Annotated in this window: 91 protein-coding genes, 1 other RNA gene and 1 pseudogene; 45 read left to right on the forward strand and 48 right to left on the reverse strand. The window is 44.6% G+C overall.

The window, feature by feature from the left end:
- Nucleotides 1–462: 462 nt before the first annotated feature.
- A complete protein-coding gene (locus AB4135_RS12350; protein WP_371993242.1) occupies nucleotides 463–1,737 on the forward strand; it encodes a CinA family nicotinamide mononucleotide deamidase-related protein in 1,275 nt (424 codons plus the stop codon).
- 69 nt (nucleotides 1,738–1,806) lie between these two features.
- Here the strand turns inward: AB4135_RS12350 and AB4135_RS12355 are convergent, their stop codons facing one another.
- The 3 genes from AB4135_RS12355 to argE all read right to left on the reverse strand — a co-directional run bounded on the left by AB4135_RS12355 (nucleotide 1,807) and on the right by argE (nucleotide 6,305).
- Nucleotides 1,807–2,349, reverse strand: coding sequence for a DUF1439 domain-containing protein (locus AB4135_RS12355; protein ID WP_220738653.1), 543 nt, complete (start codon nucleotides 2,347–2,349; stop codon nucleotides 1,807–1,809).
- Complete coding sequence (gene ppc / locus AB4135_RS12360; protein ID WP_371993244.1) at nucleotides 2,349–4,985, reverse strand: phosphoenolpyruvate carboxylase; 2,637 nt, start codon at nucleotides 4,983–4,985, stop codon at nucleotides 2,349–2,351. Before ppc ends, AB4135_RS12355 begins: the two co-directional genes overlap by 1 nt.
- A 168-nt stretch (nucleotides 4,986–5,153) precedes the next feature.
- Nucleotides 5,154–6,305, reverse strand: coding sequence for an acetylornithine deacetylase (gene argE / locus AB4135_RS12365; RefSeq protein ID WP_371993246.1), 1,152 nt, complete (start codon nucleotides 6,303–6,305; stop codon nucleotides 5,154–5,156).
- 275 nt (nucleotides 6,306–6,580) lie between these two features.
- Between argE and argC the strand changes: the two genes are divergently transcribed.
- The 5 genes from argC to argH all read left to right on the forward strand — a co-directional run bounded on the left by argC (nucleotide 6,581) and on the right by argH (nucleotide 12,061).
- Entirely contained in the window at nucleotides 6,581–7,570 is a 990-nt protein-coding gene (argC, locus tag AB4135_RS12370) for an N-acetyl-gamma-glutamyl-phosphate reductase (protein WP_371993248.1), read from the forward strand.
- A 17-nt stretch (nucleotides 7,571–7,587) separates the two neighbouring features.
- Nucleotides 7,588–8,400, forward strand: coding sequence for an acetylglutamate kinase (argB, locus tag AB4135_RS12375; protein WP_371993249.1), 813 nt, complete (start codon nucleotides 7,588–7,590; stop codon nucleotides 8,398–8,400).
- A gap of 11 nt (nucleotides 8,401–8,411) precedes the next feature.
- Nucleotides 8,412–9,320, forward strand: coding sequence for an ornithine carbamoyltransferase (locus tag AB4135_RS12380; RefSeq protein ID WP_371993251.1), 909 nt, complete (start codon nucleotides 8,412–8,414; stop codon nucleotides 9,318–9,320).
- Nucleotides 9,321–9,376: 56 nt separating this feature from the next.
- Complete coding sequence (locus tag AB4135_RS12385; RefSeq protein WP_371993253.1) at nucleotides 9,377–10,606, forward strand: argininosuccinate synthase; 1,230 nt, start codon at nucleotides 9,377–9,379, stop codon at nucleotides 10,604–10,606.
- 78 nt (nucleotides 10,607–10,684) lie between these two features.
- Nucleotides 10,685–12,061 carry an argininosuccinate lyase gene (gene argH, locus AB4135_RS12390; RefSeq protein WP_371993255.1) on the forward strand — a complete coding sequence of 459 codons (1,377 nt, stop codon included), beginning with the start codon at nucleotides 10,685–10,687 and terminating at the stop codon, nucleotides 12,059–12,061.
- Between the two features lie 97 nt (nucleotides 12,062–12,158).
- On the opposite strand, the gene AB4135_RS12395 is transcribed toward argH, so the two are convergent.
- Nucleotides 12,159–14,711: a penicillin-binding protein 1A gene (locus AB4135_RS12395; RefSeq protein ID WP_371993257.1), complete on the reverse strand. Its 2,553-nt coding sequence runs from the start codon at nucleotides 14,709–14,711 to the stop codon at nucleotides 12,159–12,161.
- Between the two features lie 843 nt (nucleotides 14,712–15,554).
- Here AB4135_RS12395 and AB4135_RS12400 point away from each other — a divergent pair.
- The 9 genes from AB4135_RS12400 (at nucleotide 15,555) to AB4135_RS12440 (ending at nucleotide 24,674) form a co-directional block, all read left to right on the forward strand.
- A complete protein-coding gene (locus AB4135_RS12400; protein ID WP_371993258.1) occupies nucleotides 15,555–16,634 on the forward strand; it encodes a pilus assembly protein PilM in 1,080 nt (359 codons plus the stop codon).
- Nucleotides 16,622–17,203, forward strand: a complete 582-nt coding sequence (locus tag AB4135_RS12405; protein ID WP_371993260.1) for a PilN domain-containing protein — start codon at nucleotides 16,622–16,624, stop codon at nucleotides 17,201–17,203. The genes AB4135_RS12400 and AB4135_RS12405 overlap by 13 nt, the downstream gene beginning before the upstream one ends.
- Nucleotides 17,200–17,814: a type 4a pilus biogenesis protein PilO gene (locus tag AB4135_RS12410; RefSeq protein ID WP_371993262.1), complete on the forward strand. Its 615-nt coding sequence runs from the start codon at nucleotides 17,200–17,202 to the stop codon at nucleotides 17,812–17,814. The genes AB4135_RS12405 and AB4135_RS12410 overlap by 4 nt, the downstream gene beginning before the upstream one ends.
- On the forward strand, nucleotides 17,814–18,329 hold the full coding sequence (locus AB4135_RS12415) for a pilus assembly protein PilP (RefSeq protein WP_371993502.1): 516 nt from the start codon (nucleotides 17,814–17,816) through the stop codon (nucleotides 18,327–18,329). The genes AB4135_RS12410 and AB4135_RS12415 overlap by 1 nt, the downstream gene beginning before the upstream one ends.
- Nucleotides 18,330–18,349: 20 nt before the next feature.
- Complete coding sequence (locus AB4135_RS12420) at nucleotides 18,350–20,401, forward strand: type IV pilus secretin PilQ (protein ID WP_371993264.1); 2,052 nt, start codon at nucleotides 18,350–18,352, stop codon at nucleotides 20,399–20,401.
- A 215-nt stretch (nucleotides 20,402–20,616) separates the two neighbouring features.
- On the forward strand, nucleotides 20,617–21,132 hold the full coding sequence (gene aroK / locus AB4135_RS12425; RefSeq protein ID WP_044555803.1) for a shikimate kinase AroK: 516 nt from the start codon (nucleotides 20,617–20,619) through the stop codon (nucleotides 21,130–21,132).
- Nucleotides 21,133–21,135: 3 nt separating this feature from the next.
- A complete protein-coding gene (gene aroB / locus AB4135_RS12430; RefSeq protein ID WP_371993266.1) occupies nucleotides 21,136–22,215 on the forward strand; it encodes a 3-dehydroquinate synthase in 1,080 nt (359 codons plus the stop codon).
- A 148-nt stretch (nucleotides 22,216–22,363) separates the two neighbouring features.
- A complete protein-coding gene (locus AB4135_RS12435) occupies nucleotides 22,364–23,782 on the forward strand; it encodes an AAA family ATPase (RefSeq protein WP_371993268.1) in 1,419 nt (472 codons plus the stop codon).
- Nucleotides 23,783–23,834: 52 nt separating this feature from the next.
- Nucleotides 23,835–24,674 (forward strand): Dam family site-specific DNA-(adenine-N6)-methyltransferase, encoded by an 840-nt coding sequence (locus AB4135_RS12440; RefSeq protein ID WP_371993269.1) that lies wholly within the window; start codon nucleotides 23,835–23,837, stop codon nucleotides 24,672–24,674.
- A 30-nt stretch (nucleotides 24,675–24,704) separates the two neighbouring features.
- Here the strand turns inward: AB4135_RS12440 and AB4135_RS12445 are convergent, their stop codons facing one another.
- Both AB4135_RS12445 and AB4135_RS12450 read right to left on the reverse strand, forming a co-directional pair.
- Nucleotides 24,705–24,890, reverse strand: coding sequence for a DUF2970 domain-containing protein (locus tag AB4135_RS12445; protein WP_371993271.1), 186 nt, complete (start codon nucleotides 24,888–24,890; stop codon nucleotides 24,705–24,707).
- A gap of 8 nt (nucleotides 24,891–24,898) precedes the next feature.
- Nucleotides 24,899–25,240: a hypothetical protein gene (locus AB4135_RS12450; protein WP_371993272.1), complete on the reverse strand. Its 342-nt coding sequence runs from the start codon at nucleotides 25,238–25,240 to the stop codon at nucleotides 24,899–24,901.
- Between the two features lie 202 nt (nucleotides 25,241–25,442).
- Between AB4135_RS12450 and rpe the strand changes: the two genes are divergently transcribed.
- The 3 genes from rpe to trpS are packed head-to-tail and all read left to right on the forward strand — an operon-like array spanning nucleotide 25,443 to nucleotide 27,835.
- The gene (gene rpe / locus AB4135_RS12455; RefSeq protein WP_371993274.1) at nucleotides 25,443–26,117 is read left to right on the forward strand and encodes a ribulose-phosphate 3-epimerase; all 675 of its coding nucleotides are present in this window, start codon (nucleotides 25,443–25,445) and stop codon (nucleotides 26,115–26,117) included.
- 3 nt (nucleotides 26,118–26,120) lie between these two features.
- Nucleotides 26,121–26,795, forward strand: a complete 675-nt coding sequence (locus AB4135_RS12460; protein WP_371993276.1) for a phosphoglycolate phosphatase — start codon at nucleotides 26,121–26,123, stop codon at nucleotides 26,793–26,795.
- Between the two features lie 29 nt (nucleotides 26,796–26,824).
- Nucleotides 26,825–27,835, forward strand: coding sequence for a tryptophan--tRNA ligase (gene trpS, locus AB4135_RS12465; protein ID WP_371993278.1), 1,011 nt, complete (start codon nucleotides 26,825–26,827; stop codon nucleotides 27,833–27,835).
- A 55-nt stretch (nucleotides 27,836–27,890) separates the two neighbouring features.
- On the opposite strand, the gene AB4135_RS12470 is transcribed toward trpS, so the two are convergent.
- Nucleotides 27,891–28,760 carry a LysR substrate-binding domain-containing protein gene (locus tag AB4135_RS12470; RefSeq protein WP_371993280.1) on the reverse strand — a complete coding sequence of 290 codons (870 nt, stop codon included), beginning with the start codon at nucleotides 28,758–28,760 and terminating at the stop codon, nucleotides 27,891–27,893.
- A gap of 165 nt (nucleotides 28,761–28,925) precedes the next feature.
- Between AB4135_RS12470 and AB4135_RS12475 the strand changes: the two genes are divergently transcribed.
- Nucleotides 28,926–29,807, forward strand: a complete 882-nt coding sequence (locus AB4135_RS12475; RefSeq protein WP_371993282.1) for a DMT family transporter — start codon at nucleotides 28,926–28,928, stop codon at nucleotides 29,805–29,807.
- A gap of 35 nt (nucleotides 29,808–29,842) precedes the next feature.
- Here the strand turns inward: AB4135_RS12475 and dolP are convergent, their stop codons facing one another.
- From dolP to AB4135_RS12495, 4 genes are all read right to left on the reverse strand, one after another.
- On the reverse strand, nucleotides 29,843–30,412 hold the full coding sequence (dolP, locus tag AB4135_RS12480; protein WP_371993284.1) for a division/outer membrane stress-associated lipid-binding lipoprotein: 570 nt from the start codon (nucleotides 30,410–30,412) through the stop codon (nucleotides 29,843–29,845).
- Nucleotides 30,409–31,002 carry a phosphoheptose isomerase gene (locus AB4135_RS12485; RefSeq protein WP_020912196.1) on the reverse strand — a complete coding sequence of 198 codons (594 nt, stop codon included), beginning with the start codon at nucleotides 31,000–31,002 and terminating at the stop codon, nucleotides 30,409–30,411. The genes dolP and AB4135_RS12485 overlap by 4 nt, the downstream gene beginning before the upstream one ends.
- 61 nt (nucleotides 31,003–31,063) lie before the next feature.
- Nucleotides 31,064–31,405: a YraN family protein gene (locus AB4135_RS12490; RefSeq protein WP_371993285.1), complete on the reverse strand. Its 342-nt coding sequence runs from the start codon at nucleotides 31,403–31,405 to the stop codon at nucleotides 31,064–31,066.
- A 95-nt stretch (nucleotides 31,406–31,500) separates the two neighbouring features.
- A complete protein-coding gene (locus AB4135_RS12495) occupies nucleotides 31,501–33,420 on the reverse strand; it encodes a penicillin-binding protein activator (protein WP_371993287.1) in 1,920 nt (639 codons plus the stop codon).
- A 102-nt stretch (nucleotides 33,421–33,522) separates the two neighbouring features.
- Here AB4135_RS12495 and rsmI point away from each other — a divergent pair, with 102 nt between their 5' ends.
- Entirely contained in the window at nucleotides 33,523–34,365 is an 843-nt protein-coding gene (gene rsmI / locus AB4135_RS12500; protein WP_371993289.1) for a 16S rRNA (cytidine(1402)-2'-O)-methyltransferase, read from the forward strand.
- Nucleotides 34,366–34,437: 72 nt separating this feature from the next.
- Nucleotides 34,438–34,781, forward strand: an RNA gene (gene rnpB, locus AB4135_RS12505) — RNase P RNA component class A.
- Nucleotides 34,782–34,868: 87 nt separating this feature from the next.
- Here rnpB and AB4135_RS12510 read toward each other — a convergent pair.
- Nucleotides 34,869–36,149 (reverse strand): carbohydrate porin, encoded by a 1,281-nt coding sequence (locus tag AB4135_RS12510; protein WP_371993291.1) that lies wholly within the window; start codon nucleotides 36,147–36,149, stop codon nucleotides 34,869–34,871.
- Between the two features lie 313 nt (nucleotides 36,150–36,462).
- Here AB4135_RS12510 and AB4135_RS12515 point away from each other — a divergent pair, with 313 nt between their 5' ends.
- Nucleotides 36,463–38,745: a patatin-like phospholipase family protein gene (locus AB4135_RS12515; RefSeq protein ID WP_371993293.1), complete on the forward strand. Its 2,283-nt coding sequence runs from the start codon at nucleotides 36,463–36,465 to the stop codon at nucleotides 38,743–38,745.
- A 42-nt stretch (nucleotides 38,746–38,787) separates the two neighbouring features.
- Here AB4135_RS12515 and AB4135_RS12520 read toward each other — a convergent pair whose 3' ends face one another.
- Entirely contained in the window at nucleotides 38,788–39,657 is an 870-nt protein-coding gene (locus AB4135_RS12520; RefSeq protein WP_371993295.1) for a LysR substrate-binding domain-containing protein, read from the reverse strand.
- 271 nt (nucleotides 39,658–39,928) lie between these two features.
- Here AB4135_RS12520 and AB4135_RS12525 point away from each other — a divergent pair, with 271 nt between their 5' ends.
- The 10 genes from AB4135_RS12525 (at nucleotide 39,929) to AB4135_RS12570 (ending at nucleotide 51,065) form a co-directional block, all read left to right on the forward strand.
- The gene (locus AB4135_RS12525; RefSeq protein ID WP_371993296.1) at nucleotides 39,929–40,195 is read left to right on the forward strand and encodes a DksA/TraR family C4-type zinc finger protein; all 267 of its coding nucleotides are present in this window, start codon (nucleotides 39,929–39,931) and stop codon (nucleotides 40,193–40,195) included.
- A gap of 215 nt (nucleotides 40,196–40,410) precedes the next feature.
- Complete coding sequence (locus tag AB4135_RS12530; RefSeq protein WP_371993298.1) at nucleotides 40,411–41,541, forward strand: S-(hydroxymethyl)glutathione dehydrogenase/class III alcohol dehydrogenase; 1,131 nt, start codon at nucleotides 40,411–40,413, stop codon at nucleotides 41,539–41,541.
- Nucleotides 41,542–41,630: 89 nt separating this feature from the next.
- Nucleotides 41,631–42,470, forward strand: a complete 840-nt coding sequence (gene fghA, locus AB4135_RS12535) for an S-formylglutathione hydrolase (RefSeq protein ID WP_371993504.1) — start codon at nucleotides 41,631–41,633, stop codon at nucleotides 42,468–42,470.
- Nucleotides 42,471–42,727: 257 nt separating this feature from the next.
- Complete coding sequence (locus tag AB4135_RS12540; RefSeq protein ID WP_371993300.1) at nucleotides 42,728–43,648, forward strand: helix-turn-helix domain-containing protein; 921 nt, start codon at nucleotides 42,728–42,730, stop codon at nucleotides 43,646–43,648.
- 187 nt (nucleotides 43,649–43,835) lie between these two features.
- Nucleotides 43,836–46,010, forward strand: a complete 2,175-nt coding sequence (locus AB4135_RS12545) for a TonB-dependent siderophore receptor (RefSeq protein WP_371993301.1) — start codon at nucleotides 43,836–43,838, stop codon at nucleotides 46,008–46,010.
- A 69-nt stretch (nucleotides 46,011–46,079) separates the two neighbouring features.
- The gene (locus AB4135_RS12550) at nucleotides 46,080–46,823 is read left to right on the forward strand and encodes a siderophore ferric iron reductase (RefSeq protein ID WP_371993303.1); all 744 of its coding nucleotides are present in this window, start codon (nucleotides 46,080–46,082) and stop codon (nucleotides 46,821–46,823) included.
- On the forward strand, nucleotides 46,811–47,578 hold the full coding sequence (locus AB4135_RS12555) for an ABC transporter ATP-binding protein (protein WP_371993305.1): 768 nt from the start codon (nucleotides 46,811–46,813) through the stop codon (nucleotides 47,576–47,578). The genes AB4135_RS12550 and AB4135_RS12555 overlap by 13 nt, the downstream gene beginning before the upstream one ends.
- The gene (locus tag AB4135_RS12560) at nucleotides 47,572–48,537 is read left to right on the forward strand and encodes an iron-siderophore ABC transporter substrate-binding protein (RefSeq protein WP_371993307.1); all 966 of its coding nucleotides are present in this window, start codon (nucleotides 47,572–47,574) and stop codon (nucleotides 48,535–48,537) included. Before AB4135_RS12555 ends, AB4135_RS12560 begins: the two co-directional genes overlap by 7 nt.
- Nucleotides 48,537–50,543, forward strand: coding sequence for a Fe(3+)-hydroxamate ABC transporter permease FhuB (fhuB, locus tag AB4135_RS12565; protein ID WP_371993308.1), 2,007 nt, complete (start codon nucleotides 48,537–48,539; stop codon nucleotides 50,541–50,543). Before AB4135_RS12560 ends, fhuB begins: the two co-directional genes overlap by 1 nt.
- A 72-nt stretch (nucleotides 50,544–50,615) precedes the next feature.
- Complete coding sequence (locus tag AB4135_RS12570) at nucleotides 50,616–51,065, forward strand: DUF6491 family protein (protein ID WP_371993310.1); 450 nt, start codon at nucleotides 50,616–50,618, stop codon at nucleotides 51,063–51,065.
- A gap of 76 nt (nucleotides 51,066–51,141) precedes the next feature.
- Here AB4135_RS12570 and AB4135_RS12575 read toward each other — a convergent pair whose 3' ends face one another.
- From AB4135_RS12575 to AB4135_RS12585, 3 genes are all read right to left on the reverse strand, one after another.
- On the reverse strand, nucleotides 51,142–51,789 hold the full coding sequence (locus AB4135_RS12575) for a hypothetical protein (RefSeq protein WP_371993312.1): 648 nt from the start codon (nucleotides 51,787–51,789) through the stop codon (nucleotides 51,142–51,144).
- A 57-nt stretch (nucleotides 51,790–51,846) separates the two neighbouring features.
- Nucleotides 51,847–52,554, reverse strand: coding sequence for a HupE/UreJ family protein (locus AB4135_RS12580; protein ID WP_371993314.1), 708 nt, complete (start codon nucleotides 52,552–52,554; stop codon nucleotides 51,847–51,849).
- Nucleotides 52,555–52,662: 108 nt separating this feature from the next.
- On the reverse strand, nucleotides 52,663–53,013 hold the full coding sequence (locus AB4135_RS12585; protein WP_371993316.1) for a hypothetical protein: 351 nt from the start codon (nucleotides 53,011–53,013) through the stop codon (nucleotides 52,663–52,665).
- 452 nt (nucleotides 53,014–53,465) lie between these two features.
- On the opposite strand from AB4135_RS12585, the gene AB4135_RS12590 reads away from it, so the two are divergent.
- A complete protein-coding gene (locus AB4135_RS12590; RefSeq protein ID WP_371993318.1) occupies nucleotides 53,466–54,005 on the forward strand; it encodes an outer membrane beta-barrel protein in 540 nt (179 codons plus the stop codon).
- A gap of 192 nt (nucleotides 54,006–54,197) precedes the next feature.
- Here AB4135_RS12590 and AB4135_RS12595 read toward each other — a convergent pair whose 3' ends face one another.
- Nucleotides 54,198–55,133, reverse strand: coding sequence for a hypothetical protein (locus tag AB4135_RS12595; RefSeq protein WP_371993320.1), 936 nt, complete (start codon nucleotides 55,131–55,133; stop codon nucleotides 54,198–54,200).
- Between AB4135_RS12595 and AB4135_RS12600 the strand changes: the two genes are divergently transcribed.
- The gene (locus tag AB4135_RS12600; protein ID WP_371993322.1) at nucleotides 55,093–55,476 is read left to right on the forward strand and encodes a hypothetical protein; all 384 of its coding nucleotides are present in this window, start codon (nucleotides 55,093–55,095) and stop codon (nucleotides 55,474–55,476) included. The genes AB4135_RS12595 and AB4135_RS12600 overlap by 41 nt on opposite strands.
- Before the next feature lie 10 nt (nucleotides 55,477–55,486).
- Here the strand turns inward: AB4135_RS12600 and AB4135_RS12605 are convergent, their stop codons facing one another.
- Both AB4135_RS12605 and AB4135_RS12610 read right to left on the reverse strand, forming a co-directional pair.
- A complete protein-coding gene (locus AB4135_RS12605; RefSeq protein WP_371993324.1) occupies nucleotides 55,487–57,136 on the reverse strand; it encodes a ShlB/FhaC/HecB family hemolysin secretion/activation protein in 1,650 nt (549 codons plus the stop codon).
- 208 nt (nucleotides 57,137–57,344) lie between these two features.
- Nucleotides 57,345–58,565: a threonine/serine exporter ThrE family protein gene (locus AB4135_RS12610; protein WP_371993506.1), complete on the reverse strand. Its 1,221-nt coding sequence runs from the start codon at nucleotides 58,563–58,565 to the stop codon at nucleotides 57,345–57,347.
- A gap of 214 nt (nucleotides 58,566–58,779) precedes the next feature.
- Here AB4135_RS12610 and AB4135_RS12615 point away from each other — a divergent pair, with 214 nt between their 5' ends.
- From AB4135_RS12615 to AB4135_RS12625, 3 genes are all read left to right on the forward strand, one after another.
- A complete protein-coding gene (locus AB4135_RS12615) occupies nucleotides 58,780–59,178 on the forward strand; it encodes an MAPEG family protein (protein ID WP_371993326.1) in 399 nt (132 codons plus the stop codon).
- A 241-nt stretch (nucleotides 59,179–59,419) separates the two neighbouring features.
- Nucleotides 59,420–61,720 (forward strand): YgiQ family radical SAM protein, encoded by a 2,301-nt coding sequence (locus tag AB4135_RS12620; protein ID WP_371993328.1) that lies wholly within the window; start codon nucleotides 59,420–59,422, stop codon nucleotides 61,718–61,720.
- Between the two features lie 85 nt (nucleotides 61,721–61,805).
- Nucleotides 61,806–62,153, forward strand: a complete 348-nt coding sequence (locus AB4135_RS12625) for a YkvA family protein (RefSeq protein WP_371993330.1) — start codon at nucleotides 61,806–61,808, stop codon at nucleotides 62,151–62,153.
- A 59-nt stretch (nucleotides 62,154–62,212) separates the two neighbouring features.
- Here AB4135_RS12625 and AB4135_RS12630 read toward each other — a convergent pair whose 3' ends face one another.
- From AB4135_RS12630 to AB4135_RS12640, 3 genes are all read right to left on the reverse strand, one after another.
- Nucleotides 62,213–65,767, reverse strand: a complete 3,555-nt coding sequence (locus AB4135_RS12630) for a hypothetical protein (protein ID WP_371993332.1) — start codon at nucleotides 65,765–65,767, stop codon at nucleotides 62,213–62,215.
- Between the two features lie 237 nt (nucleotides 65,768–66,004).
- A complete protein-coding gene (locus AB4135_RS12635; protein WP_371993334.1) occupies nucleotides 66,005–66,319 on the reverse strand; it encodes a putative quinol monooxygenase in 315 nt (104 codons plus the stop codon).
- A 241-nt stretch (nucleotides 66,320–66,560) separates the two neighbouring features.
- Nucleotides 66,561–66,884: a hypothetical protein gene (locus tag AB4135_RS12640; RefSeq protein WP_371993336.1), complete on the reverse strand. Its 324-nt coding sequence runs from the start codon at nucleotides 66,882–66,884 to the stop codon at nucleotides 66,561–66,563.
- 283 nt (nucleotides 66,885–67,167) lie between these two features.
- Between AB4135_RS12640 and AB4135_RS12645 the strand changes: the two genes are divergently transcribed.
- On the forward strand, nucleotides 67,168–67,290 hold the full coding sequence (locus tag AB4135_RS12645; RefSeq protein ID WP_371993338.1) for a hypothetical protein: 123 nt from the start codon (nucleotides 67,168–67,170) through the stop codon (nucleotides 67,288–67,290).
- A 463-nt stretch (nucleotides 67,291–67,753) separates the two neighbouring features.
- Here AB4135_RS12645 and AB4135_RS12650 read toward each other — a convergent pair whose 3' ends face one another.
- The 7 genes from AB4135_RS12650 to AB4135_RS12680 form a co-directional block, all read right to left on the reverse strand.
- Nucleotides 67,754–69,622: a methyl-accepting chemotaxis protein gene (locus tag AB4135_RS12650; protein ID WP_371993508.1), complete on the reverse strand. Its 1,869-nt coding sequence runs from the start codon at nucleotides 69,620–69,622 to the stop codon at nucleotides 67,754–67,756.
- Between the two features lie 128 nt (nucleotides 69,623–69,750).
- A complete protein-coding gene (locus AB4135_RS12655; protein WP_371993340.1) occupies nucleotides 69,751–70,809 on the reverse strand; it encodes a porin in 1,059 nt (352 codons plus the stop codon).
- Nucleotides 70,810–70,947: 138 nt separating this feature from the next.
- Nucleotides 70,948–71,913, reverse strand: a complete 966-nt coding sequence (locus tag AB4135_RS12660) for a formate dehydrogenase subunit gamma (RefSeq protein ID WP_371993342.1) — start codon at nucleotides 71,911–71,913, stop codon at nucleotides 70,948–70,950.
- A 142-nt stretch (nucleotides 71,914–72,055) separates the two neighbouring features.
- Nucleotides 72,056–72,643 carry a molecular chaperone gene (locus tag AB4135_RS12665; protein ID WP_371993344.1) on the reverse strand — a complete coding sequence of 196 codons (588 nt, stop codon included), beginning with the start codon at nucleotides 72,641–72,643 and terminating at the stop codon, nucleotides 72,056–72,058.
- Nucleotides 72,643–73,188, reverse strand: a complete 546-nt coding sequence (locus AB4135_RS12670; protein WP_076412353.1) for a 4Fe-4S dicluster domain-containing protein — start codon at nucleotides 73,186–73,188, stop codon at nucleotides 72,643–72,645. Before AB4135_RS12670 ends, AB4135_RS12665 begins: the two co-directional genes overlap by 1 nt.
- A 10-nt stretch (nucleotides 73,189–73,198) precedes the next feature.
- Nucleotides 73,199–75,412 carry a molybdopterin-dependent oxidoreductase gene (locus AB4135_RS12675; protein ID WP_371993346.1) on the reverse strand — a complete coding sequence of 738 codons (2,214 nt, stop codon included), beginning with the start codon at nucleotides 75,410–75,412 and terminating at the stop codon, nucleotides 73,199–73,201.
- 203 nt (nucleotides 75,413–75,615) lie between these two features.
- A complete protein-coding gene (locus AB4135_RS12680) occupies nucleotides 75,616–76,581 on the reverse strand; it encodes a LysR family transcriptional regulator (protein WP_371993348.1) in 966 nt (321 codons plus the stop codon).
- A 586-nt stretch (nucleotides 76,582–77,167) separates the two neighbouring features.
- On the opposite strand from AB4135_RS12680, the gene AB4135_RS12685 reads away from it, so the two are divergent.
- The 3 genes from AB4135_RS12685 (at nucleotide 77,168) to AB4135_RS12695 (ending at nucleotide 82,024) form a co-directional block, all read left to right on the forward strand.
- Nucleotides 77,168–77,863, forward strand: coding sequence for a 4Fe-4S dicluster domain-containing protein (locus tag AB4135_RS12685; protein WP_371993350.1), 696 nt, complete (start codon nucleotides 77,168–77,170; stop codon nucleotides 77,861–77,863).
- Nucleotides 77,864–77,872: 9 nt separating this feature from the next.
- Nucleotides 77,873–80,908 (forward strand): molybdopterin-dependent oxidoreductase, encoded by a 3,036-nt coding sequence (locus AB4135_RS12690; RefSeq protein ID WP_371993351.1) that lies wholly within the window; start codon nucleotides 77,873–77,875, stop codon nucleotides 80,906–80,908.
- A gap of 531 nt (nucleotides 80,909–81,439) precedes the next feature.
- Complete coding sequence (locus AB4135_RS12695) at nucleotides 81,440–82,024, forward strand: hypothetical protein (RefSeq protein ID WP_371993353.1); 585 nt, start codon at nucleotides 81,440–81,442, stop codon at nucleotides 82,022–82,024.
- 91 nt (nucleotides 82,025–82,115) lie between these two features.
- On the opposite strand, the gene AB4135_RS12700 is transcribed toward AB4135_RS12695, so the two are convergent.
- On the reverse strand, nucleotides 82,116–83,666 hold the full coding sequence (locus tag AB4135_RS12700) for an Ig-like domain-containing protein (RefSeq protein ID WP_371993355.1): 1,551 nt from the start codon (nucleotides 83,664–83,666) through the stop codon (nucleotides 82,116–82,118).
- A 698-nt stretch (nucleotides 83,667–84,364) separates the two neighbouring features.
- Here AB4135_RS12700 and AB4135_RS12705 point away from each other — a divergent pair.
- Entirely contained in the window at nucleotides 84,365–84,892 is a 528-nt protein-coding gene (locus AB4135_RS12705) for a MarR family winged helix-turn-helix transcriptional regulator (RefSeq protein ID WP_371993357.1), read from the forward strand.
- An 84-nt stretch (nucleotides 84,893–84,976) separates the two neighbouring features.
- On the opposite strand, the gene AB4135_RS12710 is transcribed toward AB4135_RS12705, so the two are convergent.
- The 4 genes from AB4135_RS12710 to AB4135_RS12725 form a co-directional block, all read right to left on the reverse strand.
- Nucleotides 84,977–85,543 (reverse strand): YSC84-related protein, encoded by a 567-nt coding sequence (locus AB4135_RS12710; RefSeq protein WP_371993359.1) that lies wholly within the window; start codon nucleotides 85,541–85,543, stop codon nucleotides 84,977–84,979.
- Between the two features lie 156 nt (nucleotides 85,544–85,699).
- A complete protein-coding gene (locus AB4135_RS12715) occupies nucleotides 85,700–87,766 on the reverse strand; it encodes a prolyl oligopeptidase family serine peptidase (RefSeq protein ID WP_371993361.1) in 2,067 nt (688 codons plus the stop codon).
- A gap of 108 nt (nucleotides 87,767–87,874) precedes the next feature.
- Complete coding sequence (locus AB4135_RS12720) at nucleotides 87,875–88,756, reverse strand: hypothetical protein (protein WP_371993363.1); 882 nt, start codon at nucleotides 88,754–88,756, stop codon at nucleotides 87,875–87,877.
- A 144-nt stretch (nucleotides 88,757–88,900) separates the two neighbouring features.
- Nucleotides 88,901–91,555 carry an ATP-binding protein gene (locus AB4135_RS12725; protein ID WP_371993365.1) on the reverse strand — a complete coding sequence of 885 codons (2,655 nt, stop codon included), beginning with the start codon at nucleotides 91,553–91,555 and terminating at the stop codon, nucleotides 88,901–88,903.
- Nucleotides 91,556–91,660: 105 nt separating this feature from the next.
- Between AB4135_RS12725 and AB4135_RS12730 the strand changes: the two genes are divergently transcribed.
- Both AB4135_RS12730 and AB4135_RS12735 read left to right on the forward strand, forming a co-directional pair.
- The gene (locus AB4135_RS12730) at nucleotides 91,661–92,158 is read left to right on the forward strand and encodes a hypothetical protein (RefSeq protein WP_371993367.1); all 498 of its coding nucleotides are present in this window, start codon (nucleotides 91,661–91,663) and stop codon (nucleotides 92,156–92,158) included.
- Nucleotides 92,159–92,160: 2 nt separating this feature from the next.
- Nucleotides 92,161–93,201 carry a hypothetical protein gene (locus AB4135_RS12735; RefSeq protein WP_371993369.1) on the forward strand — a complete coding sequence of 347 codons (1,041 nt, stop codon included), beginning with the start codon at nucleotides 92,161–92,163 and terminating at the stop codon, nucleotides 93,199–93,201.
- A gap of 271 nt (nucleotides 93,202–93,472) precedes the next feature.
- Here AB4135_RS12735 and AB4135_RS12740 read toward each other — a convergent pair whose 3' ends face one another.
- The 14 genes from AB4135_RS12740 to AB4135_RS12805 form a co-directional block, all read right to left on the reverse strand.
- Nucleotides 93,473–94,474 (reverse strand): hypothetical protein, encoded by a 1,002-nt coding sequence (locus tag AB4135_RS12740; RefSeq protein WP_371993370.1) that lies wholly within the window; start codon nucleotides 94,472–94,474, stop codon nucleotides 93,473–93,475.
- 46 nt (nucleotides 94,475–94,520) lie between these two features.
- Nucleotides 94,521–95,972 carry a DUF3131 domain-containing protein gene (locus AB4135_RS12745; protein ID WP_371993372.1) on the reverse strand — a complete coding sequence of 484 codons (1,452 nt, stop codon included), beginning with the start codon at nucleotides 95,970–95,972 and terminating at the stop codon, nucleotides 94,521–94,523.
- Between the two features lie 8 nt (nucleotides 95,973–95,980).
- Complete coding sequence (locus AB4135_RS12750) at nucleotides 95,981–96,307, reverse strand: Hpt domain-containing protein (protein WP_371993374.1); 327 nt, start codon at nucleotides 96,305–96,307, stop codon at nucleotides 95,981–95,983.
- 111 nt (nucleotides 96,308–96,418) lie between these two features.
- Nucleotides 96,419–97,696 (reverse strand): glycosyltransferase, encoded by a 1,278-nt coding sequence (locus AB4135_RS12755; protein WP_371993376.1) that lies wholly within the window; start codon nucleotides 97,694–97,696, stop codon nucleotides 96,419–96,421.
- Between the two features lie 192 nt (nucleotides 97,697–97,888).
- Nucleotides 97,889–98,866: a hypothetical protein gene (locus tag AB4135_RS12760; protein ID WP_371993378.1), complete on the reverse strand. Its 978-nt coding sequence runs from the start codon at nucleotides 98,864–98,866 to the stop codon at nucleotides 97,889–97,891.
- Nucleotides 98,856–100,244 carry a DUF3131 domain-containing protein gene (locus tag AB4135_RS12765; RefSeq protein WP_371993380.1) on the reverse strand — a complete coding sequence of 463 codons (1,389 nt, stop codon included), beginning with the start codon at nucleotides 100,242–100,244 and terminating at the stop codon, nucleotides 98,856–98,858. The genes AB4135_RS12760 and AB4135_RS12765 overlap by 11 nt, the downstream gene beginning before the upstream one ends.
- A 23-nt stretch (nucleotides 100,245–100,267) precedes the next feature.
- The gene (locus AB4135_RS12770) at nucleotides 100,268–101,662 is read right to left on the reverse strand and encodes a DUF3131 domain-containing protein (RefSeq protein ID WP_371993382.1); all 1,395 of its coding nucleotides are present in this window, start codon (nucleotides 101,660–101,662) and stop codon (nucleotides 100,268–100,270) included.
- Between the two features lie 10 nt (nucleotides 101,663–101,672).
- Nucleotides 101,673–103,007, reverse strand: coding sequence for a DUF3131 domain-containing protein (locus AB4135_RS12775; protein ID WP_371993384.1), 1,335 nt, complete (start codon nucleotides 103,005–103,007; stop codon nucleotides 101,673–101,675).
- Nucleotides 102,994–104,853, reverse strand: coding sequence for a glycosyltransferase (locus AB4135_RS12780; RefSeq protein WP_371993386.1), 1,860 nt, complete (start codon nucleotides 104,851–104,853; stop codon nucleotides 102,994–102,996). The genes AB4135_RS12775 and AB4135_RS12780 overlap by 14 nt, the downstream gene beginning before the upstream one ends.
- 100 nt (nucleotides 104,854–104,953) lie before the next feature.
- The gene (locus AB4135_RS12785) at nucleotides 104,954–105,403 is read right to left on the reverse strand and encodes an ATP-binding protein (RefSeq protein ID WP_371993388.1); all 450 of its coding nucleotides are present in this window, start codon (nucleotides 105,401–105,403) and stop codon (nucleotides 104,954–104,956) included.
- 9 nt (nucleotides 105,404–105,412) lie between these two features.
- Nucleotides 105,413–106,606 carry a sugar phosphate nucleotidyltransferase gene (locus tag AB4135_RS12790; RefSeq protein WP_371993390.1) on the reverse strand — a complete coding sequence of 398 codons (1,194 nt, stop codon included), beginning with the start codon at nucleotides 106,604–106,606 and terminating at the stop codon, nucleotides 105,413–105,415.
- 13 nt (nucleotides 106,607–106,619) lie between these two features.
- Nucleotides 106,620–106,952: an anti-sigma factor antagonist gene (locus tag AB4135_RS12795; protein ID WP_371993392.1), complete on the reverse strand. Its 333-nt coding sequence runs from the start codon at nucleotides 106,950–106,952 to the stop codon at nucleotides 106,620–106,622.
- 12 nt (nucleotides 106,953–106,964) lie between these two features.
- The gene (locus AB4135_RS12800) at nucleotides 106,965–108,182 is read right to left on the reverse strand and encodes a SpoIIE family protein phosphatase (protein WP_371993394.1); all 1,218 of its coding nucleotides are present in this window, start codon (nucleotides 108,180–108,182) and stop codon (nucleotides 106,965–106,967) included.
- A 216-nt stretch (nucleotides 108,183–108,398) separates the two neighbouring features.
- A complete protein-coding gene (locus AB4135_RS12805) occupies nucleotides 108,399–108,794 on the reverse strand; it encodes a nitrous oxide-stimulated promoter family protein (protein WP_371993396.1) in 396 nt (131 codons plus the stop codon).
- Between the two features lie 347 nt (nucleotides 108,795–109,141).
- On the opposite strand from AB4135_RS12805, the pseudogene AB4135_RS12810 reads away from it, so the two are divergent.
- Nucleotides 109,142–109,403: pseudogene (locus AB4135_RS12810) on the forward strand (hypothetical protein); the annotation flags it as partial.

The following is a 109,403-nucleotide window of genomic DNA, read 5'->3' on the forward strand; positions in this document are numbered from 1 at the left end:
GTAACAAGTTACTCGCGCTACTAAGTCCATGAATGCGTTGCATTCAAAACTGGCCTTCTTCGCCCCCATTTATCCCCTGCGGGGATAATCGAGAGTAGGTCATTTCCAGGCGCCTAATACGAGAAAGCCCGTTGCTAATGCAACGGGCTTTTTCACGTCTGCAATTTGAGTCAGTTCATCATTTTACTATAGCGCTTAGCGTGACTCGGGTGACAATATGCCCATGTATGAGTAGTTCATTTCCTGGCGCCTGTTCTTATTAATATAGGTCTCGTTAAGAGAGTATTAAGCCCGTTGCTAACGCAACGGGCTTTTTTACGTCTGTAAATCCAGCAGCGTCGATGCTGGAATTACAGACGTAAACTTAGTAACCCATGAAAAAAACAAATAATATAAATTGGTTATTGCTATTAGCGCTTAGCTCTCCTAATTTAACTGCAATTAATCGCTAGGGATTGTCCAATGAAGCTAGAAATGATTTGTACCGGTGAAGAGGTATTGGCAGGTCAGATAGTCGACACCAATGCTGCATGGTTTGCTAATACGTTGATGGAGCACGGGGTAGAGTGTCAGCGTAGAATTACAGTGGGTGATAGGCTTGAAGATCTTGTCGCTGTGTTTAAAGAGCGCAGCACCGAGGCTGATGTCATTGTCGTTAATGGCGGATTAGGCCCTACAAGTGACGATCTCTCCTCTGAAGCGATGGCATTAGCTAAAGGTGAGGCTTTGGTGGAAAATAAAATTTGGCGTGATCGCTTAGATGATTGGTTTACTCGCAACGGCCGAGTGATGGCTGAGAGTAACCTTAAACAGGCTCTAATACCTGAGTCTGCCATCATGATAGATAATCCTGTGGGCACAGCCTGTGGTTTTGCGGTAAAGCTTAACCGAGCTTGGTTGTTCTTTACTCCAGGGGTGCCTTTTGAGTTTAAGCAAATGGTTAAAGAGCAATTTATTCCTTTTATCAATGAAAGGTTTGAAATTGCCGGGGATGTTGCGCTGCGCAAATACCTGACGTTAGGGCAAGGCGAGTCATCTCTCGCTGATGCACTAGAAACCATTGTTTTGCCTGAAGGGATCACCATTGGTTACCGAAGCTCTATGCCACATATCGAAATTAAGTTATTTGCACGTGGTAAAGCAGCAATCAGTGAGATGGATAAGATTGAAGCGCAGATCCGTTTCCTATTAGGTACAGCGATAGTAGCAAATAATAAAAAGAGCCTAGCTGCAGAGATCCATGCTTTGTTGATTGATTCAGGGAAAACCCTAAGTGCGGCAGAGTCATGTACTGGCGGCATGATTGCCAGTCAGTTGATTTCACATGCTGGAAGCTCAGCTTATTTAGATCAAGGACTGGTTACTTATAGTAATGAATCAAAAGTCAAAATACTGGGTGTATTGCCAGAAACCTTAGATGATCATGGTGCTGTATCTATAGCAACGGTCGAGGAGATGGCAAAAGGTGTTAGGGCTATTTTAGATAGCGATTATGCATTAGCTACGAGCGGTATTGCCGGCCCAACGGGAGGCACTGAAGATAAACCTGTCGGAACTGTTGCGATAGCATTAGCAACTAAGAGCGGAGTTTATAGCCAGATGATTAAATTGCCACGACGCTCTCGGGATTTAGTGCGTAGCTTAAGTACTGCGGTAGCATTTGATATGCTGCGTCGCGAACTACTCGATGAAGCCGTTATAGTTGATTATGGATCGATTAAACGCTTCTCAAAATAACGAAGTTTACTAAAAAAGGCAGTAATGAATTTTTCATTACTGCCTTATATTTAGCGGTTTAGCTCAGCTTTACTCGTCAAATACTAAAACCAATTTTCCTGGCTTCACTTCAATGCGCTTGGTCATTTCTGCTATTAACGCTTGATTGGATTCCTTGGTATCGAGCACATACACAGGTTGAGTTTCAAGGAACTGTGTTAGAAATCCCATAAGCTGCGGTGCAATAGAGCCAATGGCTTTCTCGATATCCTTTGGTTTTGACTCTACTTTTACCAGATTAAGGTTACGCAGGTAGACACTTTGATTACTGGCATCATACCAAGGCTCAGCTTCGAACTCTGCAGTCAAATCGGCACTGATAGGCAGCATCGGGTTACGCACTTTTACCAGGGTTGACGCCATTACTGACATGGTATTTGGCTTAGCACCTAAAGTAACATCAATGTCATTCACTTTGAGTTCAATACCAAAGATCTGATTACCTTGGTTGATCTCAAAGTGCATCTCATCACTTAAGTAACCTTCCAACTCACTTTCAGTAATGCTGTACTGACTGACACAGCCCGTTAGTAGCAGCGATAGTGCACACAGTGTAATTTTAAGTATCTTCATTAGCCTGTGTTTCTCATTCCAGCAGCAACACCTGCAATGGTTAACATCAAAGCAAGCTCTACATTGTTTGAGGTCTCTTCTTCTCTGCGGGTACGCGCTAATAGCTCAGCTTGCAGGAAGTTAAGCGGATCAATATAGGGGTTTCTCAACTCGACAGATTCTCTATTCCAAGGAGTGTGAGACATTAAGCTTTCCGCTTGAGTGAGCTCAAGCACTGCATCGACACCAATCGCTAGACGCTCACGCAGTTGCACACCTAAGTGATGCAGCTCTTTGGGCACTAAGCTTGTTTCGTAGTACTTAGCTAAATTGGGTTCAGCTTTTGCGTAAACCATCTCTAACATAGATATACGGGTTTTAAAGAACGGCCAATCCTGCTCCATCTCTTGCAGTAAGGGCAGATCGCCTCTTAAAGATGCAGCTTGTAGCGCTTCACCAGCTCCGAGCCATGCAGGTAACATTAAGCGGTTTTGTGACCAAGCAAAGATCCATGGAATCGCACGCAGACTTTCAATACCGCCATCGATACGGCGTTTTGCTGGGCGACTACCTAATGGCAGTTTACCGAGCTCTACCTCTGGGGTTGCGGCTCGAAAGTAGGAAACGAAATCAGCTTCTTCTCTTACGATAGCGCGGTAAGCGAGTACTGACTCATCGGCAAGTTGTTCCATGCATCTGCGCCACTCAGGTTTTGGTTCTGGCGGTGGTAGCAGTGTTGCTTCCATCACCGCTGAGGTATATAACGCGAGACTCTGAACCGCGAGCTTAGGCAAACCAAACTTAAAGCGGATCATCTCACCTTGCTCTGTAACACGAATGCGTCCATCTACAGATCCCGGTGGTTGCGATAGAATCGCTTCATGTGCTGGCCCGCCTCCTCGGCCGATTGTGCCACCACGTCCATGGAAGAGGGTGAGCTTGATGTCGGCATCTTGACTGACAGCGACCAGTTTTTCTTGTGCACTGTACTGCGCCCAAGCCGCTGCCATCACGCCTGCATCTTTAGCTGAATCGGAATAACCGATCATCACCTCCTGTATGCCTTTGGTATAGCCACGATACCAATCGATACTAAAGAGCGACGACATACACTGAGCCGCATTATTAAGATCGTCCAATGTTTCAAACAGTGGTACGACTCGCATTGGATGAGGGCAGCCCGTTTCTTTCAATAGCAGTAATACTGTTAAAACATCGGAGGGTTGGCTGGCCATCGAAATAACGTAAGATCCCATGGCTCGTGCTGGTTGCGTCGCGACTAGTCGACAGGTACGCAGTACTTCTGCAACCTCATCACTGCTTTGCCAATTTGCTGGGATGAGTGGTCGTTTACTGGTGAGTTCTCTAAGCAGGAAGGATTGCTTTTCTGCTTCACCCCAATGTGCATAATCGCCCATGCCTAAGTATCGCGTCAGCTCTGCAATCACATCGGCATGGCGCTGTGCATCTTGGCGAATATCGAGCCTTAGCATATGGATACCAAAACAGGCTATTCGGCGCAGCATATCAAGTAGTAGCCCATTGGCAATAAGGCTCATACCACAATCACTTAAGCTTCTATAAAGCATCAATAGTGGCTCTTTGAGATCTTTCTCATCCCAAATGATGTCTGCTAAATCGACCTCAGGCTTATGACCCTCAAGTCTGGCATTGAGATAATCGATGGTATTTCTTAGTTTGCCACGTAGATCTTTTAATACATCACGATAGGGTTCATTGCTGCTATGGGTGTAGGCAAGTAACTCATCGTTTGCGCTTTCCATAGAAAGATCATTAACCAGAAGAACAACATCTTTCAGATAGAGCCTAGCTGCGGTGTGACGATTGCGGTCGAGCACTTCTTGAGTGACGACTGAAGTCACAAAAGGGTTACCGTCGCGATCACCGCCCATCCAGCTAGAGAATCTTACTGGAGCGATATCGATGGGCAGTTGAGTATTAGTACGCTCTTCAACTTGCTGATTTAACTGGCGCAAGAAATCTGGAATCGCTTGCCACAATGACACTTCAATGGTGCTTAATCCCCAACGAGCTTCGTCTACTGGAGTCGGGCGCTCATGACGGATCTCATTGGTATGCCATATCTGTGCGATAAGTTGACGTAAACGCAGGTGATGCTGTTTTTTCTCTTGCTCAGTTAACTGAGGATTTTCCAATGCGGTTAATGAGTCGACGACCGCAGAATATTTCTGAATCAAGGTCCGTCTTGAGATCTCCGTTGGATGGGCAGTCAGCACCAAATCGATATCAAGACTCTTTAAACACTCAAGCATCTTTTCTTGATCAATATTACCACCGAGCATTCTGCCTAGAAGCTGCTCTACTGGATCGGGGACACAGACAAGTTCATCGCAATTACGACTGATGGTGTGGAACTGCTCAGCAATATTTGCCAAGTTTAGGAATTGGTTAAAAGCTTTGGCAAATGGCACGAGTTCGTCATCGCTTAATGCTGATAGCAGGGTCAGCATCTCTTCGCGGGCAGCATCGTTGCCTTGACGTGAACTTTTTGAGAGGTGGCGGATTTGCTCGATTTTATCTAAAAAAGTGTCATCGAGATCGGTTCGAATTGTATCACCTAAAATCTGTCCTAAGGTGCCAACGTTTGACCTTAACGACGCATACATATCAACCATACGTGCTCCATATCAGTAAGCTAATCGATCACAATACCTAGCGATAGCATACTAGGCAATGATCTAGTTCGGGTTACCGTGCCTGAATGTGCTCTATCTCACTTTTAAGCACACTAATTATGGCGCTTATAATGACTTTGCACTGAATATCTAATCTGACAAGACAAATTATTTTATACAAGCATGATAAATCAGCTCTTTTAATAGCTTCTTTGTTTTGTCTAGGTAGTGCAAGTCAAGAAACTCATCGGGTTGATGAGCCTGCTCAATGCTTCCAGGTCCTAGCACCAGTGTTTGGCAACCGAGCTGCCTGATATAGGGGGCTTCTGTGGCATAGTTAACCACTTCTGGCTCACTTTCTGAAAGCTGTGCAACCAATTGGCTCCAGCTACTATTTTTGTCATCAGCAAAGGGTTCTGAGCCTGGGTACAAAGGCGCGACACTAATACAGCCTGGGAACTGGCTAGAAACGGGTTCGAGGTAATTAGCCACCATCAGTTCTAAATCTTCAAGGCCGAGGCCAGGAATGGGTCTAAGGTCGATATGTAGATCGCAGCAACCACAAATCCTATTGGCAGCATCGCCACCGTGAATATGGCCAAAGTTCATCGTTGGGTATGGCACACTAAAAGCGTCTTCACGGTAGTTTTCGGCTAAGTGCTGCTTAAGCCTAAGCAACTGACCGGTAACTAAGTGCATCACCTCAATGGCATTAAGCCCTTTGGCTGGATCTGACGAATGACCACTGCGACCGGTTACTCGTATACCTTGAGTAAAATGGCCTTTATGCATATATACGGGTTTTAGGCTGGTGGGCTCACCAATAATGGCGTAATCAGGGCTGATCGATTTTGCGGCGGCAAATGCTTTTGCACCATTCATGGTCGTTTCTTCATCAGCGCTGGCAAGGATATGCAAAGGTCGCTTGAACTTATCCATTGGCAACTCTTTTAAGGCTTCTAGCACTAAAGCAAAAAAACCTTTCATGTCACAGGTACCTAAACCATACCAACGGTCATTTTTCTCAACCAGTTGAAAAGGGTCTTGGCTCCAACGCCCTTCATCAAATGGTACCGTGTCTGTATGACCAGCCAATAACAGTCCACCTTGGCCGCTACCATAAGAGGCGACAAAGTTATGTTTATCACGAGTATTTGCAACGGAGTGTGTTTGGCAGCTCATGCCTAAATCTGTAAACCAATTATGCAGTAGCGCAATAACGGCCTTATTGCTCATGTCATGCTGCGCCTCTAAAGCGCTGATCGATGGTGAACCGATTAGCTGAGTGAAGCTGCTTTTTAATGTAGGGAGTGTAGTCATTAAAAAATACCTAAATATATATTCAAATATATTGCATAATTAAATTTGTGTGTTAGTCTATCAAACAGCTAAGATAAGTACCATATTTTGATGGCCTTTAAATGAGAGTATATATGTTTAACCTAGTTCAATTATTAAATATTAAGGTCAATCCTACCCAATTCCTGCGACGATAAACTTGTCTTTAATGGTGTTCAGCCAGGGCTTAAGTTGTGCCCATTCTTTTTTTCGTTTTGTCATCTAAATTCAAGATAAAGGTTTTAAAGTCATAGACTATGAAAAATATAGCCATTATTGGCGCTAGCGGTTATACCGGCGCGCAGATCACTTCTCTCATAAACGCTGAATCGGAATTGTCCATTCAAGGTCTTTATGTTTCTGAAAATAGCTTAGATAAAGGTAAAGCACTTGCTGAACTGTACCCTACATACAGCCATATTAATCTTTGTTTAAGCCCGCTTAGCGATGATGCCAAAGCGGCGATTGTTGAGCAGGCTGATGCGGTCGTATTAGCGACAGACCATGTGGTGAGCTTGCATCTAGCGGCTTGGTTTTATCAACAAGGTCTAGCGGTGTTTGACCTAAGTGGTGCTTATCGTTTTGAAGCGTTAGACAAATATCCTAAGTGGTATGGTTTTACTCATGAATATCCACAAGTGCTTGCTGATGCTGTTTATGGTCTAGCGGAGTGGAATGCCGACAAAATTGCAACCAGCAAGATGATCGCTGTACCGGGTTGTTATCCGACTGCATCACTAACGGCGCTTAAGCCACTCGCTAATATGTTGACTGATGTAATGCCGGTAATCAACGCTGTCAGTGGTGTGACAGGGGCAGGCAGAAAAGCGCAACTGCATACTAGTTTTTGTGAAGTGAGCTTAACGCCATACGGCGTACTTGGGCATAGACATCAACCTGAAATTGCTACCCAGTTAGGCCAAGAAGTTATCTTTACTCCTCATTTGGGCAATTTTAAACGCGGCATACTTGCCACCATTACGGTACAACTCGCTAAAGGCACCACAGCTAAAGATATTGAAGCGGCTTATCAGTGTTATGACAACGCACCACTGGTAACTGTAAAACAGAATCAATTTCCTAAAATTGATGATGTAGTGCAAACACCTAACTGTCTTATCGGTTGGAAGTTTGACCCAGAAACAAATTATCTCGTGGTCACAAGCGCAATTGACAACTTAATGAAGGGTGCAGCGAGTCAGGCCTTGCAATGCATAAAGATTCATTTTAACGAATTGTTAAAATAACGACTTTGGATCCTAAAATGGCAACATTAAATACAGAACTGAATGCTAAGTCTAACGCCAAACCAGTGATGGTACTGAAGGTCGGTGGAGCACTTTTACAGTGTGAAATGGGCATGGCGCGTTTGATGGAAACCGCGGTCAAAATGATCGCCAATGGTCAGCCATTGATTATGGTGCATGGTGGAGGCTGCTTGGTGGATGAGCAGCTAAACGCAAATAACATGGTCACGCAGAAGCTAGATGGGCTAAGGGTGACACCTGCAGAACAGGTACCTGTCATTGTCGGCGCACTCGCTGGTACATCGAATAAAATCTTACAAGCTGCTGCAATCAAAGCTGGTATTACCAGTCTCGGTATGAGTCTTGCTGATGCCGATATGATGACGGCAAACATCAAAGACCCTCAGTTTGGATTTGTGGGAGAGGTTGAGCCAAATGATGCCAGTTACCTAGAGTTTGTATTAGCTAAAGGTTGGATGCCAATTGTCAGCTCAATCGCTATCAGTAGCCAAGGCGAAATGTTAAATGTTAATGCGGATCAAGCCGCTACTGCACTTGCAAAGCTTGTTGGCGGTAATCTTGTGTTGTTGTCTGATGTTTCAGGTGTACTTGATGGTAAAGGACAACTGATCAGCAGTTTGAATCGTGCCGAAATTAACGAACTAACTAAGATTGGTGTGATTGAAAAAGGCATGAAAGTTAAAGTCGAAGCGGCTCTTGAAGTTGCGGAGTCGATGGGGCAAGCCGTTCAAATCGCATCTTGGCGTCATGCAGAACAACTTATTGCATTAAGCAACGGTGAAGCCGTTGGTACTCAGATTCAACCTTAGGGAGCGGTTTCATGAACCATCTATTATCAATTAAAGATCTATCGCAACAGCAGCTTTTAGACTTGCTAGCGCTAGCAAAAAACATCAAAGCAAATCCGGCGGATTACAGAAAAGCGCTCGATGGTAAAAGTGTAGTGATGCTATTTGAAAAGCCTTCATTAAGAACGCGTGTCAGCTTTGATATTGGTATCAATAAGTTAGGTGGCCACTGTTTGTATCTTGATCAGCAAAATGGTGCACTGGGTAAGCGTGAGCCTGTATCTGATTTTGCCGCCAATATCTCTTGTTGGGCAGATGCCATTGTGGCACGGACATTCTTGCACTCCACCATTGAACAGTTAGCAGAGCATGGCTCAGTGCCAGTGATCAATGCATTGTCTGATCTTTACCATCCTTGTCAGGGCTTAGCAGACTTCTTAACCCTGTCTGAGCAGTATGACGATGTGAGTAAGGTAAAGCTTGCTTACGTGGGTGACGGCAATAACGTGACGCACTCATTGATGTTCGGTGCGGCAATTTTAGGTGCACACCTCACCGTATTGTGCCCTCCTGGTCATTTCCCTGACGGCAAGGTTGTGTGTGAAGCTCAAGCATTAGCAGCAAAACATGGTGGCACATTGGTGCTTAGTTCTGATATCGCAGCAATAGCCGATCACGATGCAATCTATACCGATACCTGGATTTCAATGGGTGACAATGCCTCAATGGAAGAGATTGAAGCCAAATTTAAACCTTATCAAGTCAATAGCGAACTGATGGCAGCAGCAGGGGCTAAACACTTTATGCATTGCTTGCCAGCCTATAGAGAAGTTGAAGCAACTACCGAGATTGTAGATGGCGAAGGTTCGCTGATTCTGCATCAAGCTGAGAATCGTATGCATGCGCAAAACGCTGTGCTTGTCACTCTATTTAGTCAATAAATTGCGTTGGTTCGTGCAGACGGACTGAACCAGAAATAATGTAGTAGGAATTAAAAATGTCAGCAGAAATAAACAAAACAGATGTGAAAAAGGTAGTACTTGCTTACTCCGGCGGCCTAGATACGTCAGCGATTATCCCTTGGCTTAAAGAAACCTACGATAATTGTGAAATCGTCGCTTTTTGTGCCGATGTCGGTCAGGGAGCTGAAGAGTTAGAAGGGCTTCATGAAAAGGCTATCGCATCTGGCGCATCAGAGTGTTACATCGTCGATTTAAAAGAAGAGCTGGTGGCTGATTATATCTACCCAACGATTGCAACTGGTGCAATTTATGAGGGCACATATCTGCTAGGTACCTCAATGGCGAGACCGATTATCGCTAAAGCTCAGGTAGAAGTTGCCCGTAAAGTTGGTGCTGACGCAGTGTGCCATGGTTGCACTGGTAAAGGTAATGACCAAGTGCGTTTCGAGGGTTGCTTTGCCGCATTGGCACCCGATCTTAAGGTTATTGCTCCTTGGCGTGAGTGGGAAATGGTCAGTCGTGAAGATCTGCTTGATTACCTTGCAGAACGTAACATCGAGACAACCGCTTCAGCGACGAAGATCTATAGCCGTGATGCTAACGCTTGGCATATCTCCCATGAAGGTGGTGAGCTGGAAGATCCATGGAACGAGCCAACTCAAGGCGTGTGGACCATGACCGTTGCCCCTGAGGATGCCCCGAATGCACCTGAGTACGTGGCACTAGAGCTAGAGCAAGGCAAAATCACTAAAGTAAATGGTGAAGCACTATCCCCTTACAAGGCGTTGATGCTACTAAATGAGTTAGCTGGTGCGCATGGTGTCGGCCGAATTGATATCACTGAAAACAGACTGGTAGGTATGAAATCTCGCGGTTGCTACGAAACGCCAGGTGGTACTGTGATGTTTGCTGCGCTGCGGGCAATTGAAGAGTTAGTGCTTGATAAAACTAGCCGTGAGTGGCGCGAGCAAGTTGGCGCTCAAATGGCGCACCTTGTTTATGATGGACGTTGGTTTACACCGCTTTGTGAATCACTATTGGGCGCTTCAAAGCCACTAGCGGATCTGGTTAATGGCGAAGTCGTCATTAAGCTTTATAAAGGCCAAGCGAGCGCTGTGAAAAAACGTTCACCAAACAGCTTATATTCTGAAGAGTTTGCCACTTTTGGTGAAGATGATGTTTATAACCAGAAAGATGCTGAAGGCTTTATCCGTTTGTATTCGCTTTCTAGTCGTATCAGAGCATTACACGGTCACAACAAGTAACGTTAATAAAGTAGCTCATTAATTTTAGTATTTATACGGCGGACGACTAGTCCGCCCAGCATTTAAGAGGAAGCCAGCATGGCATTATGGGGCGGCAGATTTAGCCAAGAGAGCAGCGCACTGTTCAAACTTTTTAACGACTCATTGCCTGTAGATTACCGACTCATTGAGCAAGATATTGTCGGTTCAATTGCGTGGGCAAGCGCTATTACTCAAGTTGGCGTTTTGACTACTGATGAGTGCACCCAGTTACATGCTGCGTTAAACGAGCTGCTAGCTGAAACATCCGAAAATCCAGAGATGATTATCGCCTCTGGTGCGGAGGACATTCATAGTTTTGTTGAGCAATCTCTTATCGCTAAAGTGGGTGATTTAGGTAAAAAATTACACACTGGTCGTTCGCGTAATGATCAGGTAGCGACCGATCTTAAGCTTTGGTGCAAAAAAGAAGGTCAGGAACTACTCGGGTTATTGACTAAGTTAAGAGCTGCACTTATTGAGCTTGCTGAGCGTGAAATAGATGCTGTTATGCCTGGTTACACACATTTGCAAAGAGCGCAGCCGGTTCTATTTGGCCACTGGTGTCTTGCTTATGTAGAGATGTTTGAACGTGATATCAGCCGTTTAGAGGATGCCTTGAAACGTGCAGATACTTGTCCTTTAGGGACCGGTGCGCTAGCGGGTACCGCTTATCCAATGGACAGGGTTAAACTTGCACAGTCGCTCGGTTTCGCCAGCCCAACGCTGAACAGCCTCGATACCGTATCAGATAGAGATCATGTGGTTGAGATCTGTAGTGACGCTTCTATAAGTATGATGCATTTGAGCCGTATGGCTGAAGATCTTATCTTCTTTAATAGTGGTGAAGCAGGCTTTATTGAATTAGATGATGAAGTGACCTCTGGTTCATCATTGATGCCGCAAAAGAAAAATCCTGATGCACTTGAGTTAATTAGGGGCAAGACCGGTCGGGTTTATGGCAGCCTAATTGGTATTCTTACCACGATGAAAGCTCTACCACTGGCTTATAATAAAGATATGCAAGAGGATAAAGAGGGGCTGTTTGATGTGATGGACAGCTGGGCGATTTGTCTAGAGATGGCAGCGTTAGTGCTAAGTGGTTTGCAGGTCAATCGTGAAAGAACATTAAGCGCTGCGCAGCAAGGCTATGCTAACTCAACTGAATTGGCTGACTACTTAGTGGCTAAAGGCATGCCGTTTAGGGAAGCTCATCATGTAGTGGGTGAAGCTGTTGTTGTCGCTATTGCGAAACAAACGCCACTGGAAGAGTTGCCGTTAACAGAGCTGCAGAGCTTTAGCGCAATTATTGAAGCAGATGTGTATGAGTGCCTTACGATTGAGTCTTGCTTGGCTAAACGTGAAGCATTAGGTGGCACATCATTAGTGCAGGTCAAATCAGCATTAGTAACTAAACAAGCTAATAATAGCAATTAGATTAGCGACGTATTTGAACACAAAAAGGCAGCTATTTGTTAAACAAATGGCTGCCTTTTTTTATTTGCATTTATTGGTACTAATGGAGTCGCTATAGTTACTGAAAAAGATCTTCTTCCTCAGACTTATCGATAAAGATATCGCTGTTGTCTTCCTCTTGCTCTGTCGCATATTCAGTCGGCTCAGTACCTGCAATAAAGTACTCAAATCGGGTGGTATAATCTGTTTTACGGCTCAACTTACCTGTGGTTAAATCGATACGTGCAGAAACTATCCCTTCAGGTGCTTTGGTCGGCTCTACAGGTGTGCCTTCCAATGCATCTTTCATAAACTCGTTCCAAGCAGGTCCAGCAGTTTTTGCCCCCGCTTCAGCAAGTGATATTTGATCTTTAGCGCCGTTAGCATTCCAGCTGGTGCGACCTAGCTCTTGGCTATGATCATCGAAACCAACCCAAACGGTAGTGGCTAGTTTAGGGTTAAAACCACTAAACCAAGTATCGCGAGATTCGTTTGTGGTACCTGTTTTGCCAGCAATATCTCGACGTTTAACCACTCTAGCTGCACGCCAAGCTGTACCATTCCAGCCGGTACCTTTACTCCAATCTCCACCACCCCAAATTACACTTTTAAGTGATTCGGTAATTAGGAATGCGGTTTGCTCTGAAATAATTTGTGGCGCAAAACGTGAGTCCTCATTACCACATTGCTCTGTGGTTGATGGCATATCCTCAGTTGCTGCTGTTGCATCACCAGGTAGTTCGTTGGCCATAGCGGCGAAAGGGTCATCGACTAATGGCTGCTCAGGGGCAATAGGTGTACAAGCCAGTGTTGGGTTGGCAGTTTCAATCAAATCGCCATTGGCTGACTCTACTTTTTCGATAAAGTAAGGTTCAACCAAATAGCCACCATTAGCGAAGGTTGAAAAGGCTGTAACCACTTGCAATGGGGTAACCGATGGTGAGCCCAGCGCAATAGATTCGTTACGAGGGAGGTCTGCCGGATCGAAGCCAAACTTAACAAGTTGGGCTATGGTTGCATCTAATCCGCTATAGCGCATGGCACGAACTGACATAACGTTAATTGATTGCGCTAAACCAACACGCAGCCTTGTTGGGCCGCCATAAACATCTGGCGAGTTTTTAGGGCGCCAAGCCGTTCCTTGTCGTGTATCAGGTTTATTAATCGGTGCGTTGTTGATCAGTGTTGAAAGGGTATAACCTTTCTCTAATGCCGCTGTATAGATAAATGGCTTGATATTCGAACCTAGCTGGCGCTTAGCCTGAGTGACGCGGTTATATTGGCTAGTGTAAAAGCTAAAGCCACCGACAAGGTTTCTAATAGCACCGTCTTGAGGATCTACCGAAACAATCGCACTGGCAACTAAAGGGACCTGGCTAAGTTGCCAGATATCGCCATTATTACGGATCCAAACTTGCTGACCGGCAGTTAATACCTCTGTAGCAAGTTTAGGTGCTTTACCTTGACGCTTATTAGTAATGAATTTACGCGCCCATTTGATACCGTCCCAAGGGAGTTCATAGACATCACCTTTAGCTGTCATCACCTTGGCTGTTTGCTCATCAACGCTAAGCACTGCCGCTGGATGCATTCCTTGGAATGACCCCGTTTGCTTTAATTTCGCTTTGATTTCTTCATTGTCTGGCTGTACATCGGTCCAAAGTACCTTAGTGCGTCCACGGTAGCCATGGCGTTCGTCATAGGCATAAACGTTATGGCGAAGGGCTTTTTGTGCATCTAACTGTAGTTTTGAATCTACTGTCGTGTAGATATCATAACCGCCAGTATACGCTTCCTCTTCACCGTACTTTTCAACTAAGTAGTCGCGTGCCATCTCAGAGATATAAGGGGCATATAGATCGATGACTGCGCCATGGTATTTGGCTGTAATAGGTGCTTGAATGGCCTCTTCATACTGCGCTTGAGTAATGTTACGTTTCTCAAGCATGCGACTTAGTACCCAGTTGCGACGATTTAGGGCGCGCGTCGAATTTCTGATAGGGTTTGCTGCTGAAGGTGATTGCGGCAAACCAGCAATCATCGCCATTTCAGGAAGAGTCAGTTCGTTTAACTCTTTACCGTAATAAACTTGAGCCGCAGCACCAACACCGTAAGCGCGGTTGCCAAGGAAAGAGCGGTTAAGGTAAAGGGTTAAGATCTCCTCTTTATTAAGAGCTTTCTCAATCTTTAAGGCTAGAAAGATCTCTTTTGTCTTTCGGATATAGGTTTTGTCTCGGGTTAAGAAGAAACCTCGGGCTACTTGCTGAGTAATTGTACTTGCACCCTGACTCTTCTTACCTGTAGTGACCAGAATAAATGCAGCACGAATAATACCGATAGGATCGATACCTTTGTGCTCGAAAAAACGAGCGTCTTCGGTATCGAGTACTGCGTTGATGAGTTGTTCGGGAACATCGTCATATTGAACAGGAATTCGACGTTTTTCACCAAACTGGGAAATAAGTTTACCGTCGCTACTGTAAATTCTCAGTGGCGTTTGTAGTTTTACCGTCTTAAGCGTCGTGACATCCGGGAGCTCCGGAAGCACATAAAAGTATGCTGCCACAATAGCACCAATGCCAAGCAGCCCAAGGCTAAAGAAAGCAATAACAAGACGTTTAAACCACTTCAAAGGAAGATTCCATGAATGTAAATAAGACCCGTAGTATATAAGCCGTTGAAGAAATGGTGAAGTAAAAGCCTAAGGATTAATGTTTAGATTAACTAAATTGGCTTAATTGATAGTAAAACTGGTAAAAAGTGAAAGCTGAAACGGGCTTGGCTCAGAATGTTAAAACTAGGGGCTGTTGAACTTTCGAGCTTAGTTTTTGTTCGATTCTTTACCGTAAGGAATAATGCTTCTAGTACAAGGCTTGAGCGATAAAGCTTAGCTGGCTAAGTGAAAAGCGCATAACACATTCTTGTCATAAAAGAATAGAAGCATTGAGTCGAACCCAAAGGACAGCGTTTCTTGGCTATTTTTACTGTGTTGTAGACTATTTGTGGAGAATAACTAAACGGCATAGTCTCCGCCTTGTCAAAATAGCCAATAGACTGCGGCAAAAAAACCGTGAAAGTTCAACAGCCCCTAATCATATAAAATCGAGAATGCTTAATGGATAACCGATATAAGCGTTAACTGAAATACTCATTGGCGTAATTAATTGTGCTGTAATCGATCTTATTGAAAATAAATACGCATTAAAATTCACCGCCGTCAGAACTGTGGCGTTAGATTTTTATGCTGCATTTGAATTATGTTGCAGTATTTAAAACTGTATATTGTGATAAACCAGTGTACATGGTAAAAATGATATAGGTTTGTAGTCTGACACAGTATCGAGCGATATAAGTAGTTATTTAAAGTCAATAAAATGGCAATTGTAAAATCCAGAAACATTTTGTACAAATAGCTATAACGCGTAGATTGTGTGCTAATCTATTTTTGAAAATAATAATAAAGTGACGTTGGACTATGCTTTCGAATATATGGAAGCGTCAGGCTCCGCAGATGGTTGGGATTGATATTGGTTCCCATGAAGTTAAAGCGATTCTGCTGAGTAAGACTGCTGATGGATATAAAATACTAAGTCATGCTGCAATCCCGCTTAAGAAAGGGGCTGTAAACGATCATGAAATTCGTGATACGGAAGCCGTTTCTGAGGCTCTGAAGCAGGTTAAACGTTCACTTCCTAAAACCACAAAATTTGCCGCTGTAGCTGTATCAGGTTCTGCTGTTATGACCAAAGTTATCTATATGGATTCCTCTTTGAGTGAAGAAGAGATGGAAGCTCAGATAGAGATCGAAGCTGATAACCTTATTCCCTATTCCCTTGACGAAGTTAATATCGATTTTGAAACGCTTAGTGCTAATAAAACGGATCCGAGCAAAGTGGACGTATTACTTAGTGCTTGTCGCTCTGAAAATATTGATAGTCGAACAGATGCCCTTGAAGAGATAAACCTTGAGGTCAAAGTCGTTGATGTTGAAGGTTATGCCTTAGGTCGAGCTTTTGAAATGATATCGGCGCAGTTGCCACAAGACGCGAAAAATAAAGTGGTCGCTCTTGTCGATATCGGTGCCAATATCACCACTTTTTCAGTGGTAGAAAACGGCGAGACGACTTTTGTAAGAGAGCAGGCATTTGGCGGAGAGCAATTTACACAGTCGATACTCTCTTTTTATGGCATGACTTATGAGCAGGCTGAAAAGGCGAAGTTAGCCGGAGAGTTACCCCGCAATTATATGTTTGAAGTACTGTCTCCTTTTCAAACCCAACTTCTACAGCAGATAAAGCGCACTTTGCAAATTTACTGTACCTCTAGCGGTAAAGACAGAGTTGATCATATCGTATTGTGCGGCGGTACAGCCAAGCTTGAGGGTATGACAAATCTGATGATAAATGAATTGGGCGTGAATACCGTGATAGGCGATCCGTTTAAGGGTTGTTTACATGCTGATGATGCTGTTAAGCAGAAACTCCAACCAGACATTGGCAAATATATGTTGGCATGTGGATTAGCGCTAAGGAGTTATGCTGAATGGCGAACATAAACCTCTTACCTTGGCGTGAAGAAGCGCGTGAAAAACAGAAAAGAGATTATACCGGTGTACTCGCACTGGTTTTCTTGGTTTCTGGTCTCGTTGTTTACCTTTCATTAATGGCGATAGACGTAGTCGCAGATGACCAAAAGAGTCGCAATGCTTACTTACAGTCAGAAATTCAATTGCTTGAAACACAGATAGCAGAAATTACCAAAATCCGAACCCGTAAAAAAGATATTGAACGTCGAACTGAGATCATTCTGGGGCTACAGCAATCTAGAAATCTGCCGACACATGTTCTAGATGAACTCGTGCGTATCGTGCCAGCGGGGATCTACCTTTCTAGTATTGAAAAGAAAGGCAGTATGTTGTGGATAGAAGGTCGCAGTGAATCAAATAATAATGTCGCTAATATGATGCGTAAAGTTAAGACTTCTGATTGGCTACAAGATCCTAATATGCAATCTATTGTTGCGCAAAACGAAGAGCTTAGACAGCTGCAACGGTTCACGCTCAGAGTCACTATCACCGACGGCGACAGTGCGGACTTGCTCGCGGATAAAGGAGCGAGTAAATGAACCTCGACCTGAGTCAATTTAACGATATTGATTTTGAAAACATAGGCGCTTGGCCCAAATTGGTTAAAGTGGTGTTTGCCGCATTACTTGCCATTTGTGTGTTTGTCGGTAGTTATTTTTTGTTTGTTTCAGATGCAATTGATGCGCTCAATGCGGAGCAGCAAAAAGAGCAACAACTAAAGAGTGACTTCAAGTCTAAATATCAACTCGCCGCTAATCTTAAATTGTATCGCGAACAGCTGGCAGTAATGGAAGTGCAGTTTGCTGAACTATTGAAAATGCTTCCCTCTCAAAATGAGATGCCGGGCTTACTCGATGACATCACATTTGTGGCTACTGATGCAGGTCTTAAAATCAATAGCCTAGATTGGGATTCTGAAATCGTTCGAGAGTTTTACATCGAATTTCCGATAAAAATTGCCGTAAGTGGCGATTATCATCAGCTTGGGCACCTTGTCAGTGGGGTCGCAAAGTTACCTCGAATTGTTAGTTTGCATGATTTTGTGATTAGCCGAGACGACAGTGGCGGACTCGCTATGGATATTCTCGCAAAGACTTACCGTTTTAAAGAGGGGGCTGAGTTGCCAGCAGAAAAGGGTGCATCAAAATGATGAGATCTTATGCTGCCATTATTCTCGCTATTATGCTCACTGGTTGTGTCGGAGATCGTAGTGATTTAGAGCTATTTGTCACCACCACTAAAGCGCAGCACGTGGCCCATATCAAGCCACTTAAGGCGACACCTAAATTTGAACATTTTGATTATCAAGCAGACCTTATGCGTAGCCCCTATATGCCACCGTCAAGAGAGTTGACTGAAGAGGTTATCGATACCACTAAGGATTGTTTGCAGCCGGATTTAAAACGTCGAAAAGGCCGCTTAGAAACCTATGCACTCGATAATTTAAAGATGCGTGGAACATTAAGTGAAGCTGATGCTATTTGGGCCCTACTTGAGACGAGTGATGGCAGTGTTTACCGCCTCGGAACGGGTCAATATTTGGGGCTTTATCATGGCAAAATAGCCAAAGTAACGCCGCAAACGATCGAAATTATAGAGTTGATCCCAGATGGTTCTGGTTGCTGGACAGAACGCTCTAGCAGCATGGAACTTACAGGAGAATGATAAAGATGACAGAGGGAATCATGAGATTGTCTATCACACACCGCGCCCGCGACATGGCCGCGTCTTTTATCAAGGTTACTTTTAGCCTTGCGCTCCTATTAGGGATGGCTCCGTTTGCTAATGCCACCAATAAGCTTATCGACGTTAAATATCATGCAGTAGTTGATCATCAGCTAGAGCTGCAGTTGGTATTTGAACAGCCAATTGAGGAACCTGAAATAGACTTGAATGCCGACCCAGCACAGATAATTTTGGGATTTGCCGATAGTATTTCAGGGCTAGAAAAACAAACATTGCCGATTGATACGGTCGATGTTGAAACTATTAGTACCGTGCAAAACGGTGCCAATCTTCAAGTGTTTGTTGGTTTAGAAGACGTTAAGGCCTATCAAGGCCGGATTGTTGGTAATACATATCGACTGACGATCAATGACGAAGTTATTAATAGTAATGCTGGTGGCAATAATCCATTTGTAAATGGCATTGAAAGCATTGATTTTAAGCGCACTGCTAATGGCGGTGGTCAGTTGTTAGTTAAGTTAGACAATAGCACCGTGGCTGCAAATGTAGAGCAGGTTGGCTCTAAGCTCGAGCTTAAATTGTATAACACGGATATTCGCTCTGATCTGCTTTACGTCATGGATGTACATGACTTTGCTACCCCAGTTAACAGCTTTGAAACGTTCAAAGAGGATCTTACCAGCCGTTTTCTTATTGATATTGAAGGTAGTTATGAATATGACTATCAACAAGATGGTCGTGTTTTTATCTTGAGCATGGAAAAGGCTGAACGTCTTGATATTGCCAAAGAAGAGAAAACCTATGATGGGCGTTCACTGTCACTGAATTTTCAAAATATGGCGGTTAGAACTGTGCTGCAGATCATTGCCGACTACAATAATTTCAATTTGGTGGTGAGTGATACCGTTGAAGGTGACATTACCTTAAGACTTGACGATGTACCTTGGGACCAAGCGCTTGACCTAATATTACAAACTAAAGGTTTAGATAAGCGTATCGAGGGCAATATCTTAATGATTGCTCCAAGTGAAGAGATTGCTATAAGAGAAAGCCAAGAGCTTAAAAATCGCCAGGAAGTGAAAGAGCTTGCACCGCTTTACTCTGAATATTTGCAGATTAATTATGCCAAAGCGGCCGATATTGCCATTCTCTTAAAGGGCGAGGACTCTAGCTTACTGTCAAGTCGCGGCAGTGTCGCAGTCGATGAGCGCACCAATACGCTATTAGTCAAAGATACTGAAGAGACTTTAGAGAGCATTTATCGCTTAATTGAAGTACTAGACATTCCGATTAAGCAGGTATTAATTGAAGCGCGTATGGTTACGGTTAAAGATGACGTAGCTGAAGATTTAGGTGTACGTTGGGGAGTGACAGACCAGCAAGGAACTAAAGGTACTTCAGGTAGCTTAGAGGGCGCTAATAGCATAGCTGCGGGTATACTTCCGAGCCTAAGCGATAGATTGAACGTCAACCTGCCAGCTGCGCCTGTTAATGCAACGAGTATCGCTTTTTCTGTTGCCAAGCTTGCTGATGGCACGGTGCTGGATCTTGAATTAAGTGCGCTTGAGCAAGAAAACAAAGGTGAGATTATTGCCAGCCCGCGTATTATGACTTCGAATCAGAAAGCGGCTTATATTGAGCAGGGTGTTGAGATCCCTTATGTCGAAGCCAGCTCAAGCGGTGCTACGACAGTAACATTTAAGAAAGCGGTATTATCACTGCGAGTGACGCCACAAATCACCCCAGATAACCGGGTCATTCTAGATTTAGAGATCACTCAAGATTCACAAGGTAAAGTGGTAGCTACGCCTACGGGAGAAGCCGTTTCTATTGATACTCAACGTATTGGCACTCAAGTGCTAGTGGATCATGGTGAAACCATCGTATTGGGTGGTATCTACCAACAGCAATTGATTAGTCGCGTCAGTAAAGTTCCGCTTTTAGGTGATATTCCCTACCTTGGATTTATGTTTAGAAGTACATCAGATAAGAATGAGCGACAAGAGCTGCTTATCTTTGTCACTCCTAAAATAGTTTCCGAAGCACTTTAATCGTAATAAATACCTAAAAGCCAGCGTTTAGCGTTGGCTTTTGGCAATGTGAAATAGATTTTTGATAGAAATGTGTTACTTCGCTTGCCATCAATAGTGGTTAGCTGAGATAATCAGCGGTCAAGTCTCAATAGAGCAAGGTAACATTTAAGGTCAACTCATCGTTTTCGAGTTGGCGTAGGCAAACTTCAAATAAGATTCAGACGTATATAGCAATGGCCGAAAAACGTAATATTTTCCTAGTAGGCCCTATGGGGGCTGGTAAAAGCACTATAGGCCGTCATCTGGCACAGATGCTGCACTTAGAGTTCCACGATTCAGATCAAGAAATTGAAAGCCGTACAGGCGCTGACATTGCGTGGGTTTTTGATGTCGAAGGCGAAGAAGGCTTCCGCGTTCGCGAAACACAAGTTGTTGCTGATTTAACCGAAAAGCAAGGTATCGTGTTAGCAACTGGTGGTGGTTCAATTCAGAGCAAAGAGATCCGTAATAATCTTTCTGCTCGTGGGATTGTTGTCTACCTAGAGACCACAATCGACAAGCAAGTAGCACGTACGCAAAGAGATAAGCGTCGTCCACTACTTCAAGTAGATGATCCAAGAGAAGTGCTAGAAAACCTAGCAGAGGTTCGCAACCCTCTTTACGAAGAAATCGCTGATGTTATCGTTAAAACCGATGAGCAAAGCGCTAAAGTAGTTGCCAACCAAATCATTGAGCAATTAGGTTTTTAAGATATGACTAAACAAGTTCTGGTTGAACTCGGTGAACGTAGTTACCCAATCGTAATTGGCCAGAAGTTGTTAAGTAATGGCGAGCCTTTGGCTCGCTATCTTAAAAATAAGAATATCCTCATTGTCACTAATGAAACGATAGCGCCACTGTATCTTGAAAAAGTACAAGCCATGCTGTCAGCTTTCAGCTGCGTGACGCCCGTGATTTTACCAGATGGTGAGCAATACAAAACGCTGAGCCAGATGGACTCTATTTTCACCTCTTTGCTACAACAAAATTTGGGCCGCGACACGGTACTGATTGCGTTGGGCGGTGGTGTTATTGGTGACATGACCGGCTTTGCCGCGGCAAGTTACCAACGCGGTATCGACTTTGTTCAATTCCCAACCACTTTACTTTCACAAGTTGACTCTTCCGTCGGTGGTAAAACTGCAGTCAATCACCCTTTGGGGAAAAATATGATCGGCGCTTTTTATCAGCCGAAATATGTACTGATTGATACTGATTGTTTAAACACTTTGCCTAAAAGAGAGTTCGCTGCTGGTATGGCAGAGGTGATCAAATACGGCATTATGTGGGATGCGGATTTTTTCAGCTGGTTAGAAGACAATGTTGAAGCATTGAAAGCGCTTGATACTCAAGCACTTGAATATGCTATTGGTCGTTGTTGTGAAATTAAAGCCGATGTCGTCGAAAAGGATGAAACAGAACAAGCAGTGAGAGCCTTGCTTAATCTGGGGCATACTTTTGGACATGCCATAGAGGCGGAAATGGGTTATGGCGTGTGGCTGCATGGCGAAGCTGTTTCTGCTGGCACAGTCCTTGCTGCAATTACCTCAAATAAGCTTGGGTTAGTTGAAGAGTCAATTGTTTGTCGTATCACAGCGTTACTTGCTGCATTCGATCTGCCAACTTCAGCACCCGCAACGATGAATTTTGAACAGTTCATTAAACATATGCGCCGCGATAAAAAAGTGCTTAAAGGACAGTTACGTTTAGTATTACCCGAAGGCTTAGGCCGAGCGGGGATCTATAGCAATGTTACTGACGAGCAACTTCAAGAGGTTATCGACTGCGCATAAACTATGCTGCAGGTATTCGGTGAAAGTTAACTTCATATTTTCAAATTCTTTAATGGTTAAAGACCCTATGTTTATTCAGCATAGGCAACTTTTGCTGCGTCATTACCAGCCATGCTCTGTGCATTCAAGTGTGGGAGTAATAGCTTAAATGTCGTTTACCGGTTCAACATTACTGCCTAGCCAAGAAGCACTTCTAAACCGCTTACAACATATTAGTTTATATGGTCAGCAACTCATCGTGTTAACGGGGGAAGAGGGCGCGGGTAAAACCACGCTTGTTACTGCGTTACTGACTGAGTTAGAAGAATTTAGCTCTGCCCTCGTTATTTGTCCTAAATATTGTGATAGTGCTGAAATTCGTCGAAAGATACTGGTGCAGTTGTTAGCCGATCCAGTATTTGATGATGAGCTACCTCTGCCGGAAACAATGCTAAGAGCTGCCGCAGCGCTACCATCGGCTAGTTGTATCGTTCTAGATGATGCGCATTATATACCGCTAGAGATCTGGGCTGAATGTATCGTATTAAGCCAAATGTCTTTTGCAGGTAAAACCGTCAATATAACGATGACTTGCCCGGTTGAGTTTCTTAATGATGTTTTGCAGCAACTTCCAGTGGACCAGAGGCAACTGTTGCTGCCGTTAGATATTGATCCCATCGATAGCGTTGAGAGAGAAGGGCTTTACTATACGTTATTGAACCGCAGTGAAGCACAGCCATTTACCCCTAGAGATATTGTTAGAAACAGGCTAGAGCTTCAACGTGGCACCCCAAAAGAAGTTGTTCTGCTACTTGAGCTTGCGTTAAATGGCGATGCCGAAGAGGCGCTACCTTCCTCCAAGTTCAAGCGCCCTCTGATGGTAGCAGCCATTACATTTGTTGTTCTTTTCCTTGTTTGGTTTTTTAGAGAGTCAGAGCAAGAGAGTGAACCTGTAACTGAAGTGGTGTTTGCTGGTGCCCCGGTGTTGACTTCGCCCTTTTTGGCGGACTATGGTGAGCAACTTTTAGCAGAACATTTTATAGTGCTAGAAAAAAATCGTCTGATAGAAGATAAAGTTGGGAGTGATAAAATTTTCGTCAGTGAGCTAGAAAGTGAGCAAGCTGACAAACTTCATCATTCTGATGTGCTCGCCGTCGAGCCTTTGGCTGACTCGGAAGAGGTTATGGCCGAGATAGTTGAACCTGCAGCAAGTCAAACTATTGAGACTTTCTCAATCAAAGAAATTGAAGCACCAACGCCATCGAACCAGCAAAAAGATATTACTGCTAGCATTAACGTGCAGCAAAAGCCTACTCATGGCTACACATTGCAGCTTGCCAGTGTTAAGCGTTTAGACTCTTTAGCGAGAACGTTAGACAAAATAGCGCAACAAGATGGGGTTAAGGTTGCCAGATATAGGAGTCGCTGGGTCGTGCTGTTGGGCGAGTTTGTTACGCTAAGCGAAGCAAGAGAACAATCGTTGAAATTAACGGCAAACGGCAATATTTCAGCACCGTGGATAAGAAAGTGGCAAGATCTTACTGAATATGAGTTACAAGATAGTGTTCCAACTCGTGAAATTAATTAATAAAGAGAGTACAATCATCAGCTCTCTTTTTCTTAGTATTCAATCAATTTAAATGATTAAAAAACAAAGGGCCTTCTTAAAGTGGGCTGGCGGAAAATTTAAACTGATTGAAGCTCTAAAAGAGCACCTGCCTCAAGGTGAAAGACTTGTAGAGCCATTCGTAGGTGCCGGTTCTGTATTCCTTAATACAGATTATGACCATTACCTATTGTGCGATATTAATCAAGATCTGATTAACCTGTATAAGATCGTGCAATCAGATCCAGAGAAATACATCAAAGCCGCTAAAGCACTGTTTGTCCCTGAGATGAATCAGAAAGAGGCTTACTATAAAATCCGCAGCAGTTTTAATGAGACTAAAGACCCATTTAAACGCTCAGTGTATTTTCTCTATATGAATCGTCATGGCTTTAACGGTTTATGCCGCTATAACCGTAAAGGTGGCTTTAATGTACCTTTTGGTTCCTATAAAAAACCCTACTTTCCGGAAAATGAGATCCGTGCATTTTCAGAAAAAGCACAACGCGCTGAGTTTCGTTGTATTGGATACGAACAAGCCATCGATATGACTAAAGTTGGTGATGTGGTTTATTGCGATCCGCCTTACGCACCATTATCATCAACGGCAAGCTTTACTACCTATGTCGGCGCAGGCTTTTCACTCGATGACCAGGCACTACTTGCAAGAAAGTCACGTCATACCGCTATTGAGCGTGGCATACCAGTGTTGATAAGTAACCACGATATCCCGCTGACTAGAGAGCTGTACCATGGTGCAACATTTGGTTCAATTCAGGTGCAGCGCAATATTAGTCAAAACGGCAGTGGCCGAAAGAAAGTTGATGAATTGATGGCGCTATATGATGATTCTTATCATAGCGAAAATGATTAACTTTGAGCCTTCTCGCCGAATAGTTAACGCTTAGGCGAGTACCTGATTAACAATAAAAATCAGTCCTAATACAAATACCACAGCGAGCAAAATGCCCATCACTATGTAGGGAACTGGAGAAGAAGTTTGAAAGTCTCTAAGTCGATTTTGCTCTGTTTGCACACCAATAAAGGCAGCGAGGGTACTTAACAGTACTTGCCACCATCGATATAGCATAAGAGTTGTTATTCGCCCTTCATCGGAGAGTTGTCGCTATTGATTGGTGAACTTTGATGGCCATATAACAGCTCAAAAAGATCGATGAAATGTAACTGATTGGTGTGGCTTTTTCCTGATAACCAACTCTTCCAGCTCAAATCATGTGACTGAGCAGCACATCGATTACTCGGGTGGCTCGCTGGTAGTCCTGGGTTATAACTGCTGGTGGCATTATCACATACGCAAGCAGCGCTAGAGGCCGTTTCAGTCGGTTGAGATGTTAAGCTAATCGTTCCTAAAGCTGCAGTCACGACAGCAAGAGTAGCAGCAGCTCTAAAAGTCGCTGTTTTCTCGAGTAATCCTTTCATGTCGTCCTCCTATTTTTCATGCAGTCGGAACATTATAGCAAACAAGGTTATATTTTAAACATTTTTTACATTTAAATTCATTTTAACTGTTGCAATGAAAAATTTTAGCCTACCAATTTGGCGAAATGGGTTGCTAGCTATAGAGAGCGTGGACAGCAGCAGGTAGAATAGTGCACTTCTTAAACATACTGGTGGTTTTAATATGCGTCCATTTTTGATTGCTCCCTCTATTTTGTCTGCAGATTTCGCTCGTCTAGGTGAAGACGTCGATGCGGTATTGAACGCGGGTGCCGATGTTGTCCATTTTGATGTAATGGATAACCACTATGTACCAAATTTGACCATAGGTCCTATGGTGTGCAAAGCATTGCGTGATTACGGTGTAACGGCAGATATTGACGTGCATTTAATGGTTAAACCTGTTGATCGCTTAATCCCTGATTTTGCCGAAGCTGGTGCCTCAATCATCACCTTCCATCCTGAAGCGAGCGAGCATCTAGACCGTAGTTTGCAACTCATTAAAGAGTCAGGTTGTAAAGCTGGCCTAGTGTTTAACCCTGGCACACCATTACATTATTTAGACCATGTGATGGATAAGCTGGATGTCATTTTGTTGATGTCAGTAAACCCAGGTTTTGGTGGGCAGTCGTTTATCCCGTCAACGTTAGACAAATTGCGTCAGGTACGTAAGTTGATTGACGACAGTGGTTTTGATATCCGCCTTGAAGTTGATGGTGGCGTTAAAGTGGATAATATCGCTGAAATTGCTGCTGCAGGCGCAGATATGTTTGTTGCTGGCTCTGCTATTTTCAATAAGCCAGACTACAAAGCAGTTATCGACGAAATGCGTGCTGAACTTGCTAGCGTTGAGGCATAGTTAATGACTGACTTTAGTCAAATTAAAGCGGTAGCATTTGACTTAGACGGAACGCTTATTGATAGCGTTCCTGATCTTGCTGCTGCGACCAATGCGACTTTGCAAGAGCTTGAGTTGCCGCTAAGCACCGAGTTGCAAGTTCGTAGCTGGGTCGGTAATGGCGCTGAAATGCTGATGCGCCGAGCGCTTAATTTTGCGCTTAATACTGAAGTTAGCGACGCGAAACTTGCTGCGTGTATGCCAAGGTTTATGCATTTTTATCAGCAGAACCTGCAGCAACATAGTCGCTTATACGACAACGTCGAACAAGTACTTAAAACGCTGCACTCAGCGGGTTACCAACTGGCTATCGTCACCAATAAGCCTTTCGAATTTACGGTGCCACTGCTTAAAGCGTTTAACCTAGACTGCTATTTTTCGATAGTACTAGGCGGTGATTCATTAGCTAAAATGAAGCCGGATCCGCTGCCGTTGACGCATATTATGCAGCAGTGGCAGCTTGAGCCTGAGCAGCTATTAATGGTTGGTGACTCAAAAAATGACATATTAGCGGCAAAAGCTGCAGCTATCGCCTCAATAGGCTTGACCTATGGCTACAACTACGGTGAAGATATTGGCCTAAGCGGTCCGAGCGCCGTATGTGAACAATTTAGTGAAATTTCCGCGTTACTCAAGTAAGCGCGACAAGCAATGGAGCAATAAATAAAATGACGACCCCTCTAACGAAACCTGTAGTCCTAAGTGGTGCTCAGCCATCAGGTGCACTTACCATCGGTAACTATATGGGCGCGTTACGTCAATGGGTTGCTATGCAAGATAGTCATGATTGCCTTTATTGCGTCGTTGACCTGCATGCAATCACCGTGAGACAAGATCCGGTTAAATTACGTGAAGCTTGTCTTGATACTCTAGCGCTATATTTAGCCTGTGGTGTCGACCCTAAAAAGAGCACGGTATTTATTCAGTCTCAAGTGCCGCAGCATACACAGTTAGGTTGGGCGTTGAACTGTTACACCCAGATGGGTGAGCTAAACCGCATGACGCAGTTTAAAGATAAATCACAAAAGCATGCCAACAACATTAACGTTGGCTTGTTTGGTTACCCAGTGCTAATGGCTGCTGATATTTTACTCTATCAAGCAAACGAGATCCCAGTAGGTCAAGATCAAAAGCAACACTTGGAGCTGACTCGTGATATCGCGACTCGCTTTAATAACGCTTATGGTGAAACCTTTGTGGTACCAGAGCCGTTTATCCCTGAGCATGGTGCTAAGGTGATGTCGTTGCAAGATCCGCTAAAGAAGATGTCTAAGTCTGACGATAACCGCAATAATGTTATCGAGCTGCTAGAAGATCCAAAAGCGATCATGAAGAAGATCAAAAAGGCGATGACAGATGGCCAAGAGCCACCAATGGTGCGTTTCGATGCCGCAGAAAAGCCAGGTGTATCGAATCTTCTGAGTCTAATGTCAGGCTGTACTGGTCAATCTATTGCAGCACTAGAAGCTGAGTTTGAAGGCAAGATGTATGGTCACTTAAAAGTGGCTACCGGTGAAGCGGTAGTGAACATGCTTGAGCCAATTCAGCAACGCTTTAAAGAGTACCGCGCTGATCAAACATTCTTGAATCAAGTGATGCAAGACGGGGCCGAGAAAGCCCAAGCTCGAGCTGAAGTCACTATTAAGCAAGTGTACGAAAAGATTGGTCTTATCGTGTAGCTTGATAAAAGCCTTAATAACTCAAGCCAGCATCACTGCTGGCTTTTTTATTGGCTTATGATTGATGACTGAGCCAGCCTACGAAGGCTTTGATAGCTGGCTCTTTCAAACGCCGCTGCTTACAACTGAAGTAGAATTCAAACCCGGTTAAAATATCCGGCAATGCTAGCTCCACTAATACACCTTTCTCTATATCCGTTTGCACCATAAAGTCAGATGCTAGTGCTATCCCTTGGCCCGCAATCGCCGCTTCAATTGCTAATAATACATGACTGAAGATATGCTGCTGTTGTTCTGGCGGTAATCGCTTATCGTTGGCGACAAACCAGCGATCCCAGTCGAGTCCTAGTGGCCCTTCATCAACGGTGAGCAGTGGCTGTGAATCGAGCTCATGTATTGGGTCATCGGAGGATAATAAACTCGGACTGATAACCGGCACCAAGCGCTCTTTATGTAACGACTGATGATAATAACCAGGCTGACCACTTTGGCCAGTGATGAACATGTCTGCCACGCCGTCACTAAGCTCTGGGTCATCAGTGATCATATCAAGGCGGATCTTTATTTCTGGATGCAGCCTTCTAAAGTCGCTCAGTCGAGGAATGAGCCATTTTATGGCAAAGGAGCTGTAGACCGCGAGCCGCAGTTGGTCGTTACTATCGCCGCTAATTTGCATGCTTAAATCGCTAAGCTCATTAAAAATCCGCTCCAGTGACTCATAAAGATGCTGGCCTTTGTTGGTGAGTCGCAACTGCCGTCCTTCACGTTTAAATAAACGTTCACCAAAGTGTTCTTCTAGCTGTCTGACTTGATGAGAAACCGCGCTTTGAGTAATACATAGTTCGTCAGCAGCTTTGGAAAAGTGACTCTGTCTTGCTGCAGCTTCAAAGACCTGAAGCGCACGCAATGGCGGAAGTTTTCTCATAATTGCCCTTATTAATACAAGTTTATCCACTTTCACATGAATTTAATGAGTGATCTTGCTCATGGTATTAATTTAATTCATGCATGGGTAAAAAACATCATTTCTAGTCAAGATTTGCGCGCTATATCATCCGCGTATATTGAGTTAAGTGGTTAGAAGCTAGTGATGAAGTCAAACGTAATGATTGGCATTGGGTTGTTGATATTTGGCAACCTATTTAGTGCGCTGTATGACGTATCAATTAAATGGATGCCTGAGGGCAGTAATGCTGCAACGTTCCTGCTCATCCGTCAGGTATTGTCTGTTTTGATGCTACTACCGTTATGGTTTGCCGTTCGATGCCCAACGTCTAACCACCTTAAGCTGCACTTATTTAGGGCTAACACCGGGGCTTTAGGAGCTGTGTGCTTGATTATGGGCTTGATGGCGCTACCGATGGCAACCGTGAGTTCGCTGTTCTTCTCGGCGCCACTAATCATTGTTTTGCTTGGCTGTGTACTGCTTAAGGAAAAAGTTACTCCATCACAATGGTTAGCCACTATTCTCGGTTTTATTGGGATCTTAATTTTGTTAAGGCCGAGCGAGATAAACTGGTTTGGTATCGCTGTGCTGATAGCGGCTTTGACTTTTGCCATTAACCAACTGGCATTGCGTAAGTTGCCAGGAACTGAGAGTCCGGCAGTGACACTTATGCTTTATAACGCTCTCAGTATTCCGCTGGTGGCCGTTATGGTTGCAGTGCAAGGGTTAGAGGGGCTGAGTTGGCAACTGGTGGCGATTGCCGCACTGAGTAATAGTTTTTTACTGGCATATCACTGGTTTTGTGTATTGGCCTATCGCCGTGCACAGGCTAGCCAAGTTGCCATTGCTGAGTACAGTGGCCTGTTATTTTGTGTCTTCTTCGGTTGGTTGTTGTTTGAGGAGTGGTTAGATGCATTAAGCTGGATTGGTGCGGCGTTTATTGTGCTGCCGTCACTTATCTTGCCGTGGTTAAGTTATAAGATGGCCAGCAACCCAAAAAAAATCATCGAGCAAAATGCACGATGATTTAGTGAATAGGTAGTGGAGTAAGGTGGTTTAGGTTAGGAGTCTGTGTACTCAAATACCTTAATCACCTTACGTACTCCTGCGGTATTGCGGGCAACGTCAACCGCTAGATCCGCTTGTTGCCGTGCAACTAAACCGATTAGGAATACTTCACCATTTTCGGTCACCACTTTAATGTTGGTGACGTCTAGTCCATCTTCACTCAACATGCGGCTTTTGACCTTGGTGGTTATCCAAGTGTCATTACTGCGAGTGGTGAAAGAGGTCGGGTTACCGATCCTAATCTGATTGTGGATCTTGCCACCAATTTTAAGCTGTTGCACCGTACGTACGGCTTTGTCTCTTAACATTGAGTTAGGGGCTTGGCCTATCATCAATACATTCGAGTTCATTACCACACCCGTCACATTCGCTTGGTTTTTCAAGTCATCATGTGACGAAAGTGCGCTGGAGATATTAAAATCAGCATTGGTATCATCAAGTTGTGTCTGAAAACTGCGTTCATCGTTGACCATCATCGCACCTCCGACTGCGCCGACCATTACGGCTCCTGCGCAGCCCTGAAGCATCAACAACATCGCAACTAATGAAAGCAGTTTTCTCATGCTTGTTCGTCCTGAGGGAACAGGGTGCGATCGATGTTGTCACATAGGCAGTGAATCGCTAATAAGTGTACTTCTTGAATACGAGCCGTCACATTAGAAGGTACACGGATTTCAACGTCATTAACGCTCAGTAAGCCGGCCATTGCGCCGCCGTCTTTACCGGTTAATGATACGATCGTCATATCGCGGCTCAGTGCAGCTTCCATAGCCTTGATGACGTTACCAGAGTTACCACTGGTTGAGATAGCGAGTAAAATATCACCAGGTTGACCTAATGCCATAATCTGTTTTGAGTAGATCTCATCGTAACTATAATCGTTAGCAATAGCGGTGATGGTAGAGGTGTCACAGCTCAATGCGATAGCAGGTAAAGGTGGACGCTCTATTTCATAGCGATTTAACAACTCAGCAGAGAAATGTTGTGCATCACCTGCACTACCACCATTACCACAAGCTAAAATCTTATTGCCACCTAATAGGCATTGCACCATCATTTCTGCTGCTTTAGCAATTGACTCTGGTAGTGCTTCTGAAGCATCAATCTTAGTTTGGATAGATTCTGTAAAGCTGTCTTTTATACGCTCTAACATGGGATTACCTTTTTATAGTCCTGCGTGTTTCTATCTACGCACAATGTAAAATGAATTTGGGTCAAAACGCGCTGCGGATCCAATTTATGCCACTGGGATCGGCTGCGATAACATCAAATCGACAAATAGCATCGATGCTGTTTAATTGTATGTAATGACTAGCTGCCTTTCTAATGCGGTTAGTCTGCGCCGAACTTAATGCATTCAACGCACCGCCAAATTGAGTATGAGTACGATATTTTACCTCTATAAATACCCAATCTCTGCCATCGCGCATGACTAAGTCAATTTCGCCAAAACGATAGCGTACGTTTTGTTCGACAAACTTCAGTCCATGTTGTTCCAAATACTGTCGCGCGGCGAGTTCAGCTGCTTGTCCCTTAACCGCTGTTTTTCCTTTCAAATTCGCTTCATCCTTGTGGCGGCATTTGAATATAACGCAAAAAGCCTTTTAATAGTTAAGGCTCAAGCCAAATTTACATAACACTAAAACGTCTATTATAGCGGGCGAAGGTTACCCCTCTGATAACGTCCCCAGCTCAGTTGGCGGTTAATTGTGCCATCTGGTTGTACTGACAATACACCACTTCGGCCAGAAAACTGGTAACCCGGTAACGCTCGCATTTGCGCAAGTTTACCGACTAAATCTAATGCGTCATAGCCCATAATGTATAAGCGTTTGCGACTGTTACTCCACTTAGGCCATAACTCATTCACCATACGTGTTTCAGTATTAGGCGTAATTAACCATGGGATATCACTAATTGTGAGGTTATTCAACTCACTGGCAGTTTCACGGCTGTTGCTTTCAACTCGGCTACGGCTGGTGGTGTAGAGCGGTACTGGTTCGGCAAATACACTGAAATTAACGTCGATAAATGGCTTTAATAACAGCAAATCGCGACTGGCTGAGATCATGTAAATGGCATCAATGTCACGGCGAGAACGAAAATCAGCCTCAATTTTAGGTGTTAGAATCGCTTTTATTCGTGCAATGCGCTCCTTACTATCAATAACACCTAGTGCTTTTTGTACTGTGACTTTCATTTTGTCACCAGCATCATAGTAATGGATTTCAGCAGGCTTTTGAGTGAGTAGTTGCCAAGCCTCGCTAAAGCTTTCCGCCATACGATGGCCGACAGCATCATTGCTGACTAGCAGTAGAGGCTGCTCAATACCATCATTATAAAGTCTCTGAGCGGCGTCTATGGCTTCATCCGTGGGTGATAGCGCGAAGAAGAATTTATCATCTTGTGGCGTAAAATTATCGATATGATTTAAGTAAAGTTGCGGAATGCTTTTCGCAATCTGGGTGCTAGGAACCGCAGCAGGCGTTACTCCCCTATTTGCGGTTGAACTTAATTGGGTTGACTCAGTGGTTGCTGGCGTTACGGCCATATCTTGCAACTGCTCGACTTCAGATTGCAGTAGCGGCCCAATAATAAACTCGGCACCAGCGGTAACGGCTTGCTGGTAGGCATCTTGTGCACCAGCAGCGGTATCAAAAAACTTAACTGAAACGCTATCATCTGCCGTCGCCATGTAATTGGCAATAATGCCTTGTTTTACCACATTTGCTACGACTGCTCTAGAGCCTGTTAGAGGTAACAGTACTGCGATATTTTTAGGCTGATAAGGCTTAGTGTTAAGCGCTTTTTCAAGATCTGTTGGCAGTTTAGCGGCTGCTGGATGGCTTGGATTTAGTTGCTGCCAGCTGCCCAATTGACGCACCAAGTCATTGGGGTTAATCGCATAGTGCTTGGTGATATAAGCTAACTGTACCCAACCTGCAAAAATTGGATTACTACGGTCATCGCGAAAGCTCAGTAGCGTTTGTTCATTAATCGGCTGCAGTGAGCGCCAGATTTCATCATTGACCTCATAGGCTTGAGCGGCTGGTAGGTACTGACTGAGTAAGCTTAGCTGTCTAACTTGTTCTATCGGTTGATTGATCTGTTGATATAAGCGCGCCTTAAATTGGTAATAGCTGACCCATTGCCAGTTTGGTAGTTGCCAGTTTGGTAGTTGCCAGTTACTTGGATAATCGAGGACTTCTAAGGCATGGTTGTAAGTTGAAATAACTTCTAAAACTCGCGCAGATAGATATTTGTGCTCTGCTAATAGCTCAGGTTTTTGAGTGATATCTTGTGCAATTGACTTCAAAGTTTTATCTGCAGCGTTGGTATTGCCCTCATTAAGCAGGGCGTGCGCAGCGAGTAAAACATACTTATCACGAGTTTCACGGTTTTTTTCGTTGGCAGCCAATGCCAAGTACTGCGATGAAGCCATTGTCACCGATGACAACGAAACCTCTGTTTTTTCAGTCTTTACTGGCGCTGTTGGCGTACCACAACCGAACAAAACGGCAGATAAAATCGCGATTAAGATAAATTTAGTTGAATTCAGTCTTTTTAACACAGGTCTTCACTCTGGTAAGATGCTGTCATTAGTTTAACCTGCTCTTACGCTTGGCGAAAGTCTTGTTAAAAACTCTTGCCATTAGTCAATACAGAGGTAGATATGGACCTGTCGGTCGCGCTTTATATTGTTCCCACACCAATAGGGAATTTAGGAGATATTAGTAGCCGTGCAATTGAGGTGCTTAACCAAGTATCACTCATCGCCTGTGAAGACACGCGTCACAGTGGTAAGTTGTTGAGCCACTTTGGCATTGAAACGCGTAAAACTGCACTTCATGATCATAATGAGCGTGATAGAGCGCAGTGGATTATTCAGAAGTTGGGTAATGGTGAAGCGGTTGCGCTAATCTCCGATGCCGGCACACCACTAATTTCTGATCCTGGTTACCATTTGGTAAAGCAGGTACGTGAAGCGGGGTTTGATGTTGTTCCTTTACCCGGCCCTTGCGCAGCTATTACTGCGTTGAGCGCTTCAGGTTTGCCGTCAGACCGCTTCTCATTTGAAGGTTTTTTGCCTTCCAAAGAGAAAGGTCGATTAGACAAGCTTGCAGCACTTAAAGAAGACCCGCGCACTTTAATTTTTTACGAATCACCTCATCGCATCGTACATAGCTTAGAGTCCATTGCCGCCGCGCTTGGTGAAGATCGTGAAATTGTGATGGCACGTGAAGTGACTAAAACCTTCGAGACCTTTCTATCAGGTCCGGTGGCAGAGGTACTGCAAACAGTTAAAGATGATCCAAACCAGCAACGTGGTGAAATCGTGCTGATGTGTCACGGCCATCGCAGTGATGAAGAATCTGAGTTTTCAACGGTGGTGATCGACACCTTAAAACTGCTGTGTGAAGAGTTACCGCTTAAGAAAGCCTCTGCGATTGCGGGGCAGATCTACGGCATTAAAAAGAACGCGCTTTATAAGCATGGATTAGCGATCGGCCTCTAATATCGTCTTATTCGTTAGCATTGAAGTTGAAAGTCCTTGGTTTGTTGCTTTCGCTTAGGCTATAATCCGCGCCGAGTTGGCTAGACAGTTGCCGCGCTCAATAGAGCGGGGAGGAAAGTCCGGGCTTCAAAGAGCAGGGTACCAGGTAACGCCTGGGCGGTGTGAACCGACGACAAGTGCAGCAGAGAGGAGACCGCCAACTTCGGTTGGTAAGGGTGAAAGGGTGCGGTAAGAGCGCACCGGGCGGCTAGTAATAGTCCGTTGCAAGGTAAACTCTACCCGAAGCAAGACCAAATAGGGTCCCGTATGGCGCTGCTCGCGTTGGGACCGGGTAGGTCGCTTGAGCCTGTGAGCAATTGCAGGCCTAGATGAATAACTGTCCACGACAGGACCCGGCTTATCGGCCAACTCACCTATTAAGAAAGCCCGCTTATCGAAAGATAAGCGGGCTTTCTGTTGTTAGCGATATGGGCTGTGGCTATTGAGTCATCGCGGTAATGAGTTTAGAAATAGTAACCGAAGTTAATATTGAAACGTTTGTTGGTGTCACCGTCGCCAACCATAGTGCCGCCAATAAAGGGTTGGTTCTCAGCAACGACAAAATCAAAGTAAGTGTAGAGTCCGCCAGCGGTCACTGCCATACCTGTGACATTCATAAAGGTATCATCTAAATCCGCAGACTTATCAGTAACCAATGAGTAGTCGTTATAGAAGGTCAGGTTTGATATCGGGCCGATATTAACCGGTAGGCTGTAGGCGACGTTAGCGATGTAAGTGGTCGCTTCTGCTGGAATAGAATCATAGAAGTGATAAGCCGCTACCACTATACGATCCACATCCATGCCATCAACATCATACTTATAATCAGTCAGCTGTAGCTTCACATTCCAGCGATCGTAGTTAACTACGCCATGGATTGCGGCTGCAACGTTGTCACCATCGGTACCATTTTCAATTTCCAGTTGCCCAGCTTGTACTGATGCACCTAATTCAAGAGCAACTTCATTGAAGGTAAAGTTATGGGCATAACGTGCGTTGAAGGTGTTTAGTTCTCCAGCTGCGTAACCGTCACTGGGTGCCGCGTAGGCATCTTCACCATCAAGGCGAATACCGACTACGTCGTAGGCATAGCGGTCGGTACGGTCTGAGACATAGCCGTCTAGGCCACCCTGCTCATCATTCTTGTAGAAGGCTAAATCAAAGCGGTTATTGGCGCCTGTGTATTTGTAATTTAGGCCCATATCGTAGTCATCTTCTAAGCCTAGGTAGAAGTTAGAGCTGAAGAAGTAGTTATTTGATGCGTAAGTTAGAATACCGAAAGGAACTTGAGTGACACCAATTTTACCTTGCTGCTCTTCAGTAAAGTTATAACCGATCCACGCATGCTGAATCACATTCATGTACTCGAACCAACGGTACTGCGCAGAGTAAATTAGGTCTTCATAATTACCGGAAACATCAATGCGGAATAGATCGAAATCAAAGTCGCCACCGCGATCTGCATTGTCATCGTTAAAGTCTTCATAGGAGTAGTTGACACGAACGGCGCCGCCAAACTTGAGGTTGTTTTCTTTTTTCTTCGCTACCTCATTGACGATGACCACTTCTTCGACGACTTCTACTTGCTCGATTTGTTGAGGCTTTTCGGCAGCCTTTTGTTGTTGAGCTTCTAGTTGCTCAATACGTGCTTTGAGGGCTTTTAGCTCCTCTTCAACAGGGCTAGCGTTAGCATTAGCTGCTAATGCAAGGGCGATACAAGAGGCTGCAAGTGTATAACGAGTCATCATTTATCCTAAAGAGGGGAAGTAAGGAAAGTGTAGCGCATGTTAACGGAAGTATGGCCTTGCTGGTGTTTTGTTCTAATTGTTGGCTGTTTGGCGGTCGTTTAGTGTGATCTGTGTCGACTTTTAACTGCTAGATTAGGCTGCGAGCAAATTTGCTGGGTCGTTAATTTGTTTAAAATAAGGTCGAACTATTTGATTTTATGCTTACTAAATATTGTCTGTTCATTTGAGACAATCAAACTCACGTTAGGCACTTAATGAGTCAATTACTTCCCCCTTAAAATAGTCACATCATATTTAACTGGGTGTGGTTGTGAGCAATTTTCCAATTAGAGTAACTGCTTTGCTGGTCGTCGCGACTCTTGTAAGCCCTACAGTATCTGCCAATGATATTGAGCAAAGTGATGCTCTTGACCCAATAACTAAGCGAAGAAAAATTGGTTTAGCCTTAAGCGGTGGTGGTGCTAAGGGGGCTGCGCATGTCGGTGTGTTGCGCTATTTAGAAGCGAACAATATCGCCATTGATTACATTGCGGGGACCAGCATTGGTGCCTATGTGGGTGGTTTATATGCATTGGGCTACAGTCCTGATGAGATAGAGCAAATCATGCTCGAATTAGACTGGAGCAGTGGTTTTGATGATGCGGTCCCGCGTAAAGCACTTAATTATCATGATAAACAAGACTTTGACCGTTTCAACTTACCCTTTGAGTTTGGTTCACTCGACGGTGAGCTACTGATGCCGCAAGGTGTGCTGCGTGGCCAAACCATGGGTAACTTATACATTCGCTCTGCGGGTATGGTGCCGCTGCAGCAATCATTCGATGATTTAGCGATCCCTTTTAAGGCTATTGCTACCGATATCGTCACTGGTCATGCCGTGGTGCTAGAGTCAGGTAGTTTACTCACAGCTATGCAAGCATCGGCGTCAGTGCCTGGCATTTTGCAGCCGGTTGAAATAGGCGGTCAGTATCTAGCGGATGGCGGCATGGTCAGTAATATGCCTGCTGATACGGTGCGAGACATGGGTGCCGATGTTGTTATTGCTATTGATATCGGTGCTGATTTGGCGCCTAAAGAGGAGCTTAAAGACAGTTTTGCGATATTAGGCCAGCTATCGACTATCATGACTCGGGCAAATGCGGTGGAGCAAATTAACAATCTGCAGCCACAAGATATCTTAATTCGCCCTGATATCAGCCAGTTAGACACCACCGATTTTAGCAGTATGCCGCTCGGCTTTAAAAAAGGTGAGCAGGCGGCTGTTGCCCATAGTGAACAGCTATTAGCGCTCTCGGTTAGCGTTGATACCTTTGAGCAATATCAGGCTCAACGTGCCAATTACAAGCAAGCTTTACAGTCTTACCAACAGCAATCTATTGATTCAGTGGTATTAATTAACCACAGCGCTACTAGCAATAAAAAAGTAGCAACAGCAGCAGGGCTCTGTGCAGGAGACAATGTTGATGCAGCCGATATTGTTGATGCGATTGATCGGGTCTATGCGCTTAATCATTTTGAGCGAGTAGAAGTTGATGCGTTAATGACTGCTGATGGTACTAAAGAGCTGCAGCTGAAAACGGAAGAAAAAAGCTGGGGGCCAAACTTCTTTGATATTGGTTTTTCGTGGGAGGAGGACTTTGGGGAGATCTCTGATCTTAAGTTGGATCTTATCTATAGCATGAACCAAGTGGCTGGCACTGACGGTCAACTGCGTTTCGAGCTCACCTCCGGCAGAGAAAAGCAACTAGCGACTGAATATCGCTTGCCACTCGATGCACTTAATAAGTATTACTGGAAATCACGCTACCAGTATTCCCAAGAGGAGCAGCTCTACTTTTGGGATAATCAGCGCAGCCTCAAGACGGTGACCAAAGCTCACAGCCTCAGTACGTCAGTTGGCGTGAATATCACTAATGACATGATCGTTGAGTTCGGCTTTTCAGCTGAAACGGGCAAGATTGAAGGGCCGGCAATTCTCAGCGCCGATATCGACTACGACACCTTTTCTAGCTTCGCGCTGATAAGCTACGATTCACTAGATAGTTATAGTTTCCCTCAAGAGGGTACGCTGTTCTATTTTAAAGGCGCTTACAGCAAAGATGAGTTACAACCACTGACGATACCCAACTTTGGCGATGTGCTTGGCGATACTGAGCTGTTTAATTACGAGTTTGCTTTTAAACATGCCCGCAGCGTTAAGCAGCATACACTTATCAACAAAATTAGCGTGAGCGGTATTGATAGCGAACAAATTAGTTTGATCCATACGCAAAAACTGGGCGGTTTTCTTAATTTATCGGGTTTGCATAAAGATGCGCTTGTAGGCTCGCAACTCGCCTACGGATCTTTGGTGTACCAATATCGAATTGATTGGCATGCTTTTGGTGGTAGAGCGATTCCGGTTTATTTGGGCGCGTCGGCAGAAGCGGGTAACGTGTGGCAACACAAAAGTAATCGCGGTCTAGATGATCTCATTTATGCCGGTAGCTTATTTATCGGCACCGAAACCGAGTTCGGTCCTGCGGTACTCGGTTTTGGCGTAAATGATCAGCAGCATAAAACAGTGTATTTGACACTAGGTAAGACTTTTTAGCCGGTTACGGTAAAGAATCAAAGCTGTATACCGCATATGAAGCTACGCTAATTTGTCACCGAGGAAATCGAGCAGCATACGCACCTTGGGTGATAAGTGGCGATTATGTGGGTAGAGTGCCCATATACCTTCGTCGGCTTGGCGGTTATTTTCCAACAGTGACACTAGCTCTCCAGAGGCGATAAACGGGTTCACGTAATAGTCAGGCAGCTGAATAATGCCTAAGCCTTTGATAGCGGCATCAACTAAGGCATGGCCGCTATTGCAGCTGAAGTTTCCTTTTATCCGTACATTTCTGGCTTTGCCCTTTTCTTGAAAACGCCAGTAATCTAATGTGCCAATTAAGCAGTTGTGCTGGTCAAGCTCGGACAAGGTGTGCGGCAGGCCATAGGTGGAAACGTAACTTGGGGAGGCACAAACATATTGGGTGCGTGAGCTGAGGCGTTTAGCCATCATGCTTGAATCTTCCAATTGACCTAAACGGATCGCCAGATCGTAACCTTGGTCGACCAAGTCGACTTTAAGGTTGGTCAAATTCATTTGCACTTCTAGTTCGGGGTACTGCGTGAGGAAGTCATTGATCAGCGGTGCGATGGTGCCTTCGCCATAAGTGACAGGGGCGGTGATCTTTAGCAATCCCCTTGGAGTGGTCTGCAAATTGGTGATAGCGCGTTCCGCTTCATCTAAGCCATCTAGCACTTGGCGACAATGTTGGTAGTACACTCTGCCGACTTCGGTAACCGATACCTTGCGAGTAGTGCGATGGAATAGCTTAGCGGCTAGCCGCGTTTCAAGAGCACTCACTTGACGGCTGACCTGGGCTGTTGAGATCCCTAAGCGCGCAGCTGCTTTAGTGAAGCTTTCCGTTTCGGCCACAGCAACAAACTCGCTCACACCTTCCCAGTTAAACATATACGCTCTCTACTTGTCCCAGCTGTCAATGATGCCAATTATTGCTAACTCTAGCCTAAATGCAATGTTACCTGGTTGTTTAAGGCTTAATTATTACCATACGGTAAAAGAAATTTTCAGTTTTGTGGGATTATCAGTTTTGGTTCACTGAGTATAATTTGCACCATCAAAGTGGCGTGGCAATTTGCTTACGCTCTTCTAAACTTTAACTCTGTCAGCAAAACCATGCTGGGTCATAACGGCAAGCTTGGGGCTAGATTGAGGAGTCAATATGGCTGGTGGTTGGGCCCGCGATGGGGCGGTGCAAGATCAGGTTGATAATAGTGTTGCCGATGGTGTTGCGCATATTCGCAGTGAATTGTCTTTGGGCACAAGTTTATTTTTCTGTGAGGAGTGTGGAGCGCCGATCCCTGAGGCACGTCGGCAGGCAATTCAAGGCGTACGTTTTTGTGTGAGCTGCCAGAGTGAACTCGATGAACAACAGAAAAAAGTCAGCCTGTTTAATCGACGCGGCAGTAAAGGCAGCCAGCTTCGTTAAGCAGGCTCATTTGAGCTCAAGCCTCAATAGCGATGGTTATAGTGTGAGTAATAGTGTCTCACTATCCACTCTATTATTACCATATGGTAAAAGTAAATTGCATAATAGTGGGATTATCAATTATTGGTGGCTCGCTATAATGTTGGCATATTCATGACGGCACTGGTTGATTAGATAAGACCGTTTTTTAACTCTATATAAAGTAGGTATTACAGATGACTGCACAGACTATTAAATCAAAAGCCGCAGTGGCTTGGGCCGTTGGACAACCACTGACGATGGAAATCGTAGACGTGATGCCACCGCAAAAAGGTGAAGTCCGCGTCAAGATGATTGCAACAGGTGTTTGTCATACCGATGCCTTTACACTTTCAGGCGATGATCCAGAAGGGATCTTCCCATGCATTCTCGGTCACGAAGGTGGCGGTATTGTTGAGTCTATCGGTGAAGGTGTTACCAGTGTTCAAGTCGGCGATCATGTTATTCCACTTTATACGCCTGAGTGTGGTGAATGTAAGTTCTGTAAGTCTGGTAAAACTAACCTTTGTCAGAAGATCCGTGAAACCCAAGGTCAAGGTCTAATGCCTGATGGCACGACTCGTTTCTCTAAAGATGGTGTTGATATCTTCCATTACATGGGCACTTCAACCTTCTCTGAGTACACAGTATTACCTGAGATTTCATTGGCTAAAGTTAACCCAGAAGCACCGCTTGAAGAAGTGTGCTTATTAGGTTGTGGCGTTACAACCGGTATGGGCGCGGTGATGAATACCGCCAAGGTTGAAGAGGGCGCGACAGTTGCCGTATTCGGTATGGGTGGTATTGGTCTTTCAGCTGTGATTGGTGCAGAGATGGCTAAAGCATCACGTATTATTGCTATCGATATTAACGAAAGTAAGTTTGAGCTAGCACGTCAACTGGGTGCAACAGATTGCATCAATCCAAAAGATTATGACAAGCCAATTCAAGACGTGATTGTCGAGCTTACTGATGGTGGCGTAGATTACTCATTCGAATGTATCGGTAACGTTAACGTTATGCGCAGTGCACTTGAGTGCTGTCATAAAGGTTGGGGCGAGTCAGTGGTTATCGGTGTTGCTGGTGCAGGCCAAGAGATCTCAACGCGTCCATTCCAACTGGTGACAGGCCGTGTATGGAAAGGCAGTGCATTCGGTGGCGTTAAAGGTCGCTCAGAGCTACCTGAATATGTAGAGCGTTACATGGCGGGTGAGTTTAAGTTAAACGACTTTATCACCCACACCATGGGTCTTGATCAAGTGAATGAAGCCTTTGACTTAATGCATGAAGGTAAGAGTATTCGTACTGTTATCCATTTCGATAAGTAATATTTACCACCCGAAATCTAAACCTATTCAGTGGCTGTTTAACCCTTTTACAATGAGCAAAAGGGTTAAACATGACAAGAGATGCAAGCATGACAATTGAAAATATTAGCGTAAATAAGAGCTTTGGTGGTTGGCATAAGCAATATACTCACCAATCAGAGTCGTTAAACTGTGCGATGCGATTTGCTATTTATTTACCACCGCAAGCGTCAAATGGTCAAAAAGTGCCTGTGCTGTATTGGTTGTCAGGCTTAACTTGTACTGATGAAAACTTCATGCAAAAAGCAGGTGTGCAAGCCATAGCGGCGGAATTAGGAATAGCAATTGTAGCGCCTGATACTAGTCCGCGCGGTGAAGGTGTAGCAGACGATGATGGCTACGACTTAGGTCAAGGCGCAGGTTTCTACGTCAATGCCACCCAAGCACCTTGGAGCCGTCATTATCAAATGTATGATTACGTGGTTAATGAGCTGCCGACGCTGATTGAATCTATGTTCCCAGTGAGTGACAAACGATCGATTGCGGGTCACTCAATGGGTGGTCATGGTGCCTTGGTTATCGCTATGCGTAACGCTGCTGCATATCAGTCAGTGTCTGCATTTAGCCCAATTAGTAACCCTGTTAATTGTCCTTGGGGTAAAAAGGCACTCACAACTTATCTTGGTCGTGACACGAGTACATGGGCTGAATATGATGCCAGTTTATTGATGCGCAAATCGACTGAATTTGTACCGGCATTGGTTGACCAAGGTGAAGGCGACAACTTCTTGGTTGAGCAGCTAAAACCTGAAATGCTACAAGCAGCGGCCAAAGTGAGTGGTTATCCGTTAACGCTGAATATGCATGATGGTTATGATCATAGTTACTACTTTATCGCCAGCTTCATTGAGCAGCATATGCGCTTTCACGCTGCGCACTTAAGTGACTAAACTCACCTAGCATTCAAAATGCCGCTTTGATAGTGGCATTTTTTATGGGTGTTATTTTTGTTTTAGATCTGAGCCTCGCTAGCTGGTTATAACTATCAGAGGTATCATGAGTTTGGTTGAATTTTTCAGTTGTTGTTGATGCTTTGCCTTTCGGCTATTTAAATTCAAGCTAAGATATATATCAGTGCTAAGACTATGTTAAATTGTGAATAAGCTAATTTCATCAATATCTAAATAACGCTTATGGGGGCTGAATTATGGCAATCCGTTCATCTTTCTCTCGCATTGAGCGGGTATTAAGCTTCATTCATAGCCATCTCGACCAACCCTTGTCTTTGGAAGATATCGCAGAGCATAGTCAATGTTCCCGCTGGCAGCTGCAGCGGATCTTTCAGCAGCAAACAGGCTTAAATGTGGCGCAATATGTGCGCGAGCTTAAGCTCAGTGTCGCCGCTGACAAAGTATTGTTAGGTCAATCTCGAATGTTAGATATTGCTTATGAATTAGGGTTTAACTCTGAGGTTAGCTTTAGTCGTTCTTTTAAGCAGTTGTTTGGTGTGAGCCCGAAGCAATATCAACGGCGGGGTACGCGTGTCGGACTTAGAAACCCTATTGTGATACGGCCTGAATTTAAAGCCAACAAAAAAATAGATACCACTTTCTTACAAACTCATATTGAGTATCGCGAGGCGTTTACCGTATATGGCCTCTCGTCACCCATTAAAGGGGTATTGTCTGAGACTCCTGACTTTTCATCCATTGTGCCCGACACTTGGTTGCGTCTGTTCGATATTATTGAGCAACAATTACCACTAATGGGCAATATGCTTGGAGTGGTCGATACTCTCTCGCTTACCACTGAGCAGAAAAGCATTCGTTATTGGGCTGCATTGGAGTTAGCTGCTGAGCAGTTGCAATCATTACAACCACTATTGAGCGATGGGCCACTCTGTCGGTTAACTGTCCCTGCACAGGAGTACGCGGTTGTTTCATATAACGGCGCTGTTAATGAATTCTCTCAGTTAGTGGAGTGGCTTATTTGTGATTGGCTACCGGAATCTGGCTTTGTGAGCATTGATGGTTATGAACTGGAAAGCTACGGTAAGATCACCTCAACCATTACCGACCTTAAGCATATGGAATACTGGTTACCGATAAAAGCTAAGTCACAACATTAGTAAAAGCTAAAAGGTGACAGCATTCGCAAAAACTAAATTTCCTGTCTTTTTCTTCCTCTTTTGCACCAAATTGTTAAATATCTCCCTCAAAAAGACTATACCATCGCGTTTGATAATCATTCTCATTAGTATTCACTTATTGTAGATAGAGCAAGTGTGAATCACATTAGGGTATATAGAGGACAGTATGGTCTCAGTTCAGGGTAATAAGGCTTTTCACTTAACAGTAGTTGCTACCGCTATTAGCGCATCACTATTTTGTTCATCGCAGGTTGTTGCAGCGGAGTCTGAAGACTTAACGGTTGAAATTCCGCCAATGGAGACCATCACTGTATTGGGTCAAGCCTATCGTAATACCGCGACTAAAACCTCGTTAACGCCGATGGAAACACCGCAAGGTGTAACGGTGATCGACAGCGAGTTGCTGAGTGAGCGTGGGGTTAAGTCACTTAACCAAGCACTACGTTACGTTCCTGGTGTGACGACTGAGCAAAAAGGTGGCGCGGTCACCATGTATGACACTTTCAATATACGTGGTTTCGACGTTAACCAAAGCTACTATGACGGCTTAGTACTGCAGTACTTAAACGGCTGGAACCTCCAACCACAGATTGATCCGATTGCCCTTGAACAAGTTGAAGTTTTCAAAGGACCTACCTCAGTACTCTACGGTTCAATGCCACCAGGTGGTATGGTCAATATGATTGCTAAGTCACCGCAAGCGGCTGATAGCACTGAAGTCAATTTTGCCACAGGTTCAAATAACTTAGTGGAAGCATCTATTGATACTACTGGCCAGATTGGTGATAGTGATTTTTCATACCGTATTATTGCGTTGGCGCGCAGTAAAGATGGTCAAGTCGATCATACTGAAGAAGAACGTTTTGTGTTTGCACCGTCGCTTGACTGGAATGTTTCAGACAGCACTTACATCAACTTTAACCTTTACTACCAGAATGATCCTGCAATGGGGATGAACTCTTCGCTACCTTCATCAGGCATGATCAGTGAAAACCCTGCGGGTAGCACTAGCCCATCAACTTTTGCAGGAGACAAAAATTGGTCGACTTTCGAGCGTGAGTTCATACTTGCAGGCTATAAAGTTAACCATGATTTCAATGATAACTGGTCTTTCCTACAGAACTTCCGCTATATGGATGCCAAGCTGTATCAAGAAAATACTTATCACTTGGAGTCGGGTTTTGACCCAATGACAGGTTCGCTTGATAGAAATATCTACAGCACCGATGAGACGTCAACTGGTTACACGATAGATAACCAACTGTCTGGCTCATTCAATACTGGAAAAGTTGAGCATAACGTGCTGTTTGGTCTTGATTATCAAAAGCTTGATGGTGTATCTGCTTACTCAGAATTCGGCACAACCAGCCAGTTTGGCGATTTCAATATTTTCAATCCGAACAACGATATGATTGAGCGTGATGCACTTAGCTCAACCTATGACGCCCGTGATAATGTGCAAGTAGAGCAGTTAGGTCTGTATTTTCAAGATCAAATGCGCATCGACAAGTTGATTGTGATTGCTGGTGGCCGATTTGATGATTACAGCTCTTCAAGTGAATACTCTGACTCCTATGGCGACACCAATAATGCCGCCGATCATGACCATTTCTCTTACCGTGTCGGTGCCATGTATGAGTTCGATAGTGGTTTTTCACCATTTGCAAGCTACGCAACCAGTTTTGAACCCGTCGCGGGAACCAAAAAAGATGGCTCTACCTACCAGCCTGAGTTGGCTGAGCAGCTAGAAGTTGGTGTTAAATACAGCTCTGATGATCGCAGCAAGACTATGGCTGTTTCGCTGTTTAACATAGTGAAAAGTGATGCATTAATGGCAGACCCTAATGATCCTTGGGGCGACAAGCTTCAGATAGGTGAAATTGAGTCTCGCGGTGCCGAGTTTGAAAGCCAGTGGTACATGACTGACAACTTTGATGTGGCGTTGAACTACACCTACATCGATATGGAGATCACTAAAGATAGCGGTAATGGCCTACAAGGCAAAAGTCCTATCTATGTGCCAAAGCATGCTGCATCACTTTGGTCTAACTACTATATTGAAGATGGTGCATTAGCGGGTATACGTATTGGTGGTGGTGTTCGGTACGTCGGTGAAATGCAGATCGATGCTATGAATACCGATACCGTTGATTCATACACGTTAGTTGACTTGTCGCTAGGTTATGACTTGGGTGAGCTAAGCGGCAGTCTACTTGGCGCCAGCGTTAACTTAGTGGCGAACAACCTCTTTAACGAAGAGTACTATACCTGTTATGACACGGTTAACTGCTGGTATGGCGCTGAGCGTAATATCGAACTTAACTTCAAATATAACTTCTAGTTGTTAGTCACAGGGAGAGGTTTCAGCCGATGAAACCTCTCCCTGGTATTTACTAAGGTTAATGCATTAATGAATCAGGCTGTTTTTAATCAAATTTACCAAGAGTGTCAGCAGATCTCTCCTTACCTCAAAGGCGAATTTACCGATGCTGAGTCTGAATCTAGTTCTGAGCTAGAGTTAATCTCAGCGAATAGATCTAACATCACCATTATTAAGTCACTGCATAGCAGTTTGATGCAGCAATCTCCTGAAGCGGGCAGAAGCTATTGGTTAACACGAAGCTGGGATCTGCTCACTTGGCAGCCACTCTATCTAACGCTCACCTCTATCTACCAGTTACGTATTTTACCGGATCTTAATAATATGCTGCAGCAGCATGATAATGGTTTAGTGGCAGGGTTTCGTTTTAACTGTACTGATTGTGCGACCGGAGATTATGAGTGTTTAATTCGGCAGGCGGGTAAACAGCTGTCACAGCTATTTGAGCATTACCGTAAAGAGCTTGATCAGTGGGCGCGTTGTCGCCCTCGCTTTACTGAACATCTTATTGCCGATGCCTTATTTGCTAAGCTGTTATTGATGCAGAAGTCTCATCCTGAAATGAGTGACAGTTTCATTCGTCGCCATGCTAAGTTATGGCTAGATGCGCTCAATTTTTCAGATTTGCATTTAAAATCCTTGTGTCTTTCTAAGCTAGATAACAAGCTCTCGCTCAATCGCACTAGCTGTTGCTGCGTTTATAAAACAACGGCTGGTGTAAAGTGTGCCAATTGTCCGCGGCTTAAACAAAAGAGTAAATCATGTACCAATTGACACACGTCAAAGTCATTAGAGATCAGCGTACCATCCTAGATATAGAATCACTAAATATCGACCCCCATGCTTTGACAGTGGTGTTAGGTCACAACGGTTCAGGTAAATCTACTCTGGTGAACTTGCTTGCTAATCAGTTTAACCCTGAAGAGGGCGAAGTGATGCTTGGTGAGCAACCAATCAAACAATATAGTGCCAAAGAGTTAGCGAGAACCGTTGCTTATTTACCGCAAAAGCTACCGGAAGTAGCAGGGCTTAATGTGACAGAGTTGGTACGTTTAGGCCGATTTCCTTGGCGTGGTACTTTGGGGCGCTGGCGCAAAGAAGATGAGCAGATCATTGCGCAAGCGATGGAGGAAACAGGAGTTACAGCATTTAAAGATACTTTGGCTGATCAGCTCTCTGGTGGTGAGCGGCAACGGACATGGGTTGCGATGTTACTCGCTCAACAAGCTGAGCTATTAATATTAGATGAGCCAACCTCTGCACTTGATATTCATCATCAATACCAGTTGATGGAATTGCTCAGTAATTTGAATAAAAGCACTGGCAAAGGGGTGATTGTCATTTTGCATGATCTTAATTTGGCGCTGCGTTTTGCGACCCAAATTGTTGCATTAAAAGCGGGTAAAGTTGCTTTTAGTGGTGAGGCCTCATTGTTGCAAGATGAGCAGCGACTTAGTGATTTATATGCCACACCAGTGACTTTGATTGATCACCCGAACCAGAATCATAAGGTAGCGATTGTATGCTAAGGCGTGCCATCTTTGTTTTACTGTTGTTATGGCTACCTAGTACGTTATTTGCCAAAACGTCGTCAACAACGATTACGGTTGTAGACAGTCGCGGCCAACACCAGTTGCCTGCCACACCTATCCGCGTGGCGGCACTGAATTGGGACGTTGCTGAGCAAGTCTTGGCGCTTGGGGTGACCCCCATTGCTATGCCTGACATTAATGGTTACAGAGAGTGGGTTATGCAGCCTAAAGTACCTGACTCAGTAATGGATATTGGCAGCCGAGTTGAACCCAATTTTCAACGTTTAGCAACGCTTAAACCCGACGTCATCATCATTGCTTCACCGCAGTTAGATCTATTACCACGACTGGAAAAAATTGCGCCTGTTTTGTTCTACCAAACCTATAGCGAGCACCATGATAACGCTAGGGCGGCCATTGATAATTTTAGATTGATAGCACAACTGCTTGATAGAGAAACACAGGCAGAGCAAAGGCTAACGCAAATGCAGCACTCGATAGCGACAATGCGTCAGCAGTTGGCACAAGCTTATCAAGGAAAACTGCCGACTGTGACGACCTTTAGATTTGCTAGCATGACCTCAATCTATCAATTTGGTGATAACTCAACTGCGCAATATGCGCTGTCATTATTGGGGATTTCTGCGGCGATAGAACAGGCACCGACTCAGTGGGGAGTTAAGCAAAAGCGCCTTAAAGAACTGCGTCATGTTGGCGACGGTATCGCGCTTTATTTTGAACCCTTTGCGCAACAGCAGCAGTTATCGACCAGTGTTATGTGGAATGCCTTTCCCTTTGTACGCCACCACAAAATGAATAGTGTTAAACCAGCTTGGAACTACGGTGGTGCGGTATCTATTGAATATATGGCAGCTGCATTAACTGAGAGCTTGCTAGCGATAGCGCCAATTCCACCTTCATCGTTACCTCAAAACGAGAGTGAGCAGAACCAATAATGCCCAGTAAGATAGTTTCTCGATATAGCGTTACTTTTGTCGCGTTAATGGTTTTTGCCATTATTTCAGCACAAATTGACACCCAGATTAGTTTGTCACAGCAGTGGCACTTGCTCCTTAATTTTGCCGACAGACTGACGTTAGCGACTAGCTTTGATGCGATTATGTTTACTGAGTCGCAGTTGCCACGGATAGTGATGGCCGTGATGGTCGGAGCAATGCTAGGTCTGGTTGGCAGCTTAATGCAGCAATTGACCCAGAACCCGCTGGTGTCACCGATGACATTGGGTACCGCCTCCGGTGCATGGTTAGCACTGGTGCTACTGAATGTGTTTTTCCCAGAATTTGTTGGCCAATATGCATCTGTTGCGGCAACGGTTGGCGCCATGCTTACACTGGGGTTAGTGATTTTAATTGCAGGCGTGCGTAACCTTTCTGGTTTACCCGTGGTGCTTGCCGGTATGGCGGTGAATATTCTATTGGGTGCAATCGCCACTGCGATTATTTTGCTCAATGACCAATACGCTAAGAATCTGTTTATTTGGGGCGCCGGAGATCTGGCTCAAAATGGTTGGCAGCAGGTGCAATGGTTATTGCCTAAGCTGAGTGTGTCAGTGCTTATTCTACTGCTGGCTCCGCGAGTATTGGCCCTTTTAAGAATGGGGCAGGCCGGCGCCGCGGCGCGCGGATTAAATATTATCCCCGCCATTTTGGCATTGTTCACTTTGGGTATTTGGCTTGTCGCCACCTCCATTACCGCTGTTGGGGTTATCAGTTTTATTGGTTTACTCGCGCCCAATATTGCTCGCCAATTAGGTGCGCGTACTCCACGAGATGAACTGTTTTTTAGTATGTTACTAGGTGCGACAGTTCTGGTGATTACCGATGCGCTTGCTATTGCAATGAGCATGTTGACCTTCGACTTAGTTCCTTCTGGTACCGCTGCAGCGCTTATTGGTGCCCCGGCACTTATTTGGTTTACCCGTCGAAAAATGGGCGCACAGGATCAGCTATCTTTCTCATTGCCTAAAAGCCGTTACCAGATGAGTCCAAGTACGCTTATTACGATGCTGGCGAGTTTGTTTGCCGTCATTGTTTTGGTACTAGTGTTTACAAAATCAACGGTAAATGACGCTACAGTATGGTTATGGGCGATTCCAGATGCCTTTGCCTGGCAGATCCAATGGCCAAGAATTATCACGGGTATTGCAGCGGGTTCTGGCTTGGCTGTCGCGGGGGTATTGCTACAGCGACTTATCTATAACCCGTTAGCGAGTCCCGATATTTTAGGGATCTCTGCAGGCGCAACATGCGCCTTAGTTGCTGGTAGTATTTTTGTTGGTCTGAATATTTTTGATGCGGCGCCGGCTATTGCATTTTTGGGCAGTATGACGGTTCTTGGATTGTTACTCTTGTTAGGTAAACGCCACCGTTATGCGCCGTCGATGTTGATACTGACCGGTATCGCTTTGACTGCACTTATTGAGGCGATGGTGCAGTTTGCATTGGCCGGGGGCGATGAAACCTCTTACACCATTTTGAGTTGGTTAGCTGGCTCAACCTACCGAGTATCACCCAGTGCAGCAGTGATACTGATCGTTAGTGTGTTAGGACTGATTGCGTTTGCACTCGTCACCTCGCGCTGGTTAACGTTAATCTCGACCGGACGAGAGTTTGCCAAGGCTCGAGGGTTAAATGTACCTAGAGCATTCATGCTACTGCTTTGTTGTGTTGCCCTGTTATGTGGAGTTGTTACCGCAACCATGGGGCCTGTCGCATTTGTCGGGTTGTTAGCACCACACATGGCAGTCATTTTAGGCGCTAAAAAAGTGCAGTTGCAGTTACCAGCCGCCGCCATCATCGGTGCTGGCTTAATGGTGCTGTCGGATTGGATAGGACAAAACGTGGTTTATCCATCGCAAGTTGCCGCGGGGACTGTGGTATCAGTTGTCGGTGGTTTGTATTTTATCTTGCTATTGATACAGGGCCGGCGAGCAGTTAACTAGCGCAGAGTATGTAATATTTGCAGAGTGCTTTTTTGCTGCTAGATTTAAGTTGTCAAATGTACGGAGATAACAATGAAGCTATGGAATCTTGTGGTGCTTGGCGCCACGCTTGTTTTAGCTGGCTGCACGTCAACGGAAACGGCAACGGAGCGCAATGCACAGTATACTTTTCCTGAATTAGAGCAGGTTTATTCTATCGATAACTTTAGAATGGATGGTTGGGAAGAGGTCGACAAATATACAATAATCGTTAACTCTAGACCGCGAGAAAGTTACTTGTTTGTGCTCAGCGGTGGCTTGATCGATTTGCGGTTTGCGCAAGGCTTATTGGTAACATCAACCTTAGGCAAGGTAGAAGTTGGTTTTGATACCGTATCCACTCCACAAGATCCAATGCTGAAAGCACAGATAAAACGAATCTACCGCTTGAAAGATAAAGCCGAGAAAGAGGCTATAAAACAAAAGATTATCGCGTTCGCTGATATTGAAGATAAAGAAGCTGACAACAAGTCTACCCAATAGCACGCTTTGACTTATAACAATGTAAGCCCGCTACGTACTCAATCGTAGCGGGCTTTTTTGTGCTTAAAATGTGTGATTAGCCTTTAATTAGATAGGCACCTTTGGTTGTAAGTGTCACCGTGATTGGCTCACTGGTTTTGTTTTTCCAGTACCAACCATGAGCACCTGCAAACGGTGTGGTGAGTGTGCCTTGCATTTGATCGGACGTGGTAATTGCAAAGCTTTCATAAAATCCAGTCTTATCGCCTTGAGGCTCACCGTGAAAATCAAAGTAAAGCTCGCTGCCATCAGTGCGCCAGTCATACTCTAAATGCTCGCCTGCATTGAGTAATAACTTGTACTCAAGCCCTTTACCCGCAGGAATCACTATCTCTACCGTGTCTTGACGAAGACCCGTAACTAGGGCTCTAACTTCTTTGATCTCAGCTACAGACGGAGCCTGACTAATAACGATTGTGCTTTTACTCGGTACAGCATGCTGTTGGGGATTGCTGCTGGGGGAGTTAGTTTCGGTCGCAGTGGCTATTTTAGTTAAGCCGAGAGACTTTCCGATACCCGTTGGATCGATGTTGTACTCAGCTGGTAATATCGCGGTCACTAGTACTACCGCCGCAATAACGGTCGCAGCAATGCTGGCTTTTAATAATGTGGTATTAGAGTGAACAGGTATATCAATAGTGCTACTCATTGAATGATGTGCTTGGTTTTGTGTTTTATCTGTCATTGTGTTTCCTAAAATTATTTATCTATGCATCGCTTCAGGCTAAATTGCGGCAATGAGTTAATTGATGAAATAGCCGCTAAGCTGATAGCCGACGAGCATTAACCCGCCACTCATAAGTAAGGTATTTGCTGCGGTTGAAAACTGCAGAAAGCTTTTATGTCTACGCCAAAAGCTCATCAAGATAAGCACCATGCCTAGCGCTAAGAATTGGCCGATTTCGACGCCGACATTAAAGGCAATGATGTTCGCCATCAGCCCCTCTTGTGGTAGCTGAAACTCTTGGATCTTGGTGGCTAAACCAAAGCCGTGGAACAAGCCGAAGATTGCCACTGCGACTTTGGTGTTGGGCTGGTAACCGAATATACGCTGAAAGCCGCCCAAGTTATCAAACCCCTTGTAGACAATTGAAAACCCGATAATCGCATCAATAATATAAGGATTAACTTGGATGTCATTGAAGACGCCATATAGCAAGGTAATGCTATGCCCTAGGGTGAATAGACTGACATATAACAACACATCTTTGGTGCGATAAAGGAAGAAAATTACCCCGACTAGAAACAGTAGATGGTCGTAGCCGGTGACCATATGTTTAGCGCCGATATAGATAAAGGGCAGAATTGATACCCCTTGATTTGCGGCTAGAAATTGCTTAGTACTCTCATCCACACCGTGGGCAAACAGAGAGAAAGAGGCAAATAACCCCAAAAAAATCACCAATAGCCGAAGAGACTTCGCCATTGGATTAGCCAGAGATTGGCTCATTATAATACTCCAATTATTTTTTTGATTATGCACAGCTATTTCAGCCTGAATAGCTCAGAGCCTACTGTGCATTAATAGTTTTGCGCTGATTAGCGCAGTAAAAAATAATTAGCGATGTGGAGGTGGGTTGGGTGGCGCGTATCTATCATGTCTATACAACACGTCAGCATCATTAATGGTGCCAGCTTGGTAAAACTCGCTGTCAAAGTGTGACTCTACAGGCGGATGCGATGGTGTGTGTGAATGATTGTTATGGTCATGTTCACCGGTGTCGGTCATTAAAGCTGTTGAGCTCTCGATAAGATCGATAATAGACTCAGTAGCATTAAAAGGCGTTGGCTGTGGAGCATCATGAGAGTGGACTGCTTTGAGGACCGAGTCATGACTGTGGTGATGACTGACACTGCTTCCCATTGGGTGTTTACCATTCGGGTATTGCACCGAATAGGCTGAGCTCATTACAAAAAACTGGCACAGCAACAGCATAAACATAATAGTTAATGTCTTTGTTGATTGCTGCTGAGGCGCTTTGAGTCGCCTTGCCTGTATTTTTGTTTTATTGATGGCTGTTATCTTCAATTCTTAGTAACGACAATGATTAAATCAGATTGATAACCAAACTGCCAGAGCTTCTATTTCTGAAATCCAATTTACCCATTAAATATTTTCAACTTAGAGGCTATTTTGGGGGGGGGGCTAAGCGGTGAGGCATTTCTTGATAATAAACGTCCGCACTAAGGCAAACTAGCGCATTTATCGTCTCTTAGTATAATATTTTTCTACGGTATTTTGTCTCAAAATACGATACAAACTAGCTGGCTACAGGCACTTTTTCATTGAATAACCAAGGGGTAATCTAGCTTCAACGTCGATAACGACATTAAGCAGATTAGTCATGAGTGAGGTTTGTTATGAAAATTAAAACAATGTTAACCGGTGTTTTATGTTCAGGTTTACTCGTTAGCAGCGTCAATGCTGCCGAAGTTGAGTTTTTTGTTGGTGCTGCGGCAGGTTATCAAACTGATAGCGTCGATGGCAAAATTAGCCATGATACCGAAGATGTTTCATGGCAAGGGCGCGTCGGCGTGTTGATTGAGCAGCAACATCGAATTACCGGTACCTTTGGTTACATGGAGGATGAATTCTCGCAAGGCGGTATGGATTATAAGCAGGAGCAATACAGCTGGTTACTGTCTTACGATTACCTGATCCCGGTACATAAAGACGTCAATCTTTTTGCCGGTGTGTCTGTAGGTGCCAATGATAATAAGATTGCTGGGCGTGCTGATACGGATGTGGCTTGGGGAGGGCAAGTAGGTGTGCAATATAAATGGAGTGAGCACTTCTCCTCAGACCTAGGTTATCGCTATCTAGAACAAGATTACGAGCGCCATGGGATCACTATTGATAATAGCCAACAGGTATATCTGACTCTGGACTATAAGTTTTAGGCAATGCTGCTCATATCGATGGGCACTCCATTGTAACTTGAATCGTTTTGTTCAATGTTGTGGCATTAAAAATGCCGACCGCTAGGCGGTCGGCAAAAGAATAAACCTAAAAGATCCTAGCTATAAGCGATCCTAATTGACAAGAAACCTAACTTTGGGCGCTATCACTTCAAAATAGCGCCCGTTTTGCTATTAGCTTGACGACTTTTGCGAACGACGTCGTATGCCCAATAAACCTAATAGTAAAACCGATAACCCCATTGCACCACCACTTGAATCAGATGTTGGCTCAGGGTCTGGCGTAACCACTTTTGCGGTAATCGCAATCGTTGCAGTTGCCACTGTCGCGGTTTTAGTGCCGTTACTCACTGTGAGTTCTACGACGGCACTGCTGTTAGCGTCAACGTCGGGTAGAGTGACATTGATATCGACAGCAGTCGTATCATCGATAGTGATTGCAGGGCCAGAAACATGTGCCCAGCTATAGGTAAGCACATCGTCCGCATTGGGTGCTGTGCTATCTGTAGCAGACAGGCTCACAACCGTTTGCTCTTCAGCGCTTACATTAACGCTTGAGTTGCCGTTAATAAGGGCTACAGGGATACCTTCAAGCATTACCGGGCCAACCGTTTCGGTCAGGCTGGCACTGTTGACGGTATGCGCAACATCAAAGCTTAGTGTTTTAGACATCACTTGCTCAGCCGTATTTAGCACTAAAATAATGTTTTGTATTTCACTATTGGCAGCCTGAGTCACTTGCCAGCTGAGCATTTGTCCATCAAGGGTACCCATATGGCTATCATTTTCAATGCTTAAGCCTTCTGGAATACGGGTCTGAATGTCGAATGTCATAGCTTCGTCGCTGGTGTTTGCAGCCAGTTCAATGCTAAGTGTTAGCATGTCACCTGTATTAAGCAATTCGCTGTCAACTGAGCTCGTCACGTAGGTTGCATTGCGGTAGAGCTCGATGGGCATTAGGCCAATGTTGTCTGCTGCGTCAGGACCGGTGCCGATCTCAAGTGCTGTGATATAAAGTGTGTCTGGCTTTAGCTCTTTATCCCAATTTAGCACTAAGCCTTCATCTTCATTGGCATCAACTTGCGTACTAAAGTATGCGGTTGAAGACAATGTTGGGGGTCTGTATTACAGTCGCGATAATCAAGCCGGGCTCTTTTATCATAGCAACAGTGGCGCTGAAGATATTCAAGTCACCGCTGAGCTTTCAAGTAGTGATTGGGGCAGTTTTTTCTATCAAAACAACGTACTTTATTTTGTGAAGCGAACAGATAAAAATGATCAAGTTGTGGCAATGAATGACGTGGGCGAGCAGCTGATAGTGTTTAGCTTGCCAGCAATGAGTATTCGTGGTCAACGAGCACTGGCAAAAGCAGATAATGACTCGGTTGTGATCAGTATGCTAGGGATTAATGATGCGGACATTTACAGTGTGTCGTTAGCGGCAAGGCAATAGAGTTCTAGTATTAGAATCTGTTTTTGACTAAGAAGCGCCACTCCCAACTATTCACTTCTACGCCAGTGGTAAATGGCATACTAAAATCGATATGAGCAACGTTGCCATAGCTTGATTTAGATGAGTAAATCCGCGCACCAATCCCAACACTGCCTATCACCCCAGATATTTCATTATTGGCATCATTACCGCCGGTAGCTTGACCAACATCGGAAAATACAGCCCACCCCAGTTCTGCTAACTGATACAGATTAATATTGGGGTAGTTACGCACCTCAGCTGTAAACGCCCATTGATTATCACCATATTGATAATCGTTAGGGTAACCGCGGATCCCGGTGTCATCACCAAGGGCAAAAGGTTGGTCGATATAGTTATTCTGTGAGGCACTCAACCTCAACTTAGAGTAGGCGGTCCACTTAGGTGTAATGTGATAAAAATACTCTGCGGCGACATTAACTTTAAAGTAGTCCTTTTGGCTGGTGGCAAATACGCCTTCACCATCCATCTCGAGTAGTAATAAATGATCTTGGGCTTGAAAGCCTCGGCTCGATTGCCAATTAATATGGTAACCAACGGGGGAGTCATCACCCAGGTCTCGGGTTTCGATACCAAGTTTGACGTAGTGTTGCCAGCCGAGATTAAAGTCCTCATTGTAGTTTATTAAGTGGACATTATTGAGCACTTTAAAATCATCTTGTAGGTATTGATAGGCAACCCATGGATAGAGGAAATCACGGTCTTGTGGCAGTTCTGACGTTGGGTACTCTTCGATATTATCGAAGTCATGTTTATCTTGAGTCAGCCCGGTAATGATCCGTGAAAGCTCGTCACTATTGTGGTCGAGTAGCCAGCCGAAGCGAGCACTATTATAGGTGACAGCATGTTCAAACTCGTTAAACTCTAAGCCGTTTTGCTTTAAGGTGTCGACCCGAAGATCATCTAAATATTCCGCGGAATACATGTTGCTACCGTCGAGTGTGTAGAAAGGTTTTTCAAAATAGAGGTAGGTTGCTTGGCCGTCGCTATTGTCATAGAAATCGGCCTCTATGGTGGCGTGCTGAATAAAATAAACCGGTGCTTCAATAGCAAATTTATAACCGGTGCGGTCCGCATTTGATTGGTACTTAAAGCGAGTACGGATGCCATACCCAAGTAAGTTATCTTCCTTTATCCCTATCGAAAACTTGCTCTCGCCACCGCTTCTACTAGCACTAAAGGTTGGCAGTAATGACCAGTTATCCCAGGTTTCCACCAGAATGTTTTCGTCTTTATCTGTCGCAATATCTGCATCAGGTGCAGGCTTTGCAAAGCTAACTTTAGCATCTCGGATATAGGGCTCAGCTCGTAAAATACGCTGCACTTCTTCGAGATCTTTTTGGCTGACACTGTCATTCTCTTTAAAGCTGAGTTTGTCACGAATAACATTATCGCGAGTGTTAATGTGCAGGTAGTTGGCCCAGCGGTGAATAAAGAAGGTTTCAGGGTCTGATAAGTCAAAAATATCATTGCTTTTGACCACAATATTTTTTACCTGCTTTTTTTGGTCATAGTCTGCAGGCTTATCATTAGGCTTAGTCGTTTTTGTTACTTCAGCGTGAGTTGCACTAGGCAGTGTTAAAGTGATAATGGCTAAAGTCATGGGACTGAATCGAGTCATAGATTTGAAAACACCCCCGTTGTAAATAATAAATGAACAACTGTTATTAGTGGAATTGTTTTTACAATTCAATAACACACCTAACTAGCGCTTTAGTCAAGTTTAGCTGAGGATTCAAGAAATAGCGGCGGAAGTTGTAGAGATAAAACGAGCGCATGGCAGCGCTCGTTTCCCGATTTTTATATTGCGGAGTTTTTTTCAGACAAAGTTACAAGGTTCTACGTGGTGGAACCGCCACATTGGCGAAGATAAGCCCTGCTACAATGGACATAAAGATAAGGAACACTTGGGTGCCTAGGTGCGACTGATTAAAAATAGTTTCACCTAGAATTAAGGTGTTGAGGCCAATATAGGTCTTACTACCGGGTACTAAGATCACTATGCCCTGCAGCAGCGCAATTGTGGCCGGTGCTTTCATCCAGCGGGCAAACAGGTTTGAGTAGATCCCAACGGCTAACGCGCCGAAAAAAATACCAATCGAGTCACCAAAGTAGATCCCGCCAAGCATGGCTGAAAAGAATGCCACAATCCCCGCTAGAACGCCCCAAGGAGAGTCTTTCATACGGGCTTTAAAGATAATGACTAGCGCCATCGACAGAATAGGTACTGCAGACCAGATAGCCCATTCAGGTAATGAATCAGGTGGAACATAAGTCGTTTCACCAAACAAAGCCTTACCAATGGTTAAGCCGAGAATAACGCCAAAATACAGCTTAAACAGCAACATGAAGGCATCCATAACCCTCGCAGTACCTGATATTAAATCTCTGGCGGCGAGTTCTGCCAAGCCGAGCGTTAACGCGAGCCCTGGAATGAAGATGATGATGCCTGAGAGGATCACCACCGGAATATTCATACTGGGGTCAAACTGTGCAATGCCACTTGCGGCAATGGCACACAAGATAGCGGCAAGAGGCTCAAGCATCTCCGCCATACGCTTTGAGCGCTCTGCGCGGTAAACTAAGCCATAAACCATCAAGCCCAAAATAGCTGACCAAAATACGTCATTCCAGCTGGTGCCCATTAACATGGCAAAGGCGCCTGCGGAGCTGCCAAATGCCAATAGAGTCAGCCCTGTACCATAGGGGTTTGGCTTATTGGAGATCTCTTCTAATCTCTCAAGTGCTTCAGCAAGGGTTCGCTTACCAGACATAAGCTCTTCAACGAGTTCATCGGTACGGGCGAGTGAGCCTAAATCCAGTTCGCCAGGCTTAACCCTTGCCACATGGTTATGTTCTTGATCTTCGTCGTGTTGTAGCACAAAGGTCAGCGCGGTTGGCGAGATCAAAAAATAACCCTCAATGCCCAGCAGATTTGAGACTGCTTGCAAGTGGGCTTCAAGGCGGTAGGCGGGCGTACCAAACTTATGTAGAGCTTTACCGAGTCTAATTATAAAACGGCGTTTCTCTAGGAACTCTTGATTATCCAACATCTTATTCACTAAAGGTAATATTAGGGTTATTTACTTATATTAAACAGTAGTTTAGTTGATGGTTGTGTTTTCAGCTAATATGACTGTTTAAGCGTCATTATTTTACGAGCGCATCTTAACCTATTTGAGTTAAAAAGGTTGCCATTTATTTACATAATGATCCTAAATTGTAATGCTGTAGCATTGAGAACAATTTCTATAAGGACATACAATGCCGCTAGCCATTTCTGGGCTCTATATTAGCCTGACTGCAATACTCGCTGTAGCACTTACCTACAGAGTGATAAAACTAAGACGTACCCATAAGATTGGTATTGGCAGCGCTGGTAATGAAGCGTTGGCATTAGCGCAACGCGTACATGGTAATTTACTCGAAAATGCGCCGATAGTGTTGCTGTTGCTTATCGTTGCTGAGATGAATGGCACCAGTGCAGCATTGTTGCATATATTTGGTACCGCATGGATAGTCGCACGCTTGATGCATGCCATTGGCTTAACGCAAGGGCAAGGTGGTTATCATTTTGGTCGTTTTTGGGGAGTGTTAACCACTTGGGCGGTAACTTTGGGGTTAGTTGTAACCAATCTAATCGCATATGTGACTAACCTATAGCGGTGTTTGCTCGGTAACATCTGAGAGTGAAAATCTGGATAAGATAATCACAATCCCAAGCGTAGCAATACCCACAGCCAGTTTATGGTCTTATAGGCTATACTAAAAAAAGCATCAATTTGATGCTTTTTTAGTCACACCTATGGTGCGGAGCCTGTTATACTCCGCGTCCCCGTTGTGAGCATCAGTAGGGACGCGTGAACCGCGTATTTTTTGTTATCTCAGTTAGGCTATCTAATCCATGCAAGTAGAATCCACACTTTTCACTCATCCCAAGTTTCGCTCTGAGCTTACTCGCCCAGCGCCATTTTTGCCTATGTCTCGTAAAGAGATGGACAAACTAGGCTGGGACAGCTGCGACATTATTATTGTTACTGGCGATGCATATGTGGATCATCCAAGCTTTGGTATGGCGGTGATTGGTCGAATGCTGGAAGCGCAAGGCTTTAGAGTCGGCATTATCTCGCAACCTGATTGGTCTAACAAAAATGACTTTATGAAGTTAGGTAAGCCTAACCTCTATTTCGGTGTAACCGCCGGTAACATGGACTCGATGATTAACCGTTACACTGCTGAACGCCGTATGCGACATGATGATGCATACACCGCAGGTAACATTGGTGGCAAGCGACCAGATCGTGCTGTTACCGTTTACACTCAGCGCTGTAAAGAAGCATTCAAACAGGTACCAGTGGTGATTGGTGGTATTGAAGCCAGTCTGCGCCGTATTGCTCACTACGATTATTGGTCAGATAAAGTCCGCCGTAGCGTGATTTTAGACGCAAAAGCCGACATTCTGGTTTACGGAAACGCTGAGCGCCCATTAGTGGAGATTTCTCATCGCTTAGCCAATGGCGAGCCGATGAGTCAGCTGCATAATATTCGTGGCACCACAGTGATCCGCAAAGAGCCTTTACCTGAGTGGAAGGGCATGGACTCGCGCAAGCTAGATCAGCTACATAAAATCGATCCGATCCCAAATCCTTATGGTGCCGATGATGTTGGTTGTAAAAATTTATCTGGCCCAACGGATGAGAAGATTTTTGACAATGATGCGCCAAAGGCGATCAGTGTTCAGCCAGCAAGACCTAAGCCGTGGGAGAAAACCTATGTGCTACTGCCAAGCTTTGAGAAGGTCTCTGAAGACAAATTCTTATATGCCCACGCATCACGGATTTTACATCAAGAGCAAAATCCAGGTTGTGCACGAGCGCTGTTTCAAAAACATGCCGAGCGCGCGATTTGGGTTAACCCACCAGCATGGCCGCTAAATACCGATGAGATGGATGGCGTTTTCGACTTAGCCTATAAGCGTGTGCCTCATCCTTCATACGGCAAAGAAAAAATTCCTGCCTACGACATGATTAAGACTTCGATCAATATTATGCGAGGCTGCTTTGGCGGTTGCTCATTCTGTTCGATTACCGAGCATGAAGGGCGCATTATTCAAAGTCGTTCACAAGACTCGATTGTGAAAGAGATTAAAGATATCCAAGATAAAGTGCCGGGCTTTACTGGTGTGATCTCGGACCTTGGTGGCCCAACAGCCAACATGTACCGTCTTGGCTGCTCTAGTGTAAAAGCTGAAAGCACCTGTCGCCGTCTATCTTGCGTTTTTCCCTCAATTTGTGGCCATTTAGATACCGATCATCAAGCGACTATCGATCTGTACCGCGCAGCCCGTGATGTACCTGGCATTAAGAAGGTGCTTATCGCCTCTGGGGTACGTTATGACTTGGCCACCGAAGATCCGCGTTACGTTAAAGAGCTGGCAACCCACCATGTGGGCGGTTACCTGAAGATTGCCCCAGAGCATACTGAAGAGGGCCCGCTGAACAAGATGATGAAGCCGGGCATGGGCAGTTACGACAAGTTTAAAGAGCTGTTCGATAAGTACTCCAAAGAGGCGGGTAAGAAACAATACCTGATCCCTTACTTTATCTCGGCGCACCCGGGTACCACTAATGAAGACATGGTGAATCTGGCATTATGGCTTAAAGGTGAGAAGTTTAAGCTCGATCAAGTGCAAAACTTCTATCCATCGCCAATGGCAAATGCGACCACCATTTACCACACTGAGTTAAATTCACTAAAGAACGTCAAGCACAGTAGTGAAGAGGTGTCGGTACCGAAAAAAGGCCGTCAGCGTAAATTGCATAAAGCGCTACTGCGTTACCACGACCCAGCAGGTTGGCCACTTATCCGTGAAGCTCTTATTGCTATGGGTAAAGACAAGCTGATTGGTAATAGCCCAAGCTGTTTAGTCCCTGCGGAATCGCGTCAAGAGCGTGAAGCGCTGCGCAATAAGAAGAAACTGAATACCAAGGACGATGGCAAAGGCAAAAAAGCCTTCACCCGTTTCTCGGCTGATCAATTTGCTGACCGCAAGTCGGAGCAAGGCAAAACTGGACAGAAAAAGTCGGGCGAAGCTAAAGCCAACGGCAATAAACAGGGCCAAGGCGTAAAATCTGGCGCTAAGCCTGGCGGCAAACGCCCGGCTAAAAAGAATGCTTGGGGCACTACACCAAAGCATCAAAGGTAGTGATTATTCTTGATTACAAGCGCTAGCCAAATCAGTAGAAATAAGGGAATATCATTGGGTATTCCCTTTTTTATTGGAGTGGGTAATGGCAGATAATTCAGATATCCCAAATAACTCAGATTACAGCGACGATAACTTTTGGCTGAAGGTAAAGCAGTTTGCCAAAAAAGCCGGCCGTGAAGTGATCGATAATGCGCTGTGTTTGTATTACGCGGCGCAGCGGCCAGATACGCCTAAGTGGGCTAAAACGGTCATCTTTGGTGCGCTGGCCTATTTCATCGCACCTATTGATGCCATTCCCGACTTAACCCCAGTAGTGGGCTTTTCTGATGACTTAGGTGCGTTGGCTGCAGCATTGGCGATGGTGTCTATGTATGTCGACGACAAAGTAAAAAATCAAGCCGCTGAAAAGTCAGCAGCTTGGTTTGATTGAAGCCTAAAGCGACATCGACAGATGACCTTTAGGCGCAGCCTTGGCTATTAGCAATGGTTTTAGGTTTGCACCATAGGGGTGGCAGCAGCAATGCGATCGCGCACTTGGCGGGATTTCTCACCTTTAAATATCGTTAGCAGTTCGGTGGCGTCGGCTTGTTCAGCTAAAATGTCCACTAATGATGCGCGATTGCTTACGTGCAGGTAAGCCAGCATTGGCTTAAGTTCACCACTGCGAGCAAGCTGCGCCAGATAATCTCCCATGCAATTGTGGTAGTTTTTTATGGCAAACAGTACGATGAGTTCACGCTTTACATCATGGCTAAATAACCAATCCATCAGCTGCTTGTAAGCGTTCTGCTCATAATCATCGCTATCTAAGTCAAAACGAGTCGCTAGATCGATTTTCCCTTGGCTGACTTGTTGATCCATTTGTGCCGTTACCATCTGCTCGATAATCACCTTGTAGGCTCTGTAACTATGGTTGGCAAGCAACAGCATGAGTCGCTCGCGGCGTGGCTCATCGATACGCCATAAGAACTGGCCTACGCTATAACAACGATATTGATCGATACCGACAACTGTTTCAGTGGTTAAATAGGTATTAAATACCGGCGCAAAGTCCTCATAACAGGTTTCTCCCTGTAAGTAAGCCCATAGGCTAGCTGCAAGAGTTTGTTTGCGTTCAGCCTGCTCTGGTAGTTGTTGCACAGCGTCAATAACGGTAGCTGCATCGATATCGCTGTCTAAAATAAGTAGCTGGCCACCGATATAGAGGTGGTCGTAGTTGGCTGCGTCTTTATCGAGTACCAAGATCAACAATTCATCGCCAACTCGCTGGGCAATGGTGGCATTGATCCAACTCATATTATTGCAATGACGCGGCTGACTGATGTCGGCATCTGGGTGCAAACGAAATGGCAAACGCAACTTTTTCGGTAGGTCACTGATGTCGGTTGCGTGATCGAAATACAGTGCCGATGCGTTAAATTGATGCGCAATAACACTTTCCCATGAGCGGCTATTAAGAGCGATAAAGTCAGCTAAACATTGGCGTAAGTCAGCGTCTAACTGAAAAGGAAGTTCTGGGAAGCGTAGTGCCACATCTTGATGGAAATCGAGCTTATGGCTCTGATAGGTATAATCTAAGCCTCGCAGTAAAGCGTGTGCTTGCGCTCTATTGCTAGCCGCTATCATGCCTGCTTGGGCTGCATTAGCGGGAATGGTCTCTTCCATCAAATCAATTAGCGCAAGGTATTCACTCTGGCGACTGCTGCTGCCAATAGATTGTTCGACTTGATAAGCTAAGGTGTAATCTTCGGCGATACCTTGGCGATTAAGCAGCTGGTAAAAGTTAATTTCATCGAGCTGATTGTCGAACTTTAAACGATAATCATGGCAGCTATAAAGACGGCCCATATGGTGGATCATCTTCGTTGGCGCCATGGTGATCAACAGCTGCCATAATCGCTCAGCAATTTGACCTGCAGCAGTGGGTACCTGTTTTAGCCAAAAGCACATAATGGCAACGCGCTGGTAGTCATCATCGTAATCTTTGAAAAAGTGGTAGCTAATCTGCTTGTCACTGATTTTAGGAAAATACAGATCAGATTGACGACATACGTCATCTCGGTGCAGATGCTGATCAAACAGTGCGATTATCTCAGTTTGGCTAAGTTCTGCTTTATCCTTAGTGAAATAGTTTCTGACTTGCTCAAGCTCAACCGGGTTAAAGCCCTTGTCTTCAAAGTGGCCTTCGCCTTGAATTTCGGCACGTTCCAGCAACAAAGCTACAGCCCGCTCAAATGCTTTACCTAACCCTGTTTTTAGCCCCGCAGTATAGGTATCATCGATGTGGTTACTGGTATCTTGTAGCAGTAGGTAGGCTTTGAGCGCATCAGTGCCAAGATTATCTTCAGACCAGTAGTTAATATCATAGCAAGTACGTTGCTTGAATAGATTGTCGGCTTGCTGCAGCATGGCCAATGTGACGGGTTCGTCCATATCACTAAAGCCGTCGATAATCTGCTCTAGTTTACGTTTATCATGTTTGCTGAGTTCGCCTTCCGCCGCCGCGGGGGCTGGGTCAAAGCGCGCATAGTAAGCCTCAGTGGTCATTATCGGCTGATAGTCACCTTCACCGGTGAGCATTTCACATAGCTCTGCCGATAAGGTTTTCTGACCTAAAACACGATAGAAAATATCGACAAACCGCAGCATTATGTGCGCAGATTTTACATGGCTAATACTGTTTTCACCTGGGCTTAGGTAAGCTTTACAAATAACCCCTTGCTCAAACTCAACATCAAAATAGCACTCTTCATCTTCGAGTAGATCGTTGGCTGGATAGCTAAGTACTTCGTGTATATTCTCACGCAGATTGTCTAAATTGCCTCTATCCCAGCAAGCCTCATCCATTGCATCATAAAGCGAAGGAGCATGAATTTTACAATGTGCCCAAATATCAAAGGGCTCAATAGTCTCGAGAATCGCAGGATTTTCATTGAGTACCACATATTTCAACAGTGCATCGCTATTGTCTAAAGTGGCGATGAAATCCGTTAGCATATGGGTGCCACCCATTTCGGCTTGTCGCTCCTCCTTGAGTTGGTCATATCGGCGATCTTCCTCTTGCCGCTGGAAGACACTTTGAGCATAGGCCGATAGTGGGCTATCGAGTTCATTTTCTAGCTGTTGCTGTAAATCCATTGCCTCATTTTCAAGCGTGTAATTAATAAAATGACGCCCGAGTTGACGGCTTACCTCTTCATCCTCCCAGCTGCAAAACTCGGGAAATAAACTTTGATAAATTGCCAGTATTGGCTTTTGGCTATCTAAATCTTCGCTTTCGTTCTCAACCAGCATCGGCTGCGCAGCAAAACGCTGTTTGAGTAGTTCAATAAAACGCGGATATTGCAGCGGGTTTTGCTGCAAAAACTCCCCCAGCGGCTGATATTCTGCGGTGGTGCTTTCCCAGTGGCTGCCATAAAAGGCGAAGCGAAAGGCGCTATTATCACACCAGACAAATGCTCTCATCATGGCGTCACACCAACCGTGATGGCGCAGCAGAGTGAGCAGCATATGCTCATAGCCAGTGGCATGCTCATCATCCCAGTAGGGGATAAAAAACTGCGCCAGATAAATCGCATCTTCAGCATCTTGCATCGCCATCATAAACAGGGCTTCGGCGCCGAAAACCCGCATATCATCGACCCACATCTCGCTGGTGTCATTTTCATAGCGAGCATAATTAACCATAGCTTGCGCGGTGTGACGAAGCTGTGGTTTTAGGGCGTCATGTTCAAGGGTAATAGCGAATAGCAGGGCTTCTGAAATATACAGGCTGCTCTTTTCCGTCACTATATCTTGTAGGTTGTAGCCGCCATCAGGGGTGAGGTTCAATGCTTGCAGTGCGAGCTCTGCTTGTGCGGTATCTGCAAACTGAAGGTGCTGACGTTGGCCGCTGCTATTGTCCATGAATGCAATATCAAACTGACTATTTTTGAAGGCTTGATGCGCTGCGAGCTTTGTTTGGTATGTGATTAAGGCTTGCTCGATACTGGCGATATCTTTGCGGTTGAATTCGATAATCTGAGATTTTGGAAATGAGTCCATTCTAACGTCCTGTTAAATGAAAAATCTGACTTATGTAAGAGAGGAAAGCGAATATCTATGGCGGGGATGCTACTAGATTAATCTATAAATAACAAACAGTTAGTTGTTAATGAGTTGTTGCGTTTTATCAGTGGTAAACGCTTGCTAAAAGGCTATATAGTTTGGTGGTTTTGCAACGGACTTGTGGCCGAATGAGTTTGCAGTGAAGTTTAGCTAGTAGCTAAAAAGATCACATCTTTACGACGTGTAATTTACTCGCTGCACCCGATATTGCAGATTTAATGGCTGGTATTTCTCTTGAAACGCTAACACATGCGGGCTGTTCATATGTGCTTTGTGGGCGGCGGTATTTTTAAAAAGTATCATTTCCATGACGCTGTCATCATCAATGTTGCAATAGCAGTTGTATTCGAGGCAGCCAGACTCTTCGCGGGTGTTATCGACTAAACTGAGGGTGATAGTGTACAGCTCTGCTTGTGAAGTATGCTCTGACTGGATGTTAACCACGACCATTATCGGATTGTTATCTGCTGCATTTTGTAGCGTGTCCATGACATTTTATCCTAAATTTATGAGCGTTAGCGTAGGGGGGAGAAAATGACCACCAGTCATTCGTCATTACGCAGAAGTACTGCAATGATCTGCATGTAAATCAAATCTAGCATAGTAGGCAGTCAAGATTTGCGCCATTAACCTTAGTAGTCAATGTTATTTATGGGGCATAACAGTCAATATTACTTTGCCCCAATTATTCGGCCTAAACGACGAGATGAGCTGCCAAGGAGATGGCGAACTAGTCACACCAGCCACATTTATATTGGCCGGCAACGATGTGATTGGTTAACTTTTTACACTTTGCGCAAGGAGCTTCTGGAACTTGTTGCTCGATCTCTTGTTGTTCTAGCTCTTCTTGACCGAGTGAATAGCCGTTCCACTGGTGATTTGGGTCAGGCAGAAATGTGGCTCCACTGCCAACGCCGTCACCATGAGGCTCACGGGTTGCGACTAACCAACCTCCAGGCACCTTGGTTCTAAATGTATATGCAGGTCCGCCATTATTATCGAGTCGTTCCCAAGCCAGTGTTGGCCTTTTTTCTTTTTTTCTTTTAAAAAACATCGCTGAATTCCAAGTGTGTTTATTCGAACTTACTGGGGTGGGTAAATTTGTATCGCAGCAGTTCAAATAAAACGCTTATACCAACTACTACAGGGGCTATTCTAAAGCAGGGACTTGGTTTATTACAAATAGAAATACCAATATAATCTATATTAATTATTTACTTACGGAAATGAAGTGCTATAAGTATGGAAATAAATTCTAGATTGGTTGGTCAGATATCGTGCTGTTAAAACTAGAAGTTTTCCGTTCGAAAGAAAAAACAACAACCAAGCATATTCCCATGTCTAGTTATGATGCTGTCAAAGTAGAGCTTGCAATGGATTCGCTGAGAGAAGCTTTAGACAGTGAAAGTACCTATGCTGCACTAATGCTTGCATTTAATCCGTTTAAGTCAAAAGTATAAATAGATAGGGATATTTTTATTATCGGTAAGCCAATATTTGTAGCGTCGCGTATTTGTGGTTCCAATGACCTGCGGTCGGCGTATGTACAGATACTGCAGAGGCTCGCCGTTAACACATCCCTGTGGACTCTACGAAAACGCCCTAGTTTTCGAAGGCCTCAGCCGCATCTGCACTGGGTTATAAAAGCGTAAAATCATCAACGCTTGAGTAACCGGTTAGCGCTTTAAAATTGATAAACCTGTATCTCAGTGAGCACCTATATTCATATTTCATTAGCTAATCTTGCAGACACCTATCTCCCCCGTTGGAAATTTTGATTTTTAAATTTCGCCGGGGCGCTGAGGGATATCCAAAAGGGGGGCAAGCGCTTTCCCCTTTTTGGTCTGGTGTGGGCGAAGCACCACGACCTTTATCAAACGAAGTTTGATTGCTTAAAGCAAGGCCGTGTGCCACAGCGACTGATTACTTAAGCTTAAACTGACTCACTATCAGCTCTAGTTGATGGTTAGCTGTCGCCAGATTGACGGTTTCATTACTGCTGGTCTCACCATTGATGGCCAGTTCGCTAGCCATTTCGCTAATGGCTGACATGTTGCGAGTAATCTCACTGGATACCGAACTTTGCTCCTCCGCTGCGGTGGCAATTTGAGTATTCAGATCGTTAATTTGATTGACCGAATCGCCAATCGCATCCAGATCTGCGGCGACTACTTCAGTGGTTTCAGCGGTTTTGATGCAAGTATTCTTAGTCGCATCCATCGAGGCCATAGCGGCATTCGAAGCTTCTCGGAGTTGATTGAGCGTCAGCTCTATTTCGGCGGTACTGGCTTGGGTTCGGGCTGCTAAGGCTCTGACTTCATCAGCAACCACGGCAAAGCCTCGGCCTTGCTCGCCAGCGCGCGCCGCTTCAATGGCGGCATTCAGTGCTAAAAGGTTGGTCTGATCGGCGATTTCGCCGATCACTTTAAGCACTAGAGTAATGTTGATGGTGTCTTTGTCTATTTGCTCAATATTGCTTGAGGTGTTTTCCACTTCTTGCACCAGTTGTGCAACGGTACTGGTTGCCTTGGCGACGACAGCTTTCGAATCCATGGTTTGGTTTTTAGTGACTTGAGTGAAAGAGGCGGTTTCAGCGCCGTTTCTGGCGACATCATTGGCAGTGGCGCTCATCTCCTCTACCGCGGTAACTATCTGCTCTGTCTCAGTGGTATGGGCGACTAAAATGGCACTATTAGATTCTGTTTCTAACTTTAATCGTTCAACACTGCTGGCGATATGAGTTGATGACTGTAAGACCTCAAGCATCATAGATTGCAGGTTTTCGATAAAGCGGTTAATGCCTGCTGAAATCTGCCCTAAGTCGTCATCATTGTTAACGGTTAGGCGGCGAGTGAGATCGCCATTACCTGTAGACAGCGCTGTTACCATCTCTTTGAGCGATAAAATTGGTCGATAAAGTAGATATAAAACGCCAAGTAGTAGGCTGATCGCTATGGCTAACATGACGCTGGAGGAGATTACCGCACTATAAAGCGCATGATTGACGTTGGCATAAGCCACTGACTTATCGAGCGCAATAAATAGATACCACTTCTTACCATTCACTAATGAAATCGCTTTGGAGACGGCGAGTTTGTCGACGCCATTTAAGGTGTATTCTTGCATCGCTTCGTCGTTAGCGAGCAATGTTTGCTGCACTTGGGCTAAGCCAAAATCTGAGAAGCGGGTTCCAGTGACAAGTGTTGGCGATTCAGAGGCCAATACTTTACCGGTTTGATCGGTAATTAGTGTTACCGCACCTGGGTAGTTAACGGCTTTGACGGTATCGCCTAAGTAGGTGAGTTCTATATCACCGAGCACCACACCATCGCCGAGGTTTTTAAGGATTGAAATTACATCATGGCCGGTGCCGTCATCAACATAAATGTCGGTAACATCAAGGTTGTGAGATGACTTCCCTTGCTGATACCAAGGCCGAGTTCGCGGATCGTATTGTTCGGGTATGGCTTTGCCGTTTAGCCACTTGCTGTTGGTCTCTGTGGAGTAAGCTGTGCCATCGTCAAAACCAAAGTAGATCCGTGCCACGCCGCCCACATCGGTAGAAAGCCGTGCAGCATTGGCATAGTTGTCTTGATAGCTACCTGATTGATAGTGCTGAGCTAGGGCATCAATAGCATCGGCTTTCTCTTTAAACCAGCTTTCAATGTTATTGGATTCGTATTTGACGACATTAGTGAGTGTTTCATTGGTGTTGGCAATGGTCGTTTGTTTGATCTCGATGTAAGACAGCCAGTTTGAGATCACCAGACATAGGGCAACAATCGTCACCATTGACGCGATAAGCGATTTTCTAAATCCTAACAATGTTCTTCTCCCGAAGTGACAGGAATAAAAAGAGGCCTTGATGGCCTCTTTAGGTTGGAGCTTGCTAATACCGTTCGGTATAACGAGCGGTTAAACTAGCCTTGCCACGTGAGGTTGAAGTCGTATCTAAAGCCGATAGTAATCGCGTGATCATTGTCTTGATGATCGTAGCTCTTATCTAGGTACTCTAGGTGGACGCGAACATTGTCGATTGGGTTCCACTCAAGAGTGGTGTTGAAGCCATCGTAATCTGCAGATGTTGCACCATCGATACCATCTTTAAATTGGAAGTAACCGAGTTTAATTTTGTAGTCATCAAAAATAGGGTAGGCCAATGCGGTATCTAAGGTGCTGCCGTTGCGATCTTTATTGATGCTGCCAGCACCATAGTTGTACTGCTTGTCTTGATAGCTTACGGCAAGGTACAAATCATTACTGAAGGTGTAAGCCACGACGCCACCAACAGTGCTGTCGTCGCCTTCGATGCTATTACTGTCAACCGTGTTTTGCGTGACATAGCCTAAACCGATGTGCAGCTGGTCAATGTCATAGCCAACACCAAGGTTGACCATATCGGTTGCATCATCGCCATTGTCGCCATCAAACTGAGCGCCCGCCATCCAGGTGAAGTCACCAGTGACTAGCTGGTAGGTGACAAAGTTATCGACGAAAAATGGGCTTTCATGGTCGTAAGCGTACGGGCTATTGCCGTGGTTAAAGATATCGACATATTCAGCCACTAAGGTGTACTGCGCAGGACGTTGCTTACCAATGCCGACTTGGCCATAAGGTGACGCTATGGCAGCGTAGGCTTGGCGTGCTTTACCGAAGTTACCTGAGTTAGCAATATCAACACTCCACTCGCCTTGAGCGATAGCGGTCCAGCCGTCGGCAAATTCAGTGCTGGCTTTAATACCGATACGGGATAGTGCATCGCGTACATCCCAAGTTTCATCTTGGCTATCATCTAAGTAACTGAGTGTTGGTCGAATAGAGCCGTATAGGCTTACTTGGCTATTTTTGAACTGTGATGGCGCGGCATTGTTTTCAAGTTTGGCAATACGCGCTTCAAGTTCCGCATTGTTATCAGCAGCATAAGCATTTACGCAGCATAGGCTAACGGCGATAGCCACCAGTGATTTAAGTGTGTTCATTAATCTATTTCCCTATATTTCGGCTGCAGCAAGTCGCCCGCTCTAATGGCAAGAGCTGGTGCAGATCGAATAAATGTATTTGGTTTAATTGCCCACCAGTTTTAACGCTGGTGGGCGAGTGGTATCAGTGGTGCTGAGTTACTTCAGCTCTTTGAACCATAAGTTGTGGTGTTGTTTAGCCCAGTTTTCGTCACAGTAACCTGAGGTCATGTTGGACATGCCGCCTTCAGACATCACGGTTGCCATGAAGATGTGTACGACTGAGAATGCGCTGATAATGATGGTAGAGACAATATGTAATACCAGCATAAAGTTAGCGGTATTCTTAGTCACTACAAAGGTTTCTGGGAACATCATTGTTAGCCCTGAAACCACCATCACACCGCCAAAGAGGGCAAACACCCAAAACCACAGCTTTTCACCCGCATTGGCAAAGCCTGCATCTGGGTGGTGTTGCTTACCGGTATTGAGGTAACCACCTAAAACAGCAAACCATTTCAAGTCATAACTTGCCGGGATCTGCTTTGGTGCCCACATCAAAATCATTAACAGGTAACCCAAGATGAATGGGAACGCCATCAACTCATGTAGGCCACTTGAAAGCCCTACCAGTGATGCCCAGCTTGGCGCATTCATGCTTGGCTCAAAGTAGTGTCGACCGCCAGCCAAAACTAAGCCAGTTAGCATGAGTAGTATGCAAGCGATAGCACCTAGCCAATGCACACTGATACTTAGGCCTGACCAACGTTTGATCATCTTGCCTGAGAAGCCTTTATCTAGACGCGAGATACCATTTACCATGATAAAAATGATAAATAGCGCAATGACGCCAAATAGGCTGGCAAACACTAAAAATGCGATGCTATCGGTGGCACCTAAGTAACCAAGTACAGCTTCATTGGCATCTTCTGGTACTGATGCCGGCATTAATAGTTCAACTTGTGTTGGCATACCGCGGATCTCAGGGATGTCACCTGGAATAGCGTGTTCCTGAATTGTTTGCCATTGTTGAGGTTGCAGTGTTGCAACGTCAGCAGCCATAGCTGCCGTTGAGACAAACAGGCTAATGACAATAAAACTAAACAATCTTATTGCTCTGTTCATTCATAACTCCTTTAGCGACTTTAGGTCGCCTATTTGGTTCTACCCGCCAAATAGCTGATGGGGTATAAGTTCAGCTACCGACGGCTATTACCTTTTTGCTTAGTACATAGTGGCTTAACTTTGGTTCTATAACGTTAAGCCATCACTGCATTTGCTTAGTGACAAAAAGGTGCAGTTCAGTAGCAAATTCGCGCCAAAATGCATGTTGAGCATGGTTTTTTATTCCTTCACAGAAGGGAGTGACCCACGTACCCAGATGCTTAGTAAGAAACTCATCGGCAATGGCCGTTAGTTCCTCAAAGGCTTCGATATCGTTTGCTGCTTTCTGCTCACTGGCTAACGCGTGAACACAGTAGAGAAACTCCAATTCGTTACCGATAAAGTCGGCTGGTTCATTGAATTTTTCGTCAATGACTAAGCCAATATGTTGGTAAAACTCAGCAACTCTGACGGTCTCGTCTGTATTCATGACATGATTACCGCTGCGGTAGACTCCCTCGTAGGGAGCAACCAACAACTTATATGGCCCAATACACATGCGATTGAAGTCAAACTCCAGTTCAGATGCATCGTCGATAAAGCGCTTTGCTTCGTTTAACAAAGGGCTTTGTGGATTACTCGCTTCGAGATACGCGATTAATCCGTTTAACGCCTCTGCCTTAGATGGAAAGAAAATCATCGACTTAAAGGCAAAGTAAGCCGTTGCCGTTGGACCATATTGGCTAGTCATTATGCGCGTTCCTTAATAATCACCATGTTAGGTTTCGTGATGCAATCGCCGTAGCCGATACCTTCTTTACTTGCTGAAGGTCGCTTTAACACCTCATCGATATTGCCTGTTTCAATACACTGAACCGGGCAACCGGTGACGCAAGCTGGCTTCATGCCACGGTCAAGAAGTTCAACACACATGTTGCACTTGTCGGCCTTGCCATCATCTTCGCGAATACTGACTGCTGAATAAGGACAGGCGCTGGCACATAAGCCACAACCCGTACATTTCTCGCGGTCTAGTACTACAATACCGTCGTCTCTAACGTGGTAAGCTTTTGCTGGACAAACCATCAAACAAGCTGGGTTTTCACAGTGCATGCAAGAGTGGGATAGCCACACATCAACTGCGCCATCTTCGCGCTGCACTTCATAGCGATCGACCTTACGGAAGCGATGGTTTTCAGGAAGCTCATTGTGAATTTGACAGGCCACTGTACAAGCACCACAACCGACACAATTTTCTTGTCTGAAGACAAAGCCCACTTTTTGATTAATAGACATCTTTTACTCCTTAGGCTTTTTCTATCGCGACATTAGTCGAGTGGTAGGCTGAACAGCCGCCCATATCGGTTAACTTGTCGGTGGTGAGGTTGTTGGTGCAACTGGCTTTACCTTGCGGATCCATACGACGCCAGTTGTTCTTTGGTGCCATTACGGTGCCGCGACCCACTTGACTGGAAACCTGGGCGACAAAGTATGCTTCGCCTCGGTGGTTGCTGAGTCTGACTCTGTCGTTATTGCTAATGCCAAGCGCTTTAGCATCTTCGGTGTTAATTTTGGCGAAGTACGCAGGGAAGTTACGAATGTACTTCACGTTGTAGAACGAACTGTTAGCACGCTGAGGGATCGCTGGAGATAGCATGCGGAATGGCAAGCTCTTCTCTTCTGGGGTCATCTCATCTTCTGGCAAACCAAAGTCGATGACTGGGTGGTAGCCCGCCTCTTTCATCATCTCTGAGTAGAACTCAATTTTGCCACTTGGCGTCTTGTACTTGCCGTCGCCAAAGTAAGGGCGTTGATCATAGACGGTGACAAACTTCTCTTTAATGATCTGCTCATAAGTGATGTTGTTGTGTCTAAATGCTGGCTCTTCGGTATCTAAGAAGTCACGTAGGATCTGTTCATAATCAACACGCATCTCTGGGTGATGATCCAGTCCCATGTGAGCGGCAAGTTCCTTAAAGAAGATCCAGTTGTCTTTAGACTCACCTAAAGGCTCAATCACTTTTTCAGAAGTTTGCATGTGGTAGCAGTTGTAGTCGGTGCCCATATCTGGGAACTCAAACTGGGTAGTCGATGGCACAATAATGTCAGCCAGTTCTGCGGTATCTGTCATTAAGAAGTCATGCACGACTAAGAACAGATCATCACGCATGGCGCCTAAACGACAGGCATTAGAGTCTGGTGCGACTGATACAAAGTTACCGTTGTAGTTGATGACAGCCTTAATTGGCTTGATAGGTTTACCGTAAGCGGTTGGGTTTGTTGGATGAATCGCTTTAGCAATCTCCGTCATGTTCACATGACCCACGGTGTCGCCATTTGGATGGATATGATCCGCACGGCCTTTAGAGTAGTTTAAGCTGTCATCGGCTTGGGTATTATCGTAAACGAAACCATTACCAATTTTACCGTATTGACCCGCAACGGCATGCATCATCGCAATCGCGCGCGACATACGTGCACCGTTGTAGTTACGCTGCATACCATAACCAAGGCGAATCACAGAGAGCTCAGATTCACCGTAAACTTTGGCAAACTTAAACATCTTCTCTCTTGGTACACCGGTAACCTTCTCTATTTCGTCATAGCTCATTTCGTCTACGCGTTTAAGCAGGTCTTGGTAACCAATAGTGTTAGCTTCAATAAACTGAGTATCGGCTAAGTTATTTTCAATCAGGTACTTCATGATCCCCGTCGCAAGATGGGTATCGGTACTTGGTTTTGGTTGTAGCCAGATATCAGCTTGTGATGCGATAGGTGTTCGCACTGGGTTGACAACTAATAGCTTAGCGCCTTTGTCGCGTGCTTGGTTAATGAACTTAATGCCATGCACGTTAGTGGCAGTTTCGTTCTGCCCCCAAGAGATATAACAGTTGGTGTAAATGTTGTCGTAGGGATCTGGGCCTTGGTAAGTACCCGTAACAGACTTCAATCCTTCATAAGCGGCGAAAACACACACTTTACGATCTAGCTTGCGAGAACCAACTGCATTAAAGAAACGGCTTGGTCCGCCGTATTTACCGATAACGCCTTCATGGCCTGAATAGCTGTATGGCAAAATGGAGTCAGCGCCATGCTCTTTGATGATTTGTTGTAAGCGGCTAGAGATTTTTTGGTAAGCTTCATCCCAGCTGATGCGGCGCCATTTACCTTCACCTTTTGCTCCCGCTCGTTCCATAGGGTGCAAAATGCGGTCGGCAGCATAAGTATACTGGACGTAGGCGTGGCCTTTAACGCACGGAGATGTTCCCATTTTTTTCATCTCTGATGCGCCTTCGACATAGGTCATTCGGCCATTTTGAACGGTAAACTTCAGCAGACAACGGTCAGCACAGTTACGCTGACAAGTGTGATAAACGATTTTACCCTCACGTTTAAGCATCTTGTCTGGTGCGCCTCCGCGTTCTGTTGCAGTAGCTATACCTGGCACTAAGCCAGACAAAGAACCGACAACAGAACTGGCTCCAACTCCCTGCAGGAAGGTGCGTCTGTTAATTTTCATATGTTTTCCCCATCTTGATAGTGTTAATTCACTACTTATTCTTTTCGCATTGACGACATTGATATTGCTTTGTCAGTGACTTGGCTTCAGGCGTAGCAAATCACTCACTCGGTCACACGCTGTTTTGGTTCTGGTTTAGCTCCTTTAAATGCAAAATTAGGTCTCTCATCGACCCGCCTTTGACTTCCCCTGTGGATATAACGCTAGGCTTCACTGGCTATGCGCCATTCTCTTTCTAGCCCGCAAATTAATTTGGATTTGACCCAGTTGAATGCAGCCGAATGATTGGTATCTCCGAACAAGACATAGTTACCAATCTCACGGTTTTCACGCCGACGAACTCGGCATTTTTGTGCCAAGTCATCTGGTAATTTTATGTAATTGATATCTGGCAACATGTTGACGAATTGGCGTGTAAATTGGTTGCAGCTCAAAGTGATAGCGTCGGTTTCGCTGAGTAAGCGCATTGCTGATGCTAGGCTGTCGGTATAACCTTCTACTTCCATGCATAGATCTTGTTCACGACATAAATTGACCAATAGTGGGCAGGCGAGATCGTCGTAGTTATCAATCTCTAAGCAGGCGTAGCGAGAGAGGTTTTCAAGCGTAATCGTTTGATGGAAAATAGGGTGGTCACGCTGGGCCAAGATGTAGAGGCTGTCAGTTTCAGAGAACATTTCATAATTAAGGTTTTTAGCATTAAAGCCTTCATAAACGACCACAAAGTCCATATCGCCATTGGCAAGTTCAGTGGAGCAATCATGAGTCAGTACCCGAACATCAAACCTTAAGTTGGGTGCTTCTTTTAGAATGTCATTGCGAACCACTTTCTGTACCGCATAAACAAATTCATCATAGGCGTGGATAACAAACTGGCCTCCTGATTCCGCAGGGGTAAATACAGAATGTTGCATCTCAATTTTTTGATACTGTTCGACTAGACTTTTTGCCATAGGAATAAGTTGGTGGGTTTTCTCGGTAGCGACAAAACCAGAGCAGCGTCTGATAAAAAGAGAGTCTTTAAATATGTCTCTTAATATTTTTAAGGTTCTACTGACGCCCGAGGCTGTCATACCTAACTCATTTGCAGCTTGGTGACTTTGACCATGTTCATATATTGCAATAAATACTTTTAATTGATTGTAATTTAATTGGTCTATTTTATTCATGGGTTAATCACCTGCGTTTTGTGTGGTTTATATAATCTATTTAAGAGTTGCGATATTCAGTGTTATAAGTCACACTTTTTAAAAGCTTGTTTTTATATTTTTGATTTAGCTCTCGAGTTTTACATATTAATATTCGCAAATATCACATAGTGATATTTACTCTGGATAATTAATTTATCTGTGAGCCGTTATTAACTTGCACGTTAGTACCATGTGGTGGCTTAAGTGCTGACTGCTTGTAATTCGTTGCCAATCAATGCTTTACTTTTGTTTGTTGAGCGGGGGTGATAAAAGCGTGATACAAGTCTAGCTAGCTATTTTTGTTATGTGAGTCTTGTCTTAAACCTATCTATATATTTAATTTCATCAAATATATAAATATTTTTACAATGTGAACTTTGTCCTAAATCTATCTCTTGATTTAATTTCATTAAATATTAAATTATTTTTCTATTGTGACCATTACTTGATATTTACAGGTTTAATTGTTCCTTTGTTTATATATTTATATTTTTAAGTGTATTTTAAAAATAGATTTTATAAGTGCGATGAGTATTAATTACTGCATTCACAATAAGGAAAGAATATGTTGGATAGACGATCCATATTAAAAATGGCCGCTGGTGGAGCAATGTTGACTCTTATCCCTAGCGCGCAACTTCAAGCTAAAACCGCTGGAAAAAGATTGGCTATGGTGTTTGATGTTCGCCGTTGCACAGGCTGTCTATCTTGTACTGTGTCCTGTGCAATGGAAAACCAAACTGAGGCTGGCCGTTGTCGAACTCGTGTCAACCAAGCGGCACTCGAAACCAGCACCGGTTTAGCGACGCTTGCGGTACCTAATCAATGTAATCAATGTGATAACCCTCCTTGTGTTGATGTTTGCCCTGCTGAGGCAACTTACAAACGCGAAGAAGATGGCATTGTGGTGATCGATCATGACGAGTGTATTCACTGCCAGTTATGTGTCGATGCTTGTCCATATGGGGCAAGACGTAAAGATGAAAGCTTAGAGACTCCTCCAGAAAAATGTAACTTCTGTATTCATCGTGTATCAGCGGGACTGCTGCCTGCCTGTGTAGAAACCTGCATTGGCGAGGCACGCAGCTTTGGTGATTTGAATGACCCAAATAGCACAGTCTCAAAACTGGTTGCTGATAATAAGGTGTATGCCATGTTGGCAGGAGAGGGGACTAAACCAAATATCTTTTATATCGGTTTGCCTGAACAGCCACAGGATAAACAGATTTTGTCACTTAATTTCCTCGAATGGCAACGCTAGGAGCTGGTAATGGATAGACGTAAATTTTTAACGCAGGCAGGCGTTGTTTCTGTCGCTGCGGCAACTGTTGGTTGCAGTGATAACTCCAACTCGATACATCCTGCTCGTAGTCAAGATGTGAGCCGATTCGGCCATCCGATCCCGCCTGAGTGTCAGCAAGATGCTAATGGTGAATGGCAGCAAACTGCAGGTGTGCGTACCGCATACTCACGCTGTTTTAGCTGCTATAACATTTGTGGCCTGCGAGTCCGTGTCGATGCTAAAAATGACAAGATCTTAAAAGTCGGCGGTAACCCATATTGTGAAAACAACTCCGGTTCACCGCTACCAATTGAAACCAGTGTTAAGCAAAGCTATATCGCCTTAGCGGGAGAGAAGGGGCTAGAAAACCGTGCTACAACCTGTGCGAAAGGGGCAAGTTGTGCCGACTCTGTCGATGATGAACGCCGTGTCACCCAAGTGCTCAAGCGCGACGGTAAGCGTGGTGAAGGTAGATGGGTCACTATTAGTTACGAGCAAGCACTACAAGAGATTTTAGCTGGTGGCGATCTATTTGGTGAAGGCCACGTTGAAGGCTTACGTAGCCTGCGTCAACTCGATAAACCCGTAAAGCCGGGCTACCCAGAGTTTGGCTCGGCGGCTAACCACCTTTTTGCCACTTACTGTGCAGAAGACACGTTGCGTGGCAGCTTTTACGCTCGCTTTATGCAGCAATCATGGGGTACAAGTAATCTAGGCACTAAGCATGCTTATTGTGGTGCCGCTCAAGCAACGGGTTACAGTTTGGGGATGGCGGCAGGCTTTGAAGAGTGGCTCAATGATGTTGATTGGGAAAATGTTGAGTACGGTCTGTTTATGGGCACTAGCCCTGGGTCTTCGGGCGCGAGCTTAAACCGTGTTGGACGCGGCCTCGCCGATAGCCGAGTCGATAGAAAGTTCAAGTATGTTTGTGTTGATCCTCTGCTGCGCACCACCGTGGCGGCAGACACCAATGCGACTTGGTTGGCTGTCAAACCCGGACAAGATGCAGCATTCTCTTTTGGTGTTATCCGCACTATGCTGGAAGAGGGTTGGTTTAATAAAACTCATCTTGAAGGTGCTAGTGAGCAGGCTGCTAAGGCCGCTGGTGAGCTCAACTATACTAATGCTGGTCATTTAGTGATTGTTGATCCAAAGCACCCGCAATATCGCCGCTTTGCCAAAGCAAAAGACTTTGGCTTAGAAGGTGACGAAGCGATCATTATTAAAGCGGGTAGCCAAGAGTTTGTCTCTGCAGAAAGTGGTGATAAAGCGGAGTTGTTTGTTAGGAAAACCCTTAAAGACAATGCTGGACGTAAAGTTACTCTTGCTTCTTCACTGCATCTACTCAGAGAGGAATCACAACGCACCAGCATGCAAGAGTATGCCGCTAAGTCTGGTATTGCAGTTGCAGATATGCGCCAAGTGGCAAATGACCTAGGCCGTTATGGGCGTAAAGCTTGTGTGGCTGGTAACGGCGGTACTAACTCATCCGATGGTTATGTGATGGGATGGATCTGGGCGACCTTAAATACCTTAGTCGGCAGTCATGATGCGAAAGGCGGCGCTATTTACGGTAATGGTCCGATTGGCGGTATGGAAGGGCGTTACGACTTAGCTAGTATCGACAATGGTGTCAGCCTCGATGGTGTGGTTAATGCTTGTCGAGATGGCGCTTATGAATCATCGACAGAATATAAACAAAAGGTCGCCAAAGGCCAGAACCCTTACCCTGCAAGTACGCCTTGGCATGAAGTCTTGCCGGCAATGAATGCGGCAGAGCAGTGGACTAGCCATGCCAATAGTGATCCTTATCAAGCTAAGGTGCTATTCAACTGGCGTAACAACTTCCTTTATAGCGCAGCTTCAATAAGCCAAGAAGTGGTCGCAAGTATTGCTGATCCTAAACGTTTGCCGCTGGTTATTGGTATTGATTGCCATATGAATGAAACCAACCGCTACGCTGATTACTTTATTCCTGATCGTTCAATGCTGGAAGAGTATGCCGCTGACCGTATGTGGGGTTCACACATGTTAGGTGTGGTTGCTGCCGCGCCTTTGGTGACACCTAGAACGGTTAAAACCGCTGCTGGTCAGTATGTGTGTATGGAACAGTTACTGGTTGATATCGCACTGGATATGCAGCTCCCTGGTTTTGGTAAAGGCGCGATTGCTCGCGAAGATGGCACTAAAGCAGATCTACTTTGTTTCGAAGATTGGCATGCTAAATACCTCGCCAATGTGGCAGCGCAGTGTGAAAGTTTGCCAACGGTAACAGCTGAAGATAGGCAGTGGGCTGGGCTAGATTATGCAATGAAACCGTTAACGCCAAGACTAACAGCTACGGAGGCAACAGAGGTTGAGGCGCTGTTATCTCGTGGGGGCTACTATGTGGCTGATGAGCGCTACGACGGCGACTTTATTAAAGGTGCTGGGGCTAAATGTTTGCAGCTTTATCACGAAGCGGTAGCGCAGGTACGCCATGCTTATTCTGGTGAATACTACCCCGGCACAGTCACTTACCATGAACATCGTTTTTGGAATGGTGATAGTTGGGACAGTCATTGGCCAAGTTCAGAATATCCACTGCTATTTTCAAGTTATAAGGCGACAGTGCGATCTAACTATGCGGTCGCTTACAAACGCATAGCAGAGATAAGTCCAACCAACTTTGTTTATATGCATACAGAGACTGCTCAGCTGCAAAACCTTAAAGACGGTGACAGCGTCAGGTTGGTTACTGCCAATGGCAAACCTGCTGAGGGCACGCTGCAAACTGACCTTGGTGTGGCCAAAGGTGCGGTATGTGTGTCACATGGATTCGGTCATTCAAAAGGGTTTGGTGGTGATGACCGAGTGATTAATGGCAAAAAACTAGCAGGCTTAAAAGAGCGGGCTGGTGGTGTTGCTATTAATCAGATGATCCCGTCAGATCCAACCCGTAATCAAGCCGCTAGCATGCTCAATGATTATTGGACTGGTGCCAACTGCCGCCACGGTATTCCAATCCGAGTTGAGAAGGTTTAGTTAAAACGGTTCCCCTCTTTGCATGGCGTTTTGAGGGGCCACCTTAACCATTTTAATCAAATGGATTCCAATGCAGATCCGACCCGTAATCAAGCCGCTAGCATGCTCAATGATTATTGGACTGGCGCCAACTGCCGCCACGGTATTCCAATCCGAGTTGAGAAGGTTTAGTTCATCAGCAACCAATTTCCCCTCAGTGTTCTATTTGGCTGAGGGGACTTTTCTGCTGTTAAGCATCTTAATCAAATGCTTCCAATGCAGATCCAACCCGTAATCAAGCTGCTAGCATGCTCAATGGTTACTGAACTGGCGCCAACTGCCGTCACGGTATTCCAATCCGAGTTGAGAAGGTTTAGTTACCATTGATGAGCTCCTCTTTACATGGCGTTTGGAGGGGCGAACTCAAGCATTTTTAGTTCACCTGCGACCAATTCCCCCTCAGCATTCTGTTTGGTTGAGGGGACTTTTCTGCTGTTAAGTTAAAATTTATCTCGTTGTGGTAGGGTTAGTCACAAATCACTGGAGATAATAATGAAAACAACAAAATACTCACAAATAACTCTGCTCGCTGCTGCGACTTTTACACTTCCTGCGATGGCGGTTACTTCAGAACAAACTGCTTTTTTTGATAATTTAGCGGCTCATTGTGGCAAAGCATTTCAGGGTACGGTGACAGCGGGTAATACTGCGGATTCCGCATTTAGTGGTAAAAAACTGATTATGCATGTGCGCGAGTGCAGCGACACAGTGCTAAAAGTGCCGTTTCATGTCGGTGACGATCACTCTCGAACTTGGGTGATCACTAAAACTCAGTATGGCCTGCATCTCGCCCATGACCATCGCCATAAAGATGGCAGTGAAGATAAAGTGACTATGTATGGCGGCATGACAGCCGATATGGGCAGCGCCACGGAGCAGTCTTTCCCGGTTGATGCATATTCAATTAATAACTTTAGAGACAATGGCTTAAATGTATCAGTCACCAATGTGTGGCATATGTATGTTAAGCCTGCAGAGTTTACCTATCGCTTAACGCGAGAGAATCGTGACTTTAGAGTCGACTTTGATCTAACCAAGCCTGTGACACTGCCGCCTGTGCCTTGGGGCCATAAGTAGTCATACGTTAACTAACGCCAGACTTAAAACATACAAAAGCCAATTAGCGATGCTAATTGGCTTTTGTTTTGAGCTCGTTTATTGATTTAGCTTATTGGTGCATTTTTTCAATGATGGCTGCACGCTCGTCGTAATCATCATGACAGCTGCCACAACTATCTTTAGCAACATTCCAAGGCTGTACATACATGCCGTCTTCAGAGAAATTTTCTGGACTCGCCGATGGGAACTCTAGATTAATTCTAAAGAAGTGATTGCTCTTTGGCATGTGACAGGTGGTACATTTTGCCACGAATGCATGTACTTGTAGATCTGGAGTAAAGCCTTTATCGCCATGACAGTCGGTACACTGTTTTAGCATCGCATCTTCGTGCCCTGGCTGATCTGCATTAGCTTTTGAGCGGTGAGGGTTATGGCAAGTATGGCAAGCCATATCATGCTTTTTACCTGTCATTTCGCCAGTATTAGCATCTAAGCCTAACATTGCATCACCAGCGACTCGGCCGCCGTCAAAGTACGGAATAGTGCGGCCACCAATACTGTCGCCACCAAAGTCTTTGTTGTGCTCACTGACAAAGTCTGGGTAATGACGGTTGGTTTTCTTACTGTGACACTCTGAGCAGGTAATCGCTAAACCATAGCCCATATCTTCTTTAATGAGATCTGCGGTTAAGCGTCCTTCAGCGACTCGCGAAATATCGTCTGCGGACATAGTTTTAATATGCTTATTACCTGCGCCATGACAAGCTTCACACTGGATGCCTGGTTGATTGTAAGTACCAGCAAAACCTTTCAGACCATCTTGATGGTTAGGGTTTAGATCTGAGTCTGGCGTGTAGTCCTTCCACCCTGTTGAGTGACATATGCCACAGTCGAATGGTTGTGAATCAGCTGGAACGTCAGGCAAGTAACCCTGCATGTGATTGATTGAAATATCTTCGCCGTTTTGTGGCATAGATACTGCGACACCGGTTCCTGTCAGAATAAAACCATCTTTGTCGAGGAAGTTTGCCCAAGTATCGTAGCCGCCGATGACGTAGCTGATGTCATTCCAGTCATTAGGTGTACCAGTGCTATTGTTGACCCCATGCATGAGCTCAACCGCGCCGTCTATCGAGCTAAATGGATACTCAGGTGCTTTACCGTCGACCACTTTATTCAACTTAAAGTTATGGCCAGTTTCGAAAAAGGTGGCTTTATCTGTGTGACAACCAACACAGGTATTTGAACCTACATATTCAGCGATTTCTGGCTCAGGGTTGGTGACTGTGATGGTCACTGTGGTTGAGTCAGTCGCACCATGGGGATCGGATATGGTGTAGTTAATTAGCGTTGTGCCAGCAGATTCTGGTGTGAACAATAAGTCATCATTGCTTTGGGATACAGAGCCGCTGCCATCAGTAATGACAAAGTCGACTATCTCGAAAGTATCGCCATCTGGATCATAATCATTGGCGAGTACTTTGATACGAATTGGTGCGCCTTCGGTTATAGCTGCTGCGGTATCAGGCACAGCGACTGGTGGTCTATTTTCTACGTCAGGTGAATCATCGCTACCGCAACCCACTACGGTAAGCCCCATCATCATTGTTAAGGATGCTGCTTTAAACATTCCCATCTCATCACTCTCTTTGTTATACACGCTCTCTCTTTGGATAGCGTGGGTTATGCCACGTGCGCAGTGAGTCTGTTTGTTTAACCACAAAGCCAGTCTTACTGTGCAAGTAGCGGGTCTGCTACTCAGTTTTTTACGGTTGGGCTAGGGCTGTACTTCAGTATTTAAGCCACTTTTTGCCATAACCGTTACTGTTTTAATAAGGTTTGCTTGTCGCTTTTCTCATTATCAAAGCAGCAAGCGAGTATTTGAGACCTAGAGAATGCATCGACCGATTGTTGTGTTAAGCATCGCGCTTACTTGCACTTTAAGCATGGTTGCTAGCAGTGATCAGTTAGTTGAGGTATATGCATAATCAATTTTTACTGGCAAATCGTATCAATTACCTGGTTTTGCAAATGTGCTGCTAAAGCTGAATTCAGTTCAGGCAGTTTAAAAACGCTAAAAAATTCGCGATAAATCCAATTCACTGACTGGCTGCTGATCTCTGCCACAAATAACAGTCTGTTCATCTCTAACATAAACAGCGTTACTACCTTTCTTAAGCTTTTGATTGTTAGCTTATTTGTTCCATTGCTAAATAGTGGCAACCCAGATGTTTTGGCATTATCAGCCTAGCTTGCAAAGTATCTTTCCAGAAAGATACTAGATGGCGTTTATCTTTCTCGCAAGATATAATGGTGATCAATGAATAAAAGTGAGAGGTAGAACAAGTGGAAAAGTGCATGGAAGACATTTTGCAACAGAATGACGCGAATTGGCCTGAGTGTGCAGCAACCTCATACCCAGCTTTATTGCGATTGACGCAAGTAAACAATATTTTTATTCAGATAATTAAAGAGTGTGTCGAGTCTTACGGATTACAAAGTTCAGATTTCAATCTGTTGTCCAGTTTGCGCCGTAACCCATCGCCGCACGTGCTGTCGCCGACAGAGCTGTATCAAAGCATGTTGTTCAGCTCGGGCGGGCTGACAAAAGTACTGACTCGATTGGAAAAAGAAGCGTTAATTGAACGCTGTGAAAACCCGGATGATAAACGCAGCAAGTTAGTTAAGTTGTCGCAAAAAGGTAAGCTGTTGGTTGAGGAGATCATGCCTGTACTGCATCAGCGTGAAAAAAAAATGGTTGCCGCGCTAAGCTCTGAAGATTTAACTCAACTAGATGACTTGATGCAACGGATTACGCAAAGTATGAACAGCAATGGTGAAACTTATCCGACAAGAATTCAGTTTATGGGGGCGAGTAAAAACTGATAGCGCCTGCTGGGTTTAGGCGTTATATATTAAAAAGCCTACAGGAGCTGCAGGCTTTTTGATTAGCGTGATAGTTATCGAGCACTACTTTTCATCAAAAGTAAAAGATTGTCCTGCTAGTGCTGCTTCAAACATCAATCCACCTTTGGCCACGGTAAAGACTGCCATACCATTTATATATGCCGCTGTAGCAGCTTTTTTCCCCGCTCCTGCTGAGTTGCCAGTTGTACCAGCTTGAGCATTCGCGCCTATATTGATGGCAACGGCTGATGCTTGCGCGCCAAACTCAAAGCTACCACTGGTAAAGTCTTTATAAGCGGATTCGTCTTTAAAGAAGATTATCTCACTATAGGCTTGGCCACCAAGTTGAAAGCCAAAAGAAACTTGAGTCAAACTGGTGTCGCCCTTATAGCTACCGGCTTGATAAACACGGCCTTTGCCATACGCGGCTCCTATGCCTATTCCGCCTTTACCTACGGTTGGAAAAAGTGCGTAACCATAGGCTGTGTCGAAAAATTTCTGAGTTTGATTTGCTTGCTGGAAAGTACTTTTGGCTTGGCTATAACCATCTTCTGCTAATGCTTGTGGTGCTATTAACATACTGGCGACTAGAAAAATGCTGCTGGAGATGCGTTTGATTAAGCTCGTCATAAAACTATCCTTATCTAGCAAACTACAAATGAGTATAAACACTAGCATACCCATTCTGAACCGAAAATGAATGGCTTTTTGTATCGATTTTTATCTCATTTAAAAGACAAAATAAAAGCGCCTAATGAGGCGCTTTTATTGATGTCGCAGACAAGCTTATTCGGCAGGCTTACCTAAAACATAGTGTTCAAACCATTTCTGATCCCACTCCATTTTAGCTTTACGATGCTGATACTTGCTCAAGCCATGACCTTCACCTGGGTAAACCACCAGCTCGACAGGTACGTCCAAGTAATGCTTAAGTGCACGATAAAGACCCTGTGCATGCCCGAGTGGTACGCGTTGATCGCCTTCACCAATGTGGATAAGCGTTGGTGTTTTTATTTTGTCAGCGTGGCTGAGTGAAGAGCCATGGGTGTAAGCGTCAGGTTTTTCCCAAGGCAGGCCTTCCATAAAGTTAACCACATGACCGGGTGTATCTTCTAGCATCCACTGCAGACGTTGATCAAATACGCCAGCACCAGAGCTGGCAGCCTTAAAGCGTTCAGTGGTGCTGATCAATGCGTTAGTGAGGTAACCACCATTACTCCAACCCATCACTGCCATTTTGTCACCATCGACAATGCCGTCGGCTATTAGCTGATCAACTCCAGCAATAATATCGTTAACTTCGATATCATGCTCACGGCCAACAAGGTCGGTTAAGAACTTATCGCCATAGCCAGTAGAACCACGGTAGTTTGGCGATAGCAGTGCCCAGCCCTTAGCGGTAAACGTAGAGCGACCGTAAGAGCGGTGTTGCAGCGCATAAGGCGTGGCCGATGTTGGTCCGCCATGGATCTGGACGATCAATGGCAGCGGGCCATCCTCTTTCTTATAGTCAGCAGGGAGATCTAAGATCCCTTCAACGGTTGAGCCATCTGGTGCGGTCCATTTTACTACTGACACTTGCGGCAGTTTCCAGCTATCAACTTGCGGGTTGATATTACTTAAACGTTTAGCTTTGGCGCGGCTGCTGTCAGCATCGGCGATAAACATGTCATAGAAGTGGTCTAAGCCGTTATGGCTAAAGGCGACTGACTGGCCATTTTGGCTAAAGCTATAGCTACCAATAACCATGTCGCCAGCAATCACTGTACGAGTATCACCCTGTTCACCGTCATCAATTTCGGTACAGAATAGTTTTACCCGAGCATGATCGGCGCCGCGGTAGCAGATTTCATCACTATCAGGACGCCAAGTGAGATCGCTGGCAGTGAGTGTGACCAGATCTGGGCGTGAAACTTCAAGTGACGGCTTATCGGTTGCTTTGGTGTTACTAATAAATAGCTTACCTGGGTGGCCATCAAAATCGATTCTAAATGCTAGTTCGGTGTTATTTTCTTGCCAAGCTAAACCGAGTAACCAACCGTAAGGTGAGGGAGCTTGTTCACGCCACTGTTCATCAGCTAATACATCATTTTGTTTGGTTTTAGTGTTGAACACTTCAACGTCAGACCAGCCTTCGAGGAATACTAATTCGTTATCGCTGGTGGTGATACGGGCAATTTTGCTGCCGTCATTGTTTACTTTAAATTCCCAAACAACTTTGTCATCGTCGAGCAGTAATTGCTGTTTAAAGTGCTCTAGGTCGAGCTGATAAAGCGGGTTAGTTTTACGTTCACCGTGTCCATATTTGGGTGCACTATGGCTGGCGCGCATTGATGCCCATTCGTCGGTATCTGTTACCGTTTTATTGGCTAGAAAGTATAAGCTTTTACCGTCGTGGCTTAGCTCGAAGCTGCTGACGCCTTCTTTCTCTTTGGTCATCGGTTGGCTATCGCCATTGCTGACCGAAATACGAAATACTTGAGTTTTGCCGTTATAAGGTGCTTTAGCATCAGGTTGCTTTATTTTGCCCAAATAGTAAATGTACTCACCATTAGGGCTCCATTGTGGGCTTGATTCGCTCTCGTTGGTGAAGGTCAGTCGTTTGGTTTGACGAGACTTGGTATCGAGAAGCCACAGATCACGTTGGCTTTTATCAAGCTCTTTATCCCAACGAGACTCAAGCCAAACGGCTTGCTTACCATTAGGGCTGAGGGTGACTGAGCCCATGCCGCCAATATCGAAAAAGTCATCGATGATGATGTCGTGAGTTCTTTCTGCAGCAGCAGACATACTGCTGCCAAGCAATGCTGTCATTGCGGTAGCAAGCAGAGTCAGCTTGTTCAATCTGTTCATGTTGTTCCTACCCTTCATGGTATTTCTGTATTTTTTATAATGAGATAAGCGCTAATACACTATCGCAAGTCGGGGAGTAAAATCCATGATATAAGGCGAGTTACAACATTATTTTTTTTCGTCTTGCATCAGTTTTTGTAAGTAAGCTAGCTCTTCAGAGCTAAGCAGTTGCTGGCTGGCTTTCATGGGGGATTTTTCTGTAGGGCGGGTTAACCTTCCTCGTAAAAACGCGGCATAGGTGATCTGTTTTAAGCCGTAGATCGCTAATACATAGACGGTGAGCAATAGTACTAATTTAGTTGCTGCATGGTTTACACCGCTTAATGGTTCGCCAAAATAGAGTGGCAGTATTATGAGTACGGCTCTTATTATCCAGTTGCTCATTAGGGCTAATGTCAGTACCAGTAGCCATCTGAACTTGATATCTTTTAAGCTTTCTTGATGTAGCCGAGAGGTTCTACCGGGGTAGCGACTCAACATTCGCAAGATAAAGTAAAAATACAGTGCTGTTTGGACAAACAGTATGCCAGGCAGCATAGCGCTAAGCAGGTTCAGGTGGTTCAAAGCGGGCGTAATATTTAAGGGAATATCCGGAAAAATATCTTGCTGCGAAGTTCGATAAATTGTTGCGGCAATAACGGTTAGTGTGACGACTAGCGCTGGGTAAAAGTGCGGCGAAAAACCAATGGCTTCTCTTGTGTTATGCAAACTTCGATAACAATACAAATAAAGCAGTGGCATTAACAGGAAATAGACGGGAATGATGAGTAGGTAGATAAAATGTATTGGCGCTGGGACATTCTCTTTTGTGAGTAAGCCAGTAAAAAAATACAGTGCCATTAGGCTAAAGATACTGCCTAATATTTTATGATTACCGTTGTTCTCATGGTAGATATAACGGATATATAAACCTAAGCCTAGGCAGTGAAGACCACCAAGCAAAGAGAGCCACCAGTATCCTTGCGCTATAAAATCGCTAAATTCATTCATATTGTTGTTATTTCATACTATTAACCTATGAGATGCAAGTTTGTTATTTACCAACAGGAGTCGCTAATTGACAGCTTCATAGGAAATTGTAGTCGCTGATCTTTGATTAATCACCGACTACTTAAGCAGGGGATGCGCAGGTTGCTAACTTGCTAGTTTGGAAACTTGTTTGAGCTTATCGAGCAGTACATCTTTTTTAAATGGTTTGGCTAAATAGTCGTCCATCCCAGATTCGTAACATTTTTCGATATCTTGATCTAACACGCTGGCGGTAAGCGCTATGATGGGTAGGCGTTGCTCTGAGTGTAATTTTTCCCACTCTCTAATTTTAGTTGTGGCAGTAAAGCCATCCATTACCGGCATCATACAGTCCATTAGGACGGCGTTAATCACTTCACCTTTACTAATAAACTCAAGAGCTTCTAGCCCGTTGTTGGCAATAACAAAATCAAAACCTGCTTGCTTGACGAGTAGTGAGGCCACTTTTTGGTTCACTAAGTTATCTTCGACAATAAGAATAACGATTTTCACTTTTCTATCATTGCTGTTGCTTGATGTCTCTGTCACTGCTTGCTGGGATTCGTTACGCAGCATTCTATTTTCGATACCATTGCGAATAGCGTTATTAAAGCGTCTACCGAGCAATGGTAAGGTGACTGTTGAATCAATATTATCAAGTGCACGTTGCTCTGCAGGGGTATTAATTGCGATAGTAAAAATATCTTGCTTGGATAATAACTCTGGTAATGTTGTTAGTGAGTCCCTAGTAACTGATGAGTTATCAACGAATAGTAGATCAAACTTTTGCTTATCTTGCAGTAAGTCAAAGCAAGATTGGTAGCGGTAGTTCAGCTTGAATCCTTGTTTCAAGCAGGCTTCATCAATGGCATCGATAATATGGTTATCATTTGATACTAGTGCTGAAGTAAGGTGCTTGAACTCATCATTAATAGGCATTTCTTGGGCGACTATGCGTGCTTTTAGTTCGACAGAGAAACAGCTACCTTTGCCCTTTTCTGAGCTGATAATTATATCTCCCCCCATCAACTCTACTAATTGCTTACAGATCGCTAGGCCTAAACCTGTACCGCCAAATTCGCGAGTAATGGTGCCATCTTCTTGAGTGAAAGGTGAGAAAATCTGTTGCTGTTTTTCTGCGGCGATTCCAATGCCACTATCATAGACTTTTATCTGCATATTTACGTATGGCGGCTCATCAAACTGGCTAGTGATTGTGACCTTAATGAAACCTTTAGTGGTAAATTTCACTGCATTAGACAGTAGGTTCATTAGTACCTGCCGCATTCGGTGTTCATCGAGTGAGACCAGCTGTGGGGTATTTGCTGGAATGTCTATTTGTAAATCTAGATTCTTCTCTGCCACTTTAGCGAGCACCATTGTGAGAGTGTCATAAACCACCTCTGCAATGTTGGTATCGGTATTGGTTATCGACAAGTTGCCGGATTCAATTTTTGATAGATCTAAAATGTCATTGATCAGTAAGAGTAGCGTATGTGATGAGGTTTCTATGGTGTGTAAGTATTCTGTCTGGACTGGACTTAACTTGGTACCAGCGAGGATCTCTGACATGCCTATAATGCCATTTAGTGGTGTTCTGATCTCATGCGACATATTGGCTAGAAAAGAGCTTTTAGCTAGATTGGCTTTCTCTGCATCTGATTTCGCACGTAATATTTTTTCATCGTTAAGGTAACGCTCATGAATGAGATTATTGAGCTTCTTGGAGAATATACTCAATTCATCTCGGCCATTCTCATTGATTTTATTTGAGTAGTCGTGAGTTTGCTCTATTTTAGACATGGTCTTAATGACATGCTGCAGATAGTAAAGGATACGTCGGTAAAGGTTTACACCTATGGTGGCAATAATGAGTAGCGATACAAACAGGCCACTGCAAAATGCAATGATGAGGTTCTTTGATTGACTGATTTCACTGTGGATATTATCGGTCAGTTTCTCTGAGAAGGTGGTGACGACAAACTGAATGAGGTTCAGCCTTTGGCTAAAAGCCGCTAAACTCTCTTGTGGGCTTTCAGCTAAGATATCTTCATGCAATATATGACTACGGAGTTGATAGCTTTGTTCGAACGCTTTATCTGAAAAGATATTCAACAACAGATCCACTTGTTCAGGCTTAGCGCTAATATTAATGAAGCGCTCAACATAAAGTTGTTGCCGCTCAGCACTCATATTTAATTGATTCAGTAGTTCGCTATCGCCTTTATTATTGAGTAGCTGATTGATAAGCCACTTTTCTTCAGTCGACCAAAGCGACAACCATTGCAGTTGGTACAATATAGTTAGATTTTGACTGATCTGCTCAGGTAGTTCGAGTGTATCTTTTTCAAGTGCAATTAGCGCCTGCGCTTGCAGTTCACCCATCCAAATAGACCAATCTATTAGGCTCTCTTTAGTGAGCTCTGGCGACTCAGTTAGCGCCTCTTTTGAGCTTGTAAACCATGCTTGAATGTCGTCAGTGCTTTTAGTGGTAAATGCCTTGGGAAGCTGAACAGCAAATTCGGCTACGATGGGAGTGAAGTCCGCTAGTTTAAAAGGTTGCCCTTCAGTAAAGAGTTGCTCTCTGGCCTGGTTGATTTTGATGTTGAGTGCAGAGAAAGATTCAAGGAAAGTGATTTTGCTATTGAGCGTATTAAGTACGCGGACATTGTCCATCTGTTTTTGGATCTCTAATGTCGCTAAAAATGCCGCAAACATTAATGGCAAAAGTACTAACGCCAACATCCTTGTCTTTATTGAAATACGATTCAATAAGTTCATTTCTACTCCTTGAATTGAACATGCTAGCCATATCCTTGTGTAATACATGACTCTTGACTATATTCAGCATAGTACAAAAAACTATCAGGGATTGAAGGTTTTTATATGTTTAATGGACTAAATCACAAAGCTTTGTTTTGCAATGCAAATCTGTTCTTACTGACAACAATTCTTTTTGTTTCCCCTTCTATCTCTGCGTTGGAAGCCGATCCCGATGACAGCACTGATGTCGAGTTTGCAATATTTACTCTCAATAGTGAATTACCTCCTTTAAGTAAAAGCAAAGCCAGAATGCTCTATCGTGGCAAATCTAAAAAGATAGGTGGTAGCCTTAAAATTGTGCTGGTTGACCTACCTGAAACCTCCATGCACCGTGAAGACTTTTACGGCATGTTGTTGGGTAAATCAGTAACACAAATGAATGGCTATTGGGCTGGATTGGCTTTTTCAGGTAAAGGCTCACCACCAGAAGAGCTTGATAGTGATGATATAAAGCAGATCCTTAAATGGTTAAATGAAAACCCTAATGGTATCGCCTATGCGCCGATTGAGTCGGTGCCTGAAGAAGTTAATATCTTAATTACCGTGCCACAGGGAGAGTAGCCATGTTATTAAGCCGTCAATGTACGATTATAATATTGAGCTTGGGAATGATTGCCAATGCACAGGCCGGTATAGAGCTAACCGATAACATTATGTTAAGTGGTTTTGGTTCAACCTCTATTAGTAAAACAGATAATAAAACACCGTTATTTGTTAATCGTGAAATTACCGATGAAACCTGTTACGACTGCGATACCATATTTGGCTTACAGCTTGATGTTGGCCTTTTTGAAGGGCTGGATGCATCTGCACAGCTAGTAAAGCGTACCCAAGATAACTGGAGTGAACCTGAACTTGAATGGGCGTATCTAGGTTATGAATTTGGTGACTTTGAAATTCGCGCTGGTAGGTTGCGTATTCCGCTATTTTTAGTCTCTGAGTTTTATTATGTGGGTCAGGCTTATACGTGGGCGAAACCGCCGGAGGAGGTCTACGATGCGATTTTAGGCTTTACTTCTTATGATGGTTTATCTCTTGCTTGGGACTATGAATTATCTGACGAACTCTCGCTGCATATCTCGCCTTATTATGGCTTTGATAAACTCAATGAAGTAGAAATAGGCACAGAAACATTGCAGTTTGATACTGAATACCTGGCGGGTGCCTATATTGATCTAGTTAGTTTCAATTATCGAATCCATGCGGGGTTTATGCAGGCTAAATATACTCAACGGCCATCGCCGCAACCTCAAACGTTAAACATCTACACTTTGGGCGTCGAATACAGTTTGGATGATTGGCTGTGGATGGCTGAAGTTGAATATGATGAGCTGCAGGTTAACTGGTATGCCAGCGCTGCTTATGCATTCGACGAGCTGACTCCTTACCTTGTGTATGCTGAAAGTCATGAATTAAGAGAGAGTAGAGGGGTCACTGTCGGATTACGTTATGATGCAACTTCGACGATCTCACTCAACCTTGAAATGCGCTCTATCTTTTCTCATGAGCCAGGCAATCGCGCCCAATTTATTACTTCACCACTATTATATGGTGAAAAAGAAGATGTTGATTTGCTGAGTTTGACAGTGAACTTCGTATTTTAATGATGGATAACATTGTATTTTGGCTGTGCTTTTATCTATTGATGCTGCTGCTTGCGGTTATCATAGGTTATTGCAAAGGCAATATCGTTGCAGGTGTGCTGTTGGGCTACGTTCTGGGGCCTATTGGGGTGATTATTTTACTGTTGAGTAAAGACAGGAAAATGCTGCCCTGCCCGGAATGTAGTCATAAAATTCATCGCCACTCTTACCAGTGTCCTCATTGCCACCAAAAAGTACTTAATAGGATGAGTCTTTAGGGAATAAGCGGTTATTAGAAATCGAATGAATAACTAATACTGATTGAACCATCTTTAAACCTACCGGTATCCGCTCCTCTATCAGCACTGTTCCAGCGGTTGCCTGAATAGTTATTATACTGAATGGTTATCGTACCTGGGTGCCAGTCAAAGTAACCAAAACCGTAAGTAAAATCAGGATTCCACGGCTGTTTTTGGCTGCTGTCTAAATAATAAAAGGCGGTTCCATTCACATACCAATTTCCGACAATGGAATACTTACAGCCTAAGCTTATCGTTTGATGGCTGGTTTTATACTCGACAGTGTCTAAGTCGAAATACTCCGGTGTATAGTTGTAATCAAATTGACAACCTATAGCACCTTCATCGGTGAAAGATAACCAATCAATAAAGGGTTTACTGATTGGAAACTTCCAGCCTAGTGCCCAGGTTCCTTGAGAGAACTCGGTATGTTTCCCTCCTGGTTCTGGCGAGAACCGGTTGCCACCATAATTAGAATACAGCAGGCTAAAAGTATAGGGCCGCCAATCGCTGTAACCAAATACATAGGTAAAGTCGGGATTCCAGGCTTGCTGCAACTCTTTGTCAAAATAGTGGTAAGCCGTTGCTGATATAAACCAATTGCCAATGATCGAATATTTTAGTGACAGGCTAGCCGTTAGGTTTTGGTTACTCGGACCTGTGGTGGCATTTGCGGGAATAACGGCGGGTGTATCAACCAGTGGATAACCGATTGCAACGCTGGTGCTCCAACGTTTGTACCAGGGGAGATCAGTATCCCAAGTTTCAAACGGCAACATAAATGAACTATTGGCGCCTTTCCAAATCAAATCGGCTTCTGAGGGCTGCTCTATTTGGGTAACGGCAGGGCTATTGATATCCTGCTTTTCTACAGGCTTTGGGGCATGCTTAGCCATCTCTGTTTGGTGTTCGTTAGCTAAAGTTTCAACCGTAAAAAAGCTGAGGATGGGGATCCATATTGCAGTGTTACCTATCCATCCTTGGCGTTGTCTCAAATGTGTCTTCCCTAACTAGATAATAGCATTTATTTGATCACTGTTTTTACTGCAGCCAAATCGCTTTTCGGCCACGAGCTTTGTACCAAAGACTAACTAAGATCAGCGAGTTAGTATTTATATTATAGGCGGTATTTGTTTTTCCATCACGGTAAAGCCCGGTAGGGATCTCTCGATGACGAGCGCTATTGGATATGACTTGTGTGGCTAGGTTTTGACTGTACTCGTTTTGGAAAATGACGCTCAACGCAAACGCGGCTTTGTTGCTGAATGTCTGTGATTCAACAATGGCTTGTCCTGAGTGAGAGACGCTATGCCATGCTTGGCCTTGATAATAGATGTTGTTGTATAAAAACCAAGGTGACTTGCTTAGCGAATCCTCCGCATAGGCGGTTAGCCTTTGAGTGGCTTGATACTGCATGTCATGCAGTTTGAATAGCGTACTTAGCTGATTCCAGCAAGAGGCTTCATTGCCGATCTCTATGGTGTAAAGCAGAAATGGATCTAAGGTTAAGAAGGGCAGATTACGGCGGTCGGTTTTCAATAGCGTTTTATCAACTATTACAGTATCTAATTGTTCACAGTTAAAAGCTCTGCTGACGTCTAAGTTCATCATCTGGTAGCCTGTAGCGGCATATTGCAGGTAACCTAGGCGTCCCTCTTGGCGATAGTACTCCTTTTTAGATGTTAGCTTAGTGCCATATAGGGTTTTGTTGTATACGGAGTCGCTGAGTTGCCATCTCTGTTTAATGTTGTTGATTTCTGCGGCTAGGTGAGGCTTCTTCTGAGCGACAATCGTTAACCAAATACATAGCCGACCGAGATCTAATGCTGACCAACCATTGCCGTTTGATGGGGTTTGGCTAAAGCGACCCGATGGTTTGCCAGTAACAGTATTGTATTGTCGATTGGGAAGTTTGGCGTCATATAGCGGTAATTCAGCAAGGGTGTTTATCAGCTTAGCGAGCCGAATATCGATGATGTGTGTGTCACTAACTCCAAGCGCTTCTAAGGCTAAGAGTGCGCCTATGCCACTAGCGACATCCCACATGGTGGCATGGGTGTAACCTTGCACAGAATCGATCATTCCAGTGGTTTCATTCCAATTATTATCTATGTAGCGCTGCGCTTTGCTAACGAGTAGTTTTTCATGGCGATTAAGAGGGATTGAAGTCGTGGAGGACGTGATGATGTTAGTTTTAGTCGTTGCGCGAGCATTACTGCTTTGGTTGGTCGTTGCTTTTTCTTCGGCTTTATTTGGGCCAATAAAACGCGCTTGCGGGATCACTGCTCGGCGCTGAAATTCAATCGGTGTTTGTGGCTGTGACTCTGAGCCTATTATAACTCTGGATACCCTTTGTGGGCTATTTGATGTCGGGGTCTCTTGTGCAATGCTCTTGTTTTTTGCCCAGGCCTGTTGAGTCGGTAGTGTGCTTAGAATGATGAAAGAGCACACTGCAACCTGCAGTATGCTCTTTAGCGATGCTGGTGGCTTCAATATGCAGCCTATTGCAAAATACCTTCTATCTGCTGGTTAATCTCTTTTATCTTGCCGCAAAGCGCATTGATATCATTTTGATTAGGAAGTGCTCCAGCTTGTGAGCTTGATTCTATTGCTTGAGCTAATGTCATCGCGTCTTTGGCGCAAAGGTTGCTGAACATCCCTTTTAGTTCGTGAGAAATTTGAAATAGACCGTCAACGTCATCTTTAGAGAAGCGGCTCTGCAGTACATTGTCGCTTTCGCCATATTCTTCTAAGTAAATGCTAAGTAGCATTTTAACCATGGCGTCATCATCTCCACACAGGGCTTTTAACTCACTCACTTCTATCATATTTAGATCCTTTGTTGCTCATTTATCGGCTATGTTAAGCACGCTCAAAGCTAGGGTTAGCAGTGTGAACATTGATGTGCGCACAAGTGTGTATTTTGGATAAGGTTCTAGCTAAGCTGTGGTAGCGAGCTGCTCAGCTTTTACCTTACCCAACCATAGCTTTAACGCTGCAGGGCTCATTAGCTGAGGATTGCCCAGTTCAGCATCAGCGGCATTTAGCAGCTCATCAGGTAAAAGGTCTATGATACGCTCCAAGTCTTCCGCCGTTTTTATCTCCTTATCGAGCACTGCTGCCATCTCTTGATTATAATCAACCCCCCTTGCGCGCAGTGCTATAACTAACCCTTGCAGTAAGGTTAGCCATGTACTCATAGGTCCTTGCGTTATTGAGGCTGACTCAGCAGCTGAATCGATAAAGGCAAAAGGAACAGTGGCTATTTGTTGTTGCTGTTGCATTGCAGCCAAAATCCAGTCGGTATCGAAAGAGAAGTCAAACACGCTAGGCTGTGCGAGGATTGGCTGTAGAGCTTCACGGCTAAAGAGTTTGTAAGCTGCTTGAGTGTCATGAATACCTTGCGAGAAAATGGCTGAGCCGACCATTCTTTGCATATGTCTAAGGGTTTTAATTCCGACTCCCCAACGCTGCTCTTGTTTGACTAAAATTGACAGCGGGTCTTTACGGTTGCCCAGTACAACTTGGGCGTTGTTAGCGACAAAAGGCGCTAATATCAGCCCGAGTTGCCCCATATGCACCGAGTTGTCAGCATCGGTGTAGATAACCGCATCTACGCCATCGTCTAGTGCTTGCATGCAGCCATGGATAATAGCTCCACCTTTTCGAGAGTCTTCGACATCCTTAAGTTGAGCCAGAGGACCTTTAGTTGCTGATATGCCATCTTTGAGGTTAAGCACTGTTATTTTTTCTGGCTGCGAGCTTCTACTGGCTATGCGATTGGCTATATCGAAACTGTGGTGAGGACAGCCATCGTCAACAGGATAAAGGTGCCAGCTGACCTGAGTGCCTTTGCATGCCCAAATAAGTTGTGTGACTTTGGTTAGTAAAGAGTTTTCTCCATTTGGGTTGGAGGGGCTTTTTTCTAGTAAACGGTGATGTTCGCCCCACATCGCAAAGACAACACCAATGGAGATGGGCTTGGTGATCTGCTTTAAGTATTTACGAGATTGCACCAGTTTGACGGCTAACTTAAATACCAGTGGACAATCTTCTTGCTGTGCTAATGCGGCTAGTTGCGCTGGTGAGGTCTGTTTGAGATCGAGTAAAGAGTCTGCCAGCTCAAGGAGACAAATCTGATGTGTGGATTCGGTTAGGTCAAATTGATCGCTGGCAGAGCGATAGATTTGTTGGAGATCTTCTTTATGCATTTTCATAACGAATCCTTTCATTCATTGACTCTTCCTGAGTGCTCTGCAGTTAATTCTGCAACGACATTAAGCTATATTAAAATGTAGTAATAGATCCTTTAAACAGCAAGCTGAGCAACATTATTAGTTGTAGGTAATAGCGCATTTTTTAACTATGCCTTGTGCATCACGCTGGCTATTAGACGTTTTTTAGCTGTTTTATTGATTTTTAATGTCCTCGATAGCAGTTTCTGAAGCTGTATTTTCTATAGCGTCTTCTGTTCGCTGAATCGGTTCTATTTGCCGCTTTTGTAGCGACTCTACTTTAGTTGCTTGTGTTTGATTGATGCTGCTAATTCCCAGTGGATTAATCGCAATTGTATTTTGTTCTTCAGCAATATCTGGCGTAGGCATGATTGTTTCTGGGAGGGCTTGTGCAGATGCAGAAATTCCAGCATCAGAGGTGTTAATTAGCAGCGTTTCAGGCTGTTGATCTGCTTGTGCGTTAGTGGCGTCAATTGAGGAGGGTGGTGGGGTTGGAGTAAAAGAGGGGGAATGGGAAAAATTACTATCGTATCCCGATAGTTTCTTACCCGCCCCTTGGCGGTGAGCATTTGGTGCGATAGCCGGAACAGATAGGCTTACATTATTGTCGCTTGCTGCGTCATAACGATTGAGACCTAGTTTAGGCGTAGTAAAGGCAAATAGATTCAGTTTTTCATCCCAAAGCTGCAGCGCAGTAAGCTCTACATCAAGATTCTCGTCTATGCCAATTGTGACATCGGTGATTTGCATGGCGACCGATAGCTGAGTATTAGCGGTTTCTAAACGTTGATGCAGATTCTGTTGGACTTGAGACCAATTGGTACCGCCAGTTAATAGATAACGGGTGCTATCAGCCCAATATTGATAGGCGATTGGATCTTCTGATCTGTCTGCTGCAATGGCGGCGAGCGATGCAGCCAGACCCGCTGATTGCCACATCTGCTGTTGCGATAATTTTTGAGGATTACTCAGTAGCAAAATGCTGAGTTGATGCCAATGGGCTGCAGCCTGTGGATAGCGCCCTTTTGCTAATAGATAGTTGCCTTTGCTGAAGGGGCGTAATTCAAGATTAAGCGCTTCAGCCACAACTATTTTTCCACTCGTCATGAGCCATAGTGAAATGGCCATGACTAAATAATATTTATATCTCATCGAATGTCTCCACTAAGCATTTACCAGGATGATCGAAGCGAGAGTTGAAGCGTACATCACGATACTCTTTATCCTCTTGAGCTTGGTAAAGCTTGCCATTTACTTTGTACAGTAATGCCTCTAGCACACCAGCATTAGTTTTTAAGGTGATACTTTTTTCATAGGAGCTTGAGATCTCATAGCGGCCTTCATACCAACCCCTTTGTGGGTGGTACAGCTCTTGTACCAATGTGATTAGCCGCTCGGTGTAATCTGTTTTCCATAATGCCCACATTTGAAAGGCAACCCGAGTGGAGATAAGGGCTAAATGGTCATGGCTGCTACCATCTTCAGCGACGGTTATCCAAGGGGTACCGAGTGCATAAATGGCGTCATAGACGAAATAAGGTTCGCCAGCAACGACATGCTCACCGCGGGCGGTATAGATCCGTTCGGTATCCCAGCGGCTTTGTTGAACTTGGTAAATAGAGTCTGCCATGGCGGCTAAAGACTCATTAGTATGCAGGGCGTCGAGTGAGTGCAAGTCGTCAATATCATCCCAATTAAACTCAAGCCCTAACCACAGGTAAGGGGTACTAAATACCGGTCTTAACACATCAAAGAAACGGGGATCTCTGCCATCGAAAAGCAGATCAATACCATTGATTGTTGCGACTTCGTATGGTTCAAGGGTCATTGATTTTTTAGGGATGATTTGCCAGTCTAAATAGCCATAAGAGGCATACTCTTCAATGCCTAAACGCCCCTCTTTGTAGCTGTGCACCTGGCCATTATTAATATTGCCACCATAAAGCTCTCCCTTATCGGAGACTAAAGCACAAAAATTCCAGCGCAAAACGGCTTTATCTATATATTCTGAAAATGCAGGATTGTGCTGTTTGGTGATGGCTAAGGCGATGAGTAGTCGGCCAATATCAATCGCAGACCAGCCTAACTCTGCAGGTTGGTTAGCATAGTTAACCATGGTGCGGGTGCTGGTCGAGTAGACTTTATTGGGAACGCCTTGGCGGGTGAGTGGCATTTTCACTAAAAAATCAATCGCCATGGTTAGTCGCTCGTCATGAGCTTTACTGGAAATAAGCTCAAATTGGCGGGCGGCCTGCAGCGCAATAAGGTAATCAGCCAGCGAGGTCATATCCATAGTGGGATAATTGTCTATAGAGTTGACCAACCCTGTAGATAGTTGGGTATTATTGGCAAAATACTGCCAAGCAGTGTTGGCCCAGGCAATTTCTTGCTCGTTGAGCTCACCATGCCGACCTTGACGAATAAACTGTGATTCATTAACTCCAGATACGCCAGACTGCACTCCCTGGTATACAAGACCACAAGCTTGAAGGTTGAGCAGTAATAATAGGAAAACACATAGTCGTAGCATAGAACCCCGGTTAGGATGCTGAACTAGTCAGCTGAAACTGTTCTAGGTAAACATTGGCCTTCGTAGCCAAAAGGACTTTGCAGTGCTTTCTCCCAAAGGCTAGGTGCAGTAGTAGATTGATACTGAAGTAATTTTCCTTGTTTTTTATACAATAGTATTTCAAGTAAAATACCGTTGTTGTTCGAGGTAAAGGTGTCAATAAGGCCCGTGCCATTCTCAAATATTCCCTCATAGAAGCCTTTCTCACGGTCATAAACATGGCTCACATGCTCAAATAGTAGATCGGTATAGTCGGTATCCCATAAGACCCACATGCCCATAGCACCTTTGATGGCAACTGCTGAGTATTGAGGTAAAAATGCACCTGCTTCGGAAATGGTGTTCCAAGCAAAGCCATCGGTATAGATGGTGTCGTAAACGAAATAAGGAGCACCATCGAGCTGATGCTCAGTTCTGGCGGTGATAATACCGGTTTCGTGATAACGCTTTTCTTGCACTCGATAGATCTGTAGCGCGAATTCTGCGACCCAGTCATGGCTATAATTATTATCGTGTGCGCTACGATCTGAGGTGACATCCCAACCAAATTCAATCCCATCCAGCACATAGCTTTCGGTCACTACGTAGCTATGGGCTTTTAGCTTACGTGGATCGCGGGTGTCATAGGGGATGTCATAGCCATACATGTTAATGGTAGCGTAAGGTTCGGGCATCAGAGCTTGCTTAGTATTAAATCCCCAAAGCTCAAAACCTTTGGCGGCGTACTCTTCATAACCTAAGCGACCTTCTTGTAGATACTGTACTGGCTTACCGGGCTCAAGCAGCGCTCCAAACATAGTGCCAGTCTCATCGACCACATTGCAGAAATTCCAACGTAGTACGGCCGAGTCGATGGCACTGGCATACTGAGGGAATCGATGTTTAATAATGTGTAGCCATATCAGCAGTCGTCCCAGATCTAGCGCAGAGTAACCGATTTCGCCAGGTTGGTTAGCGTAATCCACTTTGGCGGCATTTTGGGTGTTGTAGGCTTTGTTAGGTAGTTCGCCCATAAACAAATCGATAGTGTTAAGGGTGGCAATAAAACGAATAAAGCGACGATCGAACTCCTCTTTATGAATAATGCCAAACTCCAAGGCACTAACCATTCCTGCTAGGTAGGATGACGCATCCCACCAAGTGACAGAGGGATAATCGTTTACTGCATTTACCATACCTGTAGACTCTTGGTAGTTATTGACGAAGTACTGCCATGCAATAGTCGCCATCTCCATCTCTTGCTCGGTTAACTCTCCTGAGCGCGGTTCGGGAACATCCCAATGGGAATGTCGTTTAACAATATCGTTAGAAAAACCTTGGTAGCTGTTACCGCATGCAACGACAAATAGAGCGACACATAGTATTAAAATTAATTTCATAGGCACCTCTCTATAGTTGATTTGCGACGCCGACATTCAACAAGGCACCATTTTGAATGTATGCTAATGACTCTAAGACGATTCCATTTGTGTTGGCAGTAATTGCTTTATTGGCTTCTCCGGTCCTCTCGTATAGACCTGAATACCAGCCCTTACTGTCGGAATATAGGCTATCGACACCGGTGATAAGCTTATCGGTATAGGGGGTGTCATAAAGCGCATACCAGCCAAATGCAGCTTTAGTGGAAAGGGTCTTAAAGTCAGAGGCATCTTCACCCGTGTCGGTAATAGTGTTCCATTTTTTACCATCGGAAAACACGGTGTTGTAGACAAAGTAGGGGGCTTGATCGATATGATCTTCACTGACTGCGGTGATTATGCCGGATCTCTGGTAGCGGTTTTCTTGGGCTTTATAGACTCGAAAGGTAAAGATCCTAGAGATACTATCTGCGCCGAACTCAATGCTGTCGAGAATATAAGACTCACTCACCACATAGTTATGGGCATGATACTTGGCAGGGTCTCGGCTATCAGTGGGGATATCGACGCCGTCTATTTCGATGAGTTTGAGGTAATCCGCATACTTTAGTGCATTGAATACATCTCGCCCCATTAAACTTAGAGCTTTGGATGCGTATTCTTCATAGCCTATTCGACCCTCTTGAACTAAATCAAGCCCCGGCCCGGATTTGGCTGGTCTTGAGCCGAACATATAGCCGTTTTGAGTCATCACGCCAATTTTCCAATGCTGTAATACGCTGTTTACTTGTTTATTGAATTTAGGGTATTGCCAGATGAGGATATTCATCGGCACCAGAATACGGCCGATATCGATGGCAGACCACCCTATGCCATATTCGTCGGCGGTGGGTTTGTTAGCGTAATCCACCATTTGTAGTGTTTGGGTATCGTATGCTTTATTGGGTAATTCATCCCTGACCAGTGGGATCCGCGATAGCGTTGTTAAGGCTTTTTCCATCTTTAAGTTAAATTCATCGTAGGTGATCACATTCAGCCGCTGGGCAGAGATAAGTGCCATTAGGTAGGAGGCTGTATCCCACATAGTTGTTGAAGGGTAGCCATCCACGGAGTTAACTAGGCCGGTATTATCTTGATAGTTATTCTCAAAATAGCGCCAAGCGATTTCAGCCCATTGATACTCTTGGTCAGTCAATACCCGGTTTTCCCTAAACGGTATAGGTTCAGAAGAGGTGAAGGAGAGATTGCCCATCACTTGATTGTATTCACGTGTTTCGATAGTGAAAGCGATGGCGAGTGCCGTAAATAGCCCAGCTAAGAACACGATGTGATGACGGGCTTTTACGAATGAGCTACTCGATTCCATAATCTAACTCCTTGGTTGTTTCAACGGTGGTGGGCACATCATCCGCTGGTGGCGACCAGCACGCTGCGGCAATCATGCCCCACATAGCCATCATATTATTAATGGTCCAAAAACTATTGAGGATAAGTCCTCCGAGGGAGTAGCTGCCAAATGAGCCACTACTGTAGGCGTACCAAGCAAAAGCCATGCTGCCTAGACTCAATGTGAAAACAGCAATCTGCGGGATCACTAAGTGAAGAAATAATCCTTGTTGACGGCTCTTTGGAGTCGTAGGGAAGCTTATCTTCTTGCCTCGCAGTACTGTCCATAAAGCCCGTAAGTTGACCGGGAAAAAGGAGAGGAAATTTGTTTTGCCTTGGTAACCCGCAACCCCCCAAGTTCCGATCATCATCGCGAGTTCTGCAGTAATCACAAAGGGTAGAAAGTGCATATAGAAAGTAGTGTCGTAGGCGCTAACGGGGGCGATACTGGTAAGGAAGTACACGATTGGACAGGCCAAGAAGATAATGTTCCAAATGGCTGAAAGGTTTGACCAAAAGCTGGCGCCATACATTAGCTTCTGTTTTAGACTCATGCCTTTTTTAAACAGCGGATTATCATTCATGAAGATATCTATCGAACCACCTGAGTATTTAAAGCGTTGTACTGTCCAGCTCTGCAGATCTTGCGGCGATAGCATCTTGCTTTCGATTTGAGGATGCTGAATGGATCGCCACTCACGCTCTGTATCTCCATGAAGAATAAGTGAAGTGTAGATGTCTTCGGAAACATGAAATTTATAAGGAGTGAACTCTGTATCGAAGATAATTTCTTGGCGTAGATTAGCCGAGATATTCTTATCGACACTCTTCTCCTTAGTAAGCTTACGGATCTGCTTTTCAACTTCTTCATGCTCTTTGCTGATCTGTTGGCTATAACTTCTTAGTGCAGCCTCCATGACAGCTTCACGGCGATGTATTGAGCCGGCGCCACAGCAAAAAGAAGCATTAGCCCAATTACGGCGACGTTGTATTACGTCGTAAAACATCTGCGGATCGTTGGCGAAGGGGTCACGTCCGAGTGTGACTGGGCCATAGATTTTCTCAAATGCTGTACCGAGCCAACTAATCGGTGTGCCTAAGCGCTTTTTGAGCCAAGCAGGTAATCTTTCTCCTGCTGGGAGATCGAAGAACCACTGTGGTGTTTGCACCCAAGCTACGTCGGGGTCTTTAAAGTAACCTAAGGTATTTTCTAAAATACTGGGAAAAGGACGAGTATCAGCATCGCAAATAACAATGAAATCACCGTATGTTTGTTCAAGGGCATTCCGCAGGTTACCGGCTTTATAGCCGATGTTGTTATCACGAGTGATGTACTCAACCCCCATATCGGCGGCAAGTTGTGCCATCTCTGGGCGGCGGCCATCATCGAGAATAAAAATACGGGTCTCTATTTCGTGAGGGTAACGCACACTTAAGGCATCTCGAATACTAAGAGCAACTAACTCCGGTTCCTCATCGTAGGTAGGAAACATGATATCGACAGCTATGGGTCTATCATCCATAGGCTCTTTGATACACTCATTAATGGTAGCTGGTGGGCTTTTAATTGGTTCGTCAGATGTCTTCCAGAGGTTAAAAGCGAACAGCACTGAGCCGACAAAGGCACAGGACTCTGCAAAAGCCAGCGGCAGCGAAAACCACATGGCATCGTAGTTGAGTGCAAAGCCCCAGCGCCATACTAGATACCAGATCCCGAGCGCAATATTGCAAGTGGCTAGATACTGATACAGTAGCTCTCGAGAAGCACTGTAGCTTGCTGGTTGCGGTGGAGTTCGCTTTTCAAACTCGCTGAAGTAAAAGTCCATTTATCTATTCTCCGTGCACTTATCGGTTTTGACGAAGGCGCTTTTCTCTTGTTGCTACCTCAAGTCGTGCCGCATAGGCTGAACTGCAATTTGTGTTGGTTCAGCTTGCGCTTTTTTGTAGCTTTAATGTGTTACGATTTTGGTGTGAAAAATATTCTAACTTGTCTGACAACTCCTGAATGATTTTCAATCCTCGTTTACTCTGCAACCAGGTGTCAGGATCGTCAGCTATAGGCTCTACAAAATCAGTGCTTAATAGCTCCTCAAGTACGTCGTTTGGCATCGAATGACCAAAATCAGAGATCTCTATAATCAGATTTTGAGCCTTGGTCAGGTAGGATGTAGCTTCAAATTTGTCGCCTACATTATTGCGATAGGCATGCTCAAAAACATTATTGACGACTTCAACAAGGCAAAGCTCCATCTGCCCTATAATCAGTTCATTAAGCCCCAGACTATTCCAGTAAGGCACTATGTCTTCCGCGACCTCTCTAGATGCCTCTAAGCTACTGAGATACTCTTTGTGAAACGTCCTTGTGTTCACGTCCATAAGTTGACCTTATTTCACCTGTTGGAGCGGCACAGGTTCAGCCGTCGGGGTTTGCAGTGTGTTATAGATATCGTTGATACTGGCTTGCCCTGTTAAAGGGCGGGACACATTACGATTTTTCAGAATATGCACATACTGACAATCGGCCAACAATTGGGTGTAACCATCGTGTCCTAACAGGTAATCACCAAACATAGTTTTGTTCACGATGTAAGCATCATCGGCTAAGTGGATGTAATCACAGATAAGCGTGTTGCTGACAAGGCTTTTAGCGTCGACCTTACAGTTAGCGCCGACAACTGCTGGACCAATGATGGTTGCACCGTCTTCGATTTCGCAACCGCTACTGACAATAACGGGTGGAGTTATTTTACATTTTGATATGTTAATCTGGGTGTTAATGCCGACCCAAACTCCAGGGGCAAGTTGGGTGCCCGGGATCGGGTACCCCTTTACTTTGCCATTTAAAATATCGCTAGTGACTTCCCAGACATCTTTAACTTTACCCACATCTAGCCATTGAAAATCCATATTTACAGCATAGAAATGGGCTTTTCTTTCAACCAATAACGGGAATAGATCACTGCCGATATCGAACTCAGTATTTTTAGGTATAAAGTCAAATATGGCCGGTTCGAAGATATAAATTCCAGTATTGATCTTATTGGAAAGCGCTTCAGATTCCAGCGGTTTCTCTTGGAAACTGACGACTTGCTCATACTTATCGGTGACCACCACTCCATACTTACTGACTTCTGAGGAAGGCACTTCCCGGGTGATAATCGTGGCCAAGCCACCGTGTTTCTTGTGGTGTTCTACCGCTGCTTTAAGATCGAGATCTATCCAAGCATCACCGCAAACCACCACGAATGTCTCGTCAAAGAAACCGGAAAAATCTTGGACTTTGCGCATGCCACCGGCAGAGCCTAGTGCTTGGCTAACAAATTTCCCGTCAACCTCAGTCGCCTCATATGAATAGGAGAGCTGCACATTGAAATGGTGGCCATCGCCAAAATAGTTCTCAATAATTTCTGCTAAATGACTGGTATTTATAACTATTTTGTCAATCCCGCTTTTGGCGAATAACTGGATCATCGATTCCATTACCGGTTTCCCCAAAATAGGCACCATTGGTTTTGGAATTGCGTACGATATCGGCTTAATACGTGTGCCTTTCCCTGCAGCTAAGATCATTCCTTTCATAACATCTACCTCTTTAAGCGGTTGGAGCCAGTGCATCTTCAATTGTTGGGTGGCTGAGAATTAGTTTGTCCATACGGGTTAGTTTGAGTAGATCCGTGACGGGCTTTTGTGGGTTAACAATACTTATTTTGGTATTGCGCAGCATTTTATAAGCGCCCATTACCGCCCCGAGTCCACTGCTATCCATAAAGCGTACTTGTCCTAAATCTAGTACTAAGTGGTCACGAATATTGCCTTTGATTTGCTCTAGTTGCTCTCTAAATGCAGGAGCTAGTTTGGCATCAAAGCGACCTTCATTGATTTGAACTATGGTGTACTGGCCTTTTTCTATAATATCGAATTGCATAGTATTTCCTCTCTATTCGCCTTGCCACTCAAGGGCAAGCAGGCTGATATCATCATCGAACTGTGTTATGCCAGCCCAAGCTTTAACGGCTTGGACGATGCTGTCGGTTTGCTGATCTCTTGGTTTACTGCTTTGGGTTAGAACAAGTTGCTTCAAGCCCACTTCTGAGTATTGGTTCTTCTGTTGATCTTCGGCTTCTGTAATACCGTCGGAATATAGGAGTACGCGATCACCTGGCTTAAGTTGTACTTGCTCTGTTTTATACTCTGCAAAGTCAAACATGCCAGCGACAAAGCTATCTTGCTCAATGAAGACACTATTATTGTTTGATTTTTGCAGCCAAATCATCGGTGGGTGGCCAGCAAAAGCATAAGTGAGTAAACCCGTTTTGGTATTTAAAACTGCATATACCATAGTGAAATACAGGTTATTTTGATCTTGGCTGATATAGCTTTGGTTGAGGTGGGAGATGACTTCACTAGGTTCGATAAGGCTATAAAAGGGGTCTGTATCCTTCTTGCGTTTGACATTGGAGGTGGTGCCAGAGTTTGAGCTGATACTTTGCTGAACTGAAAATGACATAAGCGCTGAGGCAACACCATGCCCAGCGACATCAAACAGATAAACGGCTATGTGCTCTTCATCGAGTTGCATGCAGCCCAACATGTCACCACCAATTTGTGCGCTGGGAATATGAGTGTAATTAATCTCAACGCCTTTAAAGCTCGTTTGATTCGGCAGCATGCGCTGGATAAGTTCGCTTGCCGATTCTAAATCTTGCTTAATGGTGGCGTAGGCACGATCGAGTTCGATATTTTTAGCTACCAGCTGATTGTGTAACTCAAGTGTTCTAAAGCCAGCTTTTAGCCTGGCATCAAGTTCATTGATATTGGTATCTTTTGCGACAAAATCATTTGCGCCAGCATTGATACCTTCCACTATTGACTCTTTGTCATCTCGGCCAGAAAGTAGAACGAAGAAGATGTAGCGGCCATACTCGGGAGATTTTAGCTGGTAACAGAGTTCGATGCCGTTTAGTTCTGGCATCATCCAGTCGCTAAGAACAAGCTGAATATTAGGGTGTGATTCTAGCTGTGACAGTGCATCTAAGCCGTGCTTAGCTGTCACGACTCGATACCCACGCGAAGACAACATCTGCGACATCATCAACAACATGACCTTATTGTCTTCTACGAGCAGGATCTCTTTCGTCAAAGCTGCAGCCTCCATGCTGATTGTTCCCAGCATGCAAGTTTAATGTTGCAGCGCTGTTCAAATAAGTCCGTTTACTTTCCGAAAGTCTAGTAGTGAATCTTAGATACGACAAGAAAGCCCATGACACTATTTGGCTGTATCGGGCGCTTAAGGAGGTTTTATAAATATAATGAACTAGATAGAGATGTTGGCTGCAGCCTTAAGAGTTAGTCAAAGCTGCGGGCAGTTGGGCTAGCTTTCTGATTTCACTTTAATTCGAAGGTGTCTATTTGAAGATTCTGCGGGTGGCTTACCTGGCGCATCTTTACGCTCTGAGAGTAAATGTCTAATTGCCATTATAGGATGTGGCAGTAACATTCTAGGTCCTGCAAAGATCATTATCTCGCGAGCTTTTTGTTTCATATGTGGTTTGTAGCAATGTACCGGGCATTTATTACAGGTTGGCTTATCTTGTCCATATGGGCATCGGTCAAGGCGCGTATGAGCGTATTCTTTGAATGCTTGGCAGTCCTGGCAAACGTCCCCATCAGCGCTTTTATGATGTGCTTTGCAATAGATATCAACCATTGCAGAGATGGTTTTAAACTCGCTAAGTAATTTGCCAGTTAAAAGTTGTTCAAAAGCCATTTTATACCTTAGTAAGCTACTGGGTTATTACCATCATAAAACCCAACTAAGCGACAAACAAAACTCATGTATTAAAGTTTGAAGGTGCGCACAAAATAGCGCTTTAAAGCTCCCTTTAGCGCGATCTTGTCATTTTATCAGTGAACTATTTCAGCCGATTTAAGCCGCTCGTTTTGACTAAATTGGTCGATATAGTGCACTATTTTTGATACCCGACTAAAAAATAGGTATAAATACTTGATTTTAGGAAAGAGAATAGATTAATAATAACGTTCCATTTTTATGCAATTTGACATGCTTAAACAGACTCACAGATTGAGTCGCTGGCCAACCACTGGTGGAATACAATGAAAATTATTGCCATACTTTTGCTTATCCTGATTGGCGTTTATCTCTATAAGCGTACTCAACGATTAGCAAATGAAGAACAAGAACAAAAAGCTCAGCAGGAAGAGGCTGCCAAAGAGGCGCTAGAAGCTGAAGTAAAAGATATTACTCCAACGGCAGATAGTGACGTGTCAACTCCGTCAGATGAAGGTGTCAGCTTTGATAAAAAGCTTGATATTGAAGGGGAGGTGCTTGAAATCATGCCAGAGCCAGAGCCAGAGC

The organism is Shewanella sp. 10N.286.54.B9 (genome assembly GCF_041468565.1).
Taxonomy (GTDB): Bacteria; Pseudomonadota; Gammaproteobacteria; order Enterobacterales; family Shewanellaceae; genus Shewanella.

Bases quoted from the DNA above. Each gene is read 5' to 3' on its own strand.
- AB4135_RS12350 (WP_371993242.1), top strand. From the start codon at position 463: ATGAAGCTAGAAATGATTTGTACCGGTGAAGAGGTATTGGCAGGTCAG.
- AB4135_RS12355 (WP_220738653.1), bottom strand. From the start codon at position 2,349: ATGAAGATACTTAAAATTACACTGTGTGCACTATCGCTGCTACTAACG.
- ppc (WP_371993244.1), bottom strand. From the start codon at position 4,985: ATGGTTGATATGTATGCGTCGTTAAGGTCAAACGTTGGCACCTTAGGA.
- argE (WP_371993246.1), bottom strand. From the start codon at position 6,305: ATGACTACACTCCCTACATTAAAAAGCAGCTTCACTCAGCTAATCGGT.
- argC (WP_371993248.1), top strand. From the start codon at position 6,581: ATGAAAAATATAGCCATTATTGGCGCTAGCGGTTATACCGGCGCGCAG.
- argB (WP_371993249.1), top strand. From the start codon at position 7,588: ATGGCAACATTAAATACAGAACTGAATGCTAAGTCTAACGCCAAACCA.
- AB4135_RS12380 (WP_371993251.1), top strand. From the start codon at position 8,412: ATGAACCATCTATTATCAATTAAAGATCTATCGCAACAGCAGCTTTTA.
- AB4135_RS12385 (WP_371993253.1), top strand. From the start codon at position 9,377: ATGTCAGCAGAAATAAACAAAACAGATGTGAAAAAGGTAGTACTTGCT.
- argH (WP_371993255.1), top strand. From the start codon at position 10,685: ATGGCATTATGGGGCGGCAGATTTAGCCAAGAGAGCAGCGCACTGTTC.
- AB4135_RS12400 (WP_371993258.1), top strand. From the start codon at position 15,555: ATGCTTTCGAATATATGGAAGCGTCAGGCTCCGCAGATGGTTGGGATT.
- AB4135_RS12405 (WP_371993260.1), top strand. From the start codon at position 16,622: ATGGCGAACATAAACCTCTTACCTTGGCGTGAAGAAGCGCGTGAAAAA.
- AB4135_RS12410 (WP_371993262.1), top strand. From the start codon at position 17,200: ATGAACCTCGACCTGAGTCAATTTAACGATATTGATTTTGAAAACATA.
- AB4135_RS12415 (WP_371993502.1), top strand. From the start codon at position 17,814: ATGAGATCTTATGCTGCCATTATTCTCGCTATTATGCTCACTGGTTGT.
- AB4135_RS12420 (WP_371993264.1), top strand. From the start codon at position 18,350: ATGAGATTGTCTATCACACACCGCGCCCGCGACATGGCCGCGTCTTTT.
- aroK (WP_044555803.1), top strand. From the start codon at position 20,617: ATGGCCGAAAAACGTAATATTTTCCTAGTAGGCCCTATGGGGGCTGGT.
- aroB (WP_371993266.1), top strand. From the start codon at position 21,136: ATGACTAAACAAGTTCTGGTTGAACTCGGTGAACGTAGTTACCCAATC.
- AB4135_RS12435 (WP_371993268.1), top strand. From the start codon at position 22,364: ATGTCGTTTACCGGTTCAACATTACTGCCTAGCCAAGAAGCACTTCTA.
- AB4135_RS12440 (WP_371993269.1), top strand. From the start codon at position 23,835: ATGATTAAAAAACAAAGGGCCTTCTTAAAGTGGGCTGGCGGAAAATTT.
- AB4135_RS12445 (WP_371993271.1), bottom strand. From the start codon at position 24,890: ATGCTATATCGATGGTGGCAAGTACTGTTAAGTACCCTCGCTGCCTTT.
- AB4135_RS12450 (WP_371993272.1), bottom strand. From the start codon at position 25,240: ATGAAAGGATTACTCGAGAAAACAGCGACTTTTAGAGCTGCTGCTACT.
- rpe (WP_371993274.1), top strand. From the start codon at position 25,443: ATGCGTCCATTTTTGATTGCTCCCTCTATTTTGTCTGCAGATTTCGCT.
- AB4135_RS12460 (WP_371993276.1), top strand. From the start codon at position 26,121: ATGACTGACTTTAGTCAAATTAAAGCGGTAGCATTTGACTTAGACGGA.
- trpS (WP_371993278.1), top strand. From the start codon at position 26,825: ATGACGACCCCTCTAACGAAACCTGTAGTCCTAAGTGGTGCTCAGCCA.
- AB4135_RS12470 (WP_371993280.1), bottom strand. From the start codon at position 28,760: ATGAGAAAACTTCCGCCATTGCGTGCGCTTCAGGTCTTTGAAGCTGCA.
- AB4135_RS12475 (WP_371993282.1), top strand. From the start codon at position 28,926: ATGAAGTCAAACGTAATGATTGGCATTGGGTTGTTGATATTTGGCAAC.
- dolP (WP_371993284.1), bottom strand. From the start codon at position 30,412: ATGAGAAAACTGCTTTCATTAGTTGCGATGTTGTTGATGCTTCAGGGC.
- AB4135_RS12485 (WP_020912196.1), bottom strand. From the start codon at position 31,002: ATGTTAGAGCGTATAAAAGACAGCTTTACAGAATCTATCCAAACTAAG.
- rsmI (WP_371993289.1), top strand. From the start codon at position 33,523: ATGGACCTGTCGGTCGCGCTTTATATTGTTCCCACACCAATAGGGAAT.
- AB4135_RS12510 (WP_371993291.1), bottom strand. From the start codon at position 36,149: ATGACTCGTTATACACTTGCAGCCTCTTGTATCGCCCTTGCATTAGCA.
- AB4135_RS12520 (WP_371993295.1), bottom strand. From the start codon at position 39,657: ATGTTTAACTGGGAAGGTGTGAGCGAGTTTGTTGCTGTGGCCGAAACG.
- AB4135_RS12525 (WP_371993296.1), top strand. From the start codon at position 39,929: ATGGCTGGTGGTTGGGCCCGCGATGGGGCGGTGCAAGATCAGGTTGAT.
- AB4135_RS12530 (WP_371993298.1), top strand. From the start codon at position 40,411: ATGACTGCACAGACTATTAAATCAAAAGCCGCAGTGGCTTGGGCCGTT.
- fghA (WP_371993504.1), top strand. From the start codon at position 41,631: ATGACAATTGAAAATATTAGCGTAAATAAGAGCTTTGGTGGTTGGCAT.
- AB4135_RS12540 (WP_371993300.1), top strand. From the start codon at position 42,728: ATGGCAATCCGTTCATCTTTCTCTCGCATTGAGCGGGTATTAAGCTTC.
- AB4135_RS12545 (WP_371993301.1), top strand. From the start codon at position 43,836: ATGGTCTCAGTTCAGGGTAATAAGGCTTTTCACTTAACAGTAGTTGCT.
- AB4135_RS12550 (WP_371993303.1), top strand. From the start codon at position 46,080: ATGAATCAGGCTGTTTTTAATCAAATTTACCAAGAGTGTCAGCAGATC.
- AB4135_RS12555 (WP_371993305.1), top strand. From the start codon at position 46,811: ATGTACCAATTGACACACGTCAAAGTCATTAGAGATCAGCGTACCATC.
- AB4135_RS12560 (WP_371993307.1), top strand. From the start codon at position 47,572: ATGCTAAGGCGTGCCATCTTTGTTTTACTGTTGTTATGGCTACCTAGT.
- fhuB (WP_371993308.1), top strand. From the start codon at position 48,537: ATGCCCAGTAAGATAGTTTCTCGATATAGCGTTACTTTTGTCGCGTTA.
- AB4135_RS12570 (WP_371993310.1), top strand. From the start codon at position 50,616: ATGAAGCTATGGAATCTTGTGGTGCTTGGCGCCACGCTTGTTTTAGCT.
- AB4135_RS12575 (WP_371993312.1), bottom strand. From the start codon at position 51,789: ATGACAGATAAAACACAAAACCAAGCACATCATTCAATGAGTAGCACT.
- AB4135_RS12580 (WP_371993314.1), bottom strand. From the start codon at position 52,554: ATGAGCCAATCTCTGGCTAATCCAATGGCGAAGTCTCTTCGGCTATTG.
- AB4135_RS12585 (WP_371993316.1), bottom strand. From the start codon at position 53,013: ATGAGCTCAGCCTATTCGGTGCAATACCCGAATGGTAAACACCCAATG.
- AB4135_RS12590 (WP_371993318.1), top strand. From the start codon at position 53,466: ATGAAAATTAAAACAATGTTAACCGGTGTTTTATGTTCAGGTTTACTC.
- AB4135_RS12605 (WP_371993324.1), bottom strand. From the start codon at position 57,136: ATGACTCGATTCAGTCCCATGACTTTAGCCATTATCACTTTAACACTG.
- AB4135_RS12615 (WP_371993326.1), top strand. From the start codon at position 58,780: ATGCCGCTAGCCATTTCTGGGCTCTATATTAGCCTGACTGCAATACTC.
- AB4135_RS12620 (WP_371993328.1), top strand. From the start codon at position 59,420: ATGCAAGTAGAATCCACACTTTTCACTCATCCCAAGTTTCGCTCTGAG.
- AB4135_RS12625 (WP_371993330.1), top strand. From the start codon at position 61,806: ATGGCAGATAATTCAGATATCCCAAATAACTCAGATTACAGCGACGAT.
- AB4135_RS12630 (WP_371993332.1), bottom strand. From the start codon at position 65,767: ATGGACTCATTTCCAAAATCTCAGATTATCGAATTCAACCGCAAAGAT.
- AB4135_RS12635 (WP_371993334.1), bottom strand. From the start codon at position 66,319: ATGGACACGCTACAAAATGCAGCAGATAACAATCCGATAATGGTCGTG.
- AB4135_RS12640 (WP_371993336.1), bottom strand. From the start codon at position 66,884: ATGTTTTTTAAAAGAAAAAAAGAAAAAAGGCCAACACTGGCTTGGGAA.
- AB4135_RS12645 (WP_371993338.1), top strand. From the start codon at position 67,168: ATGTCTAGTTATGATGCTGTCAAAGTAGAGCTTGCAATGGATTCGCTG.
- AB4135_RS12650 (WP_371993508.1), bottom strand. From the start codon at position 69,622: ATGGTGACGATTGTTGCCCTATGTCTGGTGATCTCAAACTGGCTGTCT.
- AB4135_RS12655 (WP_371993340.1), bottom strand. From the start codon at position 70,809: ATGAACACACTTAAATCACTGGTGGCTATCGCCGTTAGCCTATGCTGC.
- AB4135_RS12660 (WP_371993342.1), bottom strand. From the start codon at position 71,913: ATGAACAGAGCAATAAGATTGTTTAGTTTTATTGTCATTAGCCTGTTT.
- AB4135_RS12665 (WP_371993344.1), bottom strand. From the start codon at position 72,643: ATGACTAGCCAATATGGTCCAACGGCAACGGCTTACTTTGCCTTTAAG.
- AB4135_RS12670 (WP_076412353.1), bottom strand. From the start codon at position 73,188: ATGTCTATTAATCAAAAAGTGGGCTTTGTCTTCAGACAAGAAAATTGT.
- AB4135_RS12675 (WP_371993346.1), bottom strand. From the start codon at position 75,412: ATGAAAATTAACAGACGCACCTTCCTGCAGGGAGTTGGAGCCAGTTCT.
- AB4135_RS12680 (WP_371993348.1), bottom strand. From the start codon at position 76,581: ATGAATAAAATAGACCAATTAAATTACAATCAATTAAAAGTATTTATT.
- AB4135_RS12685 (WP_371993350.1), top strand. From the start codon at position 77,168: ATGTTGGATAGACGATCCATATTAAAAATGGCCGCTGGTGGAGCAATG.
- AB4135_RS12690 (WP_371993351.1), top strand. From the start codon at position 77,873: ATGGATAGACGTAAATTTTTAACGCAGGCAGGCGTTGTTTCTGTCGCT.
- AB4135_RS12695 (WP_371993353.1), top strand. From the start codon at position 81,440: ATGAAAACAACAAAATACTCACAAATAACTCTGCTCGCTGCTGCGACT.
- AB4135_RS12705 (WP_371993357.1), top strand. From the start codon at position 84,365: ATGGAAGACATTTTGCAACAGAATGACGCGAATTGGCCTGAGTGTGCA.
- AB4135_RS12710 (WP_371993359.1), bottom strand. From the start codon at position 85,543: ATGACGAGCTTAATCAAACGCATCTCCAGCAGCATTTTTCTAGTCGCC.
- AB4135_RS12715 (WP_371993361.1), bottom strand. From the start codon at position 87,766: ATGAACAGATTGAACAAGCTGACTCTGCTTGCTACCGCAATGACAGCA.
- AB4135_RS12720 (WP_371993363.1), bottom strand. From the start codon at position 88,756: ATGAATGAATTTAGCGATTTTATAGCGCAAGGATACTGGTGGCTCTCT.
- AB4135_RS12725 (WP_371993365.1), bottom strand. From the start codon at position 91,555: ATGAACTTATTGAATCGTATTTCAATAAAGACAAGGATGTTGGCGTTA.
- AB4135_RS12730 (WP_371993367.1), top strand. From the start codon at position 91,661: ATGTTTAATGGACTAAATCACAAAGCTTTGTTTTGCAATGCAAATCTG.
- AB4135_RS12735 (WP_371993369.1), top strand. From the start codon at position 92,161: ATGTTATTAAGCCGTCAATGTACGATTATAATATTGAGCTTGGGAATG.
- AB4135_RS12750 (WP_371993374.1), bottom strand. From the start codon at position 96,307: ATGATAGAAGTGAGTGAGTTAAAAGCCCTGTGTGGAGATGATGACGCC.
- AB4135_RS12755 (WP_371993376.1), bottom strand. From the start codon at position 97,696: ATGAAAATGCATAAAGAAGATCTCCAACAAATCTATCGCTCTGCCAGC.
- AB4135_RS12760 (WP_371993378.1), bottom strand. From the start codon at position 98,866: ATGAGATATAAATATTATTTAGTCATGGCCATTTCACTATGGCTCATG.
- AB4135_RS12765 (WP_371993380.1), bottom strand. From the start codon at position 100,244: ATGCTACGACTATGTGTTTTCCTATTATTACTGCTCAACCTTCAAGCT.
- AB4135_RS12770 (WP_371993382.1), bottom strand. From the start codon at position 101,662: ATGAAATTAATTTTAATACTATGTGTCGCTCTATTTGTCGTTGCATGC.
- AB4135_RS12775 (WP_371993384.1), bottom strand. From the start codon at position 103,007: ATGGAATCGAGTAGCTCATTCGTAAAAGCCCGTCATCACATCGTGTTC.
- AB4135_RS12780 (WP_371993386.1), bottom strand. From the start codon at position 104,853: ATGGACTTTTACTTCAGCGAGTTTGAAAAGCGAACTCCACCGCAACCA.
- AB4135_RS12785 (WP_371993388.1), bottom strand. From the start codon at position 105,403: ATGGACGTGAACACAAGGACGTTTCACAAAGAGTATCTCAGTAGCTTA.
- AB4135_RS12790 (WP_371993390.1), bottom strand. From the start codon at position 106,606: ATGAAAGGAATGATCTTAGCTGCAGGGAAAGGCACACGTATTAAGCCG.
- AB4135_RS12795 (WP_371993392.1), bottom strand. From the start codon at position 106,952: ATGCAATTCGATATTATAGAAAAAGGCCAGTACACCATAGTTCAAATC.
- AB4135_RS12800 (WP_371993394.1), bottom strand. From the start codon at position 108,182: ATGGAGGCTGCAGCTTTGACGAAAGAGATCCTGCTCGTAGAAGACAAT.
- AB4135_RS12805 (WP_371993396.1), bottom strand. From the start codon at position 108,794: ATGGCTTTTGAACAACTTTTAACTGGCAAATTACTTAGCGAGTTTAAA.